The sequence below is a fragment of the Saccharopolyspora sp. NPDC047091 genome (assembly GCF_040643635.1).
Taxonomy (GTDB): domain Bacteria; phylum Actinomycetota; class Actinomycetes; order Mycobacteriales; family Pseudonocardiaceae; genus Saccharopolyspora_C.
On record NZ_JBEYUS010000005.1, the window covers coordinates 1 to 114,066 of the forward strand.

The window sequence follows — 114,066 nt, forward strand, 5'->3', positions numbered from 1 at the left end:
TCTCGTCCCAGCCGGACCAGCAGTACCCGGGCTGGCAGGACCACGACTGGCGGGACCACGACTGGCAGAACCACCGCGAGCGGGACCGCGGTGAGCGGGACTCAGGCGAGCGAGCACCCGGCGCGCAGGTTCCTGGCGAGCAGGACCATGTCGAGCAGGACCGCGCCGAGCAGGGCCGGCGGTACGGGAGCATGCAGTACGGCGGCCCGCTGCCGGGGTTCGCGCCGGTGGAGCCGCCGCTCGGGCAGCTCGCCTTCGGGATGGCGGCGGGCGGGCCTTTCGCGTCCGGCCAGATCCCGTCCGGCCAGATCCCGTCCGGCCAGATCCCGTCCGGCCAGATCCCGTCCGGCCAGATCCCGTCCGACCAGATCCCGTCCGACCAGGTCCTGCCCGGCGGGTTCTCGTACGGCCCAACCCCGTCCGGCCGACCCTCGTCCGGTCAGGTTCCGTCCGGGCCAGCCACATCCGACCGGTTCCCGGCCGACCAGCCCTCTTCCGGCCAAGTCCTGTCCGGCCAAGTCCTGTCCGGCGGGTCCGCTTCCGACCAAGTCCCGCCCGGCCGGTCCTCGTCCGCCCCGGCGGGGCCGGTGCCGACCAGGCCCGGCCTGCCGCAGCCCGACCAGGCCCGGCCGCGGCCCACCTCGATCCCGGCTTCCGGCGCGCCGCCGAAGCGCAGGCGCGGGCTGCTCGGCGCCGGGCTCGGGTGCGGGGCCCTGCTGCTGCTCGGCGCCCTCGTCCCGGCGCAGGTCGGCTTGGGCGAGGCGGCCCCCCAGGTGGGCCAGTGCGTCGCCGTCACCGACGACTCCGAGCGGACCTTCGCCTACGAGACCACCGCCTGCGGCACCGCCGACTCCGACCACCGGATCGTGCAGGTCAAGCAGAACGACCAGGCCTGCGACGGCGACTACTCCGAGATCGCCCGGGGCGGCACCCGGCTGTGCCTGGTCCCGGACGTCGTCGTCGGCGACTGCCAGCGGGTGCCCGGCGCGAGCAGCGCGGGCGCCACCATCCCGACCGGCATCGACACCAAGGTGCCGTGCGGCAGCCCGAAGGCCGACGTCGAGGTCGTCGGCGCCACCGACACCACCGCGGGCGAGTCCGCCTGCCCGGAGGGAACTGCGAACTACTCGGTCTTCACCGCCCCGGCCAAGACCTTCTGCTTCAAGCTGACCCGCTGAGCCTGGACCGGTGCGCGCCGGTGTGCTGGGCTGATCGCGGACACCGAACCGGGAGGTGGGGATGGACGAGCGGACGGTCCGGGACGTCACGCGGGACCTGCTGCGCGAACTGGGGCTGACCACCGTGTTCGGGAATCCCGGCACCACCGAGGTCCCGTTCCTCACCGGCTGGCCGGACGACTTCCGCTACGTGCTCGGGCTGCAGGAATCCGTGGTGGTCGCGATGGCCGACGGGTACGCCCAGTCGCGGCGGGCACCGGTGCTGGTGAACCTGCACTCGGCGGGCGGCGTCGGGCACGCGCTGGGCTCGGTGTTCACCGCCTACCGCAACCGCACTCCGATGATCGTCACCGCCGGGCAGCAGACCCGGACGCTGCTGTTCGACGAGCCGTTCCTCGGCGCCACCGACGCGGCCACCTTCCCCCGGCCGTACGTGAAGCACAGCTGCGAACCGGCGAGCGCCGCCGACGTGCCCGCCGCGCTCGCCCGCGCGCACCGGCTGGCCGTGACCGCGCCGCAGGGGCCGGTGTTCGTCTCCATCCCCGCCGACGACTGGGACCAGCCCGGCGCACCGGTGCCCGTCCGCCCGGACACCCCGAACCCGGCGCCCGATCCGGCGGTGCTCGCCGAACTCGCCGCCGCCCTCGACGGCTGCGCCCGCCCGGCGTTCGTCGTCGGCCCGGCCGTGGACCACGAGGGCGCCGTGCCGGAGCTGGTGGAACTCGCCGAGCGCACCAGGGCCGCGGTGTGGGTGGCGCCGCTGTCGGCGCGCTGCTCGTTCCCGGAGGACCACCCGCGGTTCGCCGGATTCCTGCAGCCGGAACGACGGCTGCTGGCCGCCGAGCTCGCCGCCTACGACCTGGTGGTGGTGTGGGGCGCTCCCGCGTTCACGTACCACGTGTACCGGGGCGAGGCCGTCGACGAGCTGCCCGAGATGTTCCTGGTGCACGACGACCCGGACGTGCTCGCCCGCGCCCGGCGCGGCAGGGGAGTGCTGGGGTCCGTCGCGCACGCGGTGCGCCGCGTCGCCGAGCTGGCCGGAGCCGCGCAGTGGCGGCCCGAACCGCAACCGTGCGCCCGGCCCGAGTCGCCGGAACCCGCGACCCCGCTGCCGCCCGCGTACGTGCTCTCCCGGGTGCGCGCGGCCTGGCCCGCGGACGCCGTGGTGGTGGAGGAGGCGCCGAGCCACCGCAACGACCTGCACGAGCACTTCCCGATCACCTCCCGCGACGGCGGGTTCTTCGCCTGCGCCTCCGGGTCGCTGGGCTACGCCGTCGGTGCCGCGGTGGGGGCCGCGATCGCCGACCCGTCGCGGCCGGTGCTGGCGCTGCTCGGCGACGGGTCCAGCATGTACGGCATCCAGGCGGTGTGGTCGGCGGTGCGGGAGCAGGCGCCGGTCACCTTCGTGATCCTGGACAACGCCCGCTACGCGGCCGTCGCCGTGCTCGGCGCGGCCGGTGGCGGGCGCAAGCTGCCCGGGGTGGAGCTGGGCGGCACCGACTTCGCCGCGCTGGCCCGCAGCCTCGGCTGCCCGGCCGACACCATCCGCACTCCGCAGGAGCTGGACGAGGCGCTGGCCCGCGCCGAACCGGGCCCCCGCCTGCTCCACGTCCACGTGGCCGCGGAACAGCGCCACCTCTACTGACCAGGTGAATGGCCCATCCGCCCAGCCCCGTTGGGCGGATGGGCCATTCACCTGGCGGTGAAGAAGCCGTCGGGGGCGGTGGCCCGCTCGGCGAAGCGGTCCGCGATGCGCAGGTGCGCGGCGGTGTCCGGGTGCAGCTCGTCCGGCAGCGGCAGTTCGGCGTAGTCGGCGGGGCCGTAGAGCTCCTCGCCGTCGAGGTACCGCAGGTTCGGGTCCGCCGCCGACCGCTGCCGCACGATCCGCGCCAGCTCGTCCCGCACCACCCGCAGCGTCAGCTTCCCCTGCGCCCGCTCCGCCGGATCACCGGTGGCGCGGAACTTCAGCACCCCGGTGCTGAGATCCACCGCGCCCGGCCCCGGCGTGTCCTCGTGGATGGGGCAGTGCAGCGGCGAGATCACCAGCAGCGGCGCGTCCGGATGCCCGTCCCGGAGGGTGTCCAGGAAACCGTGCACCGCGGGCGTGAACGCGCGCAGCCGCATCAGGTCCCCGCCCACCAGGTTGATGCCGATCTTGACGCTGAGCAGGTCGGCCGGGGTGTCGCGCATGGTGCGCGCGGTGAACGGGTCGAGCAGCGCGCTGCCGCCGAGCCCCAGGTTGATCAGCTCGACGCCGCCGAGCAGCGCGGCGCGCACCGGCCAGGTCGAGGTGGGTTCGGTGGCGTTCGACCCGTGGCTCAGCGAACTGCCGTGGTGCAGCCACACCGGTCGGCCGCGGTCGGCGGCGGGTGCGACGGGGGCGTCGGTGCGCAGCGCGACGAGTTGGGTCATCTCGTTGTGCGGCAACCAGATCTCGACGTCCTTGTCCCCGGCGGGCAGTCCGGTGAAGCGGGCGGTGCCGCTGGGCCCGGGCTGCACGTCGGCGGTGCCGGTCGCCGGGTCCAGGACCATCCGGTCGCCCTCGGGCACGGTGGTGCGGGCGAGCAGTTCGCCGTCGACGAGCAGGTCGTAGCAGCCGTCCGGCCGGGGTGGGGCGCCCGCCATGCCCCGCTTGGTGGGCACGGTCTCCAGCTCGATCGCGGTGGCCGCGGTGCGGAAGGCCAGCCGCACGCCCGCGGTCTCCGCTTCGACCATGGACAGCTGCAGGTCGGTGCACTGCTCGCGGGCCCAGCGGGGCAGCCGGTGCGGCCGCAGCCCGCGCTCGGTCGGTTCCAGTTCGAGGACGCCGCGCAGCAGTTCGGCGGTGAGGGGAGTGGTGGTCCAGCCGGTGTTCATCGCGTGTGGTCGCCCGCCCGTGGTTCGTGTCGGTGCGCCGTTCCCCGGCGCGCGCTCATCCTCCAGCCGGAGGGCCGGGCGGTGCCACACCTTTTCCGGTGCCGGGCGTTCGGCCCGGTCCGGCGCCGGGCGTTCGGCCCGGTCCGGCGTCGGGTGATCGGTCCGGTCGGTGTGGGGTGATCGGCCCGGTCGGCGCCGGACGAACGGCCGGTCCGGCGCCGGGAACGGCCCGGCGCCCTCGGATCAGGGGTGCGCGGCGATCATGCTGCTCGCGTCCAGCGGCCGGTCCAGGAAGCCGAAGCGGTGCATCAGGTCGGCGACCCGCTGCACCTGCGCCCCGTCCGGCACGGTGTGGAACTCGACGAGCTTCGTCTCGGCGGCGACCTCCGGCGAGATCCGGGCGACGTCCGGCAGCAGCGGCTCGACGACCCGCCGGTCCCGGGATTCCAGCGTGGCGCGGGTGAGGCCGCGCTGGAACGCGGCGAGCGTGCGCGGGTTGTCCTGCACGAACCGGGCGGTCGCCCCGTAGCCGCTCAGCGGCAGCCCCTCGGCGGGCCCGACCGCGGAGTCGAACAGGGTGCGGGCGCTGCCCTCGCGGGTGGCGATGGTGATGAACGGTTCGGTGAGCAGCGCCGCGTCCAGCCGTCCCTGCGCGAGCGCCGCGGGCATGTTCGGGAACGAGATCGGGACGAGCCGCACGTCCCGCACGGCGACGCCGCGGGTGCTCAGCCCGGCCTTCACCAGCAGGTCGGAGACGGTGCCGATCGCGCTGACGCCGATGACCTTCCCGGCGAGCTCGGCGGGATCGCGCACCGGTGAGTCCGCCGGGACCATGACGACCGCGGTGCCGGGCGCCGCCGCTCCGGCGTCGGCGACGATCCGCAGGTCGGCGGCGCCCCGCCCCTGCGCGGTGAGCAGCGGGACGTAGCTGCTCAGCGCGACGTCGTAGTCGCCGCCGATGAGGCTGCTCAGCGCGGCGCTGCCGTCGGTGGCGGTGACGATCTCCACCTGGAGGCCCTCGTGCTGGAAGTAGCCGCGCCGCACGGCCAGCGCCAGCGGGGCGTACTCGGTGGTGGGCAGCGTCCCGACCCGGATGGTGGCCCGCTCCACCTTGTCGTTGGAGCCGCTGACCCGGCTGCCGCCGAGCAGTCCGCAGCCACCGGTGGCGAGCAGGGCGGCCGATCCCGCGGCGGCGAGCAGTCCGCGCCGGGTCGTTAACCGTCGGGGTGGTCGAGCAGCGCTCATGGCCGGGCCTCCTCGCCGGGGCGGAACCGGGGCCGGACAGCGATTCGCCGGCGGCCCGCCCCGGCCGCCGGCGAATCCGGCTCGAGCTGACTAGCGGTGCGCGATCACGCACCACCGTCCGAATCATCGTCGAACGGCGGCGGCTGGACCAGCATTTCGGCGACATCGACGGGCTTGTCGAGCTGGCCGAACCGCACCATCAGGTCCGCGACGCGCTGCAGCCGGGCGGCGTCCATCGAGGTGGGGATCTTGCCGAGTTCCACGATCGGCGCGAGCTCCGGGGTGATCTTGGCGAACTGGGGCAGCAGCGGTGTGACCTCGGCGCGGTTCTGACCGGTGACCTGCGCCTTGTGCACGGCGCGCTGGAAGGCCTGCAGCGTGTTCGGGTTCTCCTCGGCGAACTTCGAGGTGGTGACGGCGCCCGCCACCGGGAAGTCCGCGGTCCCGCCGGAGAAGGCGTCCATGATGGACACGGCACCGGCGTTCTTGGCGGCCTGGGTGATGAACGGTTCGGTCATCACCGCGGCGTCGATCTGGCCGTTCTGCAGCGCGGGCAGCATGTCGGGGAAGCCGAAGCGCACGAACTGGTCGTCGGCGACGTTGATGCCCCGGTCCTGCAGCGCGGCCTTGGTGCCGATGTCGGTGATGGCTCCCGGCGCGCTGATGGCGATCTTGGCGCCGGCGAGGTCCTCCGGTTTCTTGATCTTGGAGCCGGGCAGCACCATGATGTTCATGTTGTTCGGCACCGAGATCATCATCTCGCTGACGATCTTGAGGTCGGCGGCACCGGTGGCCTGCGCCTTGATCGGCGCCGTGTAGCTGCCGAGGCTCACGTCGTTCTGCCCGGAGATCAGCGAGGTCAGCGCCGCCGGACCGTCCGACACCGGCTGCACCTTGACGGTGAGGCCTTCCTCCGCGAAGTAGCCCTTCGCCTGCGCCACCGCGATCGGGGCCTGCGACAGGGCGGGCAGCGAGCCCACGACGACGGTGGTCTTCTCCAGCGTGCCGTTGCCGCCATCGCTCGACCCGCCGGCACCGCTGAGCAGGCCGCAACCGCTCAGGGCGAACGTCGAGACGCCGATCGTGGCGATGGACAGCAGCGCGCGAACGACGCGCCGCCGAGCTCCACGTGGTGCGGATCCGGTCGGTCTGCTCGGCATGCGGGGGTGCCTCCTCGGGGCGAGCGGGTGCGGAACGGTGGAACGAAGCTAGCCGAGCGGGGTGGCGCCGGAAGCCCACGTCGGGCCTGCATAACAGGCTGCAATAGGATTGGAATCGCACTTACCCGAGCGTGTCAAGGTGATCTCGTGCCTGGTGACGAAAAGTAATTGCATCGGGTCTCGGCGTAGTCCTGCGCGGCTCGTAGACGGTTTTTCGCGTATTTGAGGGAAATACGGGAATGTCCGGACCGGCTGAGGAGAATGGTGATGGAGGCAGCTGACATGCCGACCGTGCGCGACGTCACGCGGGGCCTGATGCGCGAGCTCGGCCTGACGACCGTGTTCGGCAATCCCGGCACGACCGAGGTCCCGTTCCTGGACCAGTGGCCGGACGACTTCCGCTACGTGCTGGGTCTCCAGGAGTCCGTGGTGACCTCGATGGCCGACGGCTACGCCCAGCAGACGGGCAACGCGGTGCTGGTCAACCTGCATTCCGCGGGCGGGCTCGGGCACGCGCTGGGCGCGGTGTTCGGCGCCTACCGCAACCGCACCCCGATGATCGTGCTCGCAGGTCAGCAGACCCGCAGGCTGCTGCCGCACGACCCGTTCCTCGGCGCCACCGACGCCGCGCAGTTCCCCAAGCCGTACGTGAAGTGGTCGCTGGAGCCCGCCAGGGCCGCGGACGTGCCGCTGGCGCTGGTCCGCGCCTACCAGATGGCGATGCAGGCGCCCCGCGGTCCGGTGTTCCTGTCGGTGCCCGCCGACGACTGGGACGAGCCGGGCGAGCCGGTGTCCGCACCGCAGCCGATCTCCCCGCCCGCCGCCGACCCGGCCGTCATCGCGGAGCTGGCCGCCGCGCTGCGCGACTGCGAGCGGCCCGCGTTCGTCGTCGGCCCCGCCGTGATCGAGGCGGGCGCGGTCGCCGAGCTGGTGGAGCTGGCCGAGCGGACCGGGGCCGCGGTGTGGATCTCGCCGATGGTGTCCCGCTCCTCGTTCCCGGAGACGCACCCGCAGTTCGCCGGGTTCCTGCAGCCCGCCGAGCCCGCGGTGGCCGCCGCGCTGCGGGACCACGACCTGGTCACCGTGTTCGGCGCCCCCGCGTTCACCTACCACGTCTACCGCGGCGAACCGGAGCACCCGCACCCGCGCGGCTTCGTGATCAGCGACGATCCGGAGATCCTGGCGCGCACCCGGCACCTGCGGGGCGTGCACGCGGGCCTGGCCCAGGCGCTGCGGCAGCTGCTGCCGGAGGTGGCGCCCTCGGACCGCCCGGTCGCGCCGGGCTGGTCGCGCCCGGAGCTGCCGCCGCTGAGCACCCCGCCCGCCGCCGACCACGTGATCAGCCTGGTGCGCGAGCTGCTGCCGGAGAACGCGGTGGTGGTCACCGAGGCGCCGACGCACAAGCAGACGATCCAGCGGCACCTGCCGTTCGACTCGCCGGAGCAGGACTTCCACGCGGGCGCCAGCGGTTCGCTGGGCTACGGGATCTCCGCGCTGGTGGGCACCGCGCTCGCCGCCCCGTCCCGGCCGGTGCTGGGCCTGATCGGCGACGGCGCCAGCATGTACGGCATCCAGGCGCTGTGGACCGCGGCCAAGGAGCAGGCGCCGCTGACGATGCTGGTGCTGGACAACGAGGAGTACGCGGCGGTGCGGGTGCTCGGCGAGACGGAGAACGGCGGGAAGCTGCCCGGCGTGGAGCTCGGCGGCATCGACTTCGTCTCGGTCGCCCGCGGCATGGGCTGTGCGGCCCGCCGGGTGTCGGACCTCGACGAGCTGAAGCGGGAGCTGCCCGCGGCGATGGCCGAACCGGGTCCGACGGTGCTGCACGTGCCGGTCGCCGCGAGCGCCCGGAAACTGTATTGATCGGATCCCGCTGATTCGAGGGAAAACCCCCGCGGATATTCGGCGGGCCGGGGCGGTCCGGGAACATCGGGGATTTTCCCCAGACTTTTCCCGAATGCTTCGGCTCGCCGTATTCGGAGAGTGATCGCTACCGCTGGGTAATTCCGGTTTCGCGCATTCGATCAATGCGCGAACGGCCATGGAATGGTGTTCGAACAACACTCGTTCGAGTGTGGTTCGACCACGTTGCGCAATCAGGTATGGACCAGAAAGACCGCGGCCCGCGCCCGGCACGAGTGCCGGATCGCGGGCCGCGGGTGCGCGTGCGGGGGAGCCTCAGCCCTCTTGGGCGGCGATCTCCGCGGTCTCCTGCGCCCCCGGCGAGTGCAGCAGCCGGGCCACCTGGCTGCGCAGCTGCACGAACTCCGCCGAGGCGCGGGTGCTGATCTGGTCCCGCCGCGAACCCAGCGGCACGTCCAGCTCCGCCACCACGGTCGCGGGCGACTTGGACAGCACCAGCACCCGGTCGCCCAGGTAGATGCTCTCGTCGATGTCGTGCGTGACCAGCAGGATCGTGCTGCCGTGCTGCTCGCGCACCGACAGCAGCAGGTCCTCCAGCTCGAACCGGGTCTGCGCGTCGACGGACGCGAACGGCTCGTCCATCAGCAGCAGCGCGGGGCGGGTGGCCAGCGCGCGGGCGATCGCGACCCGCTGCTGCATGCCGCCGGAGAGCTGCCACGGGTACTTCTTCGCCGCGTCCGCGAGCCCGACCTGGGCCAGCGCCTCCTCGGCCCGCTCGCGCCGGTTCACCGAGCGCGTGCGCAGCGGGAACTCCACGTTGCCGCGGACGGTCAGCCACGGGAACAGCGAGCGGCCGTAGTCCTGGAACACCACGGCGAGGTCCTCCGGGACCCCGTCGATCTCGGTGCCGTGCAGCTCGACGCGCCCCGAGGTGGGGCGCTGCAACCCGCCGACCAGCCGCAGCAGCGTCGACTTGCCGCAGCCGGACGGGCCGACGATGCAGGCCAGCTCACCGGTGCGGACGGTGAAGCCCAGCTCCTCGATGGCGACGTGCCGCTGCTTGCCGGGGTAGGTGTGCCCGAGCCCGGTCACTTCCAGCATCGTGCTCACGGGTCATCCTTTCGCTTGAGCGGGCTGGTCGGAGCGTTGCTGCCAGCTCAGCGCGCGCCGCTGCACCGCGAGCAGGCCGGAGTTGAGCAGGTATCCCAGCAGCGCCAGCAGCACGATCCCGGCCCACAGGTCGGCGAACTCGAACTGCTGCTGGGCGTTGACCAGCTGGAAGCCGAGTCCGCTGCTGGCGCCCACCATCTCGGAGACGACCATCAGGATCAGCGCCTGCGAGAGGCTGACCCGCAGCCCGGCGAAGATCTTCGGCGCGGCGGCGGGCAGCACGATCCGGGTCCACCAGTCCCACCGGCCGATCCGGAACGCCAGCGCGGTCTGCTCCTTGACGGAGTCCACCGAGGCCGCGCCGTCGGCGGTGTTGAGCACCACCGTGAACACGGTGCCGAAGACGATCGTGGCCAGCTGCATCGGCGTGCCCAGGCTGAACAGCACCAGGAACAGCGGCACCAGCGCCGGGGTGGGCAGCGAGCGGAAGAAGTCCAGCAGCGGCCCGACGTACTCGGCGGCCGTGCGGGAGCGGCCGAGCGCGATGCCGAGGACGACACCGAGCGCGCCGGAGATCAGCCAGCCGCCGAACAGCCTGCCGAGGCTGGGCAGCACGTCGCGGAACACCGCGTCGGTGAGCCACAACCGAGATGCCGGGCCGGTCAGCCAGAGCTGCCAGGCGTGCGCGACGATCTCGGTCGGCGGCATGAAGTACACGTTGCCCGCGGCGCGGGTGGCGAGCTCCCACAGCACGAGCAGGACCAGCAGCAGACCCCACTTGCCCAGGAAGTTCCGCACGCCGGCGACCGGGGCGGTGGTCGGTTCGGTCCGTTGTGCCGTCACAGTTCCTCCCGGCTCGCGGTCCAGCCGAACAGCCTGCGCTGCAGCTGCTGCAGCCCGGAGTTGATCAGATATCCGATGGCGCCGACGATCACGGTTCCGGCCAGCACCAGGTCCATCTGCCCGCCGCCGCTGCTGGCTTCGAGGATGAACGTGCCGACGCCGCGCGCCCCGCCCGCGATGAGCTCGACGACGACCACCACGACCAGCGCGATCGACGCGGAGATGCGGATGCCGGTGGCGATGAACGGCGCCGCGTGCGGCAGCGCCACGGTGAACATGGTGCGCACCTTGCCGAACCCGAAGGACCGCGCGATGTCGGTGTAGAGCGGGTCCATCTCGTCCAGCGCGTACATCGTGTTGAACAGGATCGGCCAGAGCGCGGCGTAGGTGGCCAGCGTGATCTTGGTTTCCGGCCCGGAGCCGAGCAGCAGCATGAACAGCGGCAGCAGCGCCACCGCGGGCAGCGGGCGCAGGAACTCGACCACGGTGAGCCCGGCGACGCGGGCGGGCCGCACGCTGCCCAGCAGCAGGCCGAGCGGGATCGCGATGACCGCGGCCAGCACGAGCGCGATGAGGAAGGTCAGGACCGTCGCGATGGTGTCGAGGGCGAAGTCGGCGTCGGCGCCGAGCAGTTCGACGATGCGCGGGCCCACGACCGAGGGCGGCGGCACGAACCGGGCGTCGAGCAGGCCGAACGCGCAGCACAGCTCCCACACCACCAGCAGACCGGCCAGCCCGGCCAGGCCGCGAGCGAGTCGGGCCACCGGTCAGCTCCTCTTCGGTGGTGCGCCGGGGTCGTGGCGGGGGCCGGGGTCGCGGCCGGCGGCGGTGCGCATCCTGACTGCTTCTCCTCGCGTGGACGGCGTGGGTTTCCGGGGTCGCGGTGCGTGTCCGTGCGGCGGTCGGCGAGGTGGCCCAACCGGGTGCTGCGAACGGTCCACACCGCCACCGTCGTCGCTGGTCGGAACGATGATGATCACCCAGGCGACGGTGGTGTCGAGCGCGGCTCTAAGGTGCTCCCAGTACTTGTCGGACGGTCGCTCGACGTGGTCGTCGTCGACCAGGACCCACGGGGCCGCAGAGCCGGTGGTGAGCCTAGGTGATAGCCCGAACGGGTGGTAGGTCGGGCGTTTCGGATTTTCGAAGCGCCCGGCGGACACGGTGAGTGACGGGCAAAATCAACACTGCCGACTCTCCTCTTTGGAGTGAAAGTCGCAGCCGGTTACGTTACCTTCCGTGGCCTTACCCACTTCCCCGTCGACGGTCGTCGCAAGTACTCTGTGCTGCGCTGGAACGCGAGGCGTCCCGGTACCGTCACAACGAGTGCCAGGTCGCGCCTCGTGTCCAGAATCGGCCCGCTGAACTGCGGGTTCGGTCCGGAGCACGGTGCAAGTGTAGATTTTTCGTGAGCGGTGCGAGCCTCCGCTGCTGTCGGAAGAGGAAGCCTGGAGTGGCCCGAGGAGACACAGGTCGCGAGCGCCTGAGCCGCACGGAGCAGGCGGACGCCGGTATCCACCACATGGGCGAGGCGCTCGGCACCGAAGGTCAGTCGCTCGGCACCGAAAGTCAGGGCGCTGCGCTGAGCATGGGTTCCGCCCAGCTCCGGAGCGGCCAGGACAGCGGTCCCGGCGACTGGCGACTGAGCAACTGGCGACTGCGCACCAAGCTGTTGGCCGTCCTGCTGATCCCGCTGTTGAGCGCGATCGTGTTCGGCGGTCTGCACGTCTACGACGGCGTGAGCGAAGCCCGCCTGCTCGACCAGACCCACCAGCAGGTGAACCTGCAGCGGGCCGCCGACGACTTGACCCACCAGCTGCAGCGCGAACGGGACCTCTCGGTCTCGTACGTCGCGAGCGGCCGTTCCGGGGACAAGGCGCCGATGGACGAGACCCGCGGCAAGGTCGACACCGAGCTGGCCGAGTTCAAGGACCAGATCGGCAGCAACGACGAGTCGATCGCCGCCGAGTACCGCGTCGCCGCGAACAACCTGAGCGACCGGCTCGCCAGCCTCCGCGACTCGGTGGACAACACCCAGTACCCGCCGGAAGGCGTGCTGCGCACCTACAGCCAGAGCATCGACTCCCTGCTCGACCTCGGTCAGCAGGGCGTCAGCAACATCGGTGACTCGAACCTGCTGCGCCTCACGCTGGCCACGAACGCGATCGCCGACGCGCAGGAGGCCGCCTCGCTGCGCGCCGCGCTGCTCAACGACGCGATCCGGGCCGGCCAGTTCCGCACCGACCAGAACCGGGAGCTGCTGGCCGCCGAAGCGCGGATCGAGACCGCGATCAGCGACTTCAACGCGGTCGCGACCGAACCCCAGCGGCAGCTCTACGCGGACAGCGTCACCGGCGCCGACGTCGACCGCGCGAACAGCATGTCGCAGAGCGCGCTCGCCTTCGACAGCGGCGGCCAGCCGCTGAACTCGCTGGACGCGCAGGAGTGGGACAAGGTCGCGAACACCAGCGTCGATCTGATCGACCAGGTCGGCGGCAAGCTGCACGACAGCCTGGACGCCGCGGCCGACGACGCCGCGGCCGGCGCCCAGCAGCGCACCATCGCGATCAGCGTGGCGACGCTGCTCGCCCTGATCGTCGCGGTGGCGATCGCCCTGGTCGTGGCCCGCTCCCTGCTGGGTTCGCTGCGCACGCTGCGCCGCTCGGCGCTGGACGTGGCCGACCGCGGGCTGCCGGAGGCGGTCCGGGCGATCCTGAACGAGTCCGGCACCGGCGGTGGTGGCGGTCTCGCGCAGATCGAGCCGATCCCGGTCTACAGCCGGGAGGAGATCGGCAAGGTCGCCCGCTCGTTCGACGCGGTGCACTCGCAGGCGCTGCGGCTGGCGTCCGAGCAGGCGCTGCTGCGGAACAACGTCAACGACCTGTTCGTGAACCTGGCCCGCCGGAGCCAGACCCTGGTGCAGCGGCAGCTGTCCCTGATCGACCGGCTGGAGCAGGACGAGCAGGACCCGGACCAGCTCTCCAGCCTGTTCGAGCTGGACCACCTGGCGACCCGCATGCGCCGGAACAACGAGAACCTCCTGATCCTCGGCGGTACCGACCTCACCCGCCGGATGATGCAGCCGGTGCCGCTGACCGAGGTCGTCGGCGCCGCCGTCTCCGAGGTGGAGCAGTACACCCGCGTCTCGGTCGCCGACTCCCCGGAACTGGGCATCCAGGGCCGCGTGGTCAACGACTTCGTGCACCTGGTGGCGGAGCTGCTGGAGAACGCCACGGTGTTCTCCAACCCGGACACCGAGGTCACCGTCCGCACCGCCTACCGCAGGCAGGAACTGGTGCTGGAGATCCGGGACCGCGGTGTCGGCATCGACGCCGCCGAGCTCGGCGAGATCAACGAGCGGCTCACCCGGCCGCCGGAGATCGACGTCGCCGTGTCCCGCCGGATGGGCCTGTACGTGGTCGGGCAGCTGGCCCGCCGCCACGACATCCGGGTGGACCTGCGCAACAACGGCGACCTGGAAGGCGGCGTCACCGCCAGCGTCCGGGTCTCCGGCGAGTTCGTGGTGCAGCTGACCCCGGACGGCCCGCGCCCGATGCCCGACGTGCAGCGGGTCGCCGCGGACGACCGGGACTCGGGAGACACCGGCACGAACCTGGGTCTGGCCGCCGCGTTCGGCGGTGCGGCCGCGAACGGGCGCCCCACCGACTCGTCCACGCAGCTGACCCCGGTGGACCCGGCGGAACCGGAGCGGCCCACCGAGCGGTCCGGCTCCCAGGCGGCGGTCAACGGGCACGGCGGCATCGAGAAGACGCACGTCTCCCCGGTGTGGGTCACCGAGGACGACGACCCGGTGACCGACCTCGACTTCGAGGCGCCCGCCGCGGAGCCGGAGCCCGAACCGGCCGCCGCCCGGCACCCGGAGGTCGAACAGCAGGAGGTCGACTGGCAGGACGCCGACGAGGAGCAGCAGGCCGCCGAGGAATCGGAGCCCGGCGACTACTCGTTCCGCGTGGCGACCGGCGACGCGTTCGGCGTCACCGACGTGCCGCGCTGGCACACCGCCGAGCAGGCCGCCATCCGCGACGTCGAACCGCAGGCCTCCCGCCCGGCCGCGAACCGCGCCGAGCAGACCTCCGAGGTCTGGCCGGACGAGGAGACCCGCGATCCGGACTTCGACGGCCAGTGCGGCACCCCGCCCGGCCTGGACGCGCCGCAGCTCGGTGAGGACGTGACGACGACGTTGGGCCGGGTCGGCAGCGGACCGCAAGACCTCTTCCACAGCCCGTTCGAGGCGGAGAAGACCCAGCAGATCAGCCTCCCCCCGGACGACTTCGACTGGGGCGCGGGCGCTCCGGCGGAACCGGAACCGGCCCCGGCCTCGAACGGCGCCGGGACGACTCCGCCGCCGCTGGGCTACGCGCACCAGGCCCGCCGCGAAGGCGACGACGCTCCGACCGAGCGGTTGCCGATCTACGAGGCGGTGCTGTCGCAGTGGTTCCGCGAGGGCAGCGACCAACCGACCCCGGAGGCCACCGCCCCCAGCGCCGGTTCGATGCCGCTCGAATCGGAGGCCGCGGACACCCCGGACGTCCCCGAGGACCCGGCGCCGGCCATCGGCCGCCGCAAGGCCCGCCGGGAGGCGGAGGAACAGCAGCAGGCCGAACCGCTGTCCGGTTCGGACCCGCTCGACACGACCGGCTCGATCGGTGTCGGGAGCGATGGCTCCGCGGACACCGGCGGGCACATCCTGGCCGGGCCGCACGACCCGGGCTGGGGTTCGGCGGATGTGGGCTGGCAGGCCGCCGAAGCACTGGTGGCGCAAACCCGCCAAACCCAGGAGACCACTGCCGCCGGGCTGCCCAAGCGGGTTCCCAAGTCGAACCTGGTGCCGGGCTCTGCCGCACCTCGTTCGCAGTCTCCAGCACCCGTGAAACCCGCCGCGCCGCGCTCGGCCGATGCCGTCCGCGGACGGATGTCGAACTTCCAGAGCGGCGTCCGGCGTGGTAGGCACGCAAAGGCAGAACCAGTCTCGACCGAACCGCCCCGCTCGACCCCGAGCCGTCCCGAGGAGCAGGAGTGACCGGGTCCGTCCAGCAACCCATGAGCCAGAACAGCTTCAGTTGGCTGATCACCGATTTCGTGCGCCGGGTTCCCGGCGTCGCGCACTCCGTCGTGGTCTCCGCGGACGGCCTGCTGCTGGCAGGTTCGCAGGGCCTGCCGCGGGATCGCGCCGAGCAGCTGTCCGCGGTCGCCTCCGGCCTGGTCAGCCTCACCCAGGGCGCGGCGCGCTGCTTCGAGGCAGGCGACGTCACGCAGACCGTGGTGGAGATGGAGCAGGGCTACCTGTTCCTGATGTCCATCAGCGACGGGTCGTGCCTCGCGGTGCTGGCGGCCCCGAACGCCGACATCGGCCTGGTCGCCTACGAGATGACCCTGCTCGTGGAGCGGGTCGGCAAGCAGCTGACGCCGGAGCTCCGCGCGCAGCTGCAGGGCATGGTCCGGCGATGACGCTCGCCGTGCCGTGCTATTCGGCGACGTGTGAGGGGGGTTCGCCATGACCTCGGGTCCCGACCCGAACTGGGACGGCGACCCGTTCCGGGCGTACAACCGGCACGGCGGCGCGGACTCCTGGCAGGACGACTTCCTCGACGACCCGCGCGGTGGTCAACCGGACTCGTGGCCGGGCTCGTCGAGCGGGTCCGACTACAGCCGCGCGCTGTTCGGCGGGCCCGGTGCCGACCTGTTCGGTTCCGGCATGTCGTCGTCCTCGATGCCGTCGGTGTCCTCCGGCTCGGTGCCGAACCCGGAGCACGGCTCACCGCTGGACGTCCCGTACGGGCACAGCCAGCCGGGGTCCGGCCAGGGCCGGGACCGCTCCGGGTGGGACTCGCAGGCGGGCACGCGCGGGCAGGGGCGCTACGACGGCGGTCCGCCGTCGGGCTCGATGCCGTCGCTGTCGCAGTCGATGCCGCCCGTGTCGGGTTCGCTGCCGTCGATCTCCGGATCGATGCCGGCCATTCCCGGTGGTCCGGTGGATCACGGGGAGATGCAGGAAACGGGCTCCCTGGTGCGACCCTATGCCCGCACGAGGGGCCGCACGCGTACCGATTATGATCTTGCCATCGAGACGCTGGTCTCCACCAGCGAGCGCGGCCGGGGGCAAAGCAACCCGGCGACGCCTGAGCACCGCTCGATCTGCGGGCTCTGCGTGGAGGCCAGGTCGGTCGCCGAGGTCGCCGCCCATCTGCGGCTGCCTCTCGGCGTGGTGCGGGTGTTGATCGGTGACATGGCCGGACTCGGCCTGGTCCTCATTCACGAGAACGGCATGGTCGTGGGAGACGGACCGTCGATGGAATTCTTGGAGAGGGTGCTCAGTGGCCTCCGGAAGCTCTGATCCCCGGGCGATCATGAACAATCAAAGCAGCGGCAAGACCTCGACCAAGATCGTCGTCGCCGGTGGTTTCGGCGTCGGGAAGACGACCTTCGTCGGCTCGGTCTCCGAGATCATGCCGCTGACCACCGAAGCGGTGATGACCGAGGCGAGCGTGGGGGTCGACGACCTCAGCTCGACGCCCGGGAAGGTCACCACCACGGTCGCGATGGACTTCGGCCGGGTCTCGCTCGACTCCGACCTGATCCTGTACCTGTTCGGCACGCCCGGGCAGCACCGGTTCTGGTTCATGTGGGACGACCTGGTGAAGGGCGCGATCGGTGCCATCGTGCTGGTGGACACCCGCCGGCTCGCGGACGCGTTCGCGTCGATCGACTTCTTCGACGACCGGCAGCTGCCGTACGTCGTCGCGGTCAACACGTTCGACGGCATGTTGCACCACAACATGGAGGACGTGCGGGAGGCGCTGACGATCGACAAGTCGGTGCCGATGATCTCCTGCGACGCCCGCAACCGGCAGTCCACCAAGCAGGCGTTGATCACGCTGGTGGAGCACGCGATGCGGCAGCGCCTCGCGATGCCCGCGTCCCAGTCCCAAGCCAAGGGCTGACGTCCCGGAGCAGCGGCCCTCTGGGGAGGGAGGCCGCGCTCCAGGAGAACCGAGCGGCGCGCCGTGCGCGGGCGCGCTCTCCGGTCCGGCGCCGTCGGCGCGCCGGTTCTTCGCGGTAGCAGCGCGCGGGTGGCCGGGATTCCCGGCCTCGGGGACCTGCGCCACACCGCCTCTCGCACCGCCCAGCGGCCCTCCGGTTCCGGCCTACCTGCCGCGCCGGTCGGACGTCCGGGAGTGCTCAGTCCTCCACGACCGCCACCGATGTGATGCGGTGCAACGGGAATCGGCCCGGCTCGCCGCTGCCGCGGTCCACGCCTTGCAGGACGCCGCCGCCGACGCTGACCGGCTGCACCACGACCTGGCTGGCGACGCCGTTCGAGTTCACGAAGCCGAGCCACACGCTGCGCTGCTGCACCGCGGCATCGCGCAGCAGCTGCAAGGTGGCGTCCGCGCTGGGCCTGCCGCGTTCGGGGCGCATCGCGCTGCCGCGGCGCACCGATCCGGCGCGGTCCCCGGACCGCAGCTGCGCCACGATCTCCGCCAGCTGCTCGTCCCCCGGCGGAGCGGGCAGCGCGGGCGGCTGCGTGGTGCGGATCCGGCCGCGGGACCGGTGGCCTTCGGCGCGCAGGTCCAGGATCTGCCCGTCGGGTCCTTCGGCGGCGGGGGTGAACCCGGCGGCGCGCAGGCCATCCAGCACCTCCACCAGCGGCAGCGGGCTCACCAGCACGGTCGGTGCGATGCGGCGCAGCTCCAGCTCGCCCACGCCCGGGCTGGCCAGCACTTCGGCCAGCAGCACGGGATCGTCGCAGCGGAGGAAGGCCGATGCGGTGCCGGCGCGAAGCCTGCCGTGCCTGCGCGCCACGTCGTCGATCAGGTAGGTCAGGCCCTGCGGGATCGGGGTGCGGGAGCGGTCCCGGAACAGGGCGTGCAGCTCGTCGGCGGTGCGGCCCGCGTCCAGCGCGCGGCGCACGCTGCTCTCGCCCACCCGGTACACGGTGGCGCTGCCCGCCGATTCGACGTCGGCGACCAGCTTCATGTCCGCGGCCAGGTCCGGTTCGAGGCGGCCCGGCGCCACCACGGTCAGGTCGGCCTGCACCAGCACGTGGTCCAGCGGTTCCGGCAACGCCGAGGTGAGCACCTGCGCGGCGGCACCGGGCCCGTCGAACAGCACCGCCCGGCCCGCGCCGGACAGCGCGCCGAGCGCGACGATGCCCAGCGCGGTCGCCTCCTGCAACGTCCAGCGCACCAGGTCGTCCCGCATCCGCCCGCCGCGGCGCGGGGCGCGCCAGGCCAGCAGCGCCGCCACGTCCTCCGCGCTGCGCACCCCGTGCCCGCCGGGGAGCTCGTCGAGGACGCCCAGCACGCGCAGCCGGTCGCGCGGCGCGGTCACCCGGCGCAGCTCGTCGGACAGCGTGCCGAGCAGCCGGTCCTTCTCGTCCCGGCTCCCGACCAGGCCGGGGAGCCGGGGCAGGTCCAGCCAGCCCTTCGCCAGCGGTGCCCAGCGCTGCTCCGGTCCGGACGCCAGCCAGGTGTCGGCGCCGTAGGTGAGCGACCAGTCGGGGGCCGCGCCTTCGGCGGAGGTGATCAGGTTCGTGGTCGCCGCGAGTTCCGCGAGCAGCGACACCCGCGCCTCGTCGACGTCCAGCGCCTTCGCGGCCCGGCGGATGTCGCGCACCCCGATGCCGCCGGAGCGCAGCACGTCCGGTGGGTCCTCGCTCCACAGGTGCAGCAGGGATTCCAGGTGCCGCAGCAGTTCCAGCACTTCACCGGCCGCAGTAGAATCCACTGTGGACTGATCGTGCGCGGCGAGGTCCAGCAGCGGCTCCACCGGCTCCACCGGCCCCATCGGGTGGTCGCCGCGGATCGCGAACGCCAGCTGCCGCGGCAGTTCCACGGTCTCGTCGTCGCGGCGCAGCAGCAGGCCCTTCGCCAGCAGCCGCTGCACCGGGGTGGCCGCCTCGTCGGTGGCCCCGCGCGCCGCGTCCTTGGTGCGCCCGATCGGTTTCGGCCCGGCGAGCTTGCCCACCAGGTCCCGTTCCGGCTCGTCCAGGTCGGCGAGCGCGGCGCGGGCGTCCTCGACGGTGAGGCCGTCGGCCGGGCGGCCCAGCCCGGCGGGGAACGCGGGCAGCGACTCCCGCGCGGTCGGCACCACCGCGAGCTCGTCGTCCTCGCCCCAGGCCAGCGCCCGGCGGCGCAGCTCCGACACCGAGCGGCGGGCCTGCTGCGGGGTGACGTCCGCGCCGAGCAGCTCGGCCACCGCGTCCAGCCCGACCGGCGCGGCGTCCGCGTTCAGCAGCACCAGCGCCTCCAAGGTGGACAGCGCGAACGCGTCCAGGTCCTCGCACGCCCTGGCCACCGAGGAGCGCACCCCCGCGCGGGTGGCCAGCACGGAGGTGTCCGCGGGCGGAGGAGTGGCCAGATCGGGCCGCGTGCGCAGCAGATCCGTGAGTTCCTCGTCGCCGCGTGCGCGCAGGAAGTCCGCGAGAGAAGCCATCCCCGCCACGATACCGAGTCGGCCCTGCGCACCCGTCCGGATCGTGGTCGAACGCGCACGCGCCCCGACCTCGGGCGATGATCCGCACCGCATCCGGCGGGCCGGGGTTCGCCCTGGCCACCCGATCGGGCAAACTGGTGCGCGTACGCCCACCCGACTTTCCGGAGGATGACCGTGGCCGGTGGCAACGCGAAGAAGGACCGCATCGACCCGACGTGGCCGCACGTCGGCGACGGCGAGCACCCGGTCAGCGAGCTGGTCGCCGACAAGCAGGGCGCGCTGTCCCCGTTCGGCGACGTCACCTTCCCCTTCGACGAGGGCACGTTCCCGTACGAGCACCCCGTCACCGAGCTCAACAAGTGACGTCCGGCGAGTAGCGGCCCCGCCGCGCCGCCCCGGCCCCGGTGTCCCCAGCGGACCCGGGGCCGACGTGCGTTCCGGGCCGGTTGTCAAGGCCGACTCGTCGGTAACGGTGCCGGATATCGATCACACCGGAGAAAGTTCTAGGCTTTTTCTCAGCCGGGTGAAGTTCAATGGCTTTGGTGGGTGTTGGATCTTGCCTGAGACCTGAGTTCTGTGCATAGGCCCGGCGCTCGAGTCGAAACTTCACGACAGGGGTGTCGCCATGCCGGTTCCAGGTCCGGGCTATTCGATCACGGTCCGAGTGGAGGCGCCGCCGTCCGCGAGCGCCGCGGGTGACCTCGCCAGCGCCGTGGGGCGTTCCGGCGGCGTCATCACCGCGTTCGACGTCGTCGAATCGCACACCGATCGCATCGTCGTGGACATCACCTGCAACGCGCTGTCCGCCGACCACGCCAGCGACATCACCGACCGGCTCGGCGAGCTGCCCGGCGTGAAGGTCCGCAAGATCTCGGACCGGACGTTCCTGGTGCACCTCGGCGGGAAGATCGAGGTGAGCTCGCGGGTGGCGCTGGCCAACCGCGACGACCTCTCCCGCGCCTACACGCCGGGCGTGGCCCGGGTGTGCACGGCGATCGCGGAGAACCCGGAGGACGCCCGGCGCCTCACCATCAAGCGGAACTCGGTCGCCGTGGTCACCGACGGCTCCGCCGTCCTCGGCCTCGGCAACATCGGGCCGGAGGCCGCGCTGCCCGTGATGGAGGGCAAGGCGGCGCTGTTCAAGAAGTTCGCCGGCGTCAACGCCTGGCCGGTGTGCCTGGACACCCAGGACACCGAGGAGATCATCCGCGCGGTCGAGCTCATCGCGCCCGTCTACGGCGGCATCAACCTCGAGGACATCGCCGCGCCGCGCTGCTTCGAGATCGAGGCGCGGCTGCGGGACAAGCTGAACATCCCGGTGTTCCACGACGACCAGCACGGCACCGCCATCGTGGTGCTGGGTGCGCTGCGCAACGCGCTGCGCGTCGTCGGCAAGAACATCGAGGACGTGCGGATCGTGGTCTGCGGCGTCGGCGCGGCGGGCTCGGCGATCATCCGGCTGCTGCAGCGCAAGTCGCCTGCGGACATCATCGCCGTGGACATCGACGGGATCGTGCACGGCGGCCGCGGCGACGAGGACGAGAACCTCCGCTCCATCGCCGCGGGCACCAACTCCGAGGGCCGCACCGGCACGCTGTCCGACGCGGTGAACGGGGCGGACGTGTTCATCGGCGTCTCCGCGCCGAACCTGCTCAGCAGCGACGACGTGGCCACCATGAACGAGGACGCGATCGTGTTCGCGCTGGCCAACCCGGACCCGGAGATCGACCCGCTGGAAGCCCAGCAGCACGCCAAGGTCGTCGCCACCGGGCGCAGCGACTACCCGAACCAGATCAACAACGTGCTCGCGTTCCCCGGTTTCTTCCGCGGGCTGCTCGACGCGCACGCGCACGAGATCACCGACGAGATGATGATCGCCGCCTCGAACGCCATCGCGGACGTGGTGGACGGCGAGGAGCGGGTCAACCCGTCGTTCATCGTGCCGAGCGTCTTCGACAGCAACGTCGCCCCCGCCGTTGCCGAAGCGGTGCGCAAGGCCGCGATCGCGAGCCGCACCGAGCAGCCCTCGCCGGGCGGCTCCTCCATGCCGTGGTCCATGGCCGAGGACCTCGACTTCTGATCCCGCGCCGCAGGTGAGCGGCCCGTCCGGCCGAGTGCACTGGCCGGACGGGCCGCCCACCGCGCGGACTAGAGTTCGCGGTATGGCGCAGGACGAGTTGACGCACGTGGACGAGTCGGGCGCGGCCCGCATGGTCGACGTCTCCGAGAAGCAGGTCACCGCGCGCACCGCCGTCGCCACCGGCGTCGTGCGCACCACCGCGGAGGTCCTCGCGCTGGTCCGCCGGGACGGCCTGCCCAAGGGCGATGCGCTCGCCACCGCGCGGATCGCCGGGATCATGGCCGCCAAGCGCACCCCGGACCTCGTCCCGCTGTGCCACCCGATCGCGCTGTCCGGGGTGCAGGTGCAGCTCGACCTGGGCGATGCCGAGGTGCGGATCACCGCGACCGTGCGCACCACCGACCGCACCGGTGTCGAGATGGAGGCGCTCACCGCCGTCACCGGCGCCGGGCTCGCGCTGCACGACATGATCAAAGCGGTCGATCCGGCCGCCGTGCTCGACGCGGTCCGGGTGGAGCGCAAGGAAGGCGGCAAGACGGGCACCTGGGTTCGCGAGGACTGATCGGCCGCGGCCCGGCGGCTGCTCGTACGCTGGACCACGACGTGGATCCGCGGTCGCCCCGCCGGGTCCCGACCGGTCCGCGATCCACCCGGCCCGCGAGTCCGCCGTCCGGTGCACGACCCGGCCGCCGCACGATCCGCTCAGCACGCGAGGAGCTCCGCCCATGCCGACCCGCACCGCTCGAGTCGTGGCCGCGTCGAACCGCGCCGCCGCAGGCGTGTACACCGACCGCACCGGTCCGATCATCGTCGAGTGGCTGCGCGAACGCGGGTTCCAGGTCGGCGAACCGCAGGTCGTCCCGGACGGTGAGCCGGTCGGTGCGGCGCTGCGCGCGGCGGTGGCCGCCGAGGTCGCGGTGGTGATCACCACCGGCGGCACCGGGATCAACCCGACGGACCGCACGCCCGAGGTCACCGCCGAGGTCCTCGACCGTCCCGTGCCCGGCCTGGCCGATGCGATCCGCGCCGCCGGGCTGCCGGAGGTGCCGACGGCGGTGCTGTCCCGCGGGCTGGCCGGAGTGGCCGGGCGGACGCTGGTGGTGAATCTGCCGGGGTCCCGCGGCGGGGTCGCCGATGGGCTCGGCGTGCTGGACGGGGTGCTGGACCACGCGCTGGACCAGCTCGACGGCGGGGACCACGCGCCGGGCGGCGGGGTGCCGCACGCGCACGCCGCACCGGTGCGGACCGCGCCGGCCGAGGTGCTGCGCGCCGAGGTCGTCGACCGGCCGCTGGACGTCACCGAGCTGGAGCGGCTGGTGCAGGACCGGGCCGCGGGCGCGGTCGTCACCTTCGGCGGCGTGGTGCGCGACCACGACGGCGGCCGCGGCGTCACCGAGCTCGAGTACGTCGGGCACCCCAGCGCGGACGAGGTGATCCGCGAGGTCGCCGCCGAGCTCGCCGCCCGCTACGAGGGCGTGCGCGGCCTGGCCGTGGCGCACCGGATCGGGCACCTGGGCATCGGCGATGTGGCGCTGGCCTGCGCCGTCGCGGCCGAGCACCGCAAGGAGGCGTTCGCGGTGTGCGCGGAGCTGGTGGACGAGGTGAAGCGCAGGCTGCCGATCTGGAAGCGCCAGGTCTTCACCGACGCCTCGGAGGAATGGGTCAACTGCCCCTGATCCGGAGCCTCGACATTCGGAGCCTCGCTCCGGCGATCGCCGCTGAGATCGTCTCTGCGCTGTCGGACGTGCCGGATCTCGGGGGAAGGGCGGGAACGCCCGTTGATCTCGTTGACGGCGCTCTCAGGGCGCGCCGGATGCATTCAGATCTCGGCGAGGTGACGATCGGGTCTCGCGGCGGCGTCGGGCTCGGGAAGAAGAACGGGCCCCTGCCGCTGGGGGAGGCGGCAGGGGCCCGAGAGGGGAGTCGCGCCGGCTCGCACGGGGGAACGAGCCGGGCGGTCGACTCCGCGCCAGGTCGACGACCTGGCCGGTCGATCACTTGATGTCGAGCTGCTGGCCCGGGAAGATCAGGTTCGGGTCGCTCAGCACGCCGCTGTTGCGCTCGAAGATGTCCTGGTAGTCCACGCCGTACTGGCTGGCGATCTTGCCCAGGGTGTCACCGGCCTGCACCGTGTAGTCGGCGCCGTTCGACTTGACGGTCGACTTCTTCTTGGTGCTGGTGGTGCTCTTCGAGCTCTTCTTCGACGACGAGGAGGAGCTCTTCTCGGAAGCGGAGCTGGACCCACCGCTGGTGCTGCCGCTGGTCCAGCTGGTCTTCGAGGTGCAGCCCGGCCAGGCGCCGGGGCCCTGCGAAGCGAGGACCTTCTCGGCGACCGCGATCTGCTCTTCACGGCTGGCGTCCTTGGCGTTCGACGCGTACTGCGTGCCGCCGTAGGCCGCCCAGGTCGACGGGGTGAACTGGAGGCCGCCGGAGAAGCCGTTGCCGGTGTTCGCGCTCCAGTTGCCGCTGCTCTCGCACTGCGCGAGCTGGTCCCAGTCCGCGGCGTTCGCGGGGGCCGCGACCGCGATCGGGGCGGCGACCACGGCACCTGCGATGGCGAGTCTGGCGGCGTTGCGAGCGATACCGGCGGTGGAAGGTTTCCGGTGCTTGCCTTCGTAGCGAGTCATGTTCCCTCTCCTGCCGCGCTTGCGAGGTGAGCTGTCGGGTTCGGGCTGAGAGGCAGCCCGGCCGGCTCGGGAGCCGGCTTCACCCCTAGGGCGTTCGGGGCGCCCAGTGGTGGTTCCCCCGCCCCTGTCCGGTGTGTTCGTTCGGGGGTGGGAAGCCCGCCGGACAGGGTTCGGCGCTGCGGGCTTCCGTGGTCCTTGCTGATCGGTTCGGGGCCGACCGGAGAGCGACACTACGTAACCGATCGCCGAAGCGGAAATCTGAGCATATGTGACGCTAGTCACAGTAACGATGGCTCAGGGGTGTCCGATCTCGATCGTTTTCGCTGATCAGGGCGTCGTTATCAAGTCGTTTCCGGGCCGAGATCGATCACCGTCGGTGAGGCGTGGCTCACCACATCAGTGGCCTCGCAACCTCGTCGTCGACCGGATGTCATCTCGCGAGCGGGCTGAATCGAGTCCAGGGCAGGCGTGGAATCGGGCCTTCCGGCGATCACTGCGCGATCAAGCGCAGTGACGCTCGGTCATGGCGAACCTCTGCCGGGTGAGGGATTGGAGGAGATGGCTCGAGATCGTCCCGGGGTCTTTCCAAGATCGGGAGACCGTCCCGGCGGCACCTCCGGGGAGACGGTGCGGGACCACTCGATCGCACACCGAAAAGTCACTCGGGGGAGTGTGTCAGACACGCCGGGGAATGTTGTATTCGCGCACGCGCGCCTGCGCGGGCGGAGTAATGAGGAGAGAACTCGATCGCCGCAGGCGTTCAGCCACCCGCGAACGGCGGCAGCACGTCCAGCTCGTCACCCGTGCCGACCTCGATCGACCGGTCCCGCAGCGCGACCCCGTTGAGCAGGAAGCTGCAGGCGGGCACCACTGCGGCCAGCCGCTCGTCGTGCGCCGCCAGCACCGCCTCGACCACGTCCGACGCCCGCACCGGCCCCGGCACGGCCGGCGCGATGCTCAGGACCTCCTCGGCCACGCCCGCCGCCGCCCTGGCCCCGGCGAAGTACCGCACCCGGACGGCCGTCGCGGCGGGAGCACCTTCGAACTGCACAGTCACGGCGGTCAGCCTCCGATCGCGCTCATCGGCCGGGACGGCTGCGCGAACCCGTCGTCGTCCATCCCGTGCCCGGCCTTCTTGGCCCACATCGTCCCCTGCCACAGCCGGGCGAGTTCCTCGTCCCCCGCGCCGTCGCGCAGCGGGCCGCGCAGGTCCGTCTCGGAGGTGGAGAACAGGCAGGACCGCAGCTGCCCGTCGGCGGTGAGCCGGGTGCGGTCGCAGTCGGCGCAGAACGGCCGCGTCACCGAGCCGATCACGCCGACCGTGCCGGGCCCGCCGTCCACCAGCCAGCGCTCCGCGGGCGCCGAACCGCGCTCGGCGACGTGCGGGGTGAGGGTGAACTCGGCGCCGAGCCGTTCCAGGATCTCGTCCGCGGTGATCATCTGCTCGCGGTCCCAGCCGTGCTGCGGGTCCAGCGGCATCTGCTCGATGAACCGCAGCTGGTAGCCCTGCTCCAGACAGAAGCGCAGCAGGTCCCCGGCCTCGTCGTCGTTCACGCCGCGCAGCAGCACCGCGTTCACCTTCACCGGCTCCAGCCCGGTCGCCTTCGCCGCGGCGAGCCCGTCGAGCACGTCGTGGAACCGGTCGCGGCGGGTCAGCTCGTGGAAGGTCTCGGCGCGCAGCGTGTCCAGCGAGACGTTGACCCGGTCCAGCCCGGCCGCCACCAGCGCGTCCGCGTAGCGGTGCAGGTTGATGCCGTTGGTGGTCAGCGAGGTCTTCGGGTGGCTCGGCAGCGCGCTGGTGGCCGCGACGATGTCGACCAGGTCCTGGCGCAGCAGCGGTTCGCCACCGGTGAACCGCACGTTGGTGACGCCGAGGGTCTCGACGGCGAGCCGGATCAGCCGGATCATCTCGCCGGTGTCGAGCATCTCCTGCCGCTTCAGCCACGGCAGCCCCTCGGCGGGCATGCAGTAGGTGCAGCGCAGGTTGCACTTGTCGATCAGGGATACGCGGAGGTCGGTGGCCACGCGGCCGAATCGGTCGACCAGTGCCGGGGTGTCCGGACGCGTCGACGTGTCGGTCGTGGGGCGCACGGCCGGGATGCCCAGGTCCACTGCGGTCACACCATCGACCCTAACCCTGCTCGCGGGGGTATTTCGATCGCCGGGAGCGGCTTTCTCGCAGCGGAGCGCAGGTTTCCCGACCTGCGGGGATCCGCAGTGGACGGTCCTGCACCCGCGGGTGCGGCCGGTGGGCGCTGTCCTGGCCGCAGGTGCGGCAGTAATCTGCACGACTGTGCCGCACTACCGGATTTCCGAAGCCGCCGGACTGCTCGGCGTCAGCGACGACACCGTGCGCCGCTGGGCCGACGGCGGGCAACTCGCCACCGAGCGGGACGGCTCCGGCCGCCTCGTGGTGGACGGTGCCGTGCTGGCCGGGTTCGCCCGGGACCAGGCGCGCGCCGTGCCGGACCCGTCGGGGGTCGGCCGCTCGGCCCGCAACCGGCTCGTCGGGCTCGTCACGGAAGTCGTCTCGGACACGGTGATGTCGCAGGTGGAGCTGCAGTGCGGCCCGCACCGGGTGGTGTCGCTGATGAGCACCGAGGCCGTGCGGGAACTCGGCCTGGAACCGGGAGTGCTGGCGGTGGCGGTGGTCAAATCGACCAACGTCGTGGTGGAGACGCCGGGAGGCTGACGTGGTGAGACGTGGAGTTGTCGCGGCCCTGGCCGGGCTGGCGCTGTTAGCGGCCGGGTGTTCGACCGGCGGCGGTGAGCAGGCGCAGGGCGAGCGCACCGTCACGGTGCTCGCCGCGGCCTCGCTGACCGAGTCGTTCGACCAGCTCGCCGAGCGGTTCGAGGCGGAGAACCCGGGGGTGAAGGTGCAGCTGGACTACGCGGGTTCGTCCACGCTGGTCGAGCAGCTCACCCAGGGCCGCCGCGCCGACGTGTTCGCCTCCGCGGACACCAAGAACATGGACAAGGCCACCAAGGCGGGCGTGACCGGCGGGGAACCGCAGGTGTTCGCCACCAACAAGCTGACCATCGCGGTGCCGAAGGGCAACCCGGACCACATCGGCGCGCTGGCCGACCTGACCGCGCCCGGCAGGCTCGTCGTGCAGTGCGCGCCGGAGGTGCCGTGCGGTTCCGCGTCGGCGGCGGTGGAGCAGGCCGCGGGCCTGGACATCAAGCCGGCCAGCGAGGAGAACGACGTCAAGTCGGTGCTGCGCAAGGTCGCGGCCGGTGAGGCGGACGCCGGTCTGGTGTACGTGACGGACGCGCGCTCCGCCGCGGACCAGGTGCAGGGGGTGGACTTCCCGGAGGCGGACGAGGCGGTGAACGACTACCCGATCGTCTCGCTGAAGGACGCGCCGGAACCGGAGCTGGCCGCGAAGTTCCTGGACTACGTGCGCGGCCCGGTGGGCGAGCAGGTGCTCACCGAGCACGGCTTCGGCTCGGAGTGAGCCCGCGTCGCGCGCGCGGCGGGGGAGCGCGGCCGGTCGCCGTACCGGGCGTGCTGTGGATTCCCGCCGCGCTGGCGCTGGCGCTGATCGTGCTGCCGGTGCTGGGTCTGCTCACCAGGGTGGACCCGGCCCGGCTGCCCGAGCTGCTGACCAGCGAGGCTGCACTGGACGCGCTGGACCTGTCGGTGCGCACCTCGCTGGTGGCGACGGTGCTGTCGCTGGTGTTCGGCGGCCCGCTGGCGGTGGTGCTGGCGCGGGCGCGGCTGCGCGGTTCGCGGGTGCTGCGCGCGGTGGTGCTGCTGCCGCTGGTGCTGCCGCCGGTGGTCGGCGGGCTGGCGCTGCTGTACCTGCTGGGGCGCACCGGCCCGCTGGGCGGGCTGCTGGACGACGCCGGGCTGCGGCTGCCCTACACGACGGCGGCGGTGGTGCTGGCGCAGACGTTCGTCGCGATGCCGTTCCTGGTGGTGGGCCTGGAGGGTGCGCTGCGCTCGGCGGACGCCCGCTACGAGCAGGTCGCGGCGACGCTGGGCGCCGGCCCGTGGACGACGTTCCGGCGGGTGACGGTGCCGATGCTGCTGCCCGCGCTGGGGTCGAGCGTGGTGCTCACGTTCGCGCGGGCGCTGGGCGAGTTCGGCGCGACGATCACGTTCGCGGGCAGCTTGCAGGGCACCACCCGCACCCTGCCGCTGGCCATCTACACCACCGCGCAGTCCGACGTGGACGCCGCGGTGGCGATGTCGTTGCTGCTGGTGGTGCTGGCGCTGCTGGTGATCGGCGTGGCGGGCACGAGAGCGGTGGAGGGACGGACGTGACGGGTCTGCACGCCGAGGTCGCGTTCGCGCGGCCCGAGTTCGCGCTGGACGTGGAGCTGTCGGTGGCCCCGGGCGAGGTGCTGGCGGTGCTCGGCCCGAACGGCGCCGGGAAGTCGACCCTGCTGTCGGTGCTGTCCGGCCTGCTGGCGCCGGAGCGCGGCCGGGTGGCGCTGGACGAGCAGGTCTGGTGCGACGCGGCGACCGGCGCGCACGTGCCCACGCACCGGCGCGGGGTGGGCCTGCTGGCGCAGAACGCGCTGCTGTTCCCGCGGATGTCGGTGCTGGAGAACGTGGCGTTCGGGCCGCGCTCGACCGGGACGTCGAAGTCCGCGTCCCGGGAGGCGGCGCGCCGGTGGCTGTCCGAGGTGGACGCGACCGAGTTCGCGGACCGGCGCCCGGCGCAGCTCTCCGGCGGTCAGGCGCAGCGGATCGCGCTGGCCCGCGCGCTGGCGGCCTCGCCGCGGTTGCTGCTGCTGGACGAGCCGCTGGCGGCGCTGGACGTGGATTCCGCCCCGGCGGTGCGCGGCCTGCTGCACCGGGTGCTGCAGGAGCAGCGGCAGCCGACGGTGCTGGTCACGCACGACGTGCTGGACGCGGTGGTGCTGGCGGACCGGGTCGCGGTGCTGGTGGACGGGAAGATCATCGAGGAGGGGCCGACGCGGGAGGTGCTGACCCGCCCGCAGGCCGCGTTCACCGCGCGCATCGCCGGGCTGAACCTGCTGACCGGTGTCGCCACCGAGAGCGGGCTGGACTTCGGCGGCACCGCGATCGCGGGTAGGTCGGTGGAGGTGGCGCGGGGAGAACCCGCGGCGGCCGTGTTCGCGCCGTCGGCGGTCGCGGTGCACCGGGAACGGCCGGACGGCAGCCCGCGCAACGCGGTGCCGGTGCGCGTCGACGCGCTGGAACCGCGCGGTGACGTGGTGCGGTTGCGGGCCTCGACGCGGACGCCGGAGCCGGTGGTGCTGGCCGCCGACGTGACGCCCGCGGCGGTCGCCGACCTGCGGCTGGGCATCGGAGACCTGGTGTTCTTCGTGGTTAAGGCGACCGAAGTGGCCACGCACCCGGTATCCGATGGATCATCTGGGGTGTGACTGAGGAAGCGCCCTGGACGTACTTGATGGACATGGACGGCGTGCTGGTGCACGAGGAGCACATGGTGCCCGGAGCCGATCGGTTCCTGGCCGAGCTCCGCGAGCAGAACTTGCCGTTCATGGTGTTCACGAACAATTCGATCTTCACCCCGCGCGACCTGCGCGCGCGGCTGCACCGCACCGGCCTGGACATCCCGGAGTCGGCGATCTGGACCTCGGCGCTGGCCACGGCCCAGTTCCTGGAGAAGCAGCGGCCGGGGGGCAGCGCGCACGTCGTCGGCGAGTCCGGTCTGACCACGGCGCTGCACAACATCGGCTACGTGCTCACCGACCGGGATCCGGACTACGTGATCCTGGGCGAGACCCGCACCTACAGCTTCGAGGCGATCACGAAGGCGATCCGCCTGGTGGAGAACGGTGCCCGGTTCATCGCCACCAACCCCGACGAGAAGGGGCCGAGCCGGGAGGGCACGTTGCCCGCGACCGGTGCGGTGGCGGCGCTGATCGAGCGGGTCACCGGGCGGGCGCCGTACTACGTGGGCAAGCCGAACCCGCTGATGATGCGGTCGGCGCTGCGGACGCTGGGTTCGCACTCGGAGAACACGCTGATGATCGGTGACCGGATGGACACCGACGTGCGCTCCGGGTTGGAGTCGGGCCTGCAGACGATCCTGGTGCTGACCGGGATCTCGGACGACAGCACCGCGGAGCTGTTCCCGTACCGCCCCACCAAGGTGATCAATTCCGTGGCGGACCTGGTCGGGCACACCGCGGACCCGTTCGGGGCCTGAAGCGCTCCGGGGGAGCGGACCGGTCGCCCGTTTTCGGCGGGGCGGACGGCCCGCTCACCTCGGCGCGGGTCAGCCCCGGGTGGGCAGCCGGTCGTCGGAGTCGACGATCCGCTTGCCCAGCGGGAACAGCGAGACGGGCAGCAGCTTGAAGTTCGCGATGCCCAGCGGGATCCCGATGATGGTGATGCACTGCACGATGCCGGTGACGATGTGCCCGATGGCCAGCCACCAGCCGGCGAGCAGCAGCCACAGCACGTTCCCGATCGCGGAGAACGCGCCCGCGCCGGGCTCGTCGACGAGCCGCCGCCCGAACGGCCACAGCGCGAAGTTGGCCATCCGGAACGAGGCGATGGCGAACGGGATTCCGATGATCGTGATGCCCAGGACGATGCCGGCCACGGCGTAGCCCAGGGCCAGCCACAGCCCACCGAAGATCAACCAGATCACGTTCAGCAGCAATTGCATGTCTTCAGCGTGGCACGGCCGCTCGGACGAGTGGCCAGGTGGTGACCCTGAGTTCTCCCCGAGCTAGACCCGCAGCTCGCCTTCGAGGACCGTGACGGCCCGCCCGCGCAGCGCCACCCGATCGCCCAGCGGGGTGGCGCGGACGAACCCGCCGCGCGGCGACGCCTGCTCGCCGACCAGTTCCACGCCGGAACGCCCCAGCTCGGCGGCCCAGTAGGGGGCGAGCTGGCAGTGCGCCGAACCGGTCACCGGGTCCTCCGGGATGCCGGACGCGGGGGCGAAGAACCGGCTCACGAAGTCCACCCCGTCCCGGTCGCCCGAGGCGGTGACGACGACGCCCCGGTAGGGCCAGGCGGCGATCCGCGCCAGGTCCGGTTCGAGGGCGCGCACCTCGGCGGCCGTGGCGACCCGGACGAGCAGCCGCTGCGGGGTCTCGCGCACCGCTTCGACGGTGGTGCCGGGCAGCGCGGCGGCCAGGTCCGCGGGCGGCTCGGCGGGGCTGAGCGCGCTCGCCGGGAAGTCCATGCCGATCCAGCCGTCCCCGGAGCCGGTGCAGGTCAGCTCGCCGCTGCGGGTGGCGAACCGCTGGTCGCCGCCGAGGACGTGCGCGGCGGCGAGGGTCGCGTGCCCGCACAGGTCGACCTCGGTGGTGGGGGTGAACCAGCGCAGCGGCTTCGGTTCGGTGCCGTCCAGCACCACGAACGCGGTCTCGGCGTGCCGCATCTCGGCGGCGACCGACCGCATCCAGGGCTCGGGGGCGGGCGCGTCGAGCAGCACCACCCCGGCGGGGTTGCCGGTGAACGGGTTCTCGGTGAAGGAGTCCACGACGTAGATGCGCACCCCCGGAGCCTACGGCCGGACGCGGGGGAGCGGGCCGGTGCCGAAAAGGGGTGGGGCCGAAAAGGGGTGGGGCCGAGCACTCGACTTTTCGCCGCGACGGGCGGAATCATGAGTGCCCTGCGTCACGTCTGCGTCGGGGAGGGCACTGTGGACACGGCAGGAACACCAGCACTCAGCTACGACTCCGGCACCTCCGGGGTGCCGCTGCTCGGCGACACCATCGGCGCCGACCTGGACCGCACCGCCGCCCGCGTCCCCGACTCGGACGCGCTCGTCGAGCACGCGGGCGGCCGCCGCTGGACCTACCGGGAGTTCGTGGCCGACGTGGACGCGCTGGCCCTCGGCCTGCTGGACGCGGGCATCGACAAGGGCGACCGGGTGGGCGTGTGGGCGCCGAACCGCGCCGAGTGGACGCTCACCCAGTACGCCACCGCGAAGATCGGCGCGGTCCTGGTCAACATCAACCCGTCGTACCGGTTGCACGAGCTGGAGTTCGTGCTCGGCCAGGCGGGGGTCCGGATGCTCATCTCCGCGCAGCGGTTCAAGACCAGCGACTACACCGCGATGATCGAGCAGGTGCGGCCGAAGTGCCCCGGCCTGGAGCAGGTCGTGCTGCTCGACGACCCGAGCTGGGAGGAGCTGGTGGCGCGCGGCCGCGCGGGCGATCCGGCGCGGCTCGCGGCGGCGCAGGCGCGGCTCAGCGCCGACGATCCGATCAACATCCAGTACACCTCGGGCACCACCGGTTTCCCGAAGGGCGCGACGCTGTCGCACCACAACATCCTCAACAACGGGTTCTTCGTCGGCGAGCTGTGCGGGTATTCCGAAGTGGACCGGGTCGCGATCGTGCCGCCCTTCTACCACTGCTTCGGGATGGTGATGGGCAACCTGGCCTGCACCAGCCACGGCGCGGCGATGGTCATCCCGTCCGAGGGCTTCGACCCGGGCACCGCGCTGGCCGCGGTCGCCGCGGAGCGCTGCACCGCGCTGTACGGGGTGCCGACGATGTTCATCGCCGAGCTGGACCACCCGGACTTCGAGGGCTTCGACCTGGGCTCGCTGCGCACCGGCATCATGGCCGGATCGCCGTGCCCGGCGGAGGTGATGAAGCAGGTCATCGATCGGATGGGCATGGCCGAGGTCGCCATCTGCTACGGCATGACCGAGACCAGTCCCGTCTCCACCCAGACCCGCGCCGACGATTCGCTGGAGCGCCGGGTGTCCACCGTGGGCCGCGTCGGACCGCACCTGGAGGTGAAGGTCGTCGACCCCGCCACCGGGTTGACCGTGCCGCGCGGCGAGGCGGGCGAGCTGTGCACCCGCGGCTATTCGGTGATGCTCGGCTACTGGGACCAGCCGGACAAGACCGCGGAGGTCATCGACGCCGCCCGCTGGATGCACACCGGCGACCTCGCGGTGATGGACGAATCCGGGTACGTGAGCATCACCGGGCGGATCAAGGACATGGTGATCCGCGGCGGCGAGAACGTGTACCCGCGGGAGATCGAGGAATTCCTCTACACCCACCCCGACATCGTGGACGCGCAGGTCATCGGGGTCCCGGACGAGCGCTTCGGGGAGGAGCTGATGGTGTGGGCCCGGCTGCGCTCCGGAGCGCCCGAGCTCACCGCCGAGGCGCTGCGCGAGTTCTGCGCCGGGAAGCTCGCGCACTACAAGATCCCCCGCTACGTGCACGTCGTGGACGACTTCCCGATGACCGTCACCGGCAAGATCCGCAAGGTCGAGATGCGCCGCCAGGCCAAGGAGATCCTCGACCTGGGCGACTGAGGCGGGTGCCCCGGGCGGGCACCCGCCCGGGGCGTCAGGCCTTGGCGAGTTCGGCTGCGTCCTCCTCGCCGAACTGGTCCTCCAGGCGTTCGGGGGAGGCGTCCACGTCGATCTGCTCCAGCGGGGTGCCGCGGGCCGAGGAGATCGCGCCGAGGCGGCGTCCGGCGCGGTCGCTCGCGTAGCTCAGCAGTTCGTCGGTGTCGAGTTCGAACGGCCGCACCTCGGGCGCGTCGGCGGGTTGCCACTGGATGAGCTCCATGGCGGGCGGCAGCAGCTCCTGCATCATCTCCTCGACGTGGCCCCAGTTCGCCTCGTCGGCGGCGACGTGCCTGCGGCAGGTGAACGTGCCCCAGGCCATGTGCCTGCGCTCGTCGTCGCCGATGTGGCCGATGATCCGCTGCATGCCGGGGAACAGCCCGCGGCTGCGGCAGATCTTGTTCCACGCGTAGTAGCCGGTGAGCGCGAGCGAGCCCTCCACCACGTGGTTGTAGGTGACCGACGCCCGGATCTGGTTGCGCGGCCCCGGATCGGCGTCCAGCGCGTGCAGCACGGTCGGCAGGACGTCGTAGAAGATCGTGCGGTAGCCGGGGTTGTCCTCGACGAACTCGTTGAGGTTCTCGGTGAGGCCGACCGCGTCCATCCACAGCCGGAACGCCTGGGTGTGCTTGGCCTCTTCGTACATGAACTGGGTCAGGTACATCTCATCGCCGAAGCGGCCTTCGGCGGCCATGGCGGACAGGAACGGGCGCAGGTCCTGGGTGACGGCTTCCTCACCCGCGATGAATTCGGCGCACAGCCCCGCCACGCTGCGGCGTTCCTCGGCGGTGAGCCCGGCCATGTCGCGGGCGTCCTGCTCGAAGTCGATGTCTGCGGGGTTCCAGAACTTCGCGTTGCCCTTGCTGAACAGCCGCAGCGGCAGCGAGTCCCAGTTGAGGCCGCCGGGGCGCAGGGAGTGGAAGTCGTCGCGGTGCTTGCTGCTGTCCGTGGTGGTCGTCATCGGCCTGCTCCAGCTCGCCCGGGAGTGTGAGTCGCGTTACACCGACGATTTTCGGTACTGAAAAGTTCCGCGTCAAGGGCGGTCACTCGGCCGCGCGCGGCGGTTAGCCTCCAGGCCGTGACACCTGCGACCGTCGGCTTCGACCTGGACCTCACGCTCATCGACCCCCGGCCCGGCATGATCGACGTGTTCGAGCGGTTGCGCGAGGAGTTCCGCGTGCCGCTCGACGGCGAGCACTTCGCCGCCAACCTCGGCCCGCCGCTGCCCGACGTGCTGCGCACCTACGGGTTCGACGAACCGCTCGTCGCCCGCCTCGTGGACCGGTTCCGGGAGCTCTACCCCGAACTCGTCGTGCCGGTCACCCGGGCCATGCCCGGTGCCGCGGACGCGCTCGCGGCGGTGCGCGACCTCGGCGGCCGGGCGCTCGTCGTCACCGGGAAGTTCGAGCTCAACGCCCAGCGGCACCTCGACGCGCTGGACTGGAAGGTCGACCGGCTCGCCGGTGACGTGTTCGCCGCCGCCAAGGGCGACGTGCTGCTCGCCGAGGACGCCGCCATCTACGTCGGCGATCACCTCGGCGACGTGGTCGGCGCCAAGACCGCGGGCGCCGTCGCCGTCGGCGTCGCCACCGGTCCCTACCGGGCAGACGAACTACTGGAAGCGGGCGCCGACGTCGTCTTCGCGGACCTCACCGAGTTCCCCGCCTGGCTCGCCGCCCGCGGCGGGTGACTCAGCCGCGGCGGGTGCGCAGCACCGCGCCGACCACCCCGACGATCAGTCCGGCCGGCGCCAGCAGCGTCGCCAGGTTCAGCCACAGCGGCAGGTTCTCCACGCCCGCGGCGAACGACGCGAACACCGCGAGCACGGCGAGCAGGCCCGCGGCGAACAGCCCCACCGCGAGCGGGAGCACGGCGGAACGACGAGAAGCGGTGTCCATGTCGGCAGGGTAGGCGCCGCGCTCGCCGGGCCGGTCCCGATGTGGCCGGAACCTCCGCCGCGGAGGTGGGAAGCGCAGGTCAACGCGATGTCGGCACATCCCTCGCGAAAGGGGCGAAGGTGTTCCACCGCGGACGGGTACCCTTAAACTGACGCGTCCTGGGAACGCTCTGACAGCGTGGCGTTCCGGGGCGTTTTTGTTGTGCCAGGGCCGGAACGCTCCAGCACGACGGACGATGACGACAAGAAGGACCCGCTCGCTCCCGGCCTGACCAGGGTTGCGCGAGGAGTGCGGGCCGGGCATCGACAGGGAACGGTGAGGACAGTGCCGACCGGCAGGGTCAAGTGGTACGACGCGGACAAGGGCTTCGGCTTCGTGACCCAGGACGGTGGGGAGGACGTGTACGTGCGCTCCTCCGCGCTGCCGTCCGACGTCGACTCGCTCAAGACCGGCCAGCGCGTCGACTTCGACATGGCCCAGGGCCGCCGCGGCCCGCAGGCGCTGCGGATCCAGCTGCTGGACCCGCCGCCCTCCGTCGTCGAAGCGCGCCGCCGCCCCGCCGACGAACTGCACGGCATGGTCGACGACATGATCAAGCTGCTGGAGCTGAAGGTGCAGCCCGACCTGCGCCGCGGCAGGTACCCGGACCGCAAGGTGTCCAAGCGGATCGGCGAGGTCGTCCGCGCGGTCGCCCGGGAGCTCGACCCCGGCGCCTGATCCTTCCCGACGCCGGACGAGGGCGGGTGGCGGATCCTCCGCCGCCCGCCCTCGTCGCACGTCAGGTCGGGTCGATGACCCAGGTCGCGGCGATGGGGAAGTCCACGCCGCCGTCCTCGCCGAGGACGAGGAGGCCGGAGTACTGCTGGACCTCGACGTGCTCCAGGCGGGTGCCGTCCGGCGGGACGCGCAAGGTGTACGAGTGGCGCTCGTCCGGCCGGATCACGCCGGTGCGTCCCTCGATCTCCTGGCCGTCCACGCCCCGGTAGATGTACGAGACCTGCCACGGCGTCGCCGACACGTCGCCGGGCACCGAGATCTGCAGCGGTGACTTCTCCGGCACCCGCAGCTTCCCCACCGGGTCCTCGGCGGGCGGCGCGCAGTTCTCCCCGGTCGCGTCGCAGAACCGCGCGGGGGCGACCTCGATGGCCTCGCCGTGCGAGTAGAAGGTGACCTGCGGGGCGGAGGGTGCCGAGCACCCGGCCAGCGCGATGACGCCCAGCGGAGCCGCGAGCAGCAGCGACTTCAGTCCACGATGCACGACCGCGAGCCTACGACGCGGTGTCACCCGTCGGACCCACGGGCCGGGGTCGCCGGTCAGGCCGACGGGCGGGCCTACGGGCTGAGTCGCCGGTCGGGCTGCGGTCCGGTCGTCGCCGGTCGGCTCTGCGGCCCGGCGAGTCCGCCGGGTCTGCCGCTCGGGTGCCGCCGCTCGGGATCGCCGGTCGGCCTCGCGGTTCGGCGTTCGCCGGTCCGGCCCGGATCGGGCCTGCGGTCGGGTGTCGTCCGGCGGACCTACGGTCCGGTGGCGACGCGCTCGGTGCCCGGTTCGGCCTCGCTCCGGCGGCGCGGCCGGGGGAGGAGCCCGCCGCCGCGTCCGACCAGGACGGTCTGCGCCAGCACCAGGGCCAGCAGCGCGGCCGTCGTGGTGAACCCGATCCACCACACCGGCGGCAGCAGCACCCCCAGCGCCCCGCCGAACACCCAGCTCAGCTGCAACACCGTCTCGGAGCGGCCGAACGCGGAGGCTCGCGACTCCTCGGCCACGTCCCGCTGCACCACCGCGTCCAGGCACACCTTCGCGAGCGCGCTCGCGGTCGCGCCCACGAGTCCGACCGCGACCGCCACCGGCACCCCGGCCAGCACGGCCGCGCAGGCGGTGATCGCCAGCGCGGCGCCCAGGCAGCTCGCGATCAGCCGGTCCGGGTTGCCGAACCGCATCCGCGCGCCCGCCGCGTTGCCGAGGAAGCTGCCGAGCCCCGCGGCGCCGCCCACCGCGCCGAGCAGCACGACCTGCATCGCCGGGTCCTGCCGGGTGCTCTCCTTGATCACGAACGCGGCGAACAGCGTCAGGAACCCGGTCAGCACCCGGATTCCGGCGTTGCCCCACAGCGCGACGACCACGTGCGAGCTCAGCGGAGCCCGCCGCCGCTTCCCGGCCACGGCCCGCGCCTCGCCCGCCGAGCTCTCCACCCGCCGCGTGATGCGCAGGCACAGCCACGTCCCGCCTGCCGCGAGCGCCGCCATGAACCACAGCGCTCCCGGCGACCCCAGCAGCCACGCGAACCCGGAGGCCACCGCCCCGAACACGCCCCCGGCGGCCAGGCCGAACGTGGTCAGCCGGGAGTTGGCCCTGGTCAGGTCGATCGCCGCGGGCAGCACCCGCGGGGTCATCGCCGCCTTGAGCACGCCGAACGACTTGGACAGCACCATGCAGCCCAGCGCGGCCGGGTACAGCAGCCAGCCGTCGAAGTTCACCGCCATCACCGCCGCCAGCAGCACCCGGACGCCGAAGGAGACGGCGAGCGCGGTGCGCCTGCCCTGCCGCAGCCGGTCCAGCGCCGGGCCGATCACCGGGGCGATCACGGCGAACGGGGCGACGGTGATCAGCAGGTACAGCGCCACCTTGTCCCGGCTCTCGCCGGTGGCGGCGGAGAAGAACAGCGTGTTCGCGAGCGCCACGGCCATCGCCGCGTCGACCGCGTAGTTGAGCATCACCGCGTAGCTGAACCGGGCCAGTCCGGATTCGGCGGCGCCGTCGGCGTGCGCGGCGGAGAAGAACAGCCGCATCGCGCCACGGGTGAGCTGCCTGCCGCGCCAGGCGGCGACGCGGGTGACGGTGAGCTTGCGCGGGGGAGCGGTGGGGTCCCAGCGGCCGCGCGGGGTGTCCTCGGGAGCGTCGCCGGGTGCTCGGTCGTCCGGGGCGGAGTTCCGGTCCTGTTCGCGCTCGGCGTCGGTGTCGTGCCCCCGGTCGGGGCCGCGGCGGTGCTCGCCGTCCGAACCGGAGTCGCGGCGGGTCCCGGTGCTGCTGGGTGGTGCGGTGGCCGCGGCGTGCTCGTGCCCCGCGTGCTCGGCGCCCACCTGCTCGCCCGCCGCCGGCCCTGCCGTGCGGCCCTGCTCGCCCGCCGCTGGTCGGGCTGCGCGGTCTTGCTCGCCTGCCGTGCGGCGCTGTTCGCCCGCCGCTGGTCGGGCTGCGCGGTCTTGCTCGCCTGCCGTGCGGCGCTGTTCGCCCGCCGCTGGTCCGGCCGTGCGGCCCTGCTCGTCCGCCGTCGGTCCGGCAGCGCGGCCGGACCCGCCGTCGCGCTCCCGGTCGTCCCGCCGTTCGCCGAAGCCCTGCGGGATCCGCCCGCGCCTGCCGCGTCGACCGGCTCCCCAGCCGGGGCGGCCGGTCGGTTCCTGGTCGGTGCGCTGGTCGCGTCGGAGCCCCATGTGTTCATCCTGCCCCAGCCTCGGGCGCGGCCGCGTCCGCTCCGCCGCTGCTCAGCCGGGCGTGCCGCGGAGTTGTCCACAGTCGAGCCCCAGCTGTGGACAACTTGTGGAAATTTGCGAGATCAGGAGCGAGTTCTCCACAGCCGGGTGCGGCCGCTGTGGATCACTGCGGTGCGAACCGCACCCGGTACGCGTGCGGCCACAGCTTCCCGGTGAGCAGGAATTCGTCGGTCCCGGGCACCGCGGCGATCCCGTTCAGCACGTCCGCCCCCGCCTTCTCGCCGGCGGGCAGCAGCCCGGACGCGTCGACGACCGCGCCGACCACGCCGGTCGCCGGGTCGATGCGCACGATCTGATCGCTGCCCCACACGTTCGCCCACACCTGCCCGCCTGCGCATTCGAGCTCGTTGAGCTCAGGGACCGGCTTGCCCTCCAAGGTGACCTGGACGGAGCCGGTGGGCGCGAACGTCGCCGGGTCGCGGAAGGTGAGCTGCGCGCTGCCGTCGCTCATGACCAGCCGGGAGCCGTCGTGGCAGAGCCCCCAGCCCTCGCCGTCGTAGTCCACTCGGCGCAGTTCCCGCAGGCTCGTCCGATCACGTTCCAGCGCAACCCCTTCCTGCCAGGTGAGCTGCCAGATACGGTCACCGACGACGGTGATGCCTTCGCCGAAGAGGTCGGCGGGGAGACGTTCCTCCCCGAGCACGCGGCCGGTGTCCGGGTCCAGCGCCCGCAGCAGCGAGCGCCCGTACCGCCCGGTTCCTTCGTAGAGGGTTCCACCGGACAGTTCGAAGCCCTGGGTGAACGAGGAGCGGTCGTGCGGGAGCACGCGGGTCACCATCGCTCGAAGGTGTGGCACGCTGCCCGCGTGCCCAATGCTCTGATCGGTGTGCTCGCGATCCTCCTGGCCTTCGTGCTGAGCTGGTATGTACGACGAGCACGCGCCCAACGCCAGTCCGGACAGCAGGCTCGTGATGATCACGCCTGCGGACAGACGGTTGCCCAGCGCAGTTCGCCTGGGGAGATCTCCGGTTCGCACCCCGAAAGCCTGACACGGGCGGCGACCGCATCGACCGCGTACGGCACAATCGAGCACGTGACGCCTATGCCTGCTCCGACCACCGACCCGGACGCTCCGCTCGGAGTTCCCGGCGAGCCGAGCGGCGAGTCCACGGGGACCCAGCCTGAACCGGCCCAGTCCGAACCGGCCCGGCTCGACCCGACGCTGGCAGCGGCCGTGGAGACGGCCCGCGCCGCCGCCGAGGGCGAAGCGGGCCCGGCAGCCGACCCGATCGGTTCGCCGGTGCTCACGGTCGATGCGGCGGACGCCCCGGTCGGCGCGCACGTCGGGGTGGAGGCCGAGGGGCCGGACGCGGCGACGCACTACTTCGAATCGAACTACCCCGGGTACGTGGGCTGGCGCTGGGCGGTGACCGTCGCGATCGCCGGTCCGGGTGAGCCGGTCACGGTCAGCGAGGTCGTGCTGCTGCCGGGCCAGGACGCCCTGACCGCGCCGGCCTGGGTGCCGTGGAGCGAGCGCCTGCGTCCGGGCGACCTGGGTGCCGGTGATCTGCTGCCGAGCGCCCCGGGCGATCCGCGGCTGGCCGAGGGCTACCTGTCCGGTGCGGACCAGGGCGTGGAGTCGCTGGCGCACGAGGTGGGCCTGGGCCGCAAGCGGGTGCTGAGCCACGAGGGCCGGCTGGCGGCCGCGGAGCGCTGGCACCAGGGCGAGTTCGGCCCGGGCAGCGACATCGCGAAGCTGGCGCCCGGCGCGTGCGGCACCTGCGGTTTCTTCCTGCAGCTGGCGGGGTCGATGCAGGCCGCGTTCGGCGTGTGCGGCAACGAGATCGCCCCGGCGGACGGCCGCGTGGTGCACGTGGAGTTCGGTTGCGGCGCGCATTCGGAGGCCGAGGTGGACACGTCCTCGACGGTCCCGGTCGCCGAAGTCGTCTACGACGACACCACGCTGGACTTCGAGTCGCGCGGGTGACCGCGCAGGACGTGTTCGGCACGGCCGAGCTGCGGCGGGCCGTGCTGGAGTCCTGGGATTCCTCGCCGACGAGGTTCCGCGAGGACGCGAACGCCGAAGAGGACCTGCGCCTCGGCGGCTACCGGGACCGGCTGCTGGTGGAGCTGGCGCAGAACGCCGCGGACGCGGCGGGCGCGGACGGCGTGCTGCGGGTCCGGTTCGAGGACGGTGAGCTGCGGCTGGCGAACACCGGCGCGCCGCTGACCTCGGAGGGCGTGGCGGCGCTGGCCTCGCTGCGGGCGTCGGCGAAGCGCGAGGGCGCGACGGTCGGCCGGTTCGGCGTGGGTTTCGCCGCGGTGCTGGCCGTGACGGATGCGCCGCGCGTGGTGTCGACCTCGGGCGCGGTGGAGTTCTCCGCGGAGCGCACCCGGGCCGAGGCGGCGGCGCTGCCGGGCCCGGCGAAGGAACTCGAATCCCGCGACGGCGGCGTGCCGGTGCTGCGGCTCGCGTGGCCGTCGGACGAGCGGCCGCCGGAGGGCTTCAGCACCGAGGTGCGGCTGCCCGTCCGGTCCGATGTGGACGGTGATGCGCTGCTGGCGGGCTTCGCCGAGCGCGCCGCCGACCTGCTGCTGGCGCTGCCCGCGCTGCGCGAGGTCCAGGTCGGCCCGCGGTCGTGGCGCCGCGAGGACCAGGGTTCCTCCCGCGCGGTGGTGCACGGCCCGCAGCGCAGCGACCGCTGGCTGCTGCACCGGGTGTCCGGTGAGCTGGGCGAGTCGGCGCTGGAGGGCCTGGGTTCGGAGGCGAAGCGCGGCGCGAGCTGGTGGGCGTGCTGGGCGGTGCCGCTGGGCCCCGACGACGTGCCGATCCCGCTCGCCGAGGACGTGCTGCACGCCCCGACGCCCACCGAGGAGCGGCTGTCGCTGCCCGCCCGGCTGCTGGCCGGGTTGCCGGTGGAGGCGGACCGGCGGCGGGTCGCGGCGTCGCCCGCGGTCGACTCGGTGCTGACGTTCGCCGCGGAGAGCTACCCGGACCTGGTCGCGAAGGTCGCGCCGGAACACCGCACCGCGCTGGTGCCGCTGCCCGGCTTCCCGCTGTCCGATGTGGACGGAAAGCTGCGGCAGGCCGTGCTGGACCGGTTGCGGATCAGCGCGTGGCTGCCCGGTGGTGCCGGTGGCTCGGTGGCTCCGAGCGGGGCCGAGGTGCTGGACTACTACTCGCCGGAACTGGTGTCGCTGCTGGCGGACGTGGTGCCGGGCCTGCTGGCCGCGGACCTCTCGGACGCCCGGCAGCGGCGCGCGCTGAGCACCTTGGAGGTGCGGCGGCTCGGGTCGGCCGAGCTGGTCGCCGCGGTCGGCGGGCTGGAGCGCCCGCCGTCCTGGTGGCACCGGCTGTACGAGGCGCTGGCCCCGATCCAGCGCACCGATCTGCGCGCCCGCGAGGAGTTCGCGGCGCTGCCGGTGCCGCTGGCCGACGGCCGCACCGTCACCGGCGCCCGGGACGTGCTGCTCACCGATGGTGCCGCCGACTCCGGACCCGCCGCCGTGCTGTCCACGTTGGACATCAGCGGGCTGCGCATCGCGCACCCGGACGCGGCGCACCCGCTGCTGGAGCAGCTCGGCGCGCACCGCGCGGGACCCGCGGAACTGCTCGACGCCCCGCCGCTGGCGGAAGCCGTGCGCGGCAGCGTCGCCGAAGCCCGGGTGGGCGCCGACGTGCTGCCGCTGACCGAATCGGTGCTCGGCCTGGTCCGCGACTCGCACCCGCACGACTGGCTGGCCGCGCTGGCCATGCCGGACCGCGACGGCGAGATCCGCCGCGCCGACGAGCTGCTGCTGCCGGACGCGGCGCTGCTCGCCGTGCTCGACCCGGACGAGGTCGGGCCGGACGGTTCGCTGGGCGTGCTGGACGGCGCGTTCGCCGCGCGCTGGCCGCGCGATCTGCTGCGCTCCGTCGGAGTGCTGGACTCGTTCGCGCTGCACGTCGAGGACGACCCGATCGACCCGGACGAGCAGTTCGCCGACAGCGTCCGCTGGTGGCACGAGCAGGAGCACCTCGCGGGCGGTGCCTGGCCGCCCGCGCGGTTCACCGCGGTCCGCGACCTGGACCTGGTCGCCGACGACGCGTGGCCGCAGGCGATCCGGCTGCTCACCGACTCCCCGGACATCGCGCACGTCCTGGAGGACCCGCACAGCCACCCCGCGTGGTGGCTGTCCCGCTTCGCCGTCCTCGACGGCCGCGAACCCCGGTCCTGGCGGCTGCCGGAGGCCGAGGACATCGCGGGCATCTACGACCCGGTGCCGGACCTCGGCCTGGACTCGCGGCGGCTGCGGCTTGCCGGGGTGCGCGGCGAGCTGCGCGTCGACGACCCGGACGACGCCGCGGACCTGGTGGCCCGGCTCGGCGACCCGGACCGCGGCATCCGCGCGGGCACCGCGCTGCGCGCGCACCGCGAACTCGCGAACGCCGTCGTCGACGGCGTCATCCGCCCGGGTTTCGCCGGGCCGCCCGAATCGGTGCGGTCCCTGTCCGGCGCGGTCGTCAGCGCGGAGCGGGCCGTGGTGCTGGACGAGCCGTGGATGCTCGGCGTGCTGGAGGCGCCGCTGGTCGTCGCCGGTGGCGGCCCCGACCAGTTCGACGCCGAAGCGCTCGCCGAACTCCTGGACCTCCCGCTGGCCTCCGAGGAGAGCACCATGCGGGTGCTGTCCGACGGCCGCGCGCAGCAGTGGGCCGAGGTCGCGCGGGTGCCCGGCTCCTGCGAACTGCTGGGGCTCGCGGTGCCGAACGGCTCGGTGACCTTGCACGACGGGCTGCGCGTCAGCACCCGCGAGGGGGAGCGGCGCGTGCACTGGTGGGTCGACGCGACCGGTGCGGTGCACGCCGAGCGGACGCCCGACGGCCTGGCCCGCGCCCTCGCCTGGGCGGCCGGCTCGTGGGACACCCGCTTCGCCCTCGCCGCGCTGCTCGCCGACCCGGAAGCGGTCACCCTGCTCCGCTGACCCCACAGGTGAATGGCCCATTCGCCCAAGATGGTTGGGCGAATGGGCCATTCACCTCAGCGGATTTGCTTGAGCGTGTGCAGGAAGTGGTGCCAGGTGCGCCGGTGGAACAGCAGCGTGCCGCCGTCGCGGTCCTTGGTATCGCGGACGCCGACGGCGTCGGGGGAGGCGCCGACCTCGATGCAACTGCCGTTGGCTGCTGAGTGGCTTGACTTGCGCCACGTCATCTCTGGCACTCGGATCACTCCTCGCTGAGTTCGCGGGTTCGCCGGTCGGTCGAGCGGGGGTGTCCGGCTCGTCGTGCGCTCCCAGGTGAGTGGCCCATCCGCCCAACGTGGCTGGGCGAGTGGGCCATTCACCTCAGCGGGTCTGTTTGAGCGTGCGCAGGAAGCGGTGCCAGGCACGCGGGGCGAACAGCAAGGTGCCGCCGTCGCGGTCCTTGGTATCGCGGACGCCGACCGCGTCGGAAGAGACGCCGATCTCGACGCAGCTGCCGGATTGCCCGCTGTGGCTGGATTTCCGCCATTTCGCCGCGTCGCTCAGCATCAGGCTTCCTCCATCTCGGTGGCTATCGCTGCAATCAGACCCGCCGAGGCGTCAAGAGGCAAGGTCGAAGTGCGGATATCCACTACGGCTTGCTTGTAGGCAGCGACGTCCTTCGTCTCGAAGAGGAAGGCTGGAGCTCGGTAGTGCTCCAGCTGGACGATCGGTGGCGCCTTCGCGAACTCGTACAAGACGAACGCGCCTTCGTGCGCGGGAGTCCAGTGCGTCAAGTCGCTGGGCAGGACGGCCACCGTGATGTTGCTCTGTTCGCTGAGTCTCAGGATGTACCTGAGCTGTTCTGCCATGACCGCTGGACCGCCGAGCGGTTGACGCAGCGCGTGCTCGGCGATGATCGCGGTGAGCGGCTTCGCTGTTCTTCCCGACAGTACGTCTCGCCGAGCCATTCGGAGGCCGACTCGGATCTCCCTTTCAGGGTTGGGCAATCCGCGCATGATGGAGCGCGCGTAGTCGGCGGTCTGGAGGAGTCCCGGGATCACGGTGGGCGCCACGTCGGCGATCGAGCTGGCAGACCGCTCGAACTCGGCCAGCTCGACGAGATGCTTGTGCGGACCAGATGCGCTTCGGGCGAACGTGTTCTTGTCTCCAGCGTTCCTGGCGAACTCGATGAGCTCGTCATATCTGGTACCGGTAACTCTAAGTGTTCCCAGAATGCGGGCGACATCCTCCGGCCGGGGTGTGCGCGTGCCGGTTTCGTAGCGGGAGATGGTGACATGGCTGGTACCAAGCTGATGTGCCAGCTCACGAGTAGTGACGTTCGCCTGCTTGCGTAGTTCCCGTAGCTCGGCGCCCAGCAGGCGAGCCTTGGGCGTGTGTTCGCTGGTACCAGCCATGAAAACAGCTTAACCAATCCGTGTCGCCTTCATGATCCATCGATCGGGCACTAGCTATCTGGTGCCGGTAACAAGATACTTAAACCGGAAACGATATGGAGAGGAGCGATCATGTTGGCGGATGGGGCGAAGGTGGGGCGGTGGCAGCCGGTGAGCAGTGGACGGCACGCCTTCGGCCTGGACGCGCGCAGCTCCGAACCGGGTGGGCTGACCCGCGCGCTGTGCGGCGTCGTGGTGCGCACCGACGAGTTGCAGCGGGTCGCCGACGAGATCGACTGGATCCGCGAGCCGACCTGCATGGACTGCTGGCGCGAGCTGGCGGCCCGAGCGCGCTGAGCGCGCCCCCGAACGCGGCCCGGTCGTGGTGACCCCCGACCCCACACCGGTCCGCACGGGTGACCGGGCGGCGGCCACCCCTCCCCGACGCCGCCCGGTCGCCCTCCACCCGAGGAGATCCCCGTGGAACCGCACGACACGCCCGCCCGCTGCTGGGTGGCGTTCGGCTACCAGAACCACCTCGTCCCGGCCGCCCGCTCCGGTGAGATCGCCGGGAGCTGCGGGGTGCTCGCCGACCCCGTCGACCTCGAACCGCGCGACGGCCGCCCGACCTGCTCGGTCTGCGCCACCACCGCCCGCACCGGCGAACACGCCATCGTCCCGTTCAGCGGAACGATCGACTAGTAATAGCGAGATGGCGATTTCCGCCGCGCACCTGCGAATTCAGGCATTTCCACTCCGGCGACCTCGGGTGTCGTGCTGAGCTGATCACCGACCGCCACCCGCGAGATTCGGACTCGACATGACGCCGCCGCACCCACCGCACGGGAACCCGCCGCCCCCGCCGAACTGGCCCCCGCCCCCGCACTGGCAGCAGCCCCCGCTCCGGCCGCAGCCGCCGCGCCGCGGCAAGGCGCTGCCGGTCGTCCTCGTGCTCCTCGCCGTCGTCGTGCTGGCGCTGCTCGCCGCCGCCGTCGTCGCGCTGCACGGCGGATCGGACGCGGTCCGGCCGGAGCGGGATTCCGAACGGCTCCTCCAGCTCACGCCCGGCAACCCCGCCGTGCACTACGGCACGCCCGCCGCCTTCGACGCCTGCGCGGTGCTGCCGCCGGACGTCCTGGAACGGGCCGGGCTGACGATCTCGCCGAACCGGGAGCTGGAGCACTCCTACGCCAAGGAGGACGAACCGCCGGAACGCGCGTTCGCCGGGCAGGAGATGAGCGGCTGCGACTACCTGGTGCACTCCGACGTCCGCTCGGTCGACGTCGTCTCGCTGGAGCTCTACCAGCAGCCCCGCTCCGCCGAGAGCCGGCTGGAGATCGTCGCCGAACGCGCCGCCGACGCCTCCGCCGAGGTCCGCACCGACCGCGGATTCCAGGTCGCCGCCTGGCGCGACCCCGACCGGGAAGGCGGCTGGCAGGTCACCGCCGTGCGCCCGGACGTCGCCGTCGACACCACCATCACCCTGAGCGACCCGCACTACCGCGGAAAACCCGCCGAGCAGGTCGTGCGCGAACTCGGCACCGGCCTCGTCGACGGGCTCGCCGCCGGACCGCGCGCCCTCGACATCGCCTACACCGGCCGCTACGCCGACACGCCGAACCCGTGCGACGTGCTGAACCCCGCCGCGCTCGAAGCCGCGTTCCCCGGGACGGCCAGCGGCTGGGTGCAGGACGCCTACCTGCCGTCCGAACTGATGATGAACGGCGACGGATACCGGGTCGACACCTCCTGCACCCGCCGCATCGCCACCGAGGAGGACATCTACGGCCCATCGCCCGACGGCATCAGCGCCGACTTCATGAACTGGGAAGCACCCGAACCCGGCGGCCGGTACCTGGCGGGCATCTGCGGCCACGCCATCCTCGGCAGGGCCCCCGTGCGCTCCGACGTCCGGATCGGCGACGGCGACACCTGCCTCACCGACCTCAACGGGGACTGGCAACTGGAGTTCCGCACCGGGAAGACCACCGTCACCCTGCACACCACCCACGAACCACCCGCCGACCCGCAGGAGGTCGCCCGCCTCCTCGAACCCGCCGCCCGGCAGATCATCCGCAACCTCCCCTGAACACGAGAACGGCCGCGCACCTGCCGGACGAGGCGGTTCTCGCTACGCGGGCGGGATGTTCTGCAACGCCTCTGCGGCGATCTTGCGCGCGTACCCGCAGGTGTCCTCCATTTCGGGAGTGCCCCCGGAGATCACCGAGTAGAAGACGTGGAGGCTCTGGGTGTCCGACACGCCGACCGCCAGGTTGCAGAGGTTCTTGGAGAAGTTCACCTGCACCGCCGGATATCCGGCGACCTCGGCCGCTTCGAAGTTGTCGAAGTTGCTCCTTCGCTCGTGAGCAGCGGTCATGCCTCCAGAATTGGTGTTGATGTCGAGGGCGGCCGTGAAAGCGCTGCCGTCGTACTCGCAGGCCGGTTCCTTGAACTCGCTGTCTCGCTGGGCCGGAGTGCCTTCGATCTGCAGAGTCGTCCGCTGCTCTGGGGTGAGCAGCTGGCAGGCGTCCGTGACCCCCTTCAGGTCCTTCGGGTTCCGCACCGCCAACGCGGGGTCGATGTTCTCCGTGCTCGGCGCTGCTTGCGAGGGCTGTTCTCCGCCCTCGCCGAGCGCACACGAGGAGATCGCGGTCAACGCGACGAAAGATGCTGCGAGCAGGCCACAACGTCGTAACACGAGGAAAACCTCAAATCCGGTTCGAGAAACGGGTGGTCTCCCCACCGAACGGGGACCGCGGGACGGGGAATGTTCGGGTGACGTTGCTGACGGGCCATTTCGGGCTGTTCACCAGCGCCGGGTCTCCCGCACCTTGTGACGCGGGCGAGTTCTCGGGGACTGGCGGTTCGCCGCCGATGGGCCCGCGAACCGAGCTGCCTCCCGCGGTGGCCGGGGAAGTCGCAGCCGTGATCGCGCGTCGCAGCACTGCTCTGCCGTCCTTGCGTTCGAGTCGGTGGGAAGCAGTGCGCCGACTTCGGTGCCGCACGAGAACGGCCGCGCACCGGGTTCGGTGCGCGGCCGAGTTCTCGGTCAGGCGGGAGCGGTCACTCGCCGAAGACCGGGGGAGCGGTGCGCGGCATGTCGTTCAGCCACACGTCGTCCTGCTCCTCCAGCCAGCTCTCGTGCTCCTGGTCCTCGTCCCCGGCACCCTTGGCGCCGCGACCGGCACCACCGGCGCCCATCGCGCCCGCGCCACCGCGGCCGCCCGCACCGGCAGCGCCCGTGCCCGCGCCACCGGCCGCGCCACCCGCGCCCGGAGTGCCGACACCCGCACGGCCACCGGCACCGGGCTGGTTCGCACCCGCGCCGACCCCCGCGCGACCGCCCGCGCCCGCGCCGCCGGAGCCCGCGCGGCCACCAGCACCGCCGGCCCCGAGGCCGCTTCGGCCACCCGAACCCGCGCCGCCGGTCCCGCCAGGGCCACCCGGCAGGAAGCCGCCGCCGATACCGCCGACGCCACCGGCACCAGGACCGGAACCCGCGCCAGGACCACCGGGCACACCGATGCCGCCGGGCAGCGAACCACCGGCACCGCCGCCACCGGGCGACCACGACGAACCGCTACCGGACGGACCTGAACCACCAGGCCCGAAGCCCGCGCCGCTGCCACCGCCGATGCCCGCGGTACCGCCGCCCGCACCGGGCGAACCGCCTGCTCCGACACCCATCGGCGAGTTGATCGCACCGCTGCGGTCGAAGGAGCTCTGACCACCATCGCCGTTCTGCGTCGGCGGCGGGTCGAACCGCGGGGGGTTCTGGACTTCGGCCTGGACGGCCCCGCCGTAGGTCTCGTAGGTCTGCTTCGCGGCTTCGGCGGCTTCGGTGGCCTCTCGTTCCTGCTGCTGGAGGTCAGTCTCGGAGCCGACGAGCCAGGCGCCACCCTTCTCCAAGAGGCTGTCGGTGGCCGTGACCTCCTTGGGCTCGGGCATGCCGTCCCTGACCGTGGTGAAGGCATTGACCTGGCGCTCGACGGAGTCGCCCGCAGCAACCGAGGTCACCTGGGTGGTGGCCAGGAAGCTCGTCATCGGTTTGAGCGAGTTGCCGTGTTGTTCGGCTGCCTTGCCTTCCCACGCGACGTTGGCCTCGCGGTTGGCATCGTCCAGCAGCTGAGTGGCGTTCTGCAGCCTTGTGGCGATGTCTTCCTTGAACGCGCGCGCACCTTCGTGCATCGGCTCAGAGCCTGCGCCTTCGTGGATTTCCTTGTAGGTGACCGGGTGGTTGAATCCCACCTTCTCCATGATCTCGTCGACGTTGCCGAAATCGGAAGGTGCTGCAACCACTCCTGCGATCACGATCGGAGTGAATGGTCCCATTTGTTTCCCCTGTTTTTCGGGTGCTGGGGTTTTCGATTACTTGGGGATGTTCACGAGCAGTTCGTTGGTGATCGTCTTGGCGTATCCGCAGGGATCGTTCATCTCTGGTGATCCGCCGGAGTTCTTGGAGAAGTCGACTTCGATCGATTGGTCGTCGGCGACCCCGACGCTCACCTTGCAGGCAGTCGATTCTGCGTTCAGCTCAGCGGCCGGATAACCGGCGACTTCAGTCGGCGTGAAGCTGTCGAAGTTGTCTTTCTTGCTGTTGAGGTTGGTGATCCCGCCGTGGTTGGTGTCGATGTCGACCGCCGCGTTGAAGGCATCCCCGAAGATCTCGCACGTCGAGTTGCCGTACTCGTTCGTCGTCGTGGTGAACTCCGCGTCCCCTGCGCCCAAGCGCGTCCGCTGCTCAGGATTCAACAAGGTGCAGGCATCTTGGACACCGGTGAGGTCCCTGGGATCGGTCACCCGAAGAGCCGGGTCGACCGACTGCTGCGGTGCTGGATCGGGCGATGTTTCCGCCGTTCCCCCTGATCCGACCGAGCACGAAGTCAGCGCTGCGAGCGCAAGGGCGGTTGCGGCGGTCACGCTGGCGCGACGAAGCATTTCCTTGTTTTCCTTACGACTGCGTCGGGGTTGCGGCATCGTCGGCGCCGCGGTAGTCGTTCACCGCGGCCCGGAGTTGTTCGATCTGATTTTCCAAGTGTTTTTTGGCTTCGTTGAGGACGTGTGCCAAGCCTCCCGGTTGATCGCTGACGATGGACTTGATGCTGTCCGCAGAAGCGCGGCTGATCTTGTCCTGCCCCGAAGGTTCGATCTTCTCCAGGCGGTTCATGCTGAAGCGGATTCGATCCAGCTCGTCGCGAGCGTCCTCGTACTTCGCGATCAAGGCCGGGATCGCGTCGGTGTCGACGGAGAACGAGGCTCCGGAAGAGACACCCCCGTTGTTGATCGTGGTGTTGATCGTGGCCATGTGGTCTAACCCCCTAGTGTCACGTGGTCCGTGATCGGGCTCAGCTTGCCAGATCACGCCAGTGCGGTGCACCGATATGACGTCGCGATGTCGAAACCCGTTCCCAGCCCAGGTGGGATCACGCTTTCAGCCCAGCGCCGGAGCCGACCTACCAGGCGGACAGCCGTTGAGCTCCAGTGGTGAGGTCGCCCAAGACCCGGCGGAAGGTCCCCATGTCGGCCCCGGCGATCAAGCGCTGGTTCCCGCTGTTGTAGATCGACAGGCGACCGACTTCGAGGTCGACGATCTGCATGGTGGAGCTCCCGCGGAACTCCTTGCGCTGCGAGTTCCACACCGTCACGCCGACCTGACCCGCGCCGAGCTTGGGTCCGTCGAGCAGTTCGGTAGCGGCACGGAAGCCGGAGGCGTCCAGGCCTCGTGCGCGGAGGCCCTTCTCGACCGCACGGGGGTCGGCGTCGCTTGCCTTGGCTGCGTCCGCCATGACCGCCCGCAAGGCGGCCAAGTCGATGTTCACCGGTTTGAACTTGGCCGGTGGGTGATCGGGGAGAGTCGACACCAAGGAGGGGATGGCGCTCTCGGGTCGGACCCGCTCGATGATCACGCGGTCACCGTTGAGGACGCTGCGGATCGTCACTTGGCCTACCTGCGACACGGCGACGCGGAGCTCGGTGCCCTTTTGGGAGGAGAAGCGCAAGTCGTATTCGACAGCAGCGCTCTGGTACGCCGCGACGAGGTCCCAGACCTCGTCGCTCACCCGGTTCGCGTGATCCAGCAGCCCGCGCTGCCTGCACCGCGTGTCCGCGGCCTCGATCTCAGCGTTGATGTTCTGAAGTGGTGTGCCGTAGTGGGAGAACCGGAGGACCGGAGGTAACCGCTTGACTCCTGCCCAGCCTGTCAGCACTCCCAACTCCAGGCGATCGACATCGAGCTTGGATGCCACGCGCAACTCCCCAGTTGTCGGTACTTCGCGAGCAGCAGACTAGCGAACGGCCGAGTCGGGGAAGGTGGCTTTCCGCTATCGGAACTAGCCGTCGAGGCCGGACAAACCCTTCCACGCGCCGCGCGATCCGCGTCGTGACGCGGAGCGCTGCCAGCGGAACACCCCGTAGCCGGTGAGGCCGAGGGCGAATCCGGCGACGCAGGTCCAGAACTCGATGCCGCCGGGCGCGGTCGCGGCGAACAGCGCGACTCCCACGAGCCACAGCGCGGTCCCGGCCAGCACCACCGGTGTCGGCTGCGCCAGCCTGCGCGGCAGGGCGGGCACGGTGTGCGCCGGTTCGGGTGGTGTCGTCGCTGGTGAGGAGGGGGTGCGTGCGCTGTCTTCGGCCACGTCGGGCAGGCTACCCCGGTAGTCGTGAGCGGGGTGAGGTAGTGATGGCGGACAGGGAACCGGACGATTCGCGCGGTGCTGCGGAAGAGCCGTTGAAAAGTTCTGGTGAACCCGGTTCGGAGCCCGTTGCGGGCGCGGAACGCGATGTCGAGGATCGTCGCGTGAGTTCTGCGGGAACGGGTTCGAACGCGGCGGGGTCGGCGGGCAGTGGTGGTACGGGACGGGCCACCGGCGTGCTGGATCGGTTCTTCAAGATCAGTGAGCGCGGTTCTTCGCTGAGCCGGGAACTGCGCGGCGGGCTGGTCACCTTCGTCACCGTCGCCTACATCATCGTGCTGAACCCGTTGATCCTCGGCAGCTACTCGGCCGATTCGCCGACGGCGAAGCGGGACGTGCTCGGGCACGTGCTCACGGTGCCGCAGGTCGCGGCGAGCACGGCGCTCGTCGCGGGCGTGATGACGCTGCTGTTCGGCCTGGTCGCGAACTACCCGTTCGCGATCGCCGCGGGCCTGGGCATCAACACGCTGCTCGCGGTCACCATCGCCCAGCAGGTCAGCTGGCCGGAGGCGATGGGCCTGGTGGTGGTGGACGGCCTGGTGATCCTGGTGCTGGTCGCCACCGGGTTCCGCACCGCCGTGTTCAACGCGGTGCCACCGGAGCTGAAGGCGGCCATCGCGGTCGGCATCGGCCTGTTCATCAGCTTCGTCGGGCTCGTCGACGCCGGGTTCGTGCGCAGGCTGCCGGACGCGGCGAACACCACGGTGCCGGTGGGGCTGGGCATCGACGGGTCCATCGCGTCCTGGCCGACGGCGGTGTTCGCGTTCGGGCTGGTGCTCACCGGGATCCTGGTGGCGCGGAAGGTGCGCGGCGGCATCCTGATCGCCATCGTGGTCAACACGGTGGTGGCGATCGTCGTCGAGGCGCTGGTGCACGCGGGCCCGTCGGAGGGCACCGATCCGCACGGCTGGAACCTCGGCTACCCGGCGCCGCCCGCGGAGATCTTCGGGCTGCCGGACCTCTCGCTCGTCGGCGACATCTCGTTCGGCGCGTGGACGCGGCTGCCCGCGCTGGCCGCGGCGATGCTGGTGTTCACGCTGGTGCTGGCGAACTTCTTCGACGCGATGGGCACCATGACGGGCCTCGGCAAGGAGGCGGGCCTCGCCGACCGCAAGGGCAACCTGCCGGGCATCGGCAAGGCACTGGCCGTGGAGGGCGTGGGCGCCGTCGCGGGCGGGGTCGGTTCGGCCAGCTCCAACACGGTGTTCGTGGAATCCGCGTCCGGCATCGCGGAGGGCGCGCGCACCGGGCTGGCGAACGTGGTGACCGGGCTGCTGTTCCTCGCGGCCATGTTCTTCACCCCGCTCTACAGCGTGATCCCGGTGGAGGCGGCGGCGCCGGCGCTGGTCGTGGTGGGCGCGATGATGCTCGGGCAGATCCGGGACGTGGACCTGTCCGACTTCACCAAGGCGCTGCCCGCGTTCCTCACCATCGTCGTCATGCCGTTCACCTACTCGATCGCGAACGGCATCGGGGTCGGGTTCATCTGCTACGTGCTGCTGCAGTCCGCCACCGGCCGGGTCCGGCAGGTGCACCCGCTGATGTGGGTGGTGTCGGCCGCGTTCGTCCTCTACTTCGTCGCCGACCCGATCTCGGCGCTGTTCGCCTGACGCCTGTTCTCGCTGCTTCTGCCGCGTAGTGGTCGGGTGGCGGAACCTCAGCGGCTTCCTCGCTGCGGGATCGTTTTCGCAGGTGGCTCCGCCACAGGAGAAATCGCTGTCCTCGCGAGGAAGCAGCTGAGAACCCGCTGCGGTGCCGGTGTCTTGGGTGGTCGTTGGCTCAGCGGCTTCGCCGCTGACAGGAAACCGGCCCGCCGGGCAGGCTCAGGGACGGGCAGTGCAAGGTGCGCGGCCCGCTCGACCGCCGGGCGGGCTGCGGCCCTGGTCCTGCTGAAGATCGAAGATGGGGCGTTCGGGGGTCGTGCGGGGCGGGGGAGGCACTAAGCTCCGCGCATCGCGTCCGAAGACGGGGCGTATGACCGAAATGTCGTCAAATAGTTTGGTAGACTAACGACGTGTCCGAGATCGCTGAACGGGAGCGCACGCTGGCCACCCGGCTGCGGATGGCCTCCGTCCGACTCAACCGCAGGCTGCGGGCGCAGAGCACCGACTCCGTCGTCACGCTCTCCCAGCTGTCCGCGCTGTCCTGCCTCTACAAGGCCGGGGCGATGACGCCGGGCACCCTCGCGGCGAAGGAAGGCGTGCAGCCGCCCTCGATGACCAGGGTGATCGCGGCACTCGAAGGCCTCGGCCTGGTCGTGCGCACCCCGCACCCCACCGACGGGCGGCAGGCCGTCGTCGACCTCACCGACACGGGCCGCGCCCGCATCGAGGAGGAGATCTCCGCCCGCGAGCGCTGGCTGGACGTCCAGCTGGCCGAACTCACCAGGGAAGAACGCGCGACCTTGAGTCACGCGGCCGAGATCATGGAACGGATCTCGCAGCGCTAGGAGGGAGCTGAGCACGTCGGCGGCAGAGGAATCGCTGCACCCGTCGGGGCCCGACCCGGACGGTGCGAACCGCACACCCACCGGCGAGCTCGGCGCACCTCCGGGTGCGTCCGCGGACGTGCGCGCCGGTGAACCCGGCGGCCGCGCCGAGCGCGGAACCGGCGCCGACCCCGGCCCACCGGGCGATCGCGGGAGCGCCGCGCCGCACTCCGATCCCGGAACCCGCACCCCGCCGTCCGTCGCGGAGCCACCGGCCGCGACCGGCGGCATGTTCGGTTCGCTCCGGGTGCGCAACTACCGCTACTACGCGGCGGGCCAGGTCGTCTCGCTCACCGGCACCTGGATGCAGCGGGCCGCGCAGGACTGGCTGGTGCTGGAGCTCTCCGGCGGCAGCCCCGGCGCGCTCGGCGTGGCCGTGGCGCTGCAGTTCCTGCCGACGCTGCTGCTGACGTTGTGGGCGGGCACCGCCGCCGACCGGTTCGACAAGCGGCGGCTGCTGGTCGCCACCCAGACCGCGCTCGGCGCCTGCGGACTGCTGCTCGGCCTGCTCGACGTGTCCGGGGCGGCGCGGTTGTGGCAGGTGTACGCGCTGTGCTTCGTGCTCGGCTGCTTCGCGGCGGTCGATGCGCCGGTGCGGCAGTCGTTCGTCGTGGAGATGGTCGGTCCCGCGCAGCTCACCAACGCCGTCGCGCTGAACTCGATGACGTTCAACCTGGCGCGGATCGTCGGGCCCGCCATCGCCGGGCTGCTCATCACCGCGATCGGCACCGGGTGGGTGTTCATCGCCAACGGCATCAGCTCGGCGGCGGTGGTCGGCGGGTTGCTGCTGATGAACGCGGCGCAGCTGCACCGCGGCGAGCCGGTGCCGAAGGAGCGCGGCCAGGTGCGGGCCGGGCTGCGCTACGCGCTGCGGCGGCCCGACCTGGTCGCGGTGATGGTGCTGGTGTTCTGCGTCAGCACGTTCGGCATGAACTTCGAGAGCACCTTCGCGGTGATCGCCCGCAACGTCTTCGACCGGAACGCCGACGGCTACGGGCTGCTGATCACGATGCTCGCCGTCGGCACCCTGTCCGGCGCCACCCTCGCCGCCCGCCGCAGCAGGAATCCCGGTTCGCGGCTGCGGCTGATGGTGCTGGGGGCCGGCGCGTTCGGGCTGCTGGAGGCGGTCGGCTCGCTGATGCCGTCCTACTGGGCGTTCGCGGTGATGCTGGTGCCGGTCGGGATCGCGGTGATGACCTTCACGACCAGCGCGAACTCCACGGTGCAGCTGGCGGTGGAGCCGTCGATGCGCGGGCGCGTGATGGGCCTGTACATGCTGCTGTTCCTCGGCGGGAAACCGCTGGGCGGGCTGGCGTCCGGGTGGCTGGCGGAGGTGCTGGGCCCGCGGTCGCCGCTGCTGCTGGGCGGGCTGGCGTCGTTGGCCGCGGCGGTGGCGTGCGGGGTGCTGCTGCGCCGCTGGAGATCGGGGGTTGCGGACCCTGGGAGGTTAGGCTAACCTAATACATGTCCGCTTCGTGGTGGGAGCGGCAGTCAGTTCGGGAACAGAGCGGGCCCCGTCTCCTCCGGGAGGCGGGGCTCGTTCGCGTGCGGGGTCCGTTCCCGCGTCGGCCTGTTCGCTCGTCGGTCCGTGCGCGCGGAGTGCGTGCGCACTCGCGCGCGGGGTGAGTGGTCCCGGACAGCACTTCGGGGCCCTCCCGTGGGAAGGCCCCGAAGTGTCGGCAGCTTCGCTTGTCGGAGCATCCACCGCCGGTCCGTGGTCCCGCGCGGCCGCGGGAAGGAAGATCAGGCGGTGGGCAGCCGCAGCCCGTTGTAACCGGCGCGGGCGTCGGCGAACCGCTTGCCGACCTCGTCCCAGTTCACGACGTTCCACAACTGCTTGACGTAGTCCGCCTTCACGTTCTTGTACTGCAGGTAGTAGGCGTGCTCCCAGATGTCGAACACCAGCAGCGGCGTGGTGGCGATCGACAGGTTCGAGTGGTGGTCCCGCAGCTGCTGCGTGATCAGCCGCTGGCCCACCGGATCCCACGCCAGCACGCCCCAGCCGTTGCCCTGGATCGTGGTCGACACGGCCTCCAGCTGGGCGCGGAACTTGTCGAACGACCCGAAGTCCTGGTCGATGGCCGCGGCCAGCTCGCCGGTCGGCTTGTCCCCGCCGTTCGGCGAGAGGATCTTCCACCACACCAGGTGCAGCGAGTGCCCGGCCAGGTTGAACGCCAGCGTCGTCTCCAGGCCGACGATCGACCCGAAGTCGCCCTTGTCCCGCGCCTCGGCGATCTTCTCGATCGTGTCGTTGGCGCCCTTGACGTAGGTCGCGTGGTGCTTGCTGTGGTGCAGCTCGTTGATCTCACCCGAGATCGCGGGCTCCAGCGCCGAGTAGTCGTAGTCCAGCTCGGGCAGCACGTACTGAGCCATGGAGCTTCTCCCTGTGCGCGTATCGCTGTCAGCAGTCTCTAGCAATTGCAATCTAGTGGCAACAGCTGGACGGCTGCAGTCCGGCCCGGGTTGATCTCAGTCACCGGGACCGCGCGCGGCTCACTCCAGCGGCCAGGCGTGCACCGGCTCGCCCGAATCGGTCAGCTCCACGTAGCGGTGCAGCATCGCCGCCAGCGCCTCCGACCGGTCGTGACCGCGCTGCTCCAGCCGCGCCACCACGTCCCGCTGCCACGAGGAACCGGTCTGCTTGCGCAGGCAGCGGGACTCGATCACGCCCAGGGTGTGCTCCCGCGCCGCGTCCGACACCCCGCACAACCGCAGGCCCTCGTGCGCCATCGGCAGCAACCGGCGCAGCACCAGTTCGTCCGGGGTGATCCAGCCCGCGCCCGGCCAGTACAGGTGCGCGTCCATCCCGTGCCGGGCGCCGGTGTAGAAGTTCTCCTCCGCCGCCGCGAACGACATCTGCGTCCACACCGGCCGGTCCTGCTCGGTCAGCGCCCGCTGCACCCCGTAGAAGAACGCGGCGTTCGCCACCACGTCCGGCACGCTCGGCCCGGCGGGCAGCACCCGGTTCTCCACCCGCAGGTGCGGCACTCCGTCGACCAGGTCGTACACCGGCCGGTTCCAGCGCCAGATGGTGCCGTTGTGCAGCCGCAGCTCCGCCAAGGTCGGCGCGCGGCCGGCCTGCAGCGCGGCCACCGGGTCCTCCTCCTCCGGTTCCGGCAGCAGGGCGGGGAAGTAGCGCACGTTCTCCTCGAACAGGTCGAAGATCGAGGTGATCCACCGCTCGCCGAACCACACCCGCGGCCGCACGCCCTGGTTCTTCAGCTCCTGCGGCCGGGTGTCGGTGGCCTGCTGGAACAGCGGCACCCGCGTCTCGTGCCAGAGCGCCTTGCCGAGCAGGAACGGCGAGTTCGCGCCGATCGCCAGCTGCACCCCGGCCAGGCACTGCGCCGCGTTCCAGTGCGCGGCGAAGTCCTCCGGCGCCACCTGCAGGTGCAGCTGCACCGAAGTGCACGCCGATTCCGGCACGATCGAATCCGCGTAGCAGCGCAGCTGCTCCGGCCCGCCGTCGCCGAGCGGCGCACCCTCCATGTCCAGCAGCATCTCCTCGCCCTTGGCGGTGAAGATCTGCTCGTTCAGCAGCGAGTAGCGCGCGTCGTGCGAGAGCCAGCCCGGGTCGAAGTGGCCGCGCTGCAACGTGGGCAGCGTGCCGATCAGCACCAGCTTCGCGTTCGCGTCCTGCGCCTTGCCGTCCGCGCGGCGCAACGCCTTGCGCAGCTCGTGCTCCAGCTCCAGCGCGCCGTCCCCGGCCAGGGCGCGGGGCAGCACGTTGAGCTCGATGTTGTGCTGGCCCAGCTCGGTGGTGAACGACGGGTCGTTGATCTTCTCCAGGACCACCGAGTTCGACATCGACGGGTCCATCCGCTCGTCGACGAGGCTCAGCTCCATCTCCAGCCCCATCTGCTGGTGCGGGAAGGAGAAGTTGCCTTCGGCGAGCATCCGGGCCAGTGCGTCGAGACCGCGCTGCATCTTGTCCCGATAGCGCTGCCGGTCCACAGGAGTGAAAGCCCGACTGGTCACGTGCTTTCCCATGCCGTCTCCCCGCTCGTCGGCCAGCACGCCGGCTTAGGTGGACACCAACGGTGACACATCGGTACCCGGTGGACCAGCGTCCAAAACGGTGTTCGATCGAACACCCGAATACCTCTTGTGACCAGCGGTAAAAGGCGACTTTCCAGACCCGTTCCGGGCCGGTTCGAACGGGGCCGGACCGGCGGTGCCCTGGTTGATCGGGTCCGCGGCGGGCGCCGAGGTGATCACCGTCGGTGTGCGGGCCGGCCCGCACGCTGCGTTGCGCCCTGCGCCGATGCGGTGAGGTTCGCGGGGGCCGCCGGGCGGGTCCGACTACGCGCGGCAGCCGGGAATTTCGTTGCGCCGCGCGGAAGTCCGGGCGGGACGAGACCGGGTGGCGCGGTGCCGGTTCCGCACCGCGCCGCCCGGTGGGGAGATCAGCGCTCCGAGCGGCTCTCCGCCGGGCTTTCCGCCGGGGCCTCCGCGGGCCGCTCGGCGGAGCTGGCGACCACCTCGCTGCGCGCCGCGCCGCGCCGCCCCAGCGACAGGAACATCACCGCGGAGGCGACCACCACGCCGAACATCACCGTCGCCATCGGCACCGCCGAGCCGGTACCGCCCAGCCCGACCAGCGGCGCGGCCAGCGCGCCCACGATGAACTGGCAGACGCCCAGCAGCGCCGACGCGCTCCCGGACACCTCGCGGTTGTCCGCCAGCGCCAGCATCGTCGTGTTCGGCATGACGAAGCCCAGCGCCGACACCATCACGAACAGCGCGCCCAGCAGGAACGGCAGCGGCAGGTCCAGCACCGCCGACGCCAGCAGCACCGCGCCCGCCACCGACGAGGTCAGCAGCGCGCCCACCAGCAACTGCGCCTCGGTGGCCACCCGGCCCACCAGCCGCGCGTTGATCTGCCCGGCCAGCACCAGCCCGATCGCGTTCGCCCCGAACGCGAAGCTGTAGGTCTGCGGCGACATCCCGTAGATGTTCTGCAGCACGAACGACGACCCGGAGATGTAGGCGAACATCGCCGCCATGCCCAGCCCGCCGGTCAGCGCGTTGCCCAGGAACGACGGCGTCGACAGCAGCGAACCGAAGGTGCGGAAGGTGCTGCCCAGCCGCGCGGGCTGCCGCCACTGCTGCGGCTTCGTCTCCGGCAGCAGGAACGCGGCCACCAGCAGCAGCACCGTGCCGAACGCGGTCAGCACCGCGAACACCCCGCGCCACGTGGTGTGCGCGAGCACCTGGCCGCCGATCACCGGCGCCAGGATCGGCGCCAGCCCGGTCACCAGCATCAGCGAGGAGAAGAACCGCGCGGCCTCCACCCCGGAGTACAGGTCGCGGACCGCGGCCCGCGCGATGACCATGCCCGCCGCGGCCCCCGCGCCCTGCAGCGCGCGCAGCGCGGCCAGCGCGTAGATCGAGCCGGACAGCGCGCACAGCACGGACGCGACGATGTAGACGGCGAGCCCGATCAGCAGCGGACGCCGCCTGCCGACCGAATCGCTGATCGGCCCCGCGATCAGCTGGCCCAGCGCCAACCCCAGCAGCACCGCGGTCAGCGTCAGCTGCGCCTGCGACTCCGAAGCCCCCAGCTCCGTGGTCAGCTGCGGCAGCGCGGGCAGGTACATGTCGATGGACAGCGGCCCGAAGGCCGTGAGCCCACCGAGGATCAGTGCGAACTTGGTCTTGCTCCCCAACCGGCGCTGCGCGCCGTCGATCGTGGCCTCCTCGGCGGTGGACATGCTTCTCCTCATCGCTGGCCGCCGCCGCGTGCGCGCGGCGGCGGTTGTCGGTGCGGGTGGCCGGTGAACCCCAGGTGCGGTCGTCGTCGTGCGGGTGCCGGGGATCCGGGTCCCGGCGCCGCGGCTCCCGCATCCGGTGGCCCGGCCAGGTCCGGATCGTGGCGGCCGGTCCGGATCGTGGTGCGGGTCCGGATCGTGGTGGGAGACGACAACAGCTTGCTCTCTACAACTAACAATGCGGAAGTACCCGTTATGCCCGCGGTGCACGCCTGCGGCTGTGACCTGGGTCATCGCGCGGCGAGATCTTGACATGCTGCCGATCGGAGCAACGCCGAATGCGAAGATGCGTCCCGTGGCACGCGTGCACCAGGTGACCGACGTCGACGACCCGCGCGTCGACGACTTCCGGGACCTCGCCACCGCCGACCGCCGCCCGGACCGGCCAGGGGGGCGCGGTCTCGTCATCGCCGAAGGCGTGGTCGTCGTCGAGCGGTTGCTGGCCTCCCCGTACCCGGTGCGCGCGCTGCTGGGCGCCCGCCGCCGCATCGACGCGCTCGACGAGCAGCTCGCCGGGGTGGACGTGCCCGCGTACGCGGTGGAGCCGGACGTGATGAGCGCCGTCGTCGGCTTCCACCTCAACCGGGGCGTGCTCGCCGTCGCCGACCGCGCGCCCGCCGTCACCGCCGACGACCTCATCGCCCGCTCCCGGCGGCTCGCCGTGCTGGAAGGCGTCGGCGACCACGAGAACCTGGGCGCGCTGTTCCGCAACGCCGCCGCGCTCGGCATCGACGGCGTCCTGCTGGGGGCGGGCTGCTCCGACCCGCTGTACCGGCGGAGCATCCGGGTCTCGATGGGGCACGTGCTGCGGGTGCCGTTCGCGACCTTCGACGACTGGCCCGGCGGGCTGGCGCTGCTCGGGGAGCACGGCTTCCGGACCGCGGCGCTGACCCCGCGCGCCACCGCGACCCCGCTGGCCGCGGCCGGCCTCGACGAGGGCAAGGTCGCCGTGCTGCTCGGCTCCGAAGGCCCGGGCCTGGCCGAGGACACCATCGCCGCGACCGACGTGCCGGTGCGGATCCCGATGAACCCCGAGGTGGACTCGCTCAACGTCGCCACCGCGGCGGCGATCGCGTTCCACGCGATGAGCGGGGCGAGATGATCGGGACCGCCCAGCGCCCCAGGTGGGAACTGCGGGTGCGGCGGGGACGCGCCGTCCTCGTCGACCGGCCGGAGCGCGTCGGGGAACGGCCGGTCCGCGAATACGACCCCGCCCAGCTCGCGCTGCCCCCCGAACTCGTCGAGGACCTGCACGAGTGGGCGCACGTGGTGGAGGCGGTGGCGCCGGACCAGGACATCGCGGGGGAGAGCTCGGCGACCCTGATGGCCCGCCGCGGCCGCCAGCTCGCCGCGCGGCTGGCCGCCGAGACCGGTGGCGACGTCGGCTACTGGGACCCGGCGCGCGGCCGGATGAACCGGGTGCGCCGCGCCGCCCCCGCGGTGCCGGAACCCACGCCGTGGGCCACCGGCAGCGCCATCGCCGTCGTCATCGCCGCGCTCGTCACCGTCTCGCTGGTGGTGGTGAGCCGCGGGCTCGGCGAGGTGAACCTGCTGCTGGCGGTGCTGGTGAACGTGGTGGTGGTCGGCGGGTTCGCGCCGTCGATCTGGATCGGGCGCCGGTTGCCGGTGTGGCGCTGGGTCGCGTTCGGCGCGGCGGCCGGCGTGGTCCTCGCCTGGCTGTCGCTCCTGCTGTCCCTGCTTGGCTGACCTCGCCCGGACGTGCGACGGCCCCTCGGGCGTCGTGCCGGAGGGGCCGTCGGAGGCGTTCGTTTCGGTGGTCAGCGGTGCGAGCGGACTCCCAGCAGGACGTCCTCCCAGGACGGGACCATCGGGTGGTTCTTGCGGCGGCGGGCCGGTTCGGTCTTGCGGGCCGCGTCGTCCTCCACCGCTTCCAGGTCGTCCTCGCCCGCCTGCTCGGCCAGCGGCGCGGACGGCTCCGGTTCGGCCGGTGCCGACGGGGTGGTGTCCAGGTCCAGCGCGGGGATCGCCGGGGTGGACGGCTTCGGCGGTGCGGGCGGCGGCGCGGTGTCCTCCGCTTCCGCTTCGACCGGGGTCTCTTCGGACTCGTCCAGCTCCAGCGCTTCCCTGGCCAGCGCGGTCACCGGGCGCACGGTCCGCAGCGGCCGGTTCGGCGACGGGTCCAGCAGGTCGACCGCGTGGTCGTCGAGCGGGGCGACGGTGCCGCCGTGCGCGCCCGGGTGGAACACCCAGTGCGCCCGGTTCTCGGAGCGCCCGGCCTGCCACTGCAGCCGGACGACCCACTTGCCGTCCTCGCCGCGCCACGCGTCCCATTCGGCGTCGGTGAAGTCGTGGCCGCGCATCCCGAAGGTGTGCGCGATGACCTCGCCGAGGGTCTGCACGTCCGGACCGTCCTCGCGGACGGGGTGGGCGCGCTGCGAGCGCTCGGCGATCTGCGCGCGTTCCAGCAGGACCGGGTAGGCGTAGCGCTCCACCCGCTGCTCGGGGATGCCTGCTGCGGCGGCGACGTCCTGGACCGAGGCACCGCCGCGGACCCGGGCCTGGATCTCGCGGGGGCGCATCTGCGCCTCCATCTCGATCTGCACCTGGCCGAGCCGGGTCAGGTCGCCACGGGCTGCCGCCCGCAGCCGCTCGTCGGCGGGCACGGAAAAGCGGTCGCCGTTCTCCGGGTCCTCGCAGATGACGGTCTCACCGTCCTCATCAAGCCCGACAACCCGCAGCGCGCGCATACGCCAGCCTCCCCGGTCGTTGTCACCAAGCTGTGACCGTAACCCGGCGTGCCCCCTTGACGGGGGAGGCACGCCGGGTTCGGTGTCGCTTCGTGACCATCCTCTCCCTACCCGATCTTGCCTGAACAGCGGTCGACATGCGAACACTTGGCGAAATCCGCCGCAAGTCCGATCACAGCAAGTGATCAAGAGCCAGTTCGGGTGACACGGATGTGCCGGTCGCCATGGTGCGGTGGCGACCAGGGCGGACGGGGGCGCCGCGCTCAGGACAGCTGCGAGACCACCCAGTCGATGGACCCGGTGAGCTTGGTGACGTCATCCGGCTCGACCGCCGGGAACGTACCGACGCGCAGCTGGTTGCGGCCCAGCTTCCGGTACGGCTCGGTGTCCACGACGCCGTTCGCGCGCAGCGCCTTGGCGATCGCGGCCGCGTCGATCGAGTCGTCGAAGTCCAGCGTGACCACGACCTGCGAGCGCTTCGCCGGGTCCTGCACGAACGGCGTCGCGAAGCTCGAGGCCTCCGCCCACTGGTACAGCCGCTGCGAGGACTCGCGGGTCCGCGCCGAGCACCAGTCCAGCCCGCCGTTGCCGTTCATCCAGTCGATCTGGTCGGCCAGCAGGAACAGCGTCGCCACCGCGGGCGTGTTGTAGGTCTGGTCCTTGCGGGAGTTGTCCAGCGCCGTCGGCAGCGACAGGAACTCCGGGACCCAGCGGCCCGAGGCGCCGATCTCGCCGATCCGCTCGATCGCGGCCGGGCTCATCGCGGCCAGCCACAGCCCGCCGTCGGAGGCGAAGGACTTCTGCGGCGCGAAGTAGTAGACGTCCACGTCGGAGGCGTCGAACGGCAGCCCGCCCGCACCGGAGGTCGCGTCCACCGCGATCAGCGCCTGCTCCGAGCCCGCCGGGCGGGTCGGGGGCAGCATCACGCCGGTGGAGGTCTCGTTGTGCGCCCAGCCGATCAGGTCGACGCTCGGGTCCGACACCGGCTCGGGGGCGTCGCCCGGCTCGGCGGAGACCACGACCGGGTCGCCGAGGAACGGGGCGGCCTTGGCGGCCTTCGCGAACTTCTGCGAGAACTCGCCGTAGGTCAGGTGCAGCGACTTCTCCCGCACCAGGCCGAACGTCGCGGCGTCCCAGAACGCGGTGGTGCCGCCGACGCCCAGCACGACCTCGTAGCCCTCGGGCAGCGAGAACAGCTGGCCCAGGCCTTCGCGGACCCGGCCGACCAGGGACTTCACCGGCTTCTGCCGGTGCGAGGTGCCCATCACCGCGGCGCCTTCGGAGGCCAGCCGCGCCAGCTGCTCCGGGCGGACCTTGGACGGGCCGCAGCCGAAGCGGCCGTCGGACGGCAGGAGCTCGGCGGGCAGCTTCAAGGTGGTCGGGTCGGTTTCGGCCTGCGTCATTCCGGCGCCTCCGGGAGTTGTCGAATCGGCTTGCCCCGCGGCTGCCGCGCCCAGGCCGGGCGGGCCCGCGGGTGGACGACGGGGTTCGGCGGACCCCGGGTCGCCTCGGGTGGACCGGCGCCGTTGCCGGTTCAGGGCTCGGTGCGTGGTGCGGCTACGGGTCGGAACGGTGAAATCCCGGCGCGCCGCGGTTGCCGGAGCCGTGGGGCAACTTACTGCGCGGGCGGCTCTTTGGCCAGCAACCGGACCGCGCTGTGATCGAAATCAGTGCCTGTGACCAGGTGTTTCGCCGGGAGTCGACGAGGTGGCCTGCCGTGCTCTCCCGGTCGCGGAGCGTCGCCGCCCGGGAGTGCGCCGCCGTTCCCGCCCCGCCCGCGCCACCTTACCGAGGCGGACACGGTGCGTGATCGCGGGTGCGGTTTCCGGTCACGCGGGGTGGCCCGCGCGGACGGCGCCGCGCGGGCCCCGGCTCAGACCGCGGCGACCGGCAGCGCCGAGACGGAGTCCCAGCCCTCGACCTGCTGCGGGGAGCGCGGGTCCGGGCCGACGTACTGCGCGGACGGGCGCACCAGCCGGCCGGTGCGCTTCTGCTCCAGCACGTGCGCCGACCATCCCGCGGTGCGGGCGCAGGTGAACATCGCGGGCATCATCGAGGTCGGGACCTCGGCGAAGTCCAGGATGACCGCGGCCCAGAACTCCACGTTCGTCTCGATCTGCCGGTCCGGGCGGCGCTCCCGCAGCACCGACAGCGCGGCCCGCTCCAGCTCGGCGGCGGCCTCGAAGCGCGGCGCGCCGAGCTGCTCGCAGGTGCTGCGCAGCACCCGCGCCCGCGGGTCCTCCGCGCGGTACACGCGGTGGCCGAAGCCCATCAGCCGGTCCCCGCCGTCCAAGATGGACTCGACGACGCGGCGGGCGTCGCCGGTGCGCTCGGCCTCGGCCAGCATCGGCAGCACCCTGGCGGGCGCCCCGCCGTGCAGCGGACCGGACATCGCGCCGACCGCGCCGGACAGGCTCGCGGCCACGTCGGCGCCGGTGGAGGCGATGACGCGGGCGGTGAAGGTGGAGGCGTTCAGGCCGTGCTCGGCGGCCGACACCCAGTAGGCGTCCAGCGCCTGCACGTGCGCCGGGTCCGGTTCGCCGCGCCAGCGGGTCAGGAACGCCTCGGTGAGCGTGGTGGCCTCCGCGATCCGCTCGGCGGGGACCGCGGGCAGTTCGGTGCCGCGCGCCGACTGGGCCACGTAGGACAGCCCGAGCACGGTCGCCAGCGCGAGCTGGTCGCGCGCGGCGTCCGCGGTGATGTCCAGCAGCGGTTCGAAGCCGTGCGCGGGGGCGAGCATCGCGATCGCGGCCTGCGCGTCGGTGCGGACGTCGCCGGTGCGCACCGGCAGCGGTGCCGCGCCCGCGTCGGGCAGGCCGCGGCCGAAGGCGCCGTCGACCAGCAGCTGCCACACGTCGCCGAACGAGACCTTGCCCGCGAGGTCCTCGATGTCCACGCCGCGGTAGCGCAGCGCGCCGCCGTCCCGGTCCGGTTCGGCGATCTCGGTCTGGAAGGCGACCACGCCCTCCAGGCCGGGGCGGAATTCGGTGCCGTCGGTGCTGGTGCCCATGGTTGCCTCGTCTCCTCGTTGAGTCGTTCCGGTTGCCGCGCGCCCGGGGGCGTGCGACGGACGTGGCGGGGTGCATGAGCACGAGTGCGATCGGTCGCCGCCTGTGCTGCGCGGGTAACAGTGCACCCGCGCCGCGGCCGCGGGCAATCGGTTCGGGACGCCGCGATGGCGAAGATCACACGGCCGAACGGGCCCGATTCCCGCGACGCTCCGGGGAATCCGGTGCCTGCCGGGAGCAATTCCCGTGCGGCGGGCACCTGGGGTGGCCTGCCGGACCGGTGCGCGACCGGCCGGTGCGCACCTGGTTCGCGCGCCGCACCCCGTGGCCGCGGAGCGGCACCGCAACACCACCCGGAAGCACCAGCCGGCCACTCGGAAGCGTTGACGACCCCTCCGCACGGCGACCCGCCGACGGCGGCCGTCGGCCGAACCGGACGAACCGGCCGGGTCTCCGCGGCCATTCGAGTGTGCCCGCGGTCACTGCATCGTTTGCGGAATCGATCGTGGCGTACCCGTTGGTTCGGCCCGGGTTCCCACTCCGTTTACCGTCGTAGCGGTGCCGTGGCGCAGTCCGCGGCGACCGCGTCGACCGGGCGGGCTCGCCTCCTCCGGCGCCGTCGATGAACAGCAGCACCAGTCGGGTCAGGGAGGAAGGGAACGGATGTCCGAAAGCACCGTGAGCACCGGCACTTTGTCGTCCATGCGGGTGTCCTACGAGGCGGGTTCGCTGCACGAGGCGGTGCTCGCCGAGACCTGGCACGAACAGCTCCGGATCTGGTTCGACGAGGCCGTCCGGGCGGAGGTGCAGGAACCGAACGCGATGGTGCTGGCGACCGCGGACGCCGACGGGTACCCGTCCTCGCGGACCGTGCTGTGCAAGGGGTTCGACGAGCGCGGCCTCGTGTTCTTCACCAACTACACCTCCGCGAAGAGCCACGACCTCACCGCGACCCGGGTGGCCGCGGCGACGTTCCCGTGGCTGGCGCTGCAGCGGCAGGTCAACGTGCGCGGCACCGTCGAGAAGGTGCGCGCCGAGGAGACCGCCGACTACTGGGCGGTGCGCCCGCGCGGCTCGCAGCTCGGCGCCTGGGCCTCCCCGCAGTCCCGGGTGGTCACCGGCCGGGAGGCGCTGCAGTCCGCGCTCAACGGCATCGAACGCCGCTTCGGCGACAACGAGAAGGTGCCGGTACCGCCGCACTGGGGCGGCTGGCGGATCGTGCCGGAGTCCGTCGAGTTCTGGCAGGGCCGCCCGGACCGGCTGCACGACCGGCTGCGGTTCCGGCGCGGCGACGGCTGGTCCGTGGAGCGGCTGGCGCCCTGATCCCCGCCGGTCCGCGGCGGACCGGACGACTCCTGGTTCGGCGGAGGCGGTGCGGAGTTCCCGCGCCGCCTCCGCCGTCGTTCGCGGGGTGGGGCCGGTCGTTCTCGGGTCGGAAGCGGGGCGAGCCCGGGGCGCAAGCGGGGCGTTCTCGGGCCGGAACCGGTCGAAGGGGACGTTCCCGCACGTGATCGCCGCCGTGCCCGGTCGGCTGCGTCACACGACCCGGGTTCCTTAGCCAGGCTCATGGCTAGGCTGGCTCCTCGTGGACCAGCAGAGCGGCCGCGCGGAGCGGGAGCGAACTCGGCGATCCTGGCGGTCGCTGCTCGGCAAGGTCGTGCTCGACACCCGGCCGCTGGGTTACCCCGCCTACCGGCGGCTGTGGATCTCCAGCATCGTCACCGCGGTCGGTGCCCAGTTCAGCGCCGTCGCTGTGCCCAAGCAGCTCTACGACCTCACCGGGAGTTCCGCGTACGTCGGGCTCGCCGGGATCTTCGGACTGGTGCCGCTGCTGGTGTTCGGGCTCTGGGGCGGTGCGGTCGCCGACACCGTGGACCGGCGGAAGCTGCTGCTGGTCACCAACACCGGGCTCGCCGTCACCTCGGTGCTGCTGTGGCTGGTGGCCGCGGCGGGCATCGGCTCGGTGTGGCTGGTGCTGGTGCTGTTCGCGCTGCAGCAGACCTGCTTCGCGGTGAACATGCCCGCCCGCAGCGCCGCCATCGCGCGGCTCATCCCGGCGCCGCTGCTGCCCTCGGCGCAGGCGCTGGGGTCCACCGTGTTCCAGCTCGGCGCGGTCCTCGGGCCGCTGCTGGCCGGGGTGCTGCTGCCGGTGCTGGGCCTGTCGGTGCTGTACCTGGTGGACGCGGTGGCGCTGTCCACCGCGGTCTGGGCCGTGTTCCGGCTGCCCGCGCTGCCGCCGCTGGCGGGGGCGCCGACGAAGGCCGGGCTGCGTTCGGTGATCGACGGCTTCCGCTACCTGGGCACGCACCCGGTGCTGCTGACCTCGTTCCTGATGGACATCATCGCGATGGTGTTCGGCATGCCGCGGGCGCTGTTCCCGGAGCTCGCCGAGCGCGTCTACGGCGACCCGGCGGGTGGCGGCGCCGCGCTGGGCTGGCTGTACGCGGCGATCCCGCTGGGCGCGTTCGTGTTCGGCGTGCTGTCCGGGTGGCTGCACCGGATCCTGCGCCACGGCGTCGGCGTCACCATCGGCGTCGTCGTGTGGGGCGTGGCGATCGCCGGGTTCGGGCTGTCCGACTCGCTGTGGCTGGGCGTGGTGTTCCTCGCGATCGGCGGCGGCGCCGACCTGGTGAGCATGGTCTACCGCAGCTCGATGCTGCAGGCGGCGGCGACCGACGAGATGCGCGGCCGCATCCAGGGCGTGTTCACCGTCGTCGTCGCGGGCGGCCCGCGGCTCGCCGACGTGCTGCACGGCTCGGGCGGCGCGGCGATCGGCGCGCAGCCCGCGATCGCGATCGGCGGCGTGCTGGTGGTCGTGTTCGCGCTGGCCGCCGCGGCGCTCACGCCGTCGTTCTGGCGCTACCGCGCGCCGTCCGAGTGAGCACCGCGCGCGGACTTCACTGGAACGGATCAGTGCCCCCGCGGGAGTGCGGGAGCCGGTGACGATCCGGCACCGGCGGTCGACCGAGCGTGCCCGGGAGCTGCCGTTCAGCTCAACGCGGTTGGGCCGACGAGCGGTTCCCGATCGGTCCCGGGTGCGCTCCGCGCGCCTGGCGCCGACGCCTCCGCAACCGCTCTACCAGGGGTGCCCCAAGATCACGTAAAACCACCCTGCACACTTTCCTGCCATGGCCAACGACACGACCACGAACGACGACGCGCCCGACGGTGCGCAGCCCGGCCTCAAGAAGGTCATGGGGCCGAAACTGCTCTTGTTCTTCGTAGTCGGCGACATCCTCGGGACCACGGTGTACTCCCTCACCGGCAAGGTCGCGGGCAAGGTCGGCGGCGCGTTGTGGATCCCGTTCGTGGTCGCGTTCGTGGTCGCGTTCCTCACCGCATGCAGCTACCTGGAACTGGTGGGCAAGTACCCGAAGGCCGGTGGCGCGCCGCTGTACGTGCACCGCGCGTTCGGCATCCACTTCATCACCTTCATCATCGCGTTCGCCGTGATGTGCTCCGGCATCACCTCGGCGGCCTCGGCCGCGCAGGCGTTCAGCGGCAACTACCTGGAGGAGATCTTCCCCGGTGTGGGGCCGGTCGCCATCGTGGTGGCGCTGGCGTTCCTGGTGCTGCTCGCCCTGATCAACTTCCGGGGCGTGGGCGAGTCCGTGAAGATGAACGTGGTGCTGACCTGCGTGGAGCTCGGCGGGCTGCTCATCGTCATCCTGTTCGGCGTCGCCGCCCTGATCAGCGGCAGCAAGGACCCGGCGGTGGCGCCGGACCCGAGCCGGCTGCTCCAGTTCAACCCGGAGTCCAGCCCGCTGCTCGCGGTCACCTCGGCGACCGCGCTGGCGTTCTTCGCGATGGTCGGCTTCGAGGACTCGGTGAACATGGCCGAGGAGACCCGGAACCCGGCGAAGGTGTTCCCGCGCGCGCTGCTGCTGGGCCTGTCCATCACCGCGGGCATCTACCTGATCATCGCGGTGATCACCTCGACGCTGGTGCCGACCGATGAGCTGGCCGCCACCGACGCGCCGCTGCTGCTGGTCGTCAAGGCCGCCGCACCGTGGTTCCCGCCGGTCCTGTTCTCCATCATCGCGCTGTTCGCGGTCACCAACACCGCGCTGATCAACATGCTGATGGCCAGCCGCCTCGTGTACGGCATGTCGAACGAGCGGATCATCCCGTCCGTGTTCGGCCGCGTGCACCGCTCCCGGCAGACCCCGTGGGTCGCGATCCTGTTCACCAGCGTGCTGGCCGTGGTGCTGGTGAGCCTGCTGGACATCGAGGACCTGGGCAGCACCACATCGCTGCTGCTGCTGGTCGTGTTCGCCATCGTCAACATCGCGGTGCTGGTGCTGCGCAAGGACGTGGTGGAGCACAAGCACTTCAAGGCCCCCACCTGGGTGCCCGTGCTGGGCGCGGTGCTGTGCCTGTTCTTCGCGAGCCCGCTGTCGGGCCGTCCCGTCGCCGAGTACCTGGTCGCCGCGGGCCTGCTGCTCATCGGCGTCGTGTTCTGGGGCGTGAACCGGGTGATCGCCGGCCGCGTCGACTTCGACCCGGACAAGCTCGCCAAGTAGTCGCCGGACCGGAACCCCGTCCCCGCGGTGCGGAAGCACCCGTGGGGGCGGGGTTCTTCCGCGTCCGCACCGGGGTCGCCGGGCACGCTCTAGAGTGGCGGTGTGAATGATCTGGTCGCCGCCACCGGCAGGCAGTTCGAGATCGTCAGCGGCAGTGCGCGCGCCGTCGTCACCGAGGTCGGTGCGGCGCTGCGCCTGTTCGAAGTGGACGGGATCGCGTACTCCGAGACCTACGACGCCGACCAGCGGCCACCGGGCGGCGCCGGCGCGGTGCTGGTGCCGTGGCCGAACCGGGTCGCCGACGGCCGCTGGACCCTGGAGCGGGAGCCGCAGCAGCTGGCGCTCACCGAACCGGACCGGCACAACGCGATCCACGGCCTGCTCCGGCACACCCCGTGGACCGTGGTCGAGCACGCCGAGTCGACGATCGTGCTGCACGCGATGGTGCCGGTGCAGCCGGGCTGGCCGGTGCCGCTGCTCACCTCCATCGGCTACTCGCTGGACGCGACCGGGCTGACCGTCACGCACACCGTGGAGAACCTCGGCAAGCGCGCCGTGCCGTTCGGCGTGGGCGTGCACCCGTACCCGCGCGCCGGGCTCGCCGAGACCGACGACTGCACGCTGCGGCTCGCGGCGTCCTCGGTGCTGCCGGTCGACCCGGAACGGCTGCTGCCGGTGCGGCCGCCGCGCGCGCTGGAGGGCGACGAGCAGGACTTCCGCCGCGGCCGCCGCCTCGCCGGGGTGCTGCTGGACACCGCGTTCGGCGGTGCCGCGCCCGAGCCGGGGGATTCGCTGGTCCGGCACTCGCTGACCGACCCGGCCGGGCACGGCGTGGAGCTGTGGGCCGATCCGGTGTTCGCGTGGGTGCAGGTGTACACCAACGACGAGTTCCCCGGTCGCGGCCGGGCCGTCGCCATCGAGCCGATGACCTGCCCGCCGGACGCCCTGAACTCCGGCACCGACCTGATCACCCTCCCGCCGGGGGAGGACTGGATCGCCCAGTGGGGCCTCCGCCCGTTCTGATCGGGCGCCCGCCGCGCTCCCCTCGAACGGGCCGGGCGGTCAGCCCTTGGCCAGGTTGCGGGCGATGACCATGCGCTGGATCTGGTTGGTGCCTTCGAAGATCTGCAGCACCTTCGCTTCCCGGAAGTACCGCTCGGCGGGGAAGTCGCGGGTGTAGCCGGCGCCGCCGAGGACCTGCACGGCGTCCGTGGTCACCTTCATCGCGGCGTCGGTGGCGACCAGCTTCGCCACCGAGGCCTGCGTCCCGAACGGCTTGCCCGCGTCCCGGCGCCGCGCCCCGTCCAGGTAGGCGGCGCGGGCGGATTGCACGGCGGCGGCCATGTCGGCGAGCAGGAACTCGACGCCCTGGAACCGGATGATCGGCCGCCCGAACTGCTCGCGGCCCTTGGCGTGGTCGACGGCCAGGTCCAGCGCGGCCTGCGCGAGGCCGACGGCGCAGGCGGCGATGCCGAGCCGCCCGGAGTCGAGCGCGTTGAGCGCGATGGCCAGCCCGTGCCCTTCGCCGCCGAGCAGCCGGTCCGCGGGCACCCGCGCGTCCTCGAAGCGCAGTTCGGTGGTGGGGGAGCCGGTGAGGCCCATCTTGCGTTCGGGCGGTGCCGCCGACAGCCCCGGCGTCGCGCCGTCCACCAGCAGGCAGCTGATGCCGCGCGGCCCGTCGTCGGAGGTGCGGGCCATCAGCGCGTAGAAGTCGGCGGTCCCGCCGTGCGTGATCCACGACTTGGTGCCGGTGACCCGGTACTCGTCGCCGTCCCGTTCGGCGCGGGTGCGCAGCGCGGCGGCGTCCGACCCGGCGTGCGCTTCGGACAGCGCGTAGCCGCCGAGCAGCTCGCCGCCGATCAGGTCCGGCAGCCACCGGTCGCGCTGCTCGTCGGTGCCGTACCGGGCGAGCGGGTAGCAGGACATGGTGTGCACCGAGAGGCCGACGCCGACGGTCATCCACGCGCTGCTGAGCTCTTCGAGCACCTGCAGGTAGACCTCGTAGGGCTGGCCGCCGCCACCGTGCTCCACCGGGTACGGCAGTCCGAGCAGGCCGGCGGAGCCGAGCAGCCGGAAGGCCTTGCGGGGGAAGAGCTGCTGCTCCTCGGCTTCCGCGGCGGCGGGGGCGAGTTCGTCGCGGGCGATCTCCGCGGTCAGCGCGAGCAGGTCGCTGGCTTCCTGGCTGGGCAGCAGTCGGTCGACGGCCATGTGGTGGTGCTCCTGCGTGCTGTGGTGGGCGGACCGGGAGTTTCCGAGCGGAACACGTCAGTACTGAAATGAGTACTGGAGGACTCATCAGAGTACTGATGCGGTGTTCCGCGCGCCAGGCCCGCCGACCTCGGCCGATCCCGAGCTGTGGCAGTCTCACCGGCATGACTCCTCCCGACCCGGACGCCGACGAGGCGAACGCGTCGCCGGTCCGCCGCCGGAGCGCGGGATCGCCGGAGCAGCGCCGCGCCGACCTGCTCGACCGGTTGTGCGCGCTGTTCCTCGAGGAGGGGTTCGCCCACTTCACCCTCGACGAGCTCGCCGCCCGGCTGCACTGCTCGAAGTCGACGCTCTACACGCTCGCCGGCAGCAAGGAGCAGCTCGCGGTCGCCGTCGTCGCCCGCTTCTTCAAGAACGCCACCGCCGACGTGGAGCGCGCCGTCGCCGAGGTCGACGACGTGCGCGCCCGGATGCGCACCTACCTCGACGCCGCCGCGGCCGGGCTGCGCCCCGCCTCCCGGCGGTTCATGGCCGACCTGGCCGCCAACCCGGCCACCCGCGCCACCTACCAGGCCAACGCCCGCGCCGCCGCCGAGAACATGCGCGGCTACATCCGCGACGGCGTCCGCGAAGGCGTGTTCCGCGAGGTGCACGCCGCGTTCGTCGCCGAGATGGTCAGCGGCACCATCGGCGCCATCCAGCGCGGCGAGATCGCCGAGCGCACCGGGCTGTCGGACGCGGAGGCCTTCGCCGAGCTGTCCCAGTTCCTGCTCGGCGGCCTGTTCGACCCGCCCGCGGAAGGTTCGCGGATCGCCCCACTCCCGGCGGAGCACACTGGTGCCCGCCCCCAGACCGCCCGGCCATAGCCGTCCGGCGCGGCACCCGGCCCCGAACCGCACGCCGGACCAGGCGCGGGGCCGAGCAAGTCAGCACGTCGAGCACCAGCACGGAGGAATCGTGATCGTCATCGGTGGAGAGGCCCTCGTCGACCTCGTCCCGGACTCCGCCACGCCAGGGGGCGAACTCGGCCCGCTGCACCCCCGCCTCGGCGGCGGCCCGTACAACGTGGCGATCGCGCTGGGCCGGTTGGACGTGCCCGCCGGTTTCCACGCCACGCTCTCGACCGACCAGTTCGGCGACAAGCTGCTGGCACGCCTCGTCGAATCCGGGGTGGACACCGGCCTGGTGGGCCGCGCCCCGCAGCCGACGACGCTGGCCGTGGTCGGCCTCGCCGAGGACGGGTCGGCCCGCTACAGCTTCCACACCGAAGGCACCGCCGCGCGCTTCGTCGCCGACCCCGGCCCGCTGCCGGACGAGGTCACCGCCGTCTCCTTCGGCACCCTCGGCATGGTGCTCGAACCCGGGGCCACCGCGTACGAGGCGGTGCTGTTCCGCGAGGCCGAGCGCGGCCGGTTCGTCGCGCTGGACCCGAACATCCGCGCCGACCTGATCGCCGACCCGGCGGCCTACCGCGCGCGGTTCGAGTCCTGGCTGCCCTCGGTGCACCTGCTGAAGCTGTCGGTGGAGGACGCCGAGTGGCTGGCCGGGGACGAGGACGTGGACGTCGCGCTGCGCCGCTGGCAGCAGGCGGGCCCGGCGGGCCTGGTGCTCACCCGCGGCGCCGACGGGCTGGCCGCGCTGGTCGGCGACGGCGAACTCGTCGAGGTGCCGGGGGTGCGCGCGCAGGTCGCCGACACCATCGGCGCGGGCGACACGGTGCACGGGGCGCTGCTGGCCTGGCTGCACCGCAACGACGCGCTGTCCCCGGCGGCGGTGCGCGCGCTGACCCACGACCAGTGGCGCGAGGCCCTCGGCTTCGCGGCCGCGGCCGCCGCCATCACGGTGTCCCGGCCCGGCGCCGAGCCGCCCACCACCGCCGAACTCGGCTGACCGGCCCGGCTTCCGGGAGCATCCGCGCCGGTCCGGGCATTCCGGACGTTCCCGGGCCGGCGCGGCTCCGGTCCGGGAACGCGCCGCGACCGGTTGCGGCAACCGGGCGCCGGGCACGTGGCGTCCGGCCTGATCGACGATGTGATCGTGGTCCCACCTGCCCAAAAGGGCTAACACGATTGCTGCGCGAGGGGCCTGGAGCGGTCTAGCGTGGCACCTGACAGGACCCCAACGGGGTGGTGCTGCGGCGGTCCGGAAACCCCGACCGGCGCACGCGCGCGACCGACCTCGCCGCCCGAACACCACGGGAAGTGCGCCGTCGTCGGCGGAAGCGCCGCCCCTTCACGAGCGCGAGAGGTTCCCGAATGCCCGACGACGCGACCGCCAAACGTACCGTCGCGCTGCGCTACGACGGCGGCGAGCACGAAATGCAGGTGACGGAGCCCACCGAGGGTTCCGCCGGTGTTGATCTCGGGAAGCTGCTGGCCCAGACCGGTTTGGTGACGCTGGACCCGGGTTTCGTCAACACCGCCGCCTGCAAGTCCGACATCACCTACATCGACGGTGACGCGGGCATCCTGCGCTACCGCGGCTACCCCATCGAGGAGCTGGCCGCCAAGTCCAACTTCATCGAGGTCAGCTACCTGCTGATCTACGGCGAGCTGCCCACCCAGGCGCAGTACGACGACTTCGCCGACCGGATCCAGCGGCACACCCTGCTGCACGAGGACCTCAAGCAGTTCTTCGACGGCTTCCCCCGCGACGCGCACCCGATGCCGGTGCTGTCGTCGGCGGTCTCCGCCCTGTCGACCTTCTACCAGGACAGCCTGGACCCGTTCGACCAGAACCAGGTCGAGCTGTCCACGGTGCGCCTGCTGGCGAAGCTGCCCACGATCGCGGCCTACGCCTACAAGAAGTCCGTCGGGCAGCCGTTCCTGTACCCGGACAACTCGCTGGGCCTGGTGGAGAACTTCCTGCGGATGACCTTCGGGTTCCCCGCCGAGCCCTACGAGGTCGACCCGGCGCTGACCCGCGCCCTCGACCTGCTGTTCATCCTGCACGCCGACCACGAGCAGAACTGCTCCACGTCCACGGTGCGCATGGTGGGCTCCTCCGAGGCGAACCTGTTCGCGTCGATCTCCGCGGGCATCAACGCCCTGTTCGGCCCGCTGCACGGCGGCGCGAACAGCGCGGTGCTGGAGATGCTGGAGGGCATCCACGCCAACGGCGACGACGTCGACTCGTTCGTCAACCGGGTCAAGAACAAGGAGCCCGGCGTCAAGCTGATGGGCTTCGGGCACCGGGTCTACAAGAACTACGACCCGCGTGCGGCGATCATCAAGAAGACCGCCGACGAGGTGCTCGGCAAGCTCGGCGCGAACGACCCGCTGCTGGAGATCGCGCTCAAGCTGGAGGAGAAGGCGCTGGCCGACGACTACTTCGTCGAGCGCAAGCTCTACCCGAACGTCGACTTCTACACCGGCCTGATCTACAAGGCGATGGGCTTCCCGACGAAGTACTTCACCGTCCTGTTCGCGCTCGGCCGCCTTCCCGGCTGGATCGCGCACTGGCGGGAGATGCTGGAGGACCCGGCCCGCAAGATCAGCCGTCCGCGCCAGGTGTACACCGGTGCGGCGGAGCGCTCCTACCGGAGCATCGGCGAGCGCTGAGCCCGCACCGCCGCAGGCACCCGATGAGCTGTGCGGGCTCGACGGGACCCGTCCGCGGCGGAACTGAATCGAACGCTGAATCGACCTAGCGGCTCCGGCCGCGGCGGGTATCGGCCCGTCGTCCCGCCCAGGCCCCGGTGTCCGGCTCCTCGCCGGCCCCGGGGCCGACTCGTGTCCGGGGTTCGTCGCCGGCGGGGCACCGGAGCGGGCGGGGCACCGGAGCGGGCGGGTTTCCGGGTGAGCGCGGTGCCGGGTTCCTTCGGGGAGTGCGGTGGCGGCTCGGGATTCGGCGGGCTGCGCGGACACCGGCTCCGGGTTCGGCTCGTGCCGGGATTCGGCGGGCGGTGCGGCTCCGGCTCGTGCCGGTTCCCTCGACGGGGGCCGCGCCGGACCGGTGCCCGGCCTCCCGCGCGCGCGGTGCGTAGGGTCGCCGGGCATGAGCGCACCTGCCCTCCTGTGGTTCCGGCGCGACCTGCGGGTCCGCGACCACCCGGCGCTGGCCGCCGCCGCGCGCGACGGCCGTCGGGTGATCGGCGTGTTCGTGCTGGACGAATCGCTGCTGGCGCCCGCGGGCGCGCCCCGGCGCACCTTCCTGTACCGCTGCCTGCGGGAACTCGACGCGAGCCTCGGCGGCAGGCTGCTGGTGCTGCGCGGCGATCCGGCGCGGGTGCTGCCGGAGCTCGTCGCCGAGGTCGGCGTCGGCTCGGTGCACGTCTCCGCCGACACCGGCCCCTACGGGCGGGAGCGGGACGAGCGGGTCCGGGAGGCGCTCGGCGAGCGGGTCGAGTGGGCCGCCACCGGGTCGCCGTACGCGGTCACCCCGGGCCGGATCACCAAGCGGGACGGCACCGCCTACCAGGTGTTCACCCCCTTCCGGCGCGCCTGGGACGAGCACGGCGCGCCCGCCCCCGCGGACACCGACGCCGCCACCGCGGACTGGATGCTGCCGCGGAAGGTGCGCGCCGCGGGCATCCCGGCGGACGAGGACCTGGGCGGCGTCGAGCTGCCACCGGCGGGGGAGCGGGCCGGGCTGGAGCGCTGGGACGACTTCCGCGACGCGACGCTCACCGGCTACGAGCAGGACCGGAACCGGCCGGACCGGGCGGGCACCAGCCGGATGTCGCCCTACCTGAAGTGGGGCTGCGTGCACCCGCGCACCCTGCTCGCCGACCTGGACGGGCTGTCCGGGGACGGCGCGAGCAGCTACCGGAACGAGCTGGCGTTCCGCGAGTTCTACGCGGACGTGCTGTGGCACCGGCCTGCCAGCGCGCGGCACAACTTCGACACCCGCTTCGACCGGATCCGGCTGGACACCGACGCGGACGCCTGGGACCGGTTCGGCGAGTGGTGCGCGGGCCGCACCGGGTTCCCGCTCGTGGACGCGGGGATGCGGCAGCTGCTCGCCGAGGGCTGGATGCACAACCGGGTGCGGATGGTGGTGGCGAGCTTCCTGGTGAAGGACCTGCACCTGCCGTGGTGGTGGGGCGCCCGGCACTTCATGCGGCACCTGGTCGACGGGGACCTCGCCTCGAACCAGCACGGCTGGCAGTGGGCCGCGGGGTCCGGCACCGACGCGGCGCCCTACTTCCGGATCTTCAACCCGATCACCCAGAGCTCCCGGTTCGACCCCGACGGGGCCTACGTCCGCAGGTACGTCCCCGAGCTGCGCGGCCTCGACGCGAAGAGCACCCACCGGCCGTGGACCCTGCCGGACGGCCCGCCGAACGGGTACCCGCCGCCGATCGTCGAGCACGGCGTCGAACGGCAGGAGGCCCTCGCCCGCTACGGCGAGATCAAGAACTGACTGACTGTTCCGCTACTTCTGCTACTTCTGTTGCGTAGTGCCCGGGTGGCGGAACCTCAGCGGCTTCCTCGCTGCGGGATCGATTTCTGATGTATGTCCAACACACGGCGAAATCGCTGTCCTCGCGAGGAAGCCGCTGAGAACCCGCGGCGGTGCCGGTGTCTTGGGTGGTCGTCGGCTCAGCGGCTTCGCCGCTGACAGGAGACCGACAAGACAAGACCCGCCGGGCAGGTTCATAGACAGGCAGTGACGCTTCGCAACGCGGAACGGCCCGCACCCCGATGAAGGGGCGCGGGCCGTTCTGAAATCGATCCCGCAGCGAGGGCACCGCTGAGGTTCCGCCACCCGAGCTCCTCGCAAGTCCGAAGAGAGCGATCCCGTCAGTCGCCGCGGCGGATGGGGCCGAGGATCTCCCGTTCCTTGGCGCCGGTGACCAGCGTGATCGGTTCCCACAGGTTGTCGCCCAGGGCGATCACCCCGTCGTCCTTGAGCTGCGTGAGGTGCTGGACCTGCGGCTGCCCGAAGTACCAGAACCGCGCCGCCAGCTGGGCCTGCTGCAGCGGCAGCCGCTGCAGCAGGATCAGGTCGGCGGTGTTGGTGGCCGCACCGCTGCCCGCCTGCGGGTGCAGGTAGGGCAGCACGTACATGGTGGTCTGCCACGGAACGCGCGGCGGGAACATCTCCTGCGGCACCGCGCCACCGTCGTGGATCAGCAGCAGCGGCGATTCCTCGGTCACCCGGGGAACGTCGTAGGGGGCCAGCTTGCGCAGGTTCACCACCGGAACCGGCTTGCCGTCGGGAGTGAGGCCCGCGGCCCGCTCCAGCACCCGCCACGCACCGGGCCGGCCGGTGACGATGTGCACCCAGGCGCCTGCCGCCATGGCGCGCAGCGCGATCTGCCGGGCCAGGTACAGGCCGCCGACGGTGACCATGCGGGTCGGTTCGGGCCGCAGGATCGACGCGGTCAGCGGCTCCCCGTTCGGCCCGGCGCCGATGATCATGCCGCCGCGGTCGCCGGGCGGGCTCACCAGGTCCAGCATCTCCGGCCGCACCAGGAATTCCGGGGCGGTGCCGGTGCTGTTGCCCGGGGTGTCGAGGGTTCGCGTCCGGCTCATGCCGCACCTCCCAGGGGCAGCGTCCCGGTCAGCCCCGCCAGCTGCATCCCGCGCAGCGGGGTGAGCGTCAGGTTGAGCTTGTTGCTGATGTTGCGCAGCTGGTGGTCCGCGGAGTTCAGCGCCTCCGGGGTGCGCCCGCTGATCCGCACCAGGCCGCGCAGCCCCACCTCGCCGTCCTCACCGGACGGTGCGATGGACAGCGCGATGCTGATGGACCGGCCGCGGACGTTGGTGAGCGCGTTGATGCTGTCGGTCATCCGGTTCGGCCAGCCGGTGATGGCGTAGCTGGCGTGCCGGTAGTTGTCGGCGATGACGCCGCTCCACCGCTCCCGCAGCCCGATCGGCCGCTGCGAACCCAGCGCGTCCTGGAGCTCGGCGGAGGAGATGCCCGCCTGCAGCAGCTCGTCCGGGTCCAGCGGTCGCGCCGAAATCCCTTGGCTGGCCAGGGCGTTGCGCACCCGGGACAGCGCGCCGATCAGCGCCCGGTGCGCGCCGACGACCCCGCCGCCGCGCTCGCCGACGGCCTTCGCGCAGGTCTGCGGGTCCAGCCGCACCGCGACCCAGGTGGTGCGGCGGGCGGCGGCCGAGGAGGTGCCGAGCAGCTCCAGGTACGAGTTCAGCGCGGGCGAATCCGGCAGCAGCGCGGCACTTCCCGGGTAGCAGTGCCAGATCACCTGGATCGCGTCGAGCACCACGCCGCGGTCCTCCAGGCACGGCGTCAGCACGCCCAGCGGCAGGTTCGTCGCCTTGTCCGGGTTGCTGATCAGCGGCGGCGTCGGGTCCACCATGAGCACCGCGGTCCACTTGCCGTTGTGCCAGGACAATCCGACGGGGTTGCGGTCGTGGTCCTGGCCGCGGGCGACGACGAGGTCCTCCACCAGGATGCGCAGCAGCGCCACCCGGTGGTTCTCGTCCGGCCCGATGATGCCGTCACCGTTGCGGTCCTCGACGAACTCGCTGACGTCCTCGGACGGCGGGACGGAACGGCGGATGTGGCTGCGCGTCCGGTATTCCAGGACGAGCCCGAACCACTGGGTGAACCAGCGGCCGCGCCTGCGCAGCAGCGCGATGATCAGCGCGAGCGCGACGACGCCCGCGGACACCGGCCACAGCATCTCGTTGAGCAGCAGGAGGATCAGGCCGAGTGCCAGACCGACCTCGATGACGACGATGTTGGCCACCGGCATCGCCCCGAGGCTGGCACCGACCGTGCGACGCCGCGCTCGGATGCGCGTGCGAGCACCGCCGGTACCGGAGGCGTTCGGCTGGGCCGGATGTTGCGTACTGACGGACATCCGTTCGGTCTCTTCCCCTCGCAGGTAGTGCGCGCCCGAGCGCGCCAACCAGGTCGTTCGGCAGCCGTTCCAAGAGTTTGCGGAAGGGTTCCGTCGAACCGGACCCGTGCGGCGCCCCTCTCCGGCTATCCTGCGGAACCGTACCTCGGACGGGAGAGCTGTAGGCGAAGAATGGCATCAACACCCACAACGAAGTCACAGGTTCAGGCGTACCAGTTCGTCCTTCGCCGGATGGAATCGGCGTTGGTGCGCAAAGACGCGGTGATGCTGCACGACCCGATGGGCTCGCACAAGCGCGCCACCATCGCGGGTGCCATCCTCGCCTGCATCGGTCTGATCGGGTTCCTCGTCTGGGGCTTGTTCGGCGGGAAGGGGTCGATCCCCGAGCCGGGGTCCATCGTCATCGGCAAGGACAGCGGCAGCGTGTACGTCGTCACCGCCGACGAAGCCGCCCAGAAGCGGCTGATCCCGATGCTGAACATGGCGTCGGCGAAGCTGCTGGTGATGGCGCAGTCCGAAGGCCAGGGCAGCCAGCCGGTGCAGGCGACCACGGTGAAGGAGTCGGCGCTGGCGGAGTTCCCGCGCGGCCCGCGCACCGGAATGGTCAACGCCCCCAACTACTTGCCCGCGGCGAACGACGTCGCCGAACCCGCGTGGGCGATCTGCGACGTCGGGCAGGTCCGGGACAACCTCGGCAGCGAGGACCGGACACAGCGCGCGACGAAGGTGGAGACCACGGTCATCGGCGGCGACGCGGACCACGGCGTCGAGCTCAAGCCCGACGAATCGCTGTTCGTGCAGGACCAGAGCTCCGGGCAGGAGTACCTGATCTACCGGGTCGAGCTGGAGGACCGTCCGCACACCAAGGTCGTCAAGGCCCAGGTGGACCGCTCCGAGCAGGCCGTGATGGACCTCTACGGCCTCAACGGAGTGGTTCCGCGCACCATCACCACCAACATGCTGAACTCGGTGCCGGACGCGCCGCCACTGCGCATCCCGGACCTGCCGAGCGGTCAGGTCACCTACATGTTGAACCCGTACGAATCGGGTGACGTGGTGAAGCGGAGCGTGCCCGGCGCGCCGGAGGAGAACCAGTACTACGCGCTGCTCCCCGAGGGCAAGCAGGAGATCAGCTACGGCGCCGCGGCCGTGCTGCACGCCAGCAAGAGCAAGAGCCGGGAGATCCCGGACTCCAGCGGCACCATCACGGCGGCACCGGACGCGAAGAACGAGAAGATCGACATGGACTCGTTCCCGACGGTCGTGCCCAAGCCGCTGTCCTTCCAGCAAGCGCCCACGTCCTGCCTGAGCTGGCACAACATCGGCGGCGAGCACCACGTCACGGTCACGGTCGGCAAGGACGCCCCCACGAAGACCGCCCCGGTGAAGCTGGCCCAGTTCGACGGGACCGGCCCGAAGGTGGACTACTTCTACATGCCCGCCGGGAAGGCGTCCGTGGTGCGGGGCGCGTCCAACGAGGCCGGTGCCGGCTCGGCCCCGATCTACCTGGTGACCGACCAGGGCGTGATCTACGGGATCAAGGACGGGAAGACCGCGCAGGGACTCGGCGTGGTGAACAACCCGAGCCTGCTGCAGGCCGGGCCGTCCGGGATCCTGCGCTCGCTGCCGAAGGGCGATCTGCTCGACCCGGCGCAGGCCAGCTACGTGTACGACTCCGTCCCGGTCCCGCCGGGCGGCGTCAACCGGCCGCCGCCGAATCCGCAGGCGCAGCAGCAGTCCGGCAGCACCGGCGGCTGACGGCTCTTCCCGCGAGGTCCACGGCCCGCTCGACCACTCCGGTCGGGCGGGCCGTGTCGCGTTTCCCGCCCAGTGGCGGGGAACCGTTGCTCCACCGGGCACGTCGCAGGGATGGTGTGCTCGCGCCGGGTCGCGCGGCGCATCCGCCGGTCCGCTGGGGTGACCGGTGTCGTCGACTACCGGGAGGTGCCGGATGGCGGGGATCCGGATCGAGACCGACGAGCTGGCGCGGCGCGCGGACGCGGTGCGCGCAGCCGGGGAGCTCGTGGGCGAAGTGGGGCGGGAACTGGGGAACGCGCCCGGTGGCGCGGAGTTCGGGTCCTGGGGCGAGGCGGCCGCCGAGTCGTACGACGGGCTGGCGGTGGCGCTGCGGGAGCGGATCTTCGCCCTCGGGCACGCGGTCGCGGACGCGGGCGGTGAGCTCGCCGCGGTCGCCGAACGGCACGCGGCCGAGGACGCCGAGCACGCCGCCGGGTTCGGCGGGGAAGGCGCGGCGTGATGGCGGACGAGGGCGGGATGTTGCAGGCCAACGACCTGCGGACGGTGCGCGCGGCCAGCGCGGCCAGCGCGGCAGCGGCGGAGCGGCGGTCGGCGCCGGACGCCCCGGCGGCGGGGACCGAAGCCGGGGCCGCCGCAGCGGAATCCGGTGCCGCCGCACGGGAGACCGGGAGTGCGGCACCGGAAAACGGAACCGCCGCAGCGGGAACCGGAACCGCCGCACGGGAAACCGGCTTCGGCGCACCGGAATCCGGCTTCGGCGCAGCGGGACCGGAGCCGGTCGCACCGGAATCCGGGACCGTCGCACCGGATTCCGCGCCGAGCCCGCCGGACACCTCGCCCGCCGCGTTCGACCCCGAGCGGGCCGAGCCCCCGGTGCAGCTGGACTTCCTGCGCCAGTCCGCCGAGGTGCTGGAGGTCCCCGACCCGTTCGCTCCCGAATTCGCCGTCGCCGACGGGGAGTGGCGGTCGCTGCGGCCCGCCGCCGCGTTCTGGCGCGCCGCCGCGGACGCGCTGCGCGACGGCACCTCGGCGGCCGCGGGCGAGGTGAGCGGCATCGAGGCGAGCTGGGACGGCGCGGCCGCCGACGGGTTCATCGCCGGGCTGCGCCGGATCGGCGCGAGCGGCGGTGCGCTCGCCGAGGCGGCGGACGCGCTGGCCGCGGCGCTGGACGCGGCCGCCGACGCGCTGCACGAGATCGCGGGGGACATGCGGCGGTTCCTCACCGAGGTCGCCGCGGGAGTGCACGCGGCGCTGCGCGAACCGGGCGCCGACCTGCCCGCCGCCCGCGAGCACCTGATGCGCGCCCGGCGCCCGGCGGCCGGGCTGGCCGAATCGGTGCACGAGGTGATGGCCCGGTTGCAGCGGTCCTGCGCCGAGCAGCGGGACGTGCTGCCGCCGGTGCCCACCGTCACCGCGGACGGTCCGAAGAATCCGTTGTGGACGGAGCTCGCGAGCGGCGCGGAACGGGCCGCCGGTGGACCGCCGGACGGTGCGCACCGCGCGGACCCCGGGGCGACCGGTGCCGCGTCGACCACCCCCGCCCAGGCCGAACCCGGCGAGCACGGCACCGCTGAGCACGACCCGGCTGGGCCCGGCACCGCCGATCACGACACCGCCGAGCACGGCACCGACGACTCCGCGGGCACCACCGGTGCCCTGCTCGGCGGCGGGATGGTCGGCGGCATGATGCCGCTCGCCGGGATGGCGGGCCTGGCCGGGGCGGGCGGCGCCGCGGGCCGTCGCGGGCAGCGGCGGCCGCGCCCGAAGGCCGACCCGGCGGAGCTGTTCGGCGTCCCGCCCGCCGCGGAACCGGTGCTCGGCGACGCGAAGAAGAAGCGCCCGGAGTGATCGCGCGCTGACGGAAGAGGCCCGGTGGAGTCCGAAGTGGACTCCACCGGGCCTCGTCGTCGGCCGGTGCCGGGATCAGTCGTCGTCGGTGCCCGCGCTGCGCGCCCGGGCCGTGCGCCGCGCGTTGATCAGGAACGCCGTGAACAGCACCGCCCCGATCCCGCCGAGCGCCCCGCCGAACGCGACGGTCAGCGCCGCCCAGTCGGCCTGCGGGATGACGTCCGCGCTGAGCCGGGCGGGCTTCGCCGGAGCGGGCTGCACGCCGTGCTCCGCGGGCACCACGTCGCTCAACGCCGCCATCGGGTCGATCATGCCGTGCCCGAGGATGTCGTTGCGCCCGTTCGGCCCGCCGGGGCTCAGCGAGGTCTGCTCGATCCGGTCCATCACCTGCTTCGCGGTGAGCTCCGGGAACTTCTCCTTGATCAGCACCGCCAGCCCCGACACGTAGGGGGCGGCGAAGCTGGTGCCCTGGATCGGTCCCGGCTCGCCCTGCTGCCCGGTCGCGATCTGGTTGACCACGCCGGTGCCGCCGCTGCCCGGGTCGAGCGCCGTGAGGTCCTCGCCCGGTGCGGCGACGTCGACCCACGGCCCGGGGACGGTGAACTCGGAGGCCTGGCCCTGCTGCCCGACCGAGGCGACGGTCAGCACGTACTCGTCGAACCAGGCGGGCAGCACCGCGGTGACCGGGTTGCCGGGCGGGTTCTTCTGGCAGCTGTCCTGCGTGTTGCCCGCCGCGGCGACCACGACGACGCCCTGGTCGGAGGCGTTCTTCACCGCGTTGTACAGCCGGTTGTTGTACCCGCCGCCGTCGGCCATCGCCGCGGCCATCGTCTGGCAGGACGACTGCGAGATGTTGATGACGTCGACGCCCCGGTCCGTGGCGTACTGCACGGCCTGCGCCATCGTCTGCGTGTCGCCGATCGTCTTGTTCTGCTGCTTGTCCTGGTACACCGCGGACGACTGCCGGATCGACATGATCGTGGCGTCCGGGGCGACCCCGACGAACCCGCTGTCCGAGGACTGCTGCGCCGCGATGATCCCGGCCACCACGGTGCCGTGGCCGTCGCAGTCCTGGTTCGGTCCGCCGCCCGGCACGGCGCTGCCGCCGCCGTCGTTCAGCCTCAGGCGCGGGTGCTCGTTGACGCCGGTGTCGATGACCGCGACGGTCGATCCCTGACCGGTGAGCCCTTCGGCGTGGGCGCGTTCGAACCCGAGGGTGAGCTGGCTCCACGGCTTCTCCTCGACGGAGGTGCCGCTGTTGTTCGCCTGCATGCAGCCCTGGGTGGGCTCGAAGTTGCCGGAGGGGCTGAGCGGCCCGCTCCCGGGCGCGGCCGGGACCAGCGGGGGCGGCTGGAACTCGATCTCGTCCGCCAGCGCGGGCTGCGCCGCGCCGAGCCCGGTGATCCCCAGGACGGCGACCAGCGCCACGCCCCGCCGCAGCGCACCGTTCCGCGAGTTGAAAACCATCTCGGCGGTCCTCAGAAGAAGTTGAGGTTGAGGTCGCGGATCGTCATGTACAGGTCCATGACGCCCAGCGCGAGCGGCAGCACCAGTGCGATCAGCACGGCTTCCAGGATGTCCACCATGCGCCGCTGCACCGGCGAGAACCGGCGGTTCGGGAACACCACGCCGAACACGAGCGAGCCGACGCTGAGCAGCAGCAGCGGCGGGAAGACCCACGCGACGGCCATCGGCATCAGCGCGGTCTGCACGAGCAGCCCGGCGGCCACGCCGACCGCGGCGAGCAGCCCGCTGACCAGCAGCGCCACCGCCTGGCTGCCGTTGGCGTAGTTGCGGCCGCGCAGCAGCAGCACCGCGGAGACCACGATCGCGAACAGGGCGCCGAAGACGCCGCCGTTGGCCAGCGTGATGGCGAGGATCGCGCCGAGCGCGGCGGTGAGCCCGCAGCCGATGATCAGGCCGGTCATGTACTGGTGGGCGAGGCCGGTGCGGCGCTCGATCATCAGGTAGTCCGGGAAGCCCTCGTCCTCCTTGAGGTCGTCGGCGTTGCCCGGCACGTGCGGCAGCGGCAGCTTCGCCAGCTGGATGGTCAGCCGCGGCAGCAGCGAGATCCCGGCGAGCCCGATGGCGCCTGCGCCGGCGGCGACCCCGGCCGCGCCGGCCCCGCTCGGCAGCAGCAGCGCGGCGATGAACGCGAGCACCGCGAAGGTGGAGACGGTCGCGGCGGCGATGAACGTGACGATGCCGGTGCCGATCACCATCAGCGAGATCGACGCGAAGATGAGCACCAGCGCGCTGGCCAGCAGCAGCTTCGGGGTGGGGTCGTTGCCCGGCACCGCGTTGAGCCCGGCGACGAACGCCATCGGCAGCGCGCCCGCCCCGGCGATCACGGTCCCGGTGGTGGCGGCGCCGTAGGCGCGGGTCACGACGGAGCCGATCCCGGTGGCGAACACGGCGACCACGACCGCGATGATCGCGGTGATCGCGTGGAAGAGGACGCCACCGGCCTGACCGGACAGTCCTAATGCGGCGGCGGCCGCGACGAACCCGAGCACGCCCGCCGCGTGCCCGATCTTCGCGGCGGTCTCCTTCGTCCACGGCCGGTAGCTGCCCGGTTCCGCTTCGGCGAGCGCGTCCACCACGTCGTCGTACAGCGGCGGCGGCGGGTCGTCGGAGCGGCGGCGCAGCTGCAGCAGCTCGCCGTCGACGACGCCCAGCGAGGACAACGTCTGGCTGTTCTCCAGCGGTTCTTCACCCAGCTTCGCCAGGCACCAGCCGCCGTGCCGCGAGCCACCGTCCGTGCTGGCCTCGCGGGCCATCTCCAGCAGCATCGGCAGCAGATCCGCCACCGCGACGTCGGCGGGCAGCGCCAAGTCGATGCGAGTATTCGGCGCCACCACTGTCACGCGGCTGAACACCGTGGTCCCGGTCGCCACTGCGGCCCCCTACTTCCTAAGTCCTGGCACTTGGGTCCTCCTGCGTCAATCCGGCCGTGGTGCGGTTTTCTCGGCGAAAGCGGCCCGCCCGGCCGAAGAGCGCCCCTAGTATGGCCGCACCGACCTCGCAGGGGTGAAGGGTTTGGTCGAACTCGTGCCAACGGGTTCGCAACCGGATGGTCACGGACCGGCCGGAACCACCCGGACCCTGCTGACGTCGGTGCCGTGGACGGTACAGAATGCCGCCTGCGGCAGTAGGGGCGTCGTGACGTGAGCCCGCCGCTCCACATTGCTACGACAGGAAAGGTTGCTGCCTCCGGTGAGCACGCTGCAGTTCAAGCGAACGCCGCGCATGGCCGCTCCGAGGCCGCCTGGCGGGGAGGTGCACCTCGAACCGCCACCCGAGATCCCGCGGGTGATCCCCGGCAACATCGTTCAGAAGGTGCTGCCAGGCGTCATGATCGTCGCATCCCTCGGGATGATGGTCTTCATGCTTCAGCGGGCCAAGGACAACCCGATGATGATGATGATGCCGATGATGATGCTCGTCTCGACCTTCGGGATGATGGCGGGCGGCGGCAAGGACGGCGGTCAGAAGAAGGCCGAGATGAACGAGGACCGCAAGGACTACCTGCGGTACCTCGGTCAGATGCGGGATCGCGCCCGCGAGGCCGCGGACGAGCAGCGCCTCGCCCGGGAGTGGGTCCACCCGGACCCGCAGACGCTGTGGTCGCTGACGAACGGCACCCGGCGGATGTGGGAGCGCAGGCCGAACGACAACGACTTCTGCCAGGTCCGGGTCGGCCGCGGTTCGCAGCGCCTGGAGACCCGGCTGGTGCCGCCGCAGACCGGTCCGGTCGACGAGCTGGAGCCGATCACCACGTTGGCGCTGCGCCGTTTCGTGCGCGCGCACTCGCTGGTGGCGCAGCTGCCGATCGCGACCTCGCTGCGCGGTTTCGCCGCGGTCGGGCTGCAGGGCGACCGGGCGGTCACCCGGGGGCTGGCGCGGGCGATGCTGGCGCAGCTGGCGACCTTCCACTCGCCGAACGACGTGATGATCGCGGTCGCCTCCAGCGGCCGGGCCCGCACCGAGTGGGACTGGGTGAAGTGGCTGCCGCACGCGCAGCACCCGACCGAGACCGACGGCATCGGCTCGTTGCGGTTGATGTCCGGTTCGCTGTGGGGCATCGAGGAGATGCTCGACGAGCAGCTCGCCGAACGCCCCCGGTTCCAGCGCAACGCGGCCCCGCCGGACGGCCAGCCGCACATCGTGATCGTGCTCGACGACGCCGAGATCAGCCGCGAGGAGCAGCTGGTCGTCGAGGGCGGCCTCGCCGGCGTCACGATCATCGACCTGTCCGATGTGCTCGGTCAGATGACCCAGCGCCGCGGCATGCGCATCGTCGTCGAGCCGGACCGCATCGGCGCTCGCGGCCAGAACAGCGTGGAGTGGTTCGGCGAACCGGACACGCTGAGCATGGAGGAGGCCACCTCGCTGGCCCGCCAGATGGCGCGCTACCGCATCGCGTCCGGCCCGGCCGAGGTGGACGACGGCGACGGTTTCGAACCGCTCACCACGCAGCTCAACTACATCGAGCAGCTCGGCCTCGCGGGCGACCCGGTCACCTTCGACCTCAACGAGGCGTGGCGCCCGCGCCCGCGGGACGACATGTACCGCGTCGCGATCGGCCCGGGTGAGCAGGGCGAGATCGTGCACCTGGACATCAAGGAGACCGCGTCCAACGGCATGGGCCCGCACGGGCTGTGCATCGGTGCGACCGGTTCCGGCAAGTCCGAGTTCCTGCGCACCATCGTGCTGGGCCTGCTGGCCACGCACTCCTCGGCATCGCTGAACTTCGTGCTCGTCGACTTCAAGGGCGGCGCGACGTTCAAGGGCTTCGACAGCGCCCCGCACGTCTCGGCGAGCATCTCGAACCTCGGGGACGACAGCACCCTGGTCGACCGGATGCAGGCCGCCCTCGACGGCGAGATGAACCGCAGGCAGGAGGTGCTGGACAAGGCGGGCGCGAAGAACGTCTGGGACTACCGGAAGCTCTACGAGGCCGGGCACGAGAACGCCAAGGACCCGCTGCCCGCGCTGTTCGTGGTCATCGACGAGTTCGGCGAGCTGCTGCAGCAGAAGCCCGAGTTCGCCGACCTGTTCAACATGATCGGCCGGCTGGGCCGGTCGTTGCAGGTCCACCTGCTGCTCGCCTCGCAGCGGCTGGAGGAGGGCAAGCTGCGCGGCCTGGACTCGCACCTGTCCTACCGGATCGGCCTGAAGACGTTCAACGCCTCCGAATCCCGCGCCGCCATCGGCATCCCGGACGCGGCGGACCTGCCGTCCAACGGTGGGCACGGCTACCTGAAGCACCCCAACGGGATGGAGCGCTTCCGCGCCGCCTACGTCTCCGGCCACGACCACCAGACCAGCGGACGCCGCCCGATGAGCCGCGCGGCTTCGCCGGTGACGGGGGAGAAGCGGCCGCGGTTCTTCATCCCCGACTTCGTGGAGAAGCCCCCGGAGCCCGCGGCACCGGCGGTCGTCGAAGAAGAGGAACCGAAGAAGAAGGACGAGCTGGCGCCGACCGACTTCCAGCTGGTCATCAACAAGGTCGAGGGCCAGTGGCCGCCCGCGCACACCGTGTGGCTGCCGCCGCTGGACGCGCCGCCCACGCTGGACGGGCTGCTGCCGCCGCTGCAGGCCACCGACGACCGCGGCTACTCCGCCGTCGGCCACCCGGGCAGCGGCAAGCTGGAAGTGCCGATCGGGCTCATCGACGTGCCCTACCACCAGCGGCAGGACCCGCTGGTGCTGCGCTTCGCCAACGGCGCCGAGGGCAACGGGGCCGTGGTCGGCGGTCCGCAGACCGGCAAGTCGAACCTGCTGCGCACGATGATCGCGTCGATGGCGCTCACGCACACCCCGCAGGAAGCGCAGTTCTACTGCGTCGACCTCGGTGGTGGTTCGCTGGCGGCGCTGCGCAACCTGCCGCACGTCGGCGCGTACGGCAACCGGCGCGACCCGGACACGGTGCGCCGCACCATCGCGGAGATCAAGGCGCTGCTGGCGGCGCGCGAAGGCCGGTTCCAGGAGGCGGGCATCGACTCGATGACCGACTTCCGCAACCGGAAGCGTCGCGGCGAGATCACCGACGACCCGTACGGCGACGTGTTCCTCATCATCGACGGCTGGGAGGCGTTCCGCGCCGAGCCCGATTTCGAGCCGCTCGAACCGGAGATCAACAACCTGGTGCAGCAGGGCCTCGCGTTCGGCATCCACGTGTTCATCGGTGCCAACCGGTGGGCCGCGATCCGGCCGCAGGTCAAGGACGCCCTCGGCACCCGGATGGAGCTCCGGCTCGGTGACCCCGGCGAGTCCGAGGTCAACCGCAAGCTCGCGGTGACCGTGCCGCAGGGCCGCCCGGGCCGCGGGCTGCACGCCACGCAGATGCACTACCTGACGGCACTGCCCCGGGTGGACAGCGAGAAGCTCGGCGACCGCATCCCCGCGGAGGCGGCCCGCGCCGAGGCGGCGAACGAGAAGCACCCGCGCCCGTCGTGGGAGCTCTACAACGACGACCTCGCCGACGGCGTCGCCGACCTGGTCAACCGGGTCCGCAGCTCGTGGAAGGGCCGTCCGGCGCCGCAGGTCCGGCTGCTGCCGAACCTGCTGCCGTACGAGCAGCTGCCCGCCTTGGAGCAGCAGCCGCGTCCGCACCTGGTGCCGATCGGCATCAACGAGGACGGGCTCAACCCGGTCTACCTGGACTTCAAGGCCGAGCCGCACTTCTACGCGTTCGGCGAGCGGGAGTCGGGGAAGACGGCGCTGCTGCGCAGCATCGTGCACGGCATCACCACCAGGTACACCCGCGAGCAGGCGCTGATCCTGCACGTCGACCTCCGCCGCACGATGCTCGGCGTCGTGCCGGAGTCGCACCTGATGGAGTACACGGTCACCTCGGACCAGCTGAAGAGCAACGTGCGGGACATCGTCAACGCGCTGAAGCGGCGGCTGCCCGGCCCGGACGTCACGCAGCAGCAGCTGCGCGACCGCTCCTGGTGGAAGGGCGCGGAGCTGTTCATCGTGATCGACGACTACGAGATGGTCTCGCCGCAGGGGAGCAATCCGCTGGCGCCGCTGGCCGAGTTCGTCCCGCAGGCCTCCGACGTCGGGCTGCACATCATCCTGGCCCGGAACTCGGGCGGTGCCAGCCGGGCGCTGTTCGAGCCGATCATCGGCAAGATGCGGGAGGTCTCCACCCCGGGTCTGGCGATGAGCGCGAACAAGGACGACGGCCAGCTCGTCGGCAACGTCAAGTCCCGGCAGCTGCCGCCGGGCCGCGGGATGCTGGTCAGCCGCTCGATGCGCGGTGGCCCGCAGCTGATCCAGACGGCGTACTCGCAGCCGCAGTGATCGGTTCCTGAGCGGAACGACGACGGCCCTCCCCTGACCGGGGAGGGCCGTCGTCGCTCTCGGTGAATGACACGATCGAGCGAAGATCTTCCTCGGTTTTCGCGCTTATGGTGTGGGCCATGTCAGACACCCCCCGAGCCCGCGCGCTGGGAAAGGAATTGCGTGCCGTTCGCGAGCAATCCGGACTGACCTTGCGCCAGCTCGGCGATCTGATCGGCTGCTCCGAAGCGAAGGTGAGCCGAATGGAGACGGCCCGCCGCCGTCTCGCCCCGAATTCCGTGCGGGCCTTCCTGGACGCCGTGGACGTCCGCGGCGCGAACCGCGACCGCCTGTTGCGCCTCGCCTACGACATCGACGAACCGGTGTGGTGGGAATCGGGTGTCGGATTGCCCGCGCAGCTCACCGAACTCATCGACGCGGAACAACGCGCGGTCTGCATCACCGAGGCGTCCGAGGTCCTCATTCCGGGACTGCTGCAGATTCCCGACTACGCCCGCGCGCTGTTCCTCGCCACCGGTGTTCCGGCCGATCGCGTGGACCGGCTCATCGCGGCCCGGCTGGCCCGGCAGGGGGTGCTGCACCGCTCCGAACCGACCCGGTACGTGGTGCTGCTGGACGAGGCCGCGCTGTGCCGCGCCGTCGGCGGGCCTGCGGTGATGGCCGCGCAGTTGAACGCCGTGCAGGCGATGTGCCGGGAACCGAACATCTCGCTGCACGTGGTGCCGTTCGCGAAGGGCGCGCACACCGGGCTGGACGGCCCGTTCCTGCTGCTGGAGTTCGTTCGGAGCAGGCCGATCGTCCACTTGGAACAGCGCCGGTGCGGCGCATTCCTGGACGACCCGGAAGATGTAACGCCCTTTCTGCACGCACGATCTAGTCTGTGCCGGACGGCGCTGAGCCCTGAATGTTCCCTGGAACTCGTCGCGGCTTATGCGCGCAGGTACGAGTGCGGGGAGGGCACTGGTCATGGGGACGGGGCGCTGGCGGAAATCGAGCTACAGCGGTAGTCAATCGGCGTGCGTGGAAGTGGGGTCGATCGCGATGCGGGTGGACGTGCGCGATTCGAAGGACCAGTCCGCGGTGCTGTGCTTCCGACGCGATCAATGGCGCACGTTCCTGGCCGAGATCAAGTATTCGAATTGAGCTCCGCGGGCCGCCGGGGGAGGGCGGCCACCGGGACGGCGGGACGACCGCCGCGCCCGGGGTCGGCCGGGCCGCTCGATGATCGGGAGCGTCGCGCACGGTGAGTCAAGGGGTTGCCGCCTAAGTCACCCGATCGAGGGCAGACTGTTGAACTGCGCGCACCCTCGGCCTCTAGGGTGCTGGGGTGGATTCGGGATCGGAACCCGACTCGCGCGAACCGTTCGGGGGAATTCGGGTTCGCTCCCGGTTCGTCCCGCCGCACCGGCGGCCCGGCGAAGACACCGACGCGACCTCGCGGCGGTGCGCGAAGGAGTAGTGGGTGTCCCTGCACGTCTCGGTCGACTTCGGCACCTCGAGCACTTGCACCGTGGTGTCCGTCGGCGGCGGTGAACCGCAGGTGGTGGTCGTCGACGGCCAGCCCCTGGTGCCCTCGGCGGTGTTCGCCGCCGCCGACGGCACGGTGTTCGTCGGCCACGAGGCGGAGCGGCAGGCCGCCGTCGACCCGTCCCGGTTCGAACCGCACCCCAAGCGCCGCATCGACGAGGGCGAGCTGCTGCTCGGCAGCAGCGTGCTGCGCGTCGGCGACGTGGTGCGCGCGGTGCTGCAGCGCGCCGTCGGCGAGGCCCGCCGGTTCGCCGCAGGCGCCGGAGTGGACCTGCTCGTGCTCACCCACCCCGCCGACTGGGGCGCGGTCCGCGCCGGGGTGCTGCGCCAGGCCGCCGCCGGGCTGGCGAAGGAAGTGGTGCTCGTCCCCGAACCCGTGGCCGCGGCCGTGTTCCACTCCGCCGGGCACGGGCTGCCCGACGGCGGCGCGCTGGCCGTGCTCGACCTCGGCGGCGGCACCGTGGACGCCAGCGTGGTCCGCAAGCAGGGGCACGCGTTCCGGGTGCTGGCGACGAGGGGCGAACCGAACTTCGGCGGGGCCGACATCGACCAGGCGCTGCTGGAGCACATCGGTTCCGTCGTGTCCGGGATGGACCCGGCCGCGTGGCACAAGCTCGTCGAAGGCCGGGACATGGCCGACCGGCGGCGCCGCCGGGTGCTGCGCCAGGACGTGCGCGGGGCGAAGGAGACGCTGTCCCGGCACACCTACACGGACGTGCCGATGCCGCCGCCGTTCTCGGACGCGCACGTCACCCGCGCCGACCTGGAACGCCTGGTGGCCGCGCCGCTGGCGAAGGCCGCGGACCTCGTCTCGACGATCCTGCAGGACGGCCAGGTGCCGCGGGACCGCCTCACCGGCGTGTTCCTGGTCGGCGGTTCCAGCCGGATCCCGCTGGTGGCCCGGTTGCTGCACGAGCGCACCGGGGTGCTGCCGACCACGTTGGACCAGCCGGAGACGGTGGTGGCCCGCGGCGCGCTGCGGGCGGTGCGGCTGGACCCGGAGCGCACCGGTGGGCTCGCGCCCGCGGGCGCGCACCGCGGCGCGCCCGCACCGGCCGCGCGTCCCCGGTACGCGGCCGGGCAGCGGCCGGGGTGGGTGCCGCAGCCCGCCGCGGTGCCGCCGGGCGATTCGCTCAGCCGCGCCTCCACCATCGTCATCGGCGCCGGCGACCAGACGCGTCCGGTGTTCCACACCCCGGTGCCGCGCCGGACCGGGGTGCAGCCCTGGGTGTGGGGTGCGGCCGCCGCCGCGGCGATCGTGCTCGTGGTGGTGGTCGCGGTGCTGCTCGTGCAGGTCACCGGCGGCCGGGCGGACGTCCCGCCGCGGCACGTCGCGCAGTACGAGTACGGCTTCGACTACCCGGGCGGTTGGAAGCAGACCGGCGGCGACCCGGAGCTGTGGCAGACCGTGGTCGCGCCGCGCTCCGACGGCGACGACCTGATCGTCGTGCAGCAGGGGGACCTCGGCTACGACGTGGAGGCCGGGCGGTCCCGCGCGGTCGCGGACCTGCGCGCCGAGTACGACCGGTACAACGCCGACGGGCAGCGCTTCTCCGGTTTCGACTCCTCGGCGACCTTCGCGGGCCGGGACGTCGTGTACTACCGGGAGGACCTGGCGGGCGCGACCGTCGAGTGGTTCGTGCTGCACCAGGGGCACTACCAGGTGAGCGTGGGCTGCCGGTACACCGCGGCGGGGAAGTCCGAAGTGGAGGGAGCCTGCGAGCGGGTCGTCTCCTCGCTCTCGATCTCCCGGTGATCACCGCCCCGCGAAAGGTGCCCGCCGCCGCGCGAAATCGGTAGCGGGTGCAAATCGCATTCGCGAATTCCGCGTCCGTTCGTCCGCGCAGTCGGCGTGCGCGGATTCTTTCGCAATCGCTAATCCGCTCGTGACCAGCGATTTCCTTCATCCGCGTTTACAGCCGCAACCGTTTCCGCGAAAAGCTGGGACAGGGCGGAACCGGACGTGGCAATGTCTGCGTCGTAGGTTCATCGATCTTCGAACAACGAATGAAGGGGGCTCACCTATGAGCGGGATGGGTACCGACGCGGACCTGATGGCCAAGGCTTCGGGTCAGGTCGAAGAGGTTCGCGGCAACGTCGAGAACGCGGTGAACACGCTGCAGACGCAGCTCGAGCCGGTCCTGGCTTCCTGGAAGGGCGGCGCCTCCGACGTCTTCCGCCGCCTCATGGACGCGTTCCAGGAGAACGCCAAGGTGATCAACCAGAAGCTGGGCGAGATCAGCGAGAACATCCAGTCCTCGGGTCAGGCCTACACCCAGAACGAAGAGGAGCAGGCCGCCGAGATCTCCAAGATCGAGGGCATGCTCGGCGGCTGAGCCCGCCATCGACGTTCGTTTCTCCACCTTCTTTCGACCACTTCACGTGAGGGGACCACATCATGGAAATTCGGGTTGATTTCGGCCAGCTGAGCCAGGCTGCGGACGACCTGGGCGGCACCGCCACCAAGATCCAGGGCGAGCTGGACGAGCTGGAGAACATGCTCAAGCCGCTGGTCAACACCTGGGAGGGCCAGGCCCAGGAGGCGTACCGCGCCGCGCAGACCGAGTGGGACAAGGCCGCCCAGAACATGATCGAGATCGCCGCGAAGATGGGCATGGCCGTCAACGCCGCGAACGAGTCCTACCAGGCCGGTGAGCAGAAGAACGCCGGTCGCTTCGGCGGCTGATCTTCGCCCCGAGCCCACCGCCGACCCCGGACGCCCCTCGCGGCCCGGGGTCGGCGTTGCACCGGGGCGGGTGTCCGGGGCTTCCGGGCCGCCGGGTAGCATCCACTCGGCGATTCGGCACGCCGACGGGCGTTCCCCGGCGAAGGGGACCCCGTATCGGTGGGTCTTCTCGCCAACGAGTACCCTGATTGTTTGTTGTGCGGTGCGCGACTGCGGTGTTGGAGCGGTGACCGGCCCAGCGGAACGCCCGGCGAGAGCCGAGGCCGAACCGGGGCCACAGGTCTCTGGTGACACCCAGGACGTGCCGGTTCCCCGGCCAGACCGGGGTTTCCGACCCGGCACGGTTCCGATGGGCTCCCCAGAGGAACACACGGGGTCCGCACCGAGATTCCGACGCGAACGACGACGAGGTAGATCCGTGCGCACGTACAGCCCCAAGGCCGGCGAGGTGACCCGCGCCTGGCATGTCATCGACGCCGAGGACGTGGTGCTCGGTCGGCTGTCCACCCAGGCCGCCCTGCTGCTGCGCGGCAAGCACAAGCCGACTTACGCCCCGCACCTCGACACCGGCGACTTCGTCGTCATCGTCAACGCTGAGAAGGTGGCGCTGACCGGCAAGAAGCGCGACCAGGCGTTCCACTACCGGCACAGCGGTTACCCGGGCGGCCTGCGCAAGCAGTCCCTGGGCGAGGTTCTGGATTCGAAGCACCCCGAGCGGGTCCTGGAGAAGGCCATTCACGGCATGCTCCCGAAGACCAAGCTCGGCCGGGCCATGGGCAAGAAGCTCAAGGTCTACGCAGGCCCGGAGCACCCGCACGCGGCCCAGAACCCGCAGCCGTACCAGATCAACGCGAAGGTCGAGAAGTGACCGAGGGACCCGAGGACCAGCCAGTGACCACTCCTGCTCCGGAGGAGACTCCGGTTATCGAGACCGTCGGCGAGGACGTCGTCGAGAACATCGGCGAGAACTTCGCCGAGAACGCCGAGGTCGACGCGGACGTCGAGACCGACGTCGAGGACGCGCCTCAGGAGTTCGCTCCGATCCCGTCCGGCCGCGCCGTGCAGACCGTCGGCCGCCGCAAGGAGGCCATCGTCCGCGTGCGCCTGACCTCCGGCAGCGGTGGGTTCAAGCTGAACGGCAAGGCGCTCGAGGACTACTTCCCGAACAAGGTCCACCAGCAGATCGTGAAGGAACCGCTGGTTCTCGTGGAGCGCGTCGAGGGCTTCGACGTGCACGCGAACCTCAACGGCGGTGGCCCCTCCGGTCAGGCCGGTGCGCTGCGCATGGCCATCGCGCGTGCGCTGGTCGAGCTGGACGCGGATGACCGTCCGGCGCTGAAGAAGGCCGGCATGCTCACCCGCGACTCGCGGGAGAAGGAGCGCAAGAAGTACGGCCTCAAGAAGGCCCGCAAGGCTCCGCAGTACAGCAAGCGCTGACCTTTCGTACGATTCACGGGAGCAGCCGTGGCGTCCGCGCGACGCCGGGGCTGCTCCCGTGATCTTTTTGCGGGCCGGGTTCGGCCTGACAGTGGCACTGCCGTCGATCCAGGAGGATTCGCTGCACATGTCCCGGCTGTTCGGCACCGACGGGGTTCGAGGTCTCGCGAACGCGGATCTCACGCCGGAACTGGCGTTGTCCGTGGCGGCCGCGGCGGCCCGAGTGCTCTACGACCGCGACGACTCCCGGCGCCGGGTGGCGCTGGTGGGCCGCGACCCGCGGGCCAGCGGCGAGATGCTGGAGGCGGCGGTCACCGCCGGGCTGACCTCGGCGGGCATGGACGTGCTGCGGGTGGGCGTGCTGCCCACGCCCGCGGTCGCGTACCTGGTCGGCGAGCTGGGCGCCGACATCGGCGTGATGATCTCCGCCTCGCACAACCCGATGCCGGACAACGGGATCAAGCTGTTCGCCGCCGGTGGGCACAAGCTGCCGGACGCGGTGGAGGACGAGATCGCCGCCCGCCTCGACGAGCACGTGCAGCGGCCCACCGGCGAGCACGTCGGCCGGGTGCGGGACGTGCCGGACGCGGTGCAGCGCTACGTGGACCACCTGCTGGTGGCGACGCCGCAGCGGCTGGACGGCATCCGCGTCGTGGTGGACTGCGCGAACGGCGCCGCCTCCGGCGCGGCCCCCGAGGCCTACCGGCGCGCGGGTGCGGACGTGATCGCGCTGCACGCCGACCCGGACGGCATCAACATCAACGACGGCGTCGGCTCGACGCACCTGGACAACGTGCGGGCCGCGGTGCTGGAGCACGGCGCCGACCTGGGCATCGCGCACGACGGCGACGCGGACCGCTGCCTCGCGGTGGACGCGGCCGGGCAGGTCGTCGACGGCGACCAGATCCTCGCGGTGCTCGCGGTGGCGATGAAGGAGTCCGGCGAGCTCGCCGACGACACGCTGGTCGCCACCGTGATGAGCAACCTGGGCCTGCACCTGGCGATGCGCGATCACGGTGTGAAGCTGCGCACCACCAAGGTCGGCGACCGCTACGTGCTGGAGGAGCTGCGCGCGGGCGGGTTCTCGCTGGGCGGCGAGCAGTCCGGGCACGTGGTGCTGCCCGGGCACGCCACCACCGGCGACGGGCTGCTCACGGCGCTGCGGCTGATGGGCCGGATGGCCGCGACGGGCGAGTCGCTCGCCGACCTGGCCACCACGATGCGCCGGCTGCCGCAGGTGCTGGTGAACGTGCGGGTGGTGGACAAGGCGCAGGCCGTCTCGGCGTCCGAGGTGTCCGAGGCCGTGGCGGCCGCGGAGGCGGAGCTCGGCGAGCAGGGCCGCGTGCTGCTTCGCCCGTCCGGTACCGAGCAGCTCGTGCGGGTGATGGTGGAGGCGCCGAGCGAGGAGATCGCCGACGCCACCGCGCAACGACTCGCCGGAGTGGTTGCTGCCATCCGGTGAAGCTGTGATCTAGGTCTCCCCGCGCGAGCAGATGTGTGAGACGCTGCTCACATGGGTGCCATCGTCGTCGCCATCATCGTCGGACTCGTCGCGGTCGGGCTCGTCACCGCCGTCCTCGTGTTCTCCGCCCTCGGCATAGCCGGGACCAAAGCCATCAACGCCGTGCACGACGGCGGTCAGTGGTGGGTGAACCGGCGGGCGCGCAGGCATGGCTGAGCGGGTGCGCGCGGCGCGCGGGGAGTGGCTCGCGAACCTGGTCATGCTCCTGGTGCTGCCGCTGGCCGGGATGGCGCTGGCGGTGATCCTCGCGCTGGTGATCATCGGGTATTGAGCGGCCGGTCCGGTCCTCCTCCCGTCGGCTGGCCGCCGGTGGTCCGCGGTGCCGCGGGCGATACCTTGGGCGCGAGCCGAAGGGGGGACCCGATGAACTGGATTTTTCTGCTCGTGAGCATTCTCGTCGGTGGTGGCGCCGGTGCGCTGACCGCCGCGCTCGTGGTGAAGGTGAAGCTGGGCGAGCACGCCCCGAACCCGGGTCCGCCGCAGGCCGGCCCGCCGTTCGCGCAGCCGTTCCCGCACGCGCAGCCGCAGCCGTTCCCGCCGGGGCAGCCGCCGCAACCGCAGGCGCCGCAACCCCAGGTGTCCGCACCGCAGGCTCCGCAGTCCCAGCCGTTCCCGGTCGCTCAGCCGCACCAGTTCGGCCAGCCGTTCCCGCAGTCGCAGCCGTTCCCGCAGCAGGCCCCGCCGCCCTACCCGCCGCAGGGGCCCTACCCGCCCCGGTGAACCTTCGCGTATGCAAGGAGATCACCGGTTTCGGCCCACCGGCCGCTCCTGCCTGCCAGGGTGAGGAACCTGGCGCCACCACCTGACGTCGCACCCGTGCGCGCGTCCGTGGCGGCGTGAAGTGCGAGGAGGGGCAACGATGTCAGGTTTCGGGACGAACTCGGGAGAGTTGGTCGCCGCCGGTAACAGCATCCGGGGCACGGCGGATCCGGTGCGGGACGAGCACGCCAAGAAGATCGGGGAGCTCGATCTGGGGGCGGCGGACTTCGGCCGCGTGCACCAGCAGGCGTTCGGCGGTTATCAGGAAGCCATGGCGAAGCTGTCGAAGTGCGTCTCCTCGATGGCGGACGCCATGGACGACTTCGCGGGCAAGCTGGAGCAGACCGGCCAGGGCTACGACTGGTCCGACGCGGACGCGTCGGAGACCGTCGGGAAGTCGGGGAACAGCTGATGGCCGACGAGCAGAAGTTCCCCTCCGTCGACGAAGTCAAAGCGATCCTGGACGACAGCTCGGTCGACGAGGACGCCAAGGTGACCTTGCTGCTCGACTACCGGCGTTCGGGCGGCGACGACCCGGACGACGTGCTCGACGCCTACATGACGAAGTACGACGACGGCGCCGGTGTGCAGCAGGTGCCGTACGAGAGCGGTGGCACCAGCACCAGCCAGCGCGTCAAGGACGCCTACGCCGGGGCGAAGAAGCAGGCGGACGAGGGTGCGCGGGCGCGCCGCGAGCACGGCGACGCGATCGAGGGCGGCAAGGCCACGATCGGCGACACTCAGCGCCGCGCCGACAACGGGGAGGGCGCGGGGGCGGCGGATTCCGATCAGCTGCTCAACGCGGGCGCTCCGGGGTTGAGCCTGATGATCGACCTCGTGAAGCTGTACGCGAAGATCAAGAGCATCAAGCACGCCGGCGTCGGGGTCGGCGACGAGGCGAAGGTGAAGGAGCGCTACGACGAGCAGCGCGGCATCGAGTTCGCCAAGTTCGACCGGATCATCGGTGACCTGGAGAACGCCGACCGCGGCACGGGGCAAGCGCACAGCGCGATGTCCGACCGGCTGGGGCAGTTGCGGCAGGGCTGGACCGGGTCCGCGTCGGAGAGCGCGCAGGGGTTCTTCGATGAGAAGTTCACGCCCACGGCCCAGGACAGGGTGATCGAGCGGCTGCGCACGTCGGCGCAGGTCACGAAGGAGTCGATCAAGGCGGTCGGTGATCTCTGCCGGGAGAAGGCCCGTTTCGTCCTGGAGCAGGACGGACGGCGCGCTGAGGTCTTCCAGCAGAAGAGCAAGCCGGACTGGGAAGTCACCATCGACCTCGCCAACGGGAGCGACGACGACCTGGTGATCCGCAAGGTCGCGAGCATCTGGCAGATCCCGATCGACGAGAGCTGCGGCGACGCCGACAAGGAAACGAAGGATGCGGCCCGGAACAAGGCCAACTCGGTGGTCCTGCAGTTCGCCGAGTCCATCGAGACGGAGTGGAAGAACTTCGTCAAGAAGTGCGATGACACCAAGACCGCCGTCGACGACGCGTGGAAGAAGCTGACCGAGGAGCTCGGCAAGGCCGAGGAGAACCCGTTCAGCAATCCCGGCCCGGCGAAGGACGAGTCCGGTCCGCAGGGTTCCGACCAGCAGGGCGCGGGGCAGCAGAACCCGAGCGGTTCGCCGGGAGGCTCTCCCGGTGGTTCTCCCGGTGGTTCGCCGGGCGGGTCCCCTGGTGGTTCGCCGGGTGGTTCGCCGGGCGGTTCCCCCGGCGGCGCGCCTTCGATGCCGGAGACCCCGGCGATGCCCGAGGCCCCGAAGATGCCGGAGGCCCCCGAGATACCCGAGGCACCGGGGATGCCGCAGCCCGGCGCGGACGGTTCGGGCGGCCCGGGAACCGGTGCGCCCGCGACGGAGACGGTCGGCGAAGGCCGGAACGCCGTGCAGGTCCAGGAACCGGACCAGCAGGGCACCTCGAAGGTGACGATCATCGGCGAGGACGGGCAGCCGAAGACCTACGACGTGCGGTTCGGCCCCGAGGGCGGCCTGCCCGGCGTCGGTACGAACCCGACCCCCGGCACTATGCCGGGCCAGGGCGGCCTGCCCGGCGTGGGGACGAACCCGACCCCCGGCGCGATGCCGGGGCAGGCGGGCCTGCCGGGCGTCAGCACCCAGCCCGCTCCCGGTCCGATGCCCGGCGAAGGCGGTCTGCCGGGCGTCGGCACGAACCCGGCCCCGGGCGCGCCGGATCCCGCGCAGCAGCCCGGTATTCCGGTGCAGCCGGGCGAGGACGGCAAGGCGGTGATCCAGGAGGGCGACCGCACGATCACCCTGGAGCGGGCCCCGGACGGCAGCATCCGGGTGGACGTGGACAACGGTCCCGGACAACCCCCGGCGCACCAGGCGATCGACTTCGGGGCCGAGCACGGTGCGGGTGCCGAACCGCGCCTCGCCGCAGCCGCTCCGGGCGAGCCGCCCGCGATGCCCGGTGCTCCGCCGGACGACGCGGCGGGCGCACCCGTCGGCCGTGATCCGGGCGCCGGGTTCGACCCGTCGGCGCCGGTGGGCACGCCGCCGCAGGTCGGTGGCTTCGAACCACCTGCGTCCGGCGGCTTCGAACCGGTGGGCGGCTTCGAACCGGTGGGCGGATCCGAGCCGGTGGCGCCCGCGGCGTACGCGGCGTCGACCGATTCGGCGCCCGATCCGCTGGCCCCGGCGCCGACCGCTCCGCAGTCCGCGGGGCTCGGGCTGGCGAGCGCGTTCACCGGCGATCAGGTGCCCGGGTCGTTCACGACGATGTCGGGTCAGCTGTTCTCCGGTGATCTCGCCGATCCGCCGCCCGCGCACCCGGGCCCGTTCGAGGACGCGCACCCGCAGGCCGGCGCGACCAAGCTGGCCGGGGCGGACGACGCGGCTCAGGGCAGCCCGCAGGGCGCGACGGGACTGGGCATGCTGGGCGATCCGGCGGATTCGGCGGGTGCCGCGCAGCAGTCCGGTGCGATGGGCGGCGGCATGATGGGCGGCATGGGTGGCATGGGCGGCGGCCAGCAGGGCGGCGGCTCAGGTGATCAGGAGCGGACGAACTCCAGCCCGTGGCGCACCCAGGGGCAGCTGTTCGACGACGGCGTGGACGATTCCGGTGCCCGGCACCGGGCGGTGTTCGGTGAGGACCGGCGGGGATGAGCGTGAAGCAGGGGAGTGCGGGCTGAGATGAGCACCGAGACACCGGCGGCGCGCGCCTTCCGGGAGTCGATGACCAAGCTGGTCAGCGACGACGTGAACCGCAGCCACGAGCTGACCCGGAGTTCCCGGGAGAGCGCGGAGAAGGCCAAGGCCGGCATCGAGAGCACGGTCGCCACGGCCCGGAAGATGGCCGAGCGGATCCGGGAGCGGGCGGAGCGCGCGGCCACCGAGCGCGACCGGATCGCCGAGATCGATGTGGGCCTAGCGGACGACGAGGAGGAGTACACCGATCCGCCGCCGTCCCGCCCGGTCGAGCAGCAGGACCGCAGGCCGCGCCCGGAACCGGTGGCGCCGCCGGAGCCGGAGCCGCGGGGCTGGCAGCAGCCGCCCCCGCGTCCCGCACCGCGCCCGGCCGCTCGCCGCCGACCCGTGGTGCACGACGACGATGACGACGACTTCTCGAACCGCACCTGGCTGAGGTGACGCCGGGCCGCGTCCTCCTCGGACGCGGCCCGCCGGTTCAGCGGTGCGGCCACGGCATCGGCGGCGCGACGGGCCGCGCCGCCGTGCTCCTGCTGATCGCGGGGATGAACGCGGGCACCGTCGCGAGCACTCCGATCACGAGGAGCGCCGTGAAGCGGTGGTCGAAGAAGAAGTCGACGTCGAACCGGAACCCGCCCGGCAGGGTGGTCGCCGCATAGTGCATCTCGTGGCCGGCGCTCACCAGGTAAGCGAGCGCACCCGTGGCGGCGGGACCCGCGGCGAGCACCTGCGCGGCGGGCTTGCGGGCGAAGTGGAGGATCGCGGCGACGAGCGCGAGCACCCCTCCGGGCACGATCACCGCGCCGCGCGCGATCGCCAAGGCGGTGTTCAACCCCGGCTGGGTTTCGCCGCGCAGGACGATGCGGCCGGCCTCGATGCTGTCGACGATCGAATAGCAGCCCTCTTCGAGGAAGAGGACCGCGACCACGCACAGCACCACCCCGTAGGTGATGCGCGGCCAGTTCGGCACCGGGCGCCACGGGCGGCCGGGCGGCGGGAGGTGCGGGGGAGGTGGCCCGTACCCCCACGGCCCGCCTCGGCCGGGTGGTGCGCCGGGCGGGAAGGGGGACCTGGCGGCTGCTGGGGTGGAACGTGCACGGCTCGCGATTCTCGCTGCCGCCGCAGCGCCCCGGGGCGTTTTCGGCGGAGAGCTCAGGCGGTGAGCGCGGCGGTGCGGGTGCGTTCCTGGTCGATGGTGGCGCCGGAGACGTCGGAGTCGAGCAGCGCGTCCCACCGCTTGTCCCCGTCGAGGTGGCGCAGCAGGAACGCGGTGAGCAGCGCGCGGGCGGTGCGCTGGGTGCGGTATTCGGCCTTGCCGTGCAGCACGAGCTCCGTCCAGTGCCTGCCTTCGGTGAACCCGAGGTGGCTGGCCTTCGGCAGGGTGCGCAGCTGCACCGGCCCGCCCCAGGCGGCGGCGATCGGTTCGGCGTTGGCGACGGACGGCGCGAGCAGGTCCTTGCCGCCGGTGAGGTGCAGTCCGGGCGCGGTGACGCGGTGCGCGGCGGCCAGCGCCGAGGGCATCGTCTCGGTGACGGCGAAGGTGGCGACGGCGCGGACGCGCGGATCGTCGGCGGCGGCGAGCACGGCGCTGCCCCCGCCGAGGGCGTGCCCGGCGACGGCGAGCTTGCGGTCGTCCACGCTGATCTGCCCGTCGCCGAGCCGCACTCCGGTGCAGATGTCGAGGGCGGTGCGCAGGTCGGCGGCCAGCATCCGGTGCGAGGCCAGCGGCCCGCGCTGGGTGCCGGGCGCGGCGGCGACGATGCCCCAGGAGGCCAGGTGGCGCAGCAGTCCCGCGTAGCGGCGGGGCGATTGCAGCCAGCCGTGGCCGAACGCGACGGCGGGCAGTCCGCGCCCGCTGCGCGGGGTGCACACGATGCCGGGCAGGCCGACCAGCGCGAGATCGCCGTGCAGCACCTCGTGCGGCCCGCGGTGGGACAGTTCTTCCAACGCCTTCTTGGCATTCCGCGCCATGGTGGGTCACGGTAGCCGACGCGGGCGCGACCGCGCCCACGCGAGGTGCGCGGTTCGTCACGTGGCGGATGCCTCGCTCGCGTCCGCCGGGTCCGCGCACCGCCGGAACTCCCCAGGTGGGGACCGCGACCACGGGTGCTGAGACCGGGTTCGGGTCGTTGACCGGCGGTGATGGGCGTAGCCGGGTCGTGGACGAGGGGTTCGCACCGTCAGGTGCGGCTGCCCTGCCCGTTCTGAGGCGTTCCGCGGCGGTGGCTACGCTGACTCGGGTGTGCGGCATCGTGGGTTACGTAGGACATCGTCAGGCGCTGGACGTCGTGCTGGACGGGCTCAGGCGGCTGGAATACCGGGGTTACGACTCGGCGGGCGTCGCCATGCTCGACGGCGCGGGTGGTCTCGCGGTCGAGCGCGCGGCGGGCGCGCTGTCGAACCTGGAGGGCAAGCTCGCCGGTCAGGACGGTTCGCGGTTCGTCGCGACCAGCGGCATGGGCCACACCCGGTGGGCGACGCACGGCGCGCCGACCGACCGCAACGCGCACCCGCACCGGGACGCGGCGGGGAAGGTCGCGGTGGTGCACAACGGCATCATCGAGAACTTCGCCGCGCTGCGCGCCGAGCTGGAGTCCGCGGGCGTGGAGATGGCCAGCGAGACCGACACCGAGACCGCGGCGCACCTGGTCGCGGCCGCGTACTCGGCCGGGCCGACCGCGGGTGACCTGACCGCCAGCACGTGCGCGGTGGCGCGCCGGCTGGAGGGCGCGTTCACCCTGCTGGTCACGCACGCCGACGAGCCGGACAAGATCGTGGCGGCGCGCCGGTCCTCGCCGCTGGTGGTGGGCGTCGGCGAGGGGGAGAACTTCCTGGCCTCGGACGTGGCCGCGTTCATCGAGCACACCAGGGACGCGGTGGAGCTCGGCCAGGACCAGGTCGTGACGATCGACCGCGACGGCTACCGGGTCACCGACTTCGACGGCGCCGAGGTGCAGGCGAAGCCGTTCACGGTGGACTGGGACCTGTCGGCCGCCGAGAAGGGCGGCCACGACTACTTCATGCTCAAGGAGATCGAGGAGCAGCCCGAGGCGCTGGAGAACACGCTGCGCGGGCACTTCGTCGACGGCGGCATCGTCCTCGACGAGCAGCGGATGACCGAGCAGGACCTGCGGGACATCGACAAGGTCTTCGTCGTCGCTTGCGGCACCGCCTACCACTCGGGCCTGCTGGCGAAGTACGCCATCGAGCACTGGTGCCGCATCCCGGTGGAGGTGGAGCTGGCCAGCGAGTTCCGCTACCGCGACCCGGTGCTGGGCCGCGACACCCTGGTGGTGGCGATCTCCCAGTCCGGCGAGACCGCCGACACCCTGGAGGCGGTGCGGCACGCGCGCACCCAGCGGGCCCGGGTGCTGGCGATCTGCAACACCAACGGCGCGCAGATCCCGCGCGAGTCGGACGCGGTGCTCTACACCCACGCCGGCCCGGAGATCGGGGTGGCGGCGACGAAGACGTTCCTGGCGCAGATCACCGCGAACTACCTGGTGGGGCTGGCGCTGGCGCAGGCGCGCGGCACGAAGTACTCGGACGAGGTGGCGCGCGAGTTCGAGGAGCTCGCCGCGATGCCGCAGGCCGTCCGGCAGGCGCTGTCCACCGTGGACCAGGTGCGCACGCTGGCCCGGGAGCTCGCCGACTCGAAGGCGGTGCTGTTCCTGGGCCGCCACGTCGGCTACCCGGTGGCGCTGGAGGGCGCGCTCAAGCTCAAGGAGCTCGCCTACATGCACGCGGAGGGCTTCGCGGCGGGCGAGCTCAAGCACGGGCCGATCGCGCTGATCGAGGACCGGCTGCCGGTGGTCGTGGTGATGCCGTCGGCGAAGGGCCGGGCGCTGCTGCACTCGAAGATGCTGTCCAACATCCGGGAGATCCAGGCCCGCGGCGCCCGCACCATCGTCATCGCCGAGGAGGGCGACGAGGCGGTGCGCCCGTTCGCGGACGAGCTGATCGAGATCCCGGCGGTGGCGACGCTGCTGCAGCCGCTGGTGTCCACCGTTCCGCTGCAGGTGCTGGCGGCGGAGATCGCCCGGGCCCGCGGCTACGACGTGGACAAGCCCCGCAACCTCGCCAAGTCCGTCACGGTGGAGTGATCCGCCGGCGCTGATCGGGCCGCTCGACCTCGGGTCGGGCGGCCCTTCGCGTTCGATGGGCCATGATCGGGCGGGCCGGGAACGGAGACGCCGGCCGTCGAGGAACGGGGCCGGCCGCGAACAGGAGGTCGCCAGTGCAGGGAGCGTGGACCCCGGACCAGGTCCGGGACGCCGAGCGCAGCGTGTTCACCCGCACCCCGGAGCCGGTGGTGATGCGCCGCGCCGCGTTCGCGGTGGCGGTGCACGGCGCCCGGCTGCTGGCGGAGACCGCGGGCGCGGTCGCGGGCGCGCACGTGGTGCTGCTGGTGGGAGCGGGCAACAACGGCGGCGACGCGCTGTGGGCCGGGGTGGAGTTCCGGCGCCGCGGCGCGGGCGTGACCGCGCTGCTGCTGTCCCCGGACAAGGCGCACCCGGCGGGTTCGGCGGCGCTGCGCCGCGCGGGCGGGAAGCTGGTGGACGCGGCCGGGCCGGGCGCGGACACCGCCGGGGTCGGTGCGGCCGCGGCGGGCGCGCTGGAGCGCGCGGACCTGGTGGTCGACGGGATCGTGGGGCTCTCGGCGCGGGGATGCCTGCGTCCGCTGGCCGCGGAGCTGGTGTCCCGGGTGGCGGCGCCGGTGGTGGCGGTGGACCTGCCGTCCGGCGTCGACCCGATCACCGGTGCGGTGGACGGGCCCGCGGTCGACGCGGACCTGACGGTCACGTTCGGCGGCCGCAAGCCGGGCCACCTGCTCGGCGCCGGCTCGGTGCGGTCCGGAGCGGTGGTGGTGGCGGGCATCGGCGTCGACGAGCACCTGCCGGAGCCGGACCTGGTGGTGCTGGACGCGGCGGACGTGGGCGCGGGCTGGCCCGTGCCGCGGCCGCAGGACGACAAGTACTCGCAGGGCGTGGTGGGCGTCGCGGCCGGTTCCGCGACCTACCCGGGCGCGGCGGTGCTGGCGACGGGTTCGGCGGTGCAGGCGACCTCGGGGATGGTGCGCTACGCGGGTTCGGCCGCGGACCTGGTGCGCTCGCACTGGCCGGAGGTGGTGGCCACCGGGTCGATCACCGATGCGGGCCGGGTGCAGGCGTGGGCGGTCGGCCCGGGCATCGGCACCGGCGCCAGCGGCCGCGAGGTGCTGCGGCGCGCGCTGGAGTCGGGCCGCCCGGTGTGCGCCGACGCCGACTCGATCACCCTGCTCGCGGAGGACCCGACGTTGTGGGACGCCCGGGACCCGGACGCGGCGCTGGTGCTGACGCCGCACGCAGGCGAGTTCCAGCGGCTCGCGGGCGAGGTCGGCCCGGACCGGGTCGCCGCGGCGCGGGAGGTGGCGCGGCGCTTCGACGCGGTGCTGCTGCTGAAGGGGAACACGACGGTGGTGGCCGCCCCGGACGGCCGGGTGCTGGTGAACCCGTCGGTGCACGCGTGGCCCGCGACCGCCGGATCGGGTGATGTGCTGACCGGGTTGATCGGCGCGCTGCTCGCGACGGGCGTCGACCCGTGGCTGGCCTGCGGCTACGCGGCGCACGCGCACGCGCTGGCGGCCGAGCTCGCCGCGTTCGGGCCGGACGCCGGGGACGACCCGGTGGGCGCCCCGATCGGTGCGTCGGCGCTGCTCAGGGCGGTTCCGGCGGCGATCCGGGAGCTCCGCGCGAGCTGACCTCCCCGCGGCGCGGCCGGTGGTGATCTCCGGGCGGGGGTGGGTCACATGTGCGGGCCTTTCGCCGGTTTCCGTGTGCGACGATGTGCGCGCCATGACCGAACAGCCCGTGCACCGCGCCGACCTGCGCATTGACGTCGACGCGCTCCGCACCAACGTCGCCCTGCTGGCCGAGCGCGCTCGGCGTTCCGGTGCTCGCACGATGGTGGTGGTGAAGTCCGACGGCTACGGCCACGGCGCCGCGACGGTCGCGCGCGCCGCGCTGTCGGCGGGCGCCGCCGAACTGGGCGTGGCCGCGATCGGCGAGGCGCTGCGGCTGCGCGCGGACGGCATCACCGCGCCGCTGCTGTGCTGGCTGCACGTGCCGGGCGACGACTTCGAGGCGGCCGTCGCCGCGGACGTGCAGCTCGGGGCCTCCTCCGAGGCGGAGCTGCACGCGATCGCGGCGGCCGCGCAGGCGCGGTCGACGACCGCCCGGGTGCACCTCAAGATCGACACCGGGTTGAGCCGCAACGGCTGCCCGCCGGAGCTGTGGCCCGCGCTGGTGGAGCAGGCGGCGAAGGCGCAGGCCGCGGGCTCGGTCGAGGTCGTCGCCGTGTGGTCGCACCTGGCGTGCGCCGACGAGCTCGGGCACCCGTCGATCGACGCGCAGGCCGCCCGCTTCGACGCGGCCTACCGGCAGGCGCGCGCCGCCGGCCTCGACCCGATCCGGCACCTGGCGAACTCGGCGGCCGTGCTCACCCGGCCCGACCTGCACTTCGAGCTGGTCCGGCCCGGCATCGCCGCCTACGGGTTGGACCCGGTGCCGCAGGACGGCGACCACGGCCTGGTCCCGGCGATGACGTTCCGCTCCACCGTGGCGCTGACGAAGCGGGTCGCGGCGGGCGAGAGCGTGTCCTACGGGCACCGGTGGACCGCGGACCGCCCGTGCACGCTGGCGCTGGTCCCGGTCGGCTACGCCGACGGCGTGCCGCGCAGCCTCTCCGGCCGGATGGACGTGTGGCTGGCGGGCCGCCGCCGTCCCGTCGTGGGCCGGGTGTGCATGGACCAGCTGGTGGTGCGCTGCGATGACGACCCGGTCGCCGTGGGCGACGAGGTGGTGCTGTTCGGCGCCGGTGCGCTGGGCGAGCCGACCGCCGCGGAGTGGGCGGAGGCGCTCGGCACGATCCACTACGAGATCGTCACCGGCATGTACCGGCCGCGGGTGACGCGCACCGCGGTGGGGACGGAGGCGACATGAGACCGGTGTGGCAGGCGCTGGCCTGGACCAGCGGGGTGCTCGGGGCCGCGGTGACCGGTGCGGTCGTCGGCGTCGCCGCGCACAGCTCGCGCGTTGCCACCCAGCGCCAGGACGAGGACGACCCGCACGCCGAGGAGGGACTCGGCAAGCTGCGCCCGGACCGGCAGTCCACGGTCGCCGCCGACGACGGCGTCCCGCTGGCGGTGCAGGAGATCAAACCGGCCGACGGCGGGCACGCCGACCTGACGGTGGTGCTGGTGCACGGCTACGCGCTCGATTCGCGATGTTGGCACTTCCAGCGCCGCGACCTGCCGAAGATGACCGATCCGCGGGTGCGGGTGGTGCAGTACGACCAGCGCAGCCACGGCCGCTCCGGCCACTCGTCGCGGCGCGGCAGCACGATCGAGCAGCTCGGCAAGGACCTGGACGCGGTGGTGCGGGCGACCGCGCGGCGCGGGCCGGTGGTGCTGGTGGGGCACTCGATGGGCGGCATGGCGATCATGGCGCTGGCCGAGCAGCGGCCGAAGCTGTTCCGGGAACGGGTGTGCGCGGTGGCGTTCATGAGCACGTCGGCGGGCGAGATCGGCGCCTCCGGCCTGCCGAAGCCGTGGCTGTCCCGGCACAACCCGCTGACCCGCGGCCTGGGCGTGATCGCCGGGCTGCAACCGGAGCTGGTGGAGCGGGTGCGCCGCACCGGCGGGCAGCTGGCGTGGAGCATCGTGCGCGCGCTGTCGTTCGGCGACCGCGAGGTGAGCCCCTCGCTGGTGGACCTGATGAACAAGATGATCTCGGCGACGACGGTCGAGGTGGTCACGGACTTCCTGGAGACGCTCGGTTCGCACGACCGCAAGGCCGCGCTGGCCGGGCTGCGGCACACCGAGGTGCTGGTGCTCAGCGGTGATCTGGACCGGATGACGCCGTTCTCGCACTCCGAGGTGATCGCCGGGGAGCTGCCGGACGCCGAGCTGGTGCGGGTGCGCGGTGCCGGGCACATGGCGATGCTGGAGCAGGACGAGCTGGTGACCGCGCACCTGGAAGCGCTGATCAGGCGCGGTGCCCGCCGCGCCGCGGAGGGCGAGACGAAGGTGGGCGGCCGGTCATGAGCACCGTCGAGTTGGCGACCCCGGACGAAGCGCTGGAGTTCGGCAGGCGCCTCGGCGCCGGGCTGCGCGCGGGCGATCTGGTGGTCCTGGACGGCCCGCTGGGCGCGGGGAAGACCGTGCTGGCGAAGGGCATCGCCGCGGGCATGGGCGTGACGGGCCAGGTCACCTCGCCGACGTTCGTGATCGCGCGGGTGCACCACCCGGCCGCGGACGGGCCGCCGCTGGTGCACGTGGACGCCTACCGGCTGGGCGGCCTGGAGGACGTGGACGACCTGGATCTGGACACCGATCTCACCGATGCGGTGGTGGTCGTGGAGTGGGGCGCCGAGGTCGCGGACCGGCTCGCCGACGAGTTCCTGCTGATCCGGTTGCACCGCCGCGCCGACGACGTGCGGGAGGTCGAGCTGGAGGCGCACGGCGCGGACTGGGCGCACCGGTTGGACGCCGTCCGGAGCTGACCGGGCGAGGGATGCCCCTGCGGTTCACCGGCGGACCCGATCTTCCGCCGATCTCGCGGTAGGAAGAGTGCGCGCGGCGCGGTGCCGCGCGGGCGAGATCGGAGTCGGAATGCTGCGCAAGATCCTGGCCGGGGCCGCGCTGACCACCTGCCTGCTGTCCGTGGGCGCGCCCGCGATGGCGGCGGACGACTGGCGCTACGTCCGGTCCTCGAACGACCGCTCCGTCGTGGAGGCCGAGTGCAACGCGGGCCTGTCGTTCGGCGAGTGGAGCGAGTGCGACATCCGCGAGGACGACGGCTTCCACCTGTTCGTGCGCTGATCGGGCCGACCGGCGGGGTGAGGGGCCCGCCGGTAGCGGCGGCGTCGGACGGTGCGGAGGGATCGCTCGGTGGTCGAGCACGTGATGGGGTTGCCGGTGGCGGCTCTGCTGGTGGTGGCGGTGCTGGTGCTGGCGTCGGAGTCGGGATCGCCGCTGGGGGTGCTGCTGCCGGGTTCGCCGATGTTGCTGACGCTGGGCCTGCTGTCCCGGCAGGGCGTGGTGCCGCTGTGGGTGGCGGTGCCGGTGGCGGGTGCCGCGTCGGCGCTGGGCTGCCAGTGGGCGTTCCTGCGGGCGCGGCGGCTGCGGTTGCTGGACGAGGACGCGGACCTGCTGGAGCCGCCGGGCCGCTGGGAGCGCGGGTTGATCCAGCGCGCCGGTCCGGAGCGGGTGCGCCGGTCGTTGTCGCTGCTGGAGCGCCGCGCGGTCCCCGCGGTGGCGGGAGCGCACTTCGTGAGCGTGCTGCGCACGTTGATGCCGCGGCTGGCGGGTCGCGCGGGCGTCTCGTACCGCCGGTTCTGCGCGGCGAGCGTCCCGGCGTCGTTCGCGTGGGCCGCGGTGATCTGCACGGTGGGCCGGATCGCGGGGGAGGCCTACGGCCGGGTGTCGGCCGCGGTGGGGGTGGTGGGCGCGCCGCTGCTGGTGCTGGCCGGGCTGGTGGCGGGCGTGGTGCTGCTGGTGCGGCGGCGCCGGGCCGCGCGGGCGGCCCGATCAGGCGCCGTGTGAGGCGGTGCGCAGTTCGGCGGCGAGCTTCTCGGCGAGCCGCTGCATGAGCGGGACGAGCGTCTCGGTGGACATGCGGGTCATCCGGCCTTCGGGACCGCTGATGGAGATCGCGGCACCGGCGGGCGCGCTGGGCAGGGCGACCGCGTAGCAGCGCACGCCGACCTCCCGTTCCCCGTCGTCGACGGCGTAGCCCTGTTCGCGGATGCGGGCGAGCTCGTCCTGCATGGCGCTGACGCTGGTGATGGTGCGCTCGGTCTGCGCGCGCATCCCGGAGCGTTCCAGCAGCGTGGCGACGCTGTCGGCGGCGAGGTCGGCGAGCACGGCCTTGCCGACGGCGGTGGCGTGCGCGTCGACGCGGCGGCCGACTTCGGTGAACATGCGCATGGAGTGCTGCGAGGGCACCTGCGCGACGTAGACGACCTGGTCGCCGTCGAGGACCGCCAGGTTGGAGGTCTCGCCGGTGGCCTCGGTGAGTTCGGCGAGGTAAGGGCGCGCCCAGGACCCGAGCGACCGGCTGGCGGTGTCGCCGAGCCGGATCAGCCGTGGCCCGAGCGAGTACCGCCGGGACGGCTGCTGGCGGGCGTACCCGCTGCTCACGAGGGTCCGCATGATCCGGTGGATGGTGGGCAGCGGCAGCCCGGAGGTTTCGGCGAGTTCGGAGAGCGCGACTTCGCCGCCTGCGTCCGCCATCAGTTCCAGCAGGTCGAAGGCGCGCTCGATGGACTGCACACCTCCGCCTTGGTTGGCACGACGTGGCCCGGTCATCGCTGCGTCCCTTCGGGTCGGTCTGGTGATCGAGTCTAGTCGGCGGTGCCCGAGCTCATGTTGCCTCGGGCCACATGTGGAAACTAACATCCACGATGCAGAAAAGCACTGAAGCGTTCTGGCGCTGCCGAGCGGGCCCCGGCTCGGCGGCGAGCGCAGGTACCGAGAGAGGTGGGCTTCCATGTCCGACACGACCCCGACGACGAGCGTGCAGGTGCTCGGCGGCCCCGTGGAGCGCGGCGACGAGATCCTCACCGCCGAGGCACTCGACTTCGTCGCCGGTCTGCAGCGCAAGTTCGGCGCCCGCCGGGACGAGCTGCTGGCCCGCCGCGTGCAGCGCCGCGCCGAGGCCAAGCGCAACGGCAGGCTCGACTTCCTGCCGGAGACCGCGGAGGTCCGCGAGTCCGACTGGCAGGTCGCCGCGCCGCCGGCCGACATCGCCGACCGCCGCGTGGAGATCACCGGCCCCACCGACCGCAAGATGTCGGTGAACGCGCTCAACTCCGGTGCCCGCATCTGGCTGGCCGACCTGGAGGACGCGAACACGCCGCACTGGTCGAACGTGGTCAGCGGCCAGGTCAACCTCTACGACGTGGTCCGCAAGCAGGTGGAGCTGACCACCCCGGAGGGCAAGCAGTACAAGCTGCGCGACGACGTGCAGCACGCGGTGCCGCTGGTGCGCCCGCGCGGCTGGCACTTCGACGACAAGCACGTGCTCGTCGACGGCGAGCCGATCGTCGGTGCGCTGCTGGACTTCGGGCTGTACTTCTTCCACAACGCCCAGGAGCTGGTGAACCGGGGCAGCGGGCCGTACTTCTACCTGCCGAAGATGGAGAGCCACCTCGAAGCGCGGCTGTGGAACGACGTGTTCACCCACGCCCAGCAGGAGCTCGGCATCCCGCACGGCACGATCCGCGGCACGGTGCTCATCGAGACGTTCCCGGCCGCGTTCGAGATGGAGGAGATCCTCTACGAGCTGCGGGACCACTCGGCCGGGCTGAACGCGGGCCGCTGGGACTACCTGTTCAGCGTGATCAAGACCTTCCGCGACTCCGACCAGTACGTGCTGCCGGACCGCAACACGGTCGGCATGACGGCGCCGTTCATGCGCGCTTACACCGAGCTGCTGGTGCGCACCTGCCACAAGCGGGGCGCGTTCGCTATCGGCG

Annotated in this window: 103 protein-coding genes and 1 riboswitch (1 of these 104 only partly in view); of the genes, 63 read left to right on the forward strand and 40 right to left on the reverse strand. The window is 72.2% G+C overall.

The window, feature by feature from the left end; genetic code table 11:
- A partial coding sequence (locus ABZ805_RS03855; RefSeq protein WP_358433883.1) for a hypothetical protein occupies positions 1–1,178 on the forward strand: 1,178 nt, incomplete at its 5' end.
- Between the two features lie 61 nt (positions 1,179–1,239).
- The gene (gene mdlC / locus ABZ805_RS03860; protein WP_358433886.1) at positions 1,240–2,823 is read left to right on the forward strand and encodes a benzoylformate decarboxylase; all 1,584 of its coding nucleotides are present in this window, start codon (positions 1,240–1,242) and stop codon (positions 2,821–2,823) included.
- 47 nt (positions 2,824–2,870) lie between these two features.
- On the opposite strand, the gene ABZ805_RS03865 is transcribed toward mdlC (ABZ805_RS03860), so the two are convergent.
- From ABZ805_RS03865 to ABZ805_RS03875, 3 genes are all read right to left on the reverse strand, one after another.
- Positions 2,871–4,034, reverse strand: a complete 1,164-nt coding sequence (locus tag ABZ805_RS03865; RefSeq protein WP_358433889.1) for a lipase — start codon at positions 4,032–4,034, stop codon at positions 2,871–2,873.
- Between the two features lie 243 nt (positions 4,035–4,277).
- Positions 4,278–5,279: an ABC transporter substrate-binding protein gene (locus tag ABZ805_RS03870; protein ID WP_358433892.1), complete on the reverse strand. Its 1,002-nt coding sequence runs from the start codon at positions 5,277–5,279 to the stop codon at positions 4,278–4,280.
- Positions 5,280–5,383: 104 nt separating this feature from the next.
- The gene (locus ABZ805_RS03875; RefSeq protein WP_358433895.1) at positions 5,384–6,439 is read right to left on the reverse strand and encodes an ABC transporter substrate-binding protein; all 1,056 of its coding nucleotides are present in this window, start codon (positions 6,437–6,439) and stop codon (positions 5,384–5,386) included.
- 267 nt (positions 6,440–6,706) lie between these two features.
- Here ABZ805_RS03875 and mdlC (ABZ805_RS03880) point away from each other — a divergent pair, with 267 nt between their 5' ends.
- Positions 6,707–8,302, forward strand: a complete 1,596-nt coding sequence (gene mdlC / locus ABZ805_RS03880; RefSeq protein WP_358433898.1) for a benzoylformate decarboxylase — start codon at positions 6,707–6,709, stop codon at positions 8,300–8,302.
- Between the two features lie 315 nt (positions 8,303–8,617).
- Here the strand turns inward: mdlC (ABZ805_RS03880) and ABZ805_RS03885 are convergent, their stop codons facing one another.
- Genes ABZ805_RS03885 through ABZ805_RS03895 form a run of 3 tightly spaced genes read right to left on the reverse strand, consistent with a single transcriptional unit; the run spans position 8,618 to position 11,019 of the window.
- Positions 8,618–9,412, reverse strand: a complete 795-nt coding sequence (locus ABZ805_RS03885; protein WP_358433900.1) for an ABC transporter ATP-binding protein — start codon at positions 9,410–9,412, stop codon at positions 8,618–8,620.
- A gap of 3 nt (positions 9,413–9,415) precedes the next feature.
- A complete protein-coding gene (locus ABZ805_RS03890; RefSeq protein WP_358433903.1) occupies positions 9,416–10,255 on the reverse strand; it encodes an ABC transporter permease in 840 nt (279 codons plus the stop codon).
- Positions 10,252–11,019, reverse strand: coding sequence for an ABC transporter permease subunit (locus tag ABZ805_RS03895; RefSeq protein ID WP_358433906.1), 768 nt, complete (start codon positions 11,017–11,019; stop codon positions 10,252–10,254). Before ABZ805_RS03895 ends, ABZ805_RS03890 begins: the two co-directional genes overlap by 4 nt.
- Before the next feature lie 686 nt (positions 11,020–11,705).
- On the opposite strand from ABZ805_RS03895, the gene ABZ805_RS03900 reads away from it, so the two are divergent.
- Genes ABZ805_RS03900 through ABZ805_RS03915 form a run of 4 tightly spaced genes read left to right on the forward strand, consistent with a single transcriptional unit; the run spans position 11,706 to position 17,214 of the window.
- On the forward strand, positions 11,706–15,293 hold the full coding sequence (locus ABZ805_RS03900) for a nitrate- and nitrite sensing domain-containing protein (protein WP_358433908.1): 3,588 nt from the start codon (positions 11,706–11,708) through the stop codon (positions 15,291–15,293).
- Positions 15,294–15,313: 20 nt separating this feature from the next.
- The gene (locus tag ABZ805_RS03905; RefSeq protein ID WP_184485825.1) at positions 15,314–15,721 is read left to right on the forward strand and encodes a roadblock/LC7 domain-containing protein; all 408 of its coding nucleotides are present in this window, start codon (positions 15,314–15,316) and stop codon (positions 15,719–15,721) included.
- A gap of 46 nt (positions 15,722–15,767) precedes the next feature.
- Positions 15,768–16,607, forward strand: coding sequence for a DUF742 domain-containing protein (locus tag ABZ805_RS03910; protein ID WP_358433911.1), 840 nt, complete (start codon positions 15,768–15,770; stop codon positions 16,605–16,607).
- A gap of 13 nt (positions 16,608–16,620) precedes the next feature.
- The gene (locus ABZ805_RS03915; protein ID WP_224966597.1) at positions 16,621–17,214 is read left to right on the forward strand and encodes an ATP/GTP-binding protein; all 594 of its coding nucleotides are present in this window, start codon (positions 16,621–16,623) and stop codon (positions 17,212–17,214) included.
- A gap of 238 nt (positions 17,215–17,452) precedes the next feature.
- On the opposite strand, the gene ABZ805_RS03920 is transcribed toward ABZ805_RS03915, so the two are convergent.
- The gene (locus ABZ805_RS03920; protein ID WP_358433915.1) at positions 17,453–19,708 is read right to left on the reverse strand and encodes a helicase-associated domain-containing protein; all 2,256 of its coding nucleotides are present in this window, start codon (positions 19,706–19,708) and stop codon (positions 17,453–17,455) included.
- A 168-nt stretch (positions 19,709–19,876) separates the two neighbouring features.
- On the opposite strand from ABZ805_RS03920, the gene ABZ805_RS03925 reads away from it, so the two are divergent.
- The 4 genes from ABZ805_RS03925 to ABZ805_RS03940 all read left to right on the forward strand — a co-directional run bounded on the left by ABZ805_RS03925 (position 19,877) and on the right by ABZ805_RS03940 (position 23,464).
- Entirely contained in the window at positions 19,877–20,071 is a 195-nt protein-coding gene (locus tag ABZ805_RS03925; RefSeq protein ID WP_358433918.1) for a hypothetical protein, read from the forward strand.
- Between the two features lie 262 nt (positions 20,072–20,333).
- The gene (locus ABZ805_RS03930; RefSeq protein WP_358433920.1) at positions 20,334–21,788 is read left to right on the forward strand and encodes an NAD-dependent malic enzyme; all 1,455 of its coding nucleotides are present in this window, start codon (positions 20,334–20,336) and stop codon (positions 21,786–21,788) included.
- A gap of 82 nt (positions 21,789–21,870) precedes the next feature.
- Positions 21,871–22,350 carry a cyclic pyranopterin monophosphate synthase MoaC gene (moaC, locus tag ABZ805_RS03935; RefSeq protein ID WP_358433922.1) on the forward strand — a complete coding sequence of 160 codons (480 nt, stop codon included), beginning with the start codon at positions 21,871–21,873 and terminating at the stop codon, positions 22,348–22,350.
- Positions 22,351–22,513: 163 nt separating this feature from the next.
- Positions 22,514–23,464 carry a molybdenum cofactor biosynthesis protein MoaE gene (locus ABZ805_RS03940; RefSeq protein WP_358433924.1) on the forward strand — a complete coding sequence of 317 codons (951 nt, stop codon included), beginning with the start codon at positions 22,514–22,516 and terminating at the stop codon, positions 23,462–23,464.
- 318 nt (positions 23,465–23,782) lie between these two features.
- Here ABZ805_RS03940 and ABZ805_RS03945 read toward each other — a convergent pair whose 3' ends face one another.
- The 3 genes from ABZ805_RS03945 to moaA form a co-directional block, all read right to left on the reverse strand.
- Positions 23,783–24,415, reverse strand: coding sequence for a transglycosylase family protein (locus ABZ805_RS03945; protein ID WP_358433927.1), 633 nt, complete (start codon positions 24,413–24,415; stop codon positions 23,783–23,785).
- A 20-nt stretch (positions 24,416–24,435) separates the two neighbouring features.
- Positions 24,436–24,550: riboswitch (cyclic di-AMP (ydaO/yuaA leader) on the reverse strand.
- Positions 24,551–25,175: 625 nt separating this feature from the next.
- Positions 25,176–25,472: a MoaD/ThiS family protein gene (locus ABZ805_RS03950; protein ID WP_358433930.1), complete on the reverse strand. Its 297-nt coding sequence runs from the start codon at positions 25,470–25,472 to the stop codon at positions 25,176–25,178.
- A gap of 5 nt (positions 25,473–25,477) precedes the next feature.
- The gene (gene moaA / locus ABZ805_RS03955) at positions 25,478–26,536 is read right to left on the reverse strand and encodes a GTP 3',8-cyclase MoaA (protein ID WP_358433933.1); all 1,059 of its coding nucleotides are present in this window, start codon (positions 26,534–26,536) and stop codon (positions 25,478–25,480) included.
- Between the two features lie 172 nt (positions 26,537–26,708).
- Here moaA and ABZ805_RS03960 point away from each other — a divergent pair, with 172 nt between their 5' ends.
- From ABZ805_RS03960 to ABZ805_RS03980, 5 genes are read left to right on the forward strand one after another with little or no spacing between them, the layout of a single operon-like run.
- Positions 26,709–27,107 (forward strand): TOBE domain-containing protein, encoded by a 399-nt coding sequence (locus ABZ805_RS03960; RefSeq protein ID WP_358433936.1) that lies wholly within the window; start codon positions 26,709–26,711, stop codon positions 27,105–27,107.
- A gap of 4 nt (positions 27,108–27,111) precedes the next feature.
- Positions 27,112–27,873, forward strand: coding sequence for a molybdate ABC transporter substrate-binding protein (gene modA, locus ABZ805_RS03965; RefSeq protein ID WP_358433939.1), 762 nt, complete (start codon positions 27,112–27,114; stop codon positions 27,871–27,873).
- Positions 27,870–28,685: an ABC transporter permease gene (locus tag ABZ805_RS03970; protein WP_358433942.1), complete on the forward strand. Its 816-nt coding sequence runs from the start codon at positions 27,870–27,872 to the stop codon at positions 28,683–28,685. The genes modA and ABZ805_RS03970 overlap by 4 nt, the downstream gene beginning before the upstream one ends.
- Complete coding sequence (locus ABZ805_RS03975) at positions 28,682–29,776, forward strand: ATP-binding cassette domain-containing protein (RefSeq protein WP_358433944.1); 1,095 nt, start codon at positions 28,682–28,684, stop codon at positions 29,774–29,776. Before ABZ805_RS03970 ends, ABZ805_RS03975 begins: the two co-directional genes overlap by 4 nt.
- A gap of 26 nt (positions 29,777–29,802) precedes the next feature.
- The gene (locus ABZ805_RS03980) at positions 29,803–30,567 is read left to right on the forward strand and encodes an HAD-IIA family hydrolase (RefSeq protein ID WP_358434349.1); all 765 of its coding nucleotides are present in this window, start codon (positions 29,803–29,805) and stop codon (positions 30,565–30,567) included.
- A 69-nt stretch (positions 30,568–30,636) separates the two neighbouring features.
- On the opposite strand, the gene ABZ805_RS03985 is transcribed toward ABZ805_RS03980, so the two are convergent.
- Complete coding sequence (locus ABZ805_RS03985) at positions 30,637–31,032, reverse strand: YccF domain-containing protein (protein WP_358433948.1); 396 nt, start codon at positions 31,030–31,032, stop codon at positions 30,637–30,639.
- Between the two features lie 63 nt (positions 31,033–31,095).
- On the reverse strand, positions 31,096–31,872 hold the full coding sequence (locus ABZ805_RS03990; RefSeq protein WP_358433951.1) for a PhzF family phenazine biosynthesis protein: 777 nt from the start codon (positions 31,870–31,872) through the stop codon (positions 31,096–31,098).
- A gap of 108 nt (positions 31,873–31,980) precedes the next feature.
- Here ABZ805_RS03990 and ABZ805_RS03995 point away from each other — a divergent pair, with 108 nt between their 5' ends.
- The gene (locus tag ABZ805_RS03995; RefSeq protein ID WP_358433954.1) at positions 31,981–33,660 is read left to right on the forward strand and encodes an AMP-binding protein; all 1,680 of its coding nucleotides are present in this window, start codon (positions 31,981–31,983) and stop codon (positions 33,658–33,660) included.
- Between the two features lie 34 nt (positions 33,661–33,694).
- Here ABZ805_RS03995 and ABZ805_RS04000 read toward each other — a convergent pair whose 3' ends face one another.
- Entirely contained in the window at positions 33,695–34,657 is a 963-nt protein-coding gene (locus ABZ805_RS04000; protein ID WP_358433956.1) for a R2-like ligand-binding oxidase, read from the reverse strand.
- Between the two features lie 117 nt (positions 34,658–34,774).
- On the opposite strand from ABZ805_RS04000, the gene ABZ805_RS04005 reads away from it, so the two are divergent.
- Positions 34,775–35,386, forward strand: a complete 612-nt coding sequence (locus ABZ805_RS04005; RefSeq protein ID WP_358433959.1) for an HAD family hydrolase — start codon at positions 34,775–34,777, stop codon at positions 35,384–35,386.
- Position 35,387: 1 nt separating this feature from the next.
- Here ABZ805_RS04005 and ABZ805_RS04010 read toward each other — a convergent pair whose 3' ends face one another.
- Positions 35,388–35,594, reverse strand: a complete 207-nt coding sequence (locus tag ABZ805_RS04010; protein WP_358433962.1) for a hypothetical protein — start codon at positions 35,592–35,594, stop codon at positions 35,388–35,390.
- Positions 35,595–35,918: 324 nt separating this feature from the next.
- Between ABZ805_RS04010 and ABZ805_RS04015 the strand changes: the two genes are divergently transcribed.
- On the forward strand, positions 35,919–36,311 hold the full coding sequence (locus tag ABZ805_RS04015; protein WP_358433965.1) for a cold-shock protein: 393 nt from the start codon (positions 35,919–35,921) through the stop codon (positions 36,309–36,311).
- 61 nt (positions 36,312–36,372) lie between these two features.
- On the opposite strand, the gene ABZ805_RS04020 is transcribed toward ABZ805_RS04015, so the two are convergent.
- The 3 genes from ABZ805_RS04020 to ABZ805_RS04030 form a co-directional block, all read right to left on the reverse strand.
- A complete protein-coding gene (locus ABZ805_RS04020) occupies positions 36,373–36,852 on the reverse strand; it encodes a DUF2771 family protein (RefSeq protein WP_358433967.1) in 480 nt (159 codons plus the stop codon).
- 254 nt (positions 36,853–37,106) lie between these two features.
- On the reverse strand, positions 37,107–39,020 hold the full coding sequence (locus tag ABZ805_RS04025; RefSeq protein ID WP_358433969.1) for an MFS transporter: 1,914 nt from the start codon (positions 39,018–39,020) through the stop codon (positions 37,107–37,109).
- Between the two features lie 163 nt (positions 39,021–39,183).
- Positions 39,184–39,858, reverse strand: a complete 675-nt coding sequence (locus ABZ805_RS04030) for a glutaminyl-peptide cyclotransferase (protein ID WP_358433972.1) — start codon at positions 39,856–39,858, stop codon at positions 39,184–39,186.
- Positions 39,859–40,122: 264 nt separating this feature from the next.
- On the opposite strand from ABZ805_RS04030, the gene ABZ805_RS04035 reads away from it, so the two are divergent.
- Positions 40,123–41,007, forward strand: coding sequence for a DUF3027 domain-containing protein (locus tag ABZ805_RS04035; RefSeq protein WP_358433975.1), 885 nt, complete (start codon positions 40,123–40,125; stop codon positions 41,005–41,007).
- Complete coding sequence (locus ABZ805_RS04040; protein ID WP_358433978.1) at positions 41,004–43,982, forward strand: ATP-binding protein; 2,979 nt, start codon at positions 41,004–41,006, stop codon at positions 43,980–43,982. Before ABZ805_RS04035 ends, ABZ805_RS04040 begins: the two co-directional genes overlap by 4 nt.
- Before the next feature lie 56 nt (positions 43,983–44,038).
- Here ABZ805_RS04040 and ABZ805_RS04045 read toward each other — a convergent pair whose 3' ends face one another.
- From ABZ805_RS04045 to ABZ805_RS04055, 3 genes are all read right to left on the reverse strand, one after another.
- Positions 44,039–44,209: a DUF397 domain-containing protein gene (locus ABZ805_RS04045; protein WP_358434352.1), complete on the reverse strand. Its 171-nt coding sequence runs from the start codon at positions 44,207–44,209 to the stop codon at positions 44,039–44,041.
- 133 nt (positions 44,210–44,342) lie between these two features.
- Positions 44,343–44,528, reverse strand: a complete 186-nt coding sequence (locus ABZ805_RS04050; protein ID WP_358433981.1) for a DUF397 domain-containing protein — start codon at positions 44,526–44,528, stop codon at positions 44,343–44,345.
- Positions 44,528–45,376 (reverse strand): helix-turn-helix transcriptional regulator, encoded by an 849-nt coding sequence (locus ABZ805_RS04055; protein WP_358433984.1) that lies wholly within the window; start codon positions 45,374–45,376, stop codon positions 44,528–44,530. The genes ABZ805_RS04050 and ABZ805_RS04055 overlap by 1 nt, the downstream gene beginning before the upstream one ends.
- A 111-nt stretch (positions 45,377–45,487) precedes the next feature.
- On the opposite strand from ABZ805_RS04055, the gene ABZ805_RS04060 reads away from it, so the two are divergent.
- The 3 genes from ABZ805_RS04060 to ABZ805_RS04070 all read left to right on the forward strand — a co-directional run bounded on the left by ABZ805_RS04060 (position 45,488) and on the right by ABZ805_RS04070 (position 47,444).
- Positions 45,488–45,712 carry a zinc finger protein gene (locus ABZ805_RS04060; protein ID WP_358433987.1) on the forward strand — a complete coding sequence of 75 codons (225 nt, stop codon included), beginning with the start codon at positions 45,488–45,490 and terminating at the stop codon, positions 45,710–45,712.
- Between the two features lie 123 nt (positions 45,713–45,835).
- Positions 45,836–46,057 (forward strand): hypothetical protein, encoded by a 222-nt coding sequence (locus tag ABZ805_RS04065; protein ID WP_358433990.1) that lies wholly within the window; start codon positions 45,836–45,838, stop codon positions 46,055–46,057.
- A 118-nt stretch (positions 46,058–46,175) separates the two neighbouring features.
- On the forward strand, positions 46,176–47,444 hold the full coding sequence (locus ABZ805_RS04070; RefSeq protein WP_358433993.1) for a hypothetical protein: 1,269 nt from the start codon (positions 46,176–46,178) through the stop codon (positions 47,442–47,444).
- Between the two features lie 42 nt (positions 47,445–47,486).
- Here ABZ805_RS04070 and ABZ805_RS04075 read toward each other — a convergent pair whose 3' ends face one another.
- From ABZ805_RS04075 to ABZ805_RS04100, 6 genes are all read right to left on the reverse strand, one after another.
- A complete protein-coding gene (locus tag ABZ805_RS04075; protein WP_358433996.1) occupies positions 47,487–48,011 on the reverse strand; it encodes a DUF3558 domain-containing protein in 525 nt (174 codons plus the stop codon).
- A gap of 407 nt (positions 48,012–48,418) precedes the next feature.
- A complete protein-coding gene (locus ABZ805_RS04080; protein ID WP_358433999.1) occupies positions 48,419–49,654 on the reverse strand; it encodes a PPE domain-containing protein in 1,236 nt (411 codons plus the stop codon).
- A 69-nt stretch (positions 49,655–49,723) separates the two neighbouring features.
- The gene (locus ABZ805_RS04085) at positions 49,724–50,275 is read right to left on the reverse strand and encodes a DUF3558 domain-containing protein (RefSeq protein WP_358434001.1); all 552 of its coding nucleotides are present in this window, start codon (positions 50,273–50,275) and stop codon (positions 49,724–49,726) included.
- Between the two features lie 31 nt (positions 50,276–50,306).
- A complete protein-coding gene (locus ABZ805_RS04090) occupies positions 50,307–50,660 on the reverse strand; it encodes a hypothetical protein (RefSeq protein WP_358434004.1) in 354 nt (117 codons plus the stop codon).
- Between the two features lie 148 nt (positions 50,661–50,808).
- Positions 50,809–51,600, reverse strand: a complete 792-nt coding sequence (locus ABZ805_RS04095) for an ESX secretion-associated protein EspG (protein WP_358434007.1) — start codon at positions 51,598–51,600, stop codon at positions 50,809–50,811.
- Between the two features lie 84 nt (positions 51,601–51,684).
- Positions 51,685–51,990, reverse strand: a complete 306-nt coding sequence (locus tag ABZ805_RS04100; RefSeq protein WP_358434010.1) for a DUF2530 domain-containing protein — start codon at positions 51,988–51,990, stop codon at positions 51,685–51,687.
- Positions 51,991–52,223: 233 nt separating this feature from the next.
- On the opposite strand from ABZ805_RS04100, the gene ABZ805_RS04105 reads away from it, so the two are divergent.
- From ABZ805_RS04105 to ABZ805_RS04115, 3 genes are all read left to right on the forward strand, one after another.
- Positions 52,224–53,657 (forward strand): NCS2 family permease, encoded by a 1,434-nt coding sequence (locus tag ABZ805_RS04105; protein ID WP_358434355.1) that lies wholly within the window; start codon positions 52,224–52,226, stop codon positions 53,655–53,657.
- Positions 53,658–54,061: 404 nt separating this feature from the next.
- Complete coding sequence (locus ABZ805_RS04110; protein ID WP_358434013.1) at positions 54,062–54,496, forward strand: MarR family transcriptional regulator; 435 nt, start codon at positions 54,062–54,064, stop codon at positions 54,494–54,496.
- 118 nt (positions 54,497–54,614) lie between these two features.
- Positions 54,615–55,991: an MFS transporter gene (locus ABZ805_RS04115; RefSeq protein ID WP_358434016.1), complete on the forward strand. Its 1,377-nt coding sequence runs from the start codon at positions 54,615–54,617 to the stop codon at positions 55,989–55,991.
- Between the two features lie 287 nt (positions 55,992–56,278).
- Here the strand turns inward: ABZ805_RS04115 and ABZ805_RS04120 are convergent, their stop codons facing one another.
- The 3 genes from ABZ805_RS04120 to ABZ805_RS04130 form a co-directional block, all read right to left on the reverse strand.
- Entirely contained in the window at positions 56,279–56,908 is a 630-nt protein-coding gene (locus tag ABZ805_RS04120; protein WP_224962331.1) for a superoxide dismutase, read from the reverse strand.
- Positions 56,909–57,028: 120 nt separating this feature from the next.
- Positions 57,029–58,525 (reverse strand): glutamate-cysteine ligase family protein, encoded by a 1,497-nt coding sequence (locus ABZ805_RS04125; protein ID WP_358434020.1) that lies wholly within the window; start codon positions 58,523–58,525, stop codon positions 57,029–57,031.
- A 416-nt stretch (positions 58,526–58,941) separates the two neighbouring features.
- On the reverse strand, positions 58,942–60,249 hold the full coding sequence (locus tag ABZ805_RS04130; RefSeq protein ID WP_358434022.1) for a multidrug effflux MFS transporter: 1,308 nt from the start codon (positions 60,247–60,249) through the stop codon (positions 58,942–58,944).
- Between the two features lie 343 nt (positions 60,250–60,592).
- Here ABZ805_RS04130 and ABZ805_RS04135 point away from each other — a divergent pair, with 343 nt between their 5' ends.
- Together ABZ805_RS04135 and ABZ805_RS04140 are read left to right on the forward strand one after the other, a co-directional pair.
- Positions 60,593–61,408: an RNA methyltransferase gene (locus ABZ805_RS04135; protein WP_358434025.1), complete on the forward strand. Its 816-nt coding sequence runs from the start codon at positions 60,593–60,595 to the stop codon at positions 61,406–61,408.
- Positions 61,405–62,013 (forward strand): DUF2537 domain-containing protein, encoded by a 609-nt coding sequence (locus ABZ805_RS04140; protein WP_358434028.1) that lies wholly within the window; start codon positions 61,405–61,407, stop codon positions 62,011–62,013. Before ABZ805_RS04135 ends, ABZ805_RS04140 begins: the two co-directional genes overlap by 4 nt.
- A 71-nt stretch (positions 62,014–62,084) precedes the next feature.
- Here ABZ805_RS04140 and sepH read toward each other — a convergent pair whose 3' ends face one another.
- The 3 genes from sepH to ABZ805_RS04155 all read right to left on the reverse strand — a co-directional run bounded on the left by sepH (position 62,085) and on the right by ABZ805_RS04155 (position 66,024).
- On the reverse strand, positions 62,085–63,014 hold the full coding sequence (sepH, locus tag ABZ805_RS04145) for a septation protein SepH (RefSeq protein ID WP_358434031.1): 930 nt from the start codon (positions 63,012–63,014) through the stop codon (positions 62,085–62,087).
- Between the two features lie 263 nt (positions 63,015–63,277).
- A complete protein-coding gene (serC, locus tag ABZ805_RS04150; protein ID WP_358434034.1) occupies positions 63,278–64,417 on the reverse strand; it encodes a phosphoserine transaminase in 1,140 nt (379 codons plus the stop codon).
- A gap of 470 nt (positions 64,418–64,887) precedes the next feature.
- The gene (locus tag ABZ805_RS04155; RefSeq protein ID WP_358434037.1) at positions 64,888–66,024 is read right to left on the reverse strand and encodes a citrate synthase 2; all 1,137 of its coding nucleotides are present in this window, start codon (positions 66,022–66,024) and stop codon (positions 64,888–64,890) included.
- Positions 66,025–66,685: 661 nt separating this feature from the next.
- Here ABZ805_RS04155 and pdxH point away from each other — a divergent pair.
- From pdxH to ABZ805_RS04175, 4 genes are all read left to right on the forward strand, one after another.
- Positions 66,686–67,345, forward strand: a complete 660-nt coding sequence (gene pdxH / locus ABZ805_RS04160) for a pyridoxamine 5'-phosphate oxidase (RefSeq protein ID WP_358434040.1) — start codon at positions 66,686–66,688, stop codon at positions 67,343–67,345.
- Positions 67,346–67,607: 262 nt separating this feature from the next.
- Positions 67,608–68,903: an MFS transporter gene (locus ABZ805_RS04165; protein WP_358434043.1), complete on the forward strand. Its 1,296-nt coding sequence runs from the start codon at positions 67,608–67,610 to the stop codon at positions 68,901–68,903.
- A 247-nt stretch (positions 68,904–69,150) separates the two neighbouring features.
- Positions 69,151–70,545 (forward strand): APC family permease, encoded by a 1,395-nt coding sequence (locus ABZ805_RS04170; RefSeq protein ID WP_358434045.1) that lies wholly within the window; start codon positions 69,151–69,153, stop codon positions 70,543–70,545.
- A 102-nt stretch (positions 70,546–70,647) separates the two neighbouring features.
- Complete coding sequence (locus ABZ805_RS04175) at positions 70,648–71,568, forward strand: aldose 1-epimerase family protein (protein WP_225044309.1); 921 nt, start codon at positions 70,648–70,650, stop codon at positions 71,566–71,568.
- 39 nt (positions 71,569–71,607) lie between these two features.
- Here the strand turns inward: ABZ805_RS04175 and ABZ805_RS04180 are convergent, their stop codons facing one another.
- On the reverse strand, positions 71,608–72,753 hold the full coding sequence (locus ABZ805_RS04180; RefSeq protein WP_358434048.1) for an acyl-CoA dehydrogenase family protein: 1,146 nt from the start codon (positions 72,751–72,753) through the stop codon (positions 71,608–71,610).
- 164 nt (positions 72,754–72,917) lie between these two features.
- On the opposite strand from ABZ805_RS04180, the gene ABZ805_RS04185 reads away from it, so the two are divergent.
- From ABZ805_RS04185 to ABZ805_RS04200, 4 genes are all read left to right on the forward strand, one after another.
- The gene (locus ABZ805_RS04185; protein ID WP_358434051.1) at positions 72,918–73,619 is read left to right on the forward strand and encodes a TetR/AcrR family transcriptional regulator; all 702 of its coding nucleotides are present in this window, start codon (positions 72,918–72,920) and stop codon (positions 73,617–73,619) included.
- Between the two features lie 91 nt (positions 73,620–73,710).
- A complete protein-coding gene (locus ABZ805_RS04190) occupies positions 73,711–74,643 on the forward strand; it encodes a carbohydrate kinase (RefSeq protein WP_358434054.1) in 933 nt (310 codons plus the stop codon).
- A gap of 365 nt (positions 74,644–75,008) precedes the next feature.
- Positions 75,009–76,313, forward strand: a complete 1,305-nt coding sequence (locus tag ABZ805_RS04195; protein WP_358434057.1) for a citrate synthase — start codon at positions 75,009–75,011, stop codon at positions 76,311–76,313.
- A 436-nt stretch (positions 76,314–76,749) separates the two neighbouring features.
- Positions 76,750–78,117 (forward strand): deoxyribodipyrimidine photo-lyase, encoded by a 1,368-nt coding sequence (locus ABZ805_RS04200; RefSeq protein ID WP_358434060.1) that lies wholly within the window; start codon positions 76,750–76,752, stop codon positions 78,115–78,117.
- Between the two features lie 380 nt (positions 78,118–78,497).
- Here ABZ805_RS04200 and ABZ805_RS04205 read toward each other — a convergent pair whose 3' ends face one another.
- Entirely contained in the window at positions 78,498–79,232 is a 735-nt protein-coding gene (locus ABZ805_RS04205) for a hypothetical protein (RefSeq protein WP_358434063.1), read from the reverse strand.
- Positions 79,229–80,419, reverse strand: a complete 1,191-nt coding sequence (eccE, locus tag ABZ805_RS04210; protein WP_358434065.1) for a type VII secretion protein EccE — start codon at positions 80,417–80,419, stop codon at positions 79,229–79,231. Before eccE ends, ABZ805_RS04205 begins: the two co-directional genes overlap by 4 nt.
- 279 nt (positions 80,420–80,698) lie before the next feature.
- On the opposite strand from eccE, the gene eccB reads away from it, so the two are divergent.
- The 3 genes from eccB to ABZ805_RS04225 all read left to right on the forward strand — a co-directional run bounded on the left by eccB (position 80,699) and on the right by ABZ805_RS04225 (position 84,133).
- Positions 80,699–82,285 carry a type VII secretion protein EccB gene (eccB, locus tag ABZ805_RS04215; RefSeq protein WP_358434068.1) on the forward strand — a complete coding sequence of 529 codons (1,587 nt, stop codon included), beginning with the start codon at positions 80,699–80,701 and terminating at the stop codon, positions 82,283–82,285.
- 193 nt (positions 82,286–82,478) lie between these two features.
- Complete coding sequence (locus ABZ805_RS04220; protein WP_358434070.1) at positions 82,479–82,784, forward strand: hypothetical protein; 306 nt, start codon at positions 82,479–82,481, stop codon at positions 82,782–82,784.
- Positions 82,784–84,133, forward strand: coding sequence for a hypothetical protein (locus ABZ805_RS04225; RefSeq protein ID WP_358434073.1), 1,350 nt, complete (start codon positions 82,784–82,786; stop codon positions 84,131–84,133). Before ABZ805_RS04220 ends, ABZ805_RS04225 begins: the two co-directional genes overlap by 1 nt.
- A 75-nt stretch (positions 84,134–84,208) precedes the next feature.
- Here ABZ805_RS04225 and mycP read toward each other — a convergent pair whose 3' ends face one another.
- Both mycP and eccD read right to left on the reverse strand, forming a co-directional pair.
- Entirely contained in the window at positions 84,209–85,600 is a 1,392-nt protein-coding gene (mycP, locus tag ABZ805_RS04230) for a type VII secretion-associated serine protease mycosin (protein WP_358434076.1), read from the reverse strand.
- A gap of 11 nt (positions 85,601–85,611) precedes the next feature.
- Positions 85,612–87,030: a type VII secretion integral membrane protein EccD gene (gene eccD, locus ABZ805_RS04235; protein ID WP_358434079.1), complete on the reverse strand. Its 1,419-nt coding sequence runs from the start codon at positions 87,028–87,030 to the stop codon at positions 85,612–85,614.
- Between the two features lie 319 nt (positions 87,031–87,349).
- Here eccD and eccCa point away from each other — a divergent pair, with 319 nt between their 5' ends.
- From eccCa to ABZ805_RS04310, 15 genes are all read left to right on the forward strand, one after another.
- Entirely contained in the window at positions 87,350–91,447 is a 4,098-nt protein-coding gene (gene eccCa, locus ABZ805_RS04240) for a type VII secretion protein EccCa (RefSeq protein ID WP_358434082.1), read from the forward strand.
- Positions 91,448–91,509: 62 nt separating this feature from the next.
- Positions 91,510–92,454, forward strand: a complete 945-nt coding sequence (locus ABZ805_RS04245) for a helix-turn-helix transcriptional regulator (RefSeq protein WP_358434085.1) — start codon at positions 91,510–91,512, stop codon at positions 92,452–92,454.
- Positions 92,414–92,590 (forward strand): DUF397 domain-containing protein, encoded by a 177-nt coding sequence (locus tag ABZ805_RS04250; RefSeq protein ID WP_358434088.1) that lies wholly within the window; start codon positions 92,414–92,416, stop codon positions 92,588–92,590. The genes ABZ805_RS04245 and ABZ805_RS04250 overlap by 41 nt, the downstream gene beginning before the upstream one ends.
- Positions 92,591–92,909: 319 nt before the next feature.
- A complete protein-coding gene (locus ABZ805_RS04255) occupies positions 92,910–94,730 on the forward strand; it encodes a type VII secretion-associated protein (protein WP_358434091.1) in 1,821 nt (606 codons plus the stop codon).
- Between the two features lie 268 nt (positions 94,731–94,998).
- Positions 94,999–95,310, forward strand: a complete 312-nt coding sequence (locus ABZ805_RS04260; protein WP_358434094.1) for a WXG100 family type VII secretion target — start codon at positions 94,999–95,001, stop codon at positions 95,308–95,310.
- A gap of 62 nt (positions 95,311–95,372) precedes the next feature.
- A complete protein-coding gene (locus ABZ805_RS04265) occupies positions 95,373–95,660 on the forward strand; it encodes a WXG100 family type VII secretion target (protein ID WP_358434098.1) in 288 nt (95 codons plus the stop codon).
- Between the two features lie 418 nt (positions 95,661–96,078).
- Positions 96,079–96,528 (forward strand): 50S ribosomal protein L13, encoded by a 450-nt coding sequence (rplM, locus tag ABZ805_RS04270; RefSeq protein ID WP_358434101.1) that lies wholly within the window; start codon positions 96,079–96,081, stop codon positions 96,526–96,528.
- A gap of 23 nt (positions 96,529–96,551) precedes the next feature.
- Entirely contained in the window at positions 96,552–97,097 is a 546-nt protein-coding gene (rpsI, locus tag ABZ805_RS04275; protein WP_358434103.1) for a 30S ribosomal protein S9, read from the forward strand.
- Positions 97,098–97,224: 127 nt separating this feature from the next.
- Positions 97,225–98,559, forward strand: coding sequence for a phosphoglucosamine mutase (glmM, locus tag ABZ805_RS04280; RefSeq protein ID WP_358434358.1), 1,335 nt, complete (start codon positions 97,225–97,227; stop codon positions 98,557–98,559).
- Between the two features lie 51 nt (positions 98,560–98,610).
- A complete protein-coding gene (locus ABZ805_RS04285) occupies positions 98,611–98,775 on the forward strand; it encodes a hypothetical protein (protein ID WP_358434106.1) in 165 nt (54 codons plus the stop codon).
- Positions 98,768–98,890, forward strand: coding sequence for a hypothetical protein (locus ABZ805_RS04290; protein ID WP_358434109.1), 123 nt, complete (start codon positions 98,768–98,770; stop codon positions 98,888–98,890). Before ABZ805_RS04285 ends, ABZ805_RS04290 begins: the two co-directional genes overlap by 8 nt.
- Before the next feature lie 113 nt (positions 98,891–99,003).
- On the forward strand, positions 99,004–99,339 hold the full coding sequence (locus ABZ805_RS04295; RefSeq protein ID WP_358434112.1) for a hypothetical protein: 336 nt from the start codon (positions 99,004–99,006) through the stop codon (positions 99,337–99,339).
- Positions 99,340–99,478: 139 nt separating this feature from the next.
- Positions 99,479–99,790 carry a type VII secretion target gene (locus ABZ805_RS04300; protein ID WP_358434115.1) on the forward strand — a complete coding sequence of 104 codons (312 nt, stop codon included), beginning with the start codon at positions 99,479–99,481 and terminating at the stop codon, positions 99,788–99,790.
- A complete protein-coding gene (locus ABZ805_RS04305) occupies positions 99,790–102,507 on the forward strand; it encodes a hypothetical protein (protein WP_358434118.1) in 2,718 nt (905 codons plus the stop codon). The genes ABZ805_RS04300 and ABZ805_RS04305 overlap by 1 nt, the downstream gene beginning before the upstream one ends.
- Before the next feature lie 27 nt (positions 102,508–102,534).
- Positions 102,535–102,990, forward strand: a complete 456-nt coding sequence (locus tag ABZ805_RS04310; protein ID WP_358434121.1) for a hypothetical protein — start codon at positions 102,535–102,537, stop codon at positions 102,988–102,990.
- Between the two features lie 37 nt (positions 102,991–103,027).
- On the opposite strand, the gene ABZ805_RS04315 is transcribed toward ABZ805_RS04310, so the two are convergent.
- Both ABZ805_RS04315 and ABZ805_RS04320 read right to left on the reverse strand, forming a co-directional pair.
- On the reverse strand, positions 103,028–103,519 hold the full coding sequence (locus tag ABZ805_RS04315; protein ID WP_358434123.1) for a hypothetical protein: 492 nt from the start codon (positions 103,517–103,519) through the stop codon (positions 103,028–103,030).
- Positions 103,520–103,701: 182 nt separating this feature from the next.
- Entirely contained in the window at positions 103,702–104,520 is an 819-nt protein-coding gene (locus tag ABZ805_RS04320; protein WP_358434126.1) for a dienelactone hydrolase family protein, read from the reverse strand.
- A gap of 269 nt (positions 104,521–104,789) precedes the next feature.
- Here ABZ805_RS04320 and glmS point away from each other — a divergent pair, with 269 nt between their 5' ends.
- The 7 genes from glmS (at position 104,790) to ABZ805_RS04355 (ending at position 112,132) form a co-directional block, all read left to right on the forward strand.
- On the forward strand, positions 104,790–106,652 hold the full coding sequence (glmS, locus tag ABZ805_RS04325; RefSeq protein ID WP_358434128.1) for a glutamine--fructose-6-phosphate transaminase (isomerizing): 1,863 nt from the start codon (positions 104,790–104,792) through the stop codon (positions 106,650–106,652).
- Between the two features lie 134 nt (positions 106,653–106,786).
- Entirely contained in the window at positions 106,787–108,289 is a 1,503-nt protein-coding gene (locus tag ABZ805_RS04330; RefSeq protein WP_358434131.1) for an NAD(P)H-hydrate dehydratase, read from the forward strand.
- Between the two features lie 94 nt (positions 108,290–108,383).
- Complete coding sequence (gene alr / locus ABZ805_RS04335) at positions 108,384–109,529, forward strand: alanine racemase (protein ID WP_358434134.1); 1,146 nt, start codon at positions 108,384–108,386, stop codon at positions 109,527–109,529.
- Positions 109,526–110,632, forward strand: coding sequence for an alpha/beta hydrolase (locus ABZ805_RS04340; RefSeq protein ID WP_358434137.1), 1,107 nt, complete (start codon positions 109,526–109,528; stop codon positions 110,630–110,632). Before alr ends, ABZ805_RS04340 begins: the two co-directional genes overlap by 4 nt.
- Positions 110,629–111,090, forward strand: coding sequence for a tRNA (adenosine(37)-N6)-threonylcarbamoyltransferase complex ATPase subunit type 1 TsaE (tsaE, locus tag ABZ805_RS04345; RefSeq protein WP_358434140.1), 462 nt, complete (start codon positions 110,629–110,631; stop codon positions 111,088–111,090). The genes ABZ805_RS04340 and tsaE overlap by 4 nt, the downstream gene beginning before the upstream one ends.
- Positions 111,091–111,199: 109 nt before the next feature.
- Complete coding sequence (locus ABZ805_RS04350) at positions 111,200–111,409, forward strand: hypothetical protein (protein ID WP_358434143.1); 210 nt, start codon at positions 111,200–111,202, stop codon at positions 111,407–111,409.
- 69 nt (positions 111,410–111,478) lie between these two features.
- Entirely contained in the window at positions 111,479–112,132 is a 654-nt protein-coding gene (locus tag ABZ805_RS04355; protein ID WP_358434145.1) for a VTT domain-containing protein, read from the forward strand.
- Here the strand turns inward: ABZ805_RS04355 and ABZ805_RS04360 are convergent.
- Positions 112,118–112,897 (reverse strand): IclR family transcriptional regulator, encoded by a 780-nt coding sequence (locus ABZ805_RS04360; RefSeq protein ID WP_358434148.1) that lies wholly within the window; start codon positions 112,895–112,897, stop codon positions 112,118–112,120. The two genes, ABZ805_RS04355 and ABZ805_RS04360, sit on opposite strands and share 15 nt — an antisense overlap.
- Positions 112,898–113,078: 181 nt before the next feature.
- Here ABZ805_RS04360 and aceB point away from each other — a divergent pair, with 181 nt between their 5' ends.
- Positions 113,079–114,066, forward strand: partial view of a malate synthase A gene (gene aceB / locus ABZ805_RS04365; protein WP_358434151.1) — the 5' portion only. 611 nt of this gene lie beyond the right edge of the window; only the first 988 of its 1,599 coding nucleotides appear in the window; the start codon lies at positions 113,079–113,081; the stop codon falls past the right edge of the window.

Excerpts from the sequence above, each read along its gene's own strand:
- mdlC (WP_358433886.1), top strand. The coding sequence starts at position 1,240 with ATGGACGAGCGGACGGTCCGGGACGTCACGCGGGACCTGCTGCGCGAA.
- ABZ805_RS03865 (WP_358433889.1), bottom strand. The coding sequence starts at position 4,034 with ATGAACACCGGCTGGACCACCACTCCCCTCACCGCCGAACTGCTGCGC.
- ABZ805_RS03870 (WP_358433892.1), bottom strand. The coding sequence starts at position 5,279 with ATGAGCGCTGCTCGACCACCCCGACGGTTAACGACCCGGCGCGGACTG.
- ABZ805_RS03875 (WP_358433895.1), bottom strand. The coding sequence starts at position 6,439 with ATGCCGAGCAGACCGACCGGATCCGCACCACGTGGAGCTCGGCGGCGC.
- mdlC (WP_358433898.1), top strand. The coding sequence starts at position 6,707 with ATGGAGGCAGCTGACATGCCGACCGTGCGCGACGTCACGCGGGGCCTG.
- ABZ805_RS03905 (WP_184485825.1), top strand. The coding sequence starts at position 15,314 with ATGAGCCAGAACAGCTTCAGTTGGCTGATCACCGATTTCGTGCGCCGG.
- ABZ805_RS03910 (WP_358433911.1), top strand. The coding sequence starts at position 15,768 with ATGACCTCGGGTCCCGACCCGAACTGGGACGGCGACCCGTTCCGGGCG.
- ABZ805_RS03915 (WP_224966597.1), top strand. The coding sequence starts at position 16,621 with ATGAACAATCAAAGCAGCGGCAAGACCTCGACCAAGATCGTCGTCGCC.
- ABZ805_RS03920 (WP_358433915.1), bottom strand. The coding sequence starts at position 19,708 with ATGGCTTCTCTCGCGGACTTCCTGCGCGCACGCGGCGACGAGGAACTC.
- ABZ805_RS03925 (WP_358433918.1), top strand. The coding sequence starts at position 19,877 with ATGACCGTGGCCGGTGGCAACGCGAAGAAGGACCGCATCGACCCGACG.
- ABZ805_RS03930 (WP_358433920.1), top strand. The coding sequence starts at position 20,334 with ATGCCGGTTCCAGGTCCGGGCTATTCGATCACGGTCCGAGTGGAGGCG.
- moaC (WP_358433922.1), top strand. The coding sequence starts at position 21,871 with ATGGCGCAGGACGAGTTGACGCACGTGGACGAGTCGGGCGCGGCCCGC.
- ABZ805_RS03940 (WP_358433924.1), top strand. The coding sequence starts at position 22,514 with ATGCCGACCCGCACCGCTCGAGTCGTGGCCGCGTCGAACCGCGCCGCC.
- ABZ805_RS03945 (WP_358433927.1), bottom strand. The coding sequence starts at position 24,415 with ATGACTCGCTACGAAGGCAAGCACCGGAAACCTTCCACCGCCGGTATC.
- ABZ805_RS03980 (WP_358434349.1), top strand. The coding sequence starts at position 29,803 with ATGGACATGGACGGCGTGCTGGTGCACGAGGAGCACATGGTGCCCGGA.
- ABZ805_RS03985 (WP_358433948.1), bottom strand. The coding sequence starts at position 31,032 with ATGCAATTGCTGCTGAACGTGATCTGGTTGATCTTCGGTGGGCTGTGG.
- ABZ805_RS03995 (WP_358433954.1), top strand. The coding sequence starts at position 31,981 with ATGAGTGCCCTGCGTCACGTCTGCGTCGGGGAGGGCACTGTGGACACG.
- ABZ805_RS04000 (WP_358433956.1), bottom strand. The coding sequence starts at position 34,657 with ATGACGACCACCACGGACAGCAGCAAGCACCGCGACGACTTCCACTCC.
- ABZ805_RS04010 (WP_358433962.1), bottom strand. The coding sequence starts at position 35,594 with ATGGACACCGCTTCTCGTCGTTCCGCCGTGCTCCCGCTCGCGGTGGGG.
- ABZ805_RS04025 (WP_358433969.1), bottom strand. The coding sequence starts at position 39,020 with ATGGGGCTCCGACGCGACCAGCGCACCGACCAGGAACCGACCGGCCGC.
- ABZ805_RS04030 (WP_358433972.1), bottom strand. The coding sequence starts at position 39,858 with ATGGTGACCCGCGTGCTCCCGCACGACCGCTCCTCGTTCACCCAGGGC.
- ABZ805_RS04035 (WP_358433975.1), top strand. The coding sequence starts at position 40,123 with ATGCCTGCTCCGACCACCGACCCGGACGCTCCGCTCGGAGTTCCCGGC.
- ABZ805_RS04045 (WP_358434352.1), bottom strand. The coding sequence starts at position 44,209 with ATGACGTGGCGCAAGTCAAGCCACTCAGCAGCCAACGGCAGTTGCATC.
- ABZ805_RS04050 (WP_358433981.1), bottom strand. The coding sequence starts at position 44,528 with ATGCTGAGCGACGCGGCGAAATGGCGGAAATCCAGCCACAGCGGGCAA.
- ABZ805_RS04055 (WP_358433984.1), bottom strand. The coding sequence starts at position 45,376 with ATGGCTGGTACCAGCGAACACACGCCCAAGGCTCGCCTGCTGGGCGCC.
- ABZ805_RS04060 (WP_358433987.1), top strand. The coding sequence starts at position 45,488 with ATGTTGGCGGATGGGGCGAAGGTGGGGCGGTGGCAGCCGGTGAGCAGT.
- ABZ805_RS04070 (WP_358433993.1), top strand. The coding sequence starts at position 46,176 with ATGACGCCGCCGCACCCACCGCACGGGAACCCGCCGCCCCCGCCGAAC.
- ABZ805_RS04090 (WP_358434004.1), bottom strand. The coding sequence starts at position 50,660 with ATGGCCACGATCAACACCACGATCAACAACGGGGGTGTCTCTTCCGGA.
- ABZ805_RS04120 (WP_224962331.1), bottom strand. The coding sequence starts at position 56,908 with ATGGCTCAGTACGTGCTGCCCGAGCTGGACTACGACTACTCGGCGCTG.
- ABZ805_RS04125 (WP_358434020.1), bottom strand. The coding sequence starts at position 58,525 with ATGGGAAAGCACGTGACCAGTCGGGCTTTCACTCCTGTGGACCGGCAG.
- ABZ805_RS04130 (WP_358434022.1), bottom strand. The coding sequence starts at position 60,249 with ATGTCCACCGCCGAGGAGGCCACGATCGACGGCGCGCAGCGCCGGTTG.
- ABZ805_RS04135 (WP_358434025.1), top strand. The coding sequence starts at position 60,593 with ATGCGTCCCGTGGCACGCGTGCACCAGGTGACCGACGTCGACGACCCG.
- ABZ805_RS04140 (WP_358434028.1), top strand. The coding sequence starts at position 61,405 with ATGATCGGGACCGCCCAGCGCCCCAGGTGGGAACTGCGGGTGCGGCGG.
- sepH (WP_358434031.1), bottom strand. The coding sequence starts at position 63,014 with ATGCGCGCGCTGCGGGTTGTCGGGCTTGATGAGGACGGTGAGACCGTC.
- serC (WP_358434034.1), bottom strand. The coding sequence starts at position 64,417 with ATGACGCAGGCCGAAACCGACCCGACCACCTTGAAGCTGCCCGCCGAG.
- ABZ805_RS04155 (WP_358434037.1), bottom strand. The coding sequence starts at position 66,024 with ATGGGCACCAGCACCGACGGCACCGAATTCCGCCCCGGCCTGGAGGGC.
- pdxH (WP_358434040.1), top strand. The coding sequence starts at position 66,686 with ATGTCCGAAAGCACCGTGAGCACCGGCACTTTGTCGTCCATGCGGGTG.
- ABZ805_RS04170 (WP_358434045.1), top strand. The coding sequence starts at position 69,151 with ATGGCCAACGACACGACCACGAACGACGACGCGCCCGACGGTGCGCAG.
- ABZ805_RS04180 (WP_358434048.1), bottom strand. The coding sequence starts at position 72,753 with ATGGCCGTCGACCGACTGCTGCCCAGCCAGGAAGCCAGCGACCTGCTC.
- ABZ805_RS04185 (WP_358434051.1), top strand. The coding sequence starts at position 72,918 with ATGACTCCTCCCGACCCGGACGCCGACGAGGCGAACGCGTCGCCGGTC.
- ABZ805_RS04195 (WP_358434057.1), top strand. The coding sequence starts at position 75,009 with ATGCCCGACGACGCGACCGCCAAACGTACCGTCGCGCTGCGCTACGAC.
- ABZ805_RS04200 (WP_358434060.1), top strand. The coding sequence starts at position 76,750 with ATGAGCGCACCTGCCCTCCTGTGGTTCCGGCGCGACCTGCGGGTCCGC.
- ABZ805_RS04205 (WP_358434063.1), bottom strand. The coding sequence starts at position 79,232 with ATGAGCCGGACGCGAACCCTCGACACCCCGGGCAACAGCACCGGCACC.
- eccE (WP_358434065.1), bottom strand. The coding sequence starts at position 80,419 with ATGCCGGTGGCCAACATCGTCGTCATCGAGGTCGGTCTGGCACTCGGC.
- eccB (WP_358434068.1), top strand. The coding sequence starts at position 80,699 with ATGGCATCAACACCCACAACGAAGTCACAGGTTCAGGCGTACCAGTTC.
- ABZ805_RS04220 (WP_358434070.1), top strand. The coding sequence starts at position 82,479 with ATGGCGGGGATCCGGATCGAGACCGACGAGCTGGCGCGGCGCGCGGAC.
- ABZ805_RS04225 (WP_358434073.1), top strand. The coding sequence starts at position 82,784 with ATGGCGGACGAGGGCGGGATGTTGCAGGCCAACGACCTGCGGACGGTG.
- mycP (WP_358434076.1), bottom strand. The coding sequence starts at position 85,600 with ATGGTTTTCAACTCGCGGAACGGTGCGCTGCGGCGGGGCGTGGCGCTG.
- ABZ805_RS04250 (WP_358434088.1), top strand. The coding sequence starts at position 92,414 with ATGGGGACGGGGCGCTGGCGGAAATCGAGCTACAGCGGTAGTCAATCG.
- ABZ805_RS04260 (WP_358434094.1), top strand. The coding sequence starts at position 94,999 with ATGAGCGGGATGGGTACCGACGCGGACCTGATGGCCAAGGCTTCGGGT.
- ABZ805_RS04265 (WP_358434098.1), top strand. The coding sequence starts at position 95,373 with ATGGAAATTCGGGTTGATTTCGGCCAGCTGAGCCAGGCTGCGGACGAC.
- glmM (WP_358434358.1), top strand. The coding sequence starts at position 97,225 with ATGTCCCGGCTGTTCGGCACCGACGGGGTTCGAGGTCTCGCGAACGCG.
- ABZ805_RS04285 (WP_358434106.1), top strand. The coding sequence starts at position 98,611 with ATGGGTGCCATCGTCGTCGCCATCATCGTCGGACTCGTCGCGGTCGGG.
- ABZ805_RS04290 (WP_358434109.1), top strand. The coding sequence starts at position 98,768 with ATGGCTGAGCGGGTGCGCGCGGCGCGCGGGGAGTGGCTCGCGAACCTG.
- ABZ805_RS04300 (WP_358434115.1), top strand. The coding sequence starts at position 99,479 with ATGTCAGGTTTCGGGACGAACTCGGGAGAGTTGGTCGCCGCCGGTAAC.
- ABZ805_RS04305 (WP_358434118.1), top strand. The coding sequence starts at position 99,790 with ATGGCCGACGAGCAGAAGTTCCCCTCCGTCGACGAAGTCAAAGCGATC.
- ABZ805_RS04310 (WP_358434121.1), top strand. The coding sequence starts at position 102,535 with ATGAGCACCGAGACACCGGCGGCGCGCGCCTTCCGGGAGTCGATGACC.
- ABZ805_RS04320 (WP_358434126.1), bottom strand. The coding sequence starts at position 104,520 with ATGGCGCGGAATGCCAAGAAGGCGTTGGAAGAACTGTCCCACCGCGGG.
- alr (WP_358434134.1), top strand. The coding sequence starts at position 108,384 with ATGACCGAACAGCCCGTGCACCGCGCCGACCTGCGCATTGACGTCGAC.
- ABZ805_RS04340 (WP_358434137.1), top strand. The coding sequence starts at position 109,526 with ATGAGACCGGTGTGGCAGGCGCTGGCCTGGACCAGCGGGGTGCTCGGG.
- tsaE (WP_358434140.1), top strand. The coding sequence starts at position 110,629 with ATGAGCACCGTCGAGTTGGCGACCCCGGACGAAGCGCTGGAGTTCGGC.
- ABZ805_RS04350 (WP_358434143.1), top strand. The coding sequence starts at position 111,200 with ATGCTGCGCAAGATCCTGGCCGGGGCCGCGCTGACCACCTGCCTGCTG.
- ABZ805_RS04360 (WP_358434148.1), bottom strand. The coding sequence starts at position 112,897 with ATGACCGGGCCACGTCGTGCCAACCAAGGCGGAGGTGTGCAGTCCATC.